The 102,285-nt window shown below is 58.8% G+C and carries 82 protein-coding genes, 1 other RNA gene and 2 pseudogenes (1 of these 85 running past the window's edge); 41 read left to right on the forward strand and 44 right to left on the reverse strand.

The annotated features are described in order from the left end of the window. The 4 genes from AACY11_RS02470 to AACY11_RS02485 all read left to right on the forward strand — a co-directional run. Positions 1-710, forward strand: the 3' portion of a protein-coding gene (locus AACY11_RS02470) for a family 2 encapsulin nanocompartment cargo protein terpene cyclase (protein ID WP_339493832.1). Its footprint begins 334 nt before the window's first position; the window shows 710 of its 1,044 coding nt (coding positions 335-1,044); the start codon falls outside the window, past its left edge; its stop codon occupies positions 708-710. 81 nt (positions 711-791) lie between these two features. Beyond that, positions 792-1,592, forward strand: coding sequence for a glucose 1-dehydrogenase (locus AACY11_RS02475; protein WP_339493805.1), 801 nt, complete (start codon positions 792-794; stop codon positions 1,590-1,592). Next, positions 1,585-3,411, forward strand: coding sequence for a glycoside hydrolase family 15 protein (locus AACY11_RS02480; protein WP_339464952.1), 1,827 nt, complete (start codon positions 1,585-1,587; stop codon positions 3,409-3,411). Before AACY11_RS02475 ends, AACY11_RS02480 begins: the two co-directional genes overlap by 8 nt. Before the next feature lie 251 nt (positions 3,412-3,662). Continuing rightward, positions 3,663-4,052, forward strand: coding sequence for a hypothetical protein (locus AACY11_RS02485; RefSeq protein ID WP_339432432.1), 390 nt, complete (start codon positions 3,663-3,665; stop codon positions 4,050-4,052). Between the two features lie 12 nt (positions 4,053-4,064). On the opposite strand, the gene AACY11_RS02490 is transcribed toward AACY11_RS02485, so the two are convergent. Further along, a complete protein-coding gene (locus tag AACY11_RS02490; RefSeq protein WP_339493806.1) occupies positions 4,065-5,048 on the reverse strand; it encodes a GlxA family transcriptional regulator in 984 nt (327 codons plus the stop codon). 89 nt (positions 5,049-5,137) lie between these two features. On the opposite strand from AACY11_RS02490, the gene inhA reads away from it, so the two are divergent. The 4 genes from inhA (at position 5,138) to AACY11_RS02510 (ending at position 9,333) form a co-directional block, all read left to right on the forward strand. Next, positions 5,138-5,824, forward strand: coding sequence for an isonitrile hydratase (gene inhA, locus AACY11_RS02495; protein ID WP_339493808.1), 687 nt, complete (start codon positions 5,138-5,140; stop codon positions 5,822-5,824). Between the two features lie 243 nt (positions 5,825-6,067). Continuing rightward, positions 6,068-6,859, forward strand: a complete 792-nt coding sequence (locus AACY11_RS02500) for a CPBP family intramembrane glutamic endopeptidase (RefSeq protein ID WP_339432435.1) — start codon at positions 6,068-6,070, stop codon at positions 6,857-6,859. A 101-nt stretch (positions 6,860-6,960) separates the two neighbouring features. After that, on the forward strand, positions 6,961-8,526 hold the full coding sequence (locus tag AACY11_RS02505) for a methyl-accepting chemotaxis protein (protein WP_339432436.1): 1,566 nt from the start codon (positions 6,961-6,963) through the stop codon (positions 8,524-8,526). A gap of 333 nt (positions 8,527-8,859) precedes the next feature. Beyond that, entirely contained in the window at positions 8,860-9,333 is a 474-nt protein-coding gene (locus tag AACY11_RS02510; protein ID WP_339432437.1) for a hypothetical protein, read from the forward strand. 67 nt (positions 9,334-9,400) lie between these two features. On the opposite strand, the gene AACY11_RS28270 is transcribed toward AACY11_RS02510, so the two are convergent. The 3 genes from AACY11_RS28270 to AACY11_RS02525 are packed head-to-tail and all read right to left on the reverse strand — an operon-like array spanning position 9,401 to position 10,619. Further along, complete coding sequence (locus AACY11_RS28270) at positions 9,401-9,679, reverse strand: DUF6124 family protein (RefSeq protein ID WP_445261952.1); 279 nt, start codon at positions 9,677-9,679, stop codon at positions 9,401-9,403. After that, positions 9,676-10,131, reverse strand: coding sequence for a DMT family transporter (locus AACY11_RS02520; RefSeq protein ID WP_339432439.1), 456 nt, complete (start codon positions 10,129-10,131; stop codon positions 9,676-9,678). Before AACY11_RS02520 ends, AACY11_RS28270 begins: the two co-directional genes overlap by 4 nt. A gap of 2 nt (positions 10,132-10,133) precedes the next feature. Next, complete coding sequence (locus tag AACY11_RS02525) at positions 10,134-10,619, reverse strand: DMT family transporter (RefSeq protein WP_339432440.1); 486 nt, start codon at positions 10,617-10,619, stop codon at positions 10,134-10,136. Positions 10,620-10,731: 112 nt separating this feature from the next. On the opposite strand from AACY11_RS02525, the gene AACY11_RS02530 reads away from it, so the two are divergent. Further along, positions 10,732-11,667: a LysR family transcriptional regulator gene (locus tag AACY11_RS02530; RefSeq protein ID WP_339432441.1), complete on the forward strand. Its 936-nt coding sequence runs from the start codon at positions 10,732-10,734 to the stop codon at positions 11,665-11,667. A 123-nt stretch (positions 11,668-11,790) separates the two neighbouring features. Here AACY11_RS02530 and AACY11_RS28275 read toward each other — a convergent pair whose 3' ends face one another. The 3 genes and pseudogenes from AACY11_RS28275 to AACY11_RS02540 all read right to left on the reverse strand — a co-directional run bounded on the left by AACY11_RS28275 (position 11,791) and on the right by AACY11_RS02540 (position 14,923). Further along, the gene (locus tag AACY11_RS28275; RefSeq protein WP_401135169.1) at positions 11,791-12,612 is read right to left on the reverse strand and encodes a methyl-accepting chemotaxis protein; all 822 of its coding nucleotides are present in this window, start codon (positions 12,610-12,612) and stop codon (positions 11,791-11,793) included. Between the two features lie 84 nt (positions 12,613-12,696). Further along, a pseudogene (locus AACY11_RS28280) lies at positions 12,697-13,473 on the reverse strand (cache domain-containing protein); the annotation flags it as partial. 133 nt (positions 13,474-13,606) lie between these two features. Then, on the reverse strand, positions 13,607-14,923 hold the full coding sequence (locus AACY11_RS02540) for a Na+/H+ antiporter family protein (protein ID WP_339493810.1): 1,317 nt from the start codon (positions 14,921-14,923) through the stop codon (positions 13,607-13,609). Positions 14,924-16,322: 1,399 nt separating this feature from the next. Between AACY11_RS02540 and AACY11_RS28285 the strand changes: the two are divergent. Beyond that, positions 16,323-16,469 (forward strand): annotated as a pseudogene (locus AACY11_RS28285) (HAMP domain-containing protein); the annotation flags it as partial. A gap of 102 nt (positions 16,470-16,571) precedes the next feature. After that, complete coding sequence (locus tag AACY11_RS28290; protein WP_401160353.1) at positions 16,572-17,327, forward strand: methyl-accepting chemotaxis protein; 756 nt, start codon at positions 16,572-16,574, stop codon at positions 17,325-17,327. 132 nt (positions 17,328-17,459) lie between these two features. Here AACY11_RS28290 and AACY11_RS02550 read toward each other — a convergent pair whose 3' ends face one another. The 4 genes from AACY11_RS02550 to AACY11_RS02565 are packed head-to-tail and all read right to left on the reverse strand — an operon-like array spanning position 17,460 to position 20,061. Further along, positions 17,460-18,773: a sensor histidine kinase gene (locus AACY11_RS02550; protein WP_339432445.1), complete on the reverse strand. Its 1,314-nt coding sequence runs from the start codon at positions 18,771-18,773 to the stop codon at positions 17,460-17,462. After that, positions 18,770-19,438: a response regulator transcription factor gene (locus AACY11_RS02555; protein WP_221732956.1), complete on the reverse strand. Its 669-nt coding sequence runs from the start codon at positions 19,436-19,438 to the stop codon at positions 18,770-18,772. The genes AACY11_RS02550 and AACY11_RS02555 overlap by 4 nt, the downstream gene beginning before the upstream one ends. A gap of 3 nt (positions 19,439-19,441) precedes the next feature. Continuing rightward, positions 19,442-19,753: a PepSY domain-containing protein gene (locus AACY11_RS02560; RefSeq protein ID WP_339432446.1), complete on the reverse strand. Its 312-nt coding sequence runs from the start codon at positions 19,751-19,753 to the stop codon at positions 19,442-19,444. Then, entirely contained in the window at positions 19,753-20,061 is a 309-nt protein-coding gene (locus AACY11_RS02565; RefSeq protein ID WP_339464958.1) for a PepSY domain-containing protein, read from the reverse strand. The genes AACY11_RS02560 and AACY11_RS02565 overlap by 1 nt, the downstream gene beginning before the upstream one ends. A 148-nt stretch (positions 20,062-20,209) precedes the next feature. On the opposite strand from AACY11_RS02565, the gene AACY11_RS02570 reads away from it, so the two are divergent. Continuing rightward, positions 20,210-21,289, forward strand: a complete 1,080-nt coding sequence (locus AACY11_RS02570) for a patatin-like phospholipase family protein (RefSeq protein WP_339493811.1) — start codon at positions 20,210-20,212, stop codon at positions 21,287-21,289. 85 nt (positions 21,290-21,374) lie between these two features. Beyond that, positions 21,375-21,731, forward strand: a complete 357-nt coding sequence (gene queD, locus AACY11_RS02575) for a 6-carboxytetrahydropterin synthase QueD (RefSeq protein WP_007955941.1) — start codon at positions 21,375-21,377, stop codon at positions 21,729-21,731. 200 nt (positions 21,732-21,931) lie between these two features. Here the strand turns inward: queD and AACY11_RS02580 are convergent, their stop codons facing one another. The 3 genes from AACY11_RS02580 to AACY11_RS02590 are packed head-to-tail and all read right to left on the reverse strand — an operon-like array spanning position 21,932 to position 27,494. Further along, positions 21,932-23,089, reverse strand: a complete 1,158-nt coding sequence (locus AACY11_RS02580) for an AAA family ATPase (protein ID WP_339432449.1) — start codon at positions 23,087-23,089, stop codon at positions 21,932-21,934. A gap of 2 nt (positions 23,090-23,091) precedes the next feature. Next, positions 23,092-24,765, reverse strand: a complete 1,674-nt coding sequence (locus AACY11_RS02585) for an ABC transporter ATP-binding protein (RefSeq protein ID WP_339493813.1) — start codon at positions 24,763-24,765, stop codon at positions 23,092-23,094. Next, positions 24,762-27,494: a DUF4135 domain-containing protein gene (locus tag AACY11_RS02590; RefSeq protein ID WP_339493814.1), complete on the reverse strand. Its 2,733-nt coding sequence runs from the start codon at positions 27,492-27,494 to the stop codon at positions 24,762-24,764. Before AACY11_RS02590 ends, AACY11_RS02585 begins: the two co-directional genes overlap by 4 nt. A 703-nt stretch (positions 27,495-28,197) precedes the next feature. On the opposite strand from AACY11_RS02590, the gene AACY11_RS02595 reads away from it, so the two are divergent. Further along, positions 28,198-28,395: a hypothetical protein gene (locus AACY11_RS02595; protein ID WP_339464983.1), complete on the forward strand. Its 198-nt coding sequence runs from the start codon at positions 28,198-28,200 to the stop codon at positions 28,393-28,395. Between the two features lie 89 nt (positions 28,396-28,484). Here the strand turns inward: AACY11_RS02595 and ffs are convergent. From ffs to AACY11_RS02625, 6 genes are all read right to left on the reverse strand, one after another. Then, positions 28,485-28,581: signal recognition particle sRNA small type (gene ffs, locus AACY11_RS02600), an RNA gene on the reverse strand. Between the two features lie 111 nt (positions 28,582-28,692). Then, entirely contained in the window at positions 28,693-29,859 is a 1,167-nt protein-coding gene (locus tag AACY11_RS02605; protein ID WP_339432452.1) for a zinc-binding metallopeptidase family protein, read from the reverse strand. Between the two features lie 471 nt (positions 29,860-30,330). Further along, positions 30,331-32,688, reverse strand: a complete 2,358-nt coding sequence (gene ligA, locus AACY11_RS02610; RefSeq protein WP_339432453.1) for an NAD-dependent DNA ligase LigA — start codon at positions 32,686-32,688, stop codon at positions 30,331-30,333. A gap of 87 nt (positions 32,689-32,775) precedes the next feature. Beyond that, positions 32,776-33,636 carry a cell division protein ZipA gene (gene zipA, locus AACY11_RS02615; protein ID WP_339432454.1) on the reverse strand — a complete coding sequence of 287 codons (861 nt, stop codon included), beginning with the start codon at positions 33,634-33,636 and terminating at the stop codon, positions 32,776-32,778. A gap of 226 nt (positions 33,637-33,862) precedes the next feature. Further along, complete coding sequence (gene smc / locus AACY11_RS02620) at positions 33,863-37,351, reverse strand: chromosome segregation protein SMC (protein ID WP_339493816.1); 3,489 nt, start codon at positions 37,349-37,351, stop codon at positions 33,863-33,865. A gap of 2 nt (positions 37,352-37,353) precedes the next feature. Next, positions 37,354-38,013: a GntR family transcriptional regulator gene (locus AACY11_RS02625; RefSeq protein ID WP_339432456.1), complete on the reverse strand. Its 660-nt coding sequence runs from the start codon at positions 38,011-38,013 to the stop codon at positions 37,354-37,356. Positions 38,014-38,281: 268 nt separating this feature from the next. On the opposite strand from AACY11_RS02625, the gene xdhA reads away from it, so the two are divergent. From xdhA to guaD, 4 genes are all read left to right on the forward strand, one after another. Beyond that, positions 38,282-39,736, forward strand: a complete 1,455-nt coding sequence (xdhA, locus tag AACY11_RS02630) for a xanthine dehydrogenase small subunit (protein WP_339432457.1) — start codon at positions 38,282-38,284, stop codon at positions 39,734-39,736. After that, the gene (xdhB, locus tag AACY11_RS02635) at positions 39,729-42,128 is read left to right on the forward strand and encodes a xanthine dehydrogenase molybdopterin binding subunit (RefSeq protein ID WP_339493817.1); all 2,400 of its coding nucleotides are present in this window, start codon (positions 39,729-39,731) and stop codon (positions 42,126-42,128) included. The genes xdhA and xdhB overlap by 8 nt, the downstream gene beginning before the upstream one ends. Before the next feature lie 115 nt (positions 42,129-42,243). Continuing rightward, positions 42,244-43,101 carry a xanthine dehydrogenase accessory protein XdhC gene (xdhC, locus tag AACY11_RS02640; RefSeq protein WP_339432459.1) on the forward strand — a complete coding sequence of 286 codons (858 nt, stop codon included), beginning with the start codon at positions 42,244-42,246 and terminating at the stop codon, positions 43,099-43,101. A 13-nt stretch (positions 43,102-43,114) separates the two neighbouring features. Continuing rightward, positions 43,115-44,419, forward strand: a complete 1,305-nt coding sequence (gene guaD, locus AACY11_RS02645) for a guanine deaminase (protein WP_339432460.1) — start codon at positions 43,115-43,117, stop codon at positions 44,417-44,419. Between the two features lie 149 nt (positions 44,420-44,568). Here the strand turns inward: guaD and AACY11_RS02650 are convergent, their stop codons facing one another. After that, positions 44,569-45,333, reverse strand: coding sequence for a GntR family transcriptional regulator (locus AACY11_RS02650; RefSeq protein ID WP_008146364.1), 765 nt, complete (start codon positions 45,331-45,333; stop codon positions 44,569-44,571). 271 nt (positions 45,334-45,604) lie between these two features. On the opposite strand from AACY11_RS02650, the gene AACY11_RS02655 reads away from it, so the two are divergent. Beyond that, positions 45,605-46,801, forward strand: coding sequence for a benzoate/H(+) symporter BenE family transporter (locus tag AACY11_RS02655; RefSeq protein ID WP_339432461.1), 1,197 nt, complete (start codon positions 45,605-45,607; stop codon positions 46,799-46,801). Positions 46,802-46,838: 37 nt separating this feature from the next. Here AACY11_RS02655 and AACY11_RS02660 read toward each other — a convergent pair whose 3' ends face one another. Together AACY11_RS02660 and AACY11_RS02665 are read right to left on the reverse strand one after the other, a co-directional pair. Further along, the gene (locus AACY11_RS02660) at positions 46,839-47,183 is read right to left on the reverse strand and encodes a YggL family protein (RefSeq protein ID WP_003223308.1); all 345 of its coding nucleotides are present in this window, start codon (positions 47,181-47,183) and stop codon (positions 46,839-46,841) included. 51 nt (positions 47,184-47,234) lie between these two features. Next, positions 47,235-47,375, reverse strand: a complete 141-nt coding sequence (locus AACY11_RS02665) for a hypothetical protein (protein ID WP_339432462.1) — start codon at positions 47,373-47,375, stop codon at positions 47,235-47,237. A 42-nt stretch (positions 47,376-47,417) separates the two neighbouring features. Between AACY11_RS02665 and dacB the strand changes: the two genes are divergently transcribed. Further along, positions 47,418-48,878: a D-alanyl-D-alanine carboxypeptidase/D-alanyl-D-alanine endopeptidase gene (dacB, locus tag AACY11_RS02670; RefSeq protein ID WP_339432463.1), complete on the forward strand. Its 1,461-nt coding sequence runs from the start codon at positions 47,418-47,420 to the stop codon at positions 48,876-48,878. A gap of 124 nt (positions 48,879-49,002) precedes the next feature. On the opposite strand, the gene AACY11_RS02675 is transcribed toward dacB, so the two are convergent. Then, positions 49,003-51,393 (reverse strand): sensor domain-containing diguanylate cyclase, encoded by a 2,391-nt coding sequence (locus tag AACY11_RS02675; RefSeq protein ID WP_339493818.1) that lies wholly within the window; start codon positions 51,391-51,393, stop codon positions 49,003-49,005. Positions 51,394-51,536: 143 nt separating this feature from the next. Further along, a complete protein-coding gene (gene rlmKL, locus AACY11_RS02680) occupies positions 51,537-53,807 on the reverse strand; it encodes a bifunctional 23S rRNA (guanine(2069)-N(7))-methyltransferase RlmK/23S rRNA (guanine(2445)-N(2))-methyltransferase RlmL (protein ID WP_339432465.1) in 2,271 nt (756 codons plus the stop codon). A gap of 529 nt (positions 53,808-54,336) precedes the next feature. On the opposite strand from rlmKL, the gene rmf reads away from it, so the two are divergent. Then, positions 54,337-54,552 carry a ribosome modulation factor gene (gene rmf, locus AACY11_RS02685; protein WP_003223300.1) on the forward strand — a complete coding sequence of 72 codons (216 nt, stop codon included), beginning with the start codon at positions 54,337-54,339 and terminating at the stop codon, positions 54,550-54,552. A 157-nt stretch (positions 54,553-54,709) separates the two neighbouring features. Here the strand turns inward: rmf and AACY11_RS02690 are convergent, their stop codons facing one another. Further along, positions 54,710-55,729, reverse strand: coding sequence for a quinone-dependent dihydroorotate dehydrogenase (locus AACY11_RS02690; protein WP_339432466.1), 1,020 nt, complete (start codon positions 55,727-55,729; stop codon positions 54,710-54,712). A 235-nt stretch (positions 55,730-55,964) separates the two neighbouring features. On the opposite strand from AACY11_RS02690, the gene AACY11_RS02695 reads away from it, so the two are divergent. The 8 genes from AACY11_RS02695 (at position 55,965) to cobA (ending at position 67,492) form a co-directional block, all read left to right on the forward strand. Beyond that, entirely contained in the window at positions 55,965-57,176 is a 1,212-nt protein-coding gene (locus tag AACY11_RS02695; protein WP_339493819.1) for a CmpA/NrtA family ABC transporter substrate-binding protein, read from the forward strand. A gap of 15 nt (positions 57,177-57,191) precedes the next feature. Beyond that, entirely contained in the window at positions 57,192-57,767 is a 576-nt protein-coding gene (locus AACY11_RS02700; protein ID WP_339432468.1) for an ANTAR domain-containing response regulator, read from the forward strand. Between the two features lie 255 nt (positions 57,768-58,022). Then, positions 58,023-59,234: a nitrate/nitrite transporter gene (locus AACY11_RS02705; RefSeq protein ID WP_339432469.1), complete on the forward strand. Its 1,212-nt coding sequence runs from the start codon at positions 58,023-58,025 to the stop codon at positions 59,232-59,234. A gap of 7 nt (positions 59,235-59,241) precedes the next feature. Next, positions 59,242-60,912, forward strand: coding sequence for a bifunctional protein-serine/threonine kinase/phosphatase (locus AACY11_RS02710; protein WP_339432470.1), 1,671 nt, complete (start codon positions 59,242-59,244; stop codon positions 60,910-60,912). A 338-nt stretch (positions 60,913-61,250) separates the two neighbouring features. Next, positions 61,251-63,704 carry a nitrite reductase large subunit NirB gene (gene nirB, locus AACY11_RS02715; RefSeq protein ID WP_339464969.1) on the forward strand — a complete coding sequence of 818 codons (2,454 nt, stop codon included), beginning with the start codon at positions 61,251-61,253 and terminating at the stop codon, positions 63,702-63,704. Continuing rightward, positions 63,701-64,018 carry a nitrite reductase small subunit NirD gene (gene nirD, locus AACY11_RS02720; protein ID WP_339432472.1) on the forward strand — a complete coding sequence of 106 codons (318 nt, stop codon included), beginning with the start codon at positions 63,701-63,703 and terminating at the stop codon, positions 64,016-64,018. The genes nirB and nirD overlap by 4 nt, the downstream gene beginning before the upstream one ends. Then, positions 64,018-66,735, forward strand: a complete 2,718-nt coding sequence (locus tag AACY11_RS02725) for a nitrate reductase (protein WP_339493820.1) — start codon at positions 64,018-64,020, stop codon at positions 66,733-66,735. Before nirD ends, AACY11_RS02725 begins: the two co-directional genes overlap by 1 nt. Positions 66,736-66,745: 10 nt before the next feature. Next, positions 66,746-67,492, forward strand: coding sequence for a uroporphyrinogen-III C-methyltransferase (cobA, locus tag AACY11_RS02730; protein WP_339493821.1), 747 nt, complete (start codon positions 66,746-66,748; stop codon positions 67,490-67,492). Positions 67,493-67,574: 82 nt separating this feature from the next. On the opposite strand, the gene AACY11_RS02735 is transcribed toward cobA, so the two are convergent. The 8 genes from AACY11_RS02735 to ppsA all read right to left on the reverse strand — a co-directional run bounded on the left by AACY11_RS02735 (position 67,575) and on the right by ppsA (position 75,736). Further along, positions 67,575-68,609: an OmpA family protein gene (locus AACY11_RS02735; RefSeq protein ID WP_221733928.1), complete on the reverse strand. Its 1,035-nt coding sequence runs from the start codon at positions 68,607-68,609 to the stop codon at positions 67,575-67,577. Positions 68,610-68,716: 107 nt separating this feature from the next. Beyond that, positions 68,717-69,307, reverse strand: a complete 591-nt coding sequence (gene sigX, locus AACY11_RS02740; RefSeq protein ID WP_166222309.1) for an RNA polymerase sigma factor SigX — start codon at positions 69,305-69,307, stop codon at positions 68,717-68,719. 90 nt (positions 69,308-69,397) lie between these two features. Continuing rightward, positions 69,398-70,222: a mechanosensitive ion channel family protein gene (locus AACY11_RS02745; protein WP_221733929.1), complete on the reverse strand. Its 825-nt coding sequence runs from the start codon at positions 70,220-70,222 to the stop codon at positions 69,398-69,400. A gap of 2 nt (positions 70,223-70,224) precedes the next feature. Continuing rightward, positions 70,225-70,473, reverse strand: coding sequence for a hypothetical protein (locus tag AACY11_RS02750; protein ID WP_008076827.1), 249 nt, complete (start codon positions 70,471-70,473; stop codon positions 70,225-70,227). 63 nt (positions 70,474-70,536) lie between these two features. Beyond that, positions 70,537-71,532: a zinc transporter ZntB gene (locus tag AACY11_RS02755; RefSeq protein WP_339432476.1), complete on the reverse strand. Its 996-nt coding sequence runs from the start codon at positions 71,530-71,532 to the stop codon at positions 70,537-70,539. A gap of 21 nt (positions 71,533-71,553) precedes the next feature. Beyond that, positions 71,554-72,045 (reverse strand): ribonuclease E activity regulator RraA, encoded by a 492-nt coding sequence (gene rraA, locus AACY11_RS02760; RefSeq protein WP_339432477.1) that lies wholly within the window; start codon positions 72,043-72,045, stop codon positions 71,554-71,556. 226 nt (positions 72,046-72,271) lie between these two features. Continuing rightward, a complete protein-coding gene (locus AACY11_RS02765; RefSeq protein WP_339432478.1) occupies positions 72,272-73,261 on the reverse strand; it encodes an alpha/beta fold hydrolase in 990 nt (329 codons plus the stop codon). A gap of 99 nt (positions 73,262-73,360) precedes the next feature. Then, on the reverse strand, positions 73,361-75,736 hold the full coding sequence (gene ppsA, locus AACY11_RS02770) for a phosphoenolpyruvate synthase (protein ID WP_339432479.1): 2,376 nt from the start codon (positions 75,734-75,736) through the stop codon (positions 73,361-73,363). A 332-nt stretch (positions 75,737-76,068) separates the two neighbouring features. Between ppsA and ppsR the strand changes: the two genes are divergently transcribed. After that, on the forward strand, positions 76,069-76,887 hold the full coding sequence (ppsR, locus tag AACY11_RS02775; protein WP_339432480.1) for a posphoenolpyruvate synthetase regulatory kinase/phosphorylase PpsR: 819 nt from the start codon (positions 76,069-76,071) through the stop codon (positions 76,885-76,887). Positions 76,888-76,937: 50 nt separating this feature from the next. Here ppsR and AACY11_RS02780 read toward each other — a convergent pair whose 3' ends face one another. Then, positions 76,938-78,347 carry an aminotransferase-like domain-containing protein gene (locus tag AACY11_RS02780; RefSeq protein WP_339493823.1) on the reverse strand — a complete coding sequence of 470 codons (1,410 nt, stop codon included), beginning with the start codon at positions 78,345-78,347 and terminating at the stop codon, positions 76,938-76,940. 90 nt (positions 78,348-78,437) lie between these two features. Here AACY11_RS02780 and AACY11_RS02785 point away from each other — a divergent pair, with 90 nt between their 5' ends. Continuing rightward, positions 78,438-79,358 (forward strand): DMT family transporter, encoded by a 921-nt coding sequence (locus tag AACY11_RS02785; RefSeq protein WP_339432482.1) that lies wholly within the window; start codon positions 78,438-78,440, stop codon positions 79,356-79,358. Between the two features lie 29 nt (positions 79,359-79,387). Continuing rightward, positions 79,388-80,116 (forward strand): alanyl-tRNA editing protein, encoded by a 729-nt coding sequence (locus tag AACY11_RS02790; RefSeq protein WP_339493824.1) that lies wholly within the window; start codon positions 79,388-79,390, stop codon positions 80,114-80,116. A 3-nt stretch (positions 80,117-80,119) separates the two neighbouring features. Here AACY11_RS02790 and prpD read toward each other — a convergent pair whose 3' ends face one another. The 6 genes from prpD to AACY11_RS02820 form a co-directional block, all read right to left on the reverse strand. Then, on the reverse strand, positions 80,120-81,604 hold the full coding sequence (gene prpD, locus AACY11_RS02795) for a 2-methylcitrate dehydratase (protein WP_339493825.1): 1,485 nt from the start codon (positions 81,602-81,604) through the stop codon (positions 80,120-80,122). Positions 81,605-81,785: 181 nt separating this feature from the next. Next, positions 81,786-82,976: a 2-methylaconitate cis-trans isomerase PrpF gene (gene prpF, locus AACY11_RS02800; protein WP_339432485.1), complete on the reverse strand. Its 1,191-nt coding sequence runs from the start codon at positions 82,974-82,976 to the stop codon at positions 81,786-81,788. A 54-nt stretch (positions 82,977-83,030) separates the two neighbouring features. Beyond that, the gene (acnD, locus tag AACY11_RS02805) at positions 83,031-85,625 is read right to left on the reverse strand and encodes a Fe/S-dependent 2-methylisocitrate dehydratase AcnD (protein ID WP_339493826.1); all 2,595 of its coding nucleotides are present in this window, start codon (positions 85,623-85,625) and stop codon (positions 83,031-83,033) included. 118 nt (positions 85,626-85,743) lie between these two features. Then, positions 85,744-86,871, reverse strand: a complete 1,128-nt coding sequence (gene prpC, locus AACY11_RS02810; RefSeq protein WP_339432487.1) for a bifunctional 2-methylcitrate synthase/citrate synthase — start codon at positions 86,869-86,871, stop codon at positions 85,744-85,746. A gap of 40 nt (positions 86,872-86,911) precedes the next feature. Further along, positions 86,912-87,802, reverse strand: coding sequence for a methylisocitrate lyase (gene prpB, locus AACY11_RS02815; protein ID WP_250603955.1), 891 nt, complete (start codon positions 87,800-87,802; stop codon positions 86,912-86,914). After that, a complete protein-coding gene (locus tag AACY11_RS02820; protein WP_221733954.1) occupies positions 87,799-88,521 on the reverse strand; it encodes a GntR family transcriptional regulator in 723 nt (240 codons plus the stop codon). Before AACY11_RS02820 ends, prpB begins: the two co-directional genes overlap by 4 nt. Positions 88,522-88,812: 291 nt before the next feature. On the opposite strand from AACY11_RS02820, the gene rloA reads away from it, so the two are divergent. The 4 genes from rloA to pabB all read left to right on the forward strand — a co-directional run bounded on the left by rloA (position 88,813) and on the right by pabB (position 93,362). Continuing rightward, the gene (rloA, locus tag AACY11_RS02825) at positions 88,813-89,349 is read left to right on the forward strand and encodes a retropepsin-like aspartic peptidase RloA (protein ID WP_339493827.1); all 537 of its coding nucleotides are present in this window, start codon (positions 88,813-88,815) and stop codon (positions 89,347-89,349) included. Between the two features lie 5 nt (positions 89,350-89,354). Beyond that, complete coding sequence (gene rloB / locus AACY11_RS02830; RefSeq protein ID WP_221733944.1) at positions 89,355-90,890, forward strand: osmotic stress tolerance membrane protein RloB; 1,536 nt, start codon at positions 89,355-89,357, stop codon at positions 90,888-90,890. Further along, positions 90,890-91,876 carry an alpha-L-glutamate ligase-like protein gene (locus AACY11_RS02835; protein WP_339432488.1) on the forward strand — a complete coding sequence of 329 codons (987 nt, stop codon included), beginning with the start codon at positions 90,890-90,892 and terminating at the stop codon, positions 91,874-91,876. The genes rloB and AACY11_RS02835 overlap by 1 nt, the downstream gene beginning before the upstream one ends. A 142-nt stretch (positions 91,877-92,018) precedes the next feature. Further along, a complete protein-coding gene (gene pabB, locus AACY11_RS02840) occupies positions 92,019-93,362 on the forward strand; it encodes an aminodeoxychorismate synthase component I (RefSeq protein WP_339464978.1) in 1,344 nt (447 codons plus the stop codon). A 92-nt stretch (positions 93,363-93,454) separates the two neighbouring features. Here the strand turns inward: pabB and thrH are convergent, their stop codons facing one another. Then, entirely contained in the window at positions 93,455-94,072 is a 618-nt protein-coding gene (thrH, locus tag AACY11_RS02845; protein WP_339464980.1) for a bifunctional phosphoserine phosphatase/homoserine phosphotransferase ThrH, read from the reverse strand. Between the two features lie 163 nt (positions 94,073-94,235). On the opposite strand from thrH, the gene AACY11_RS02850 reads away from it, so the two are divergent. From AACY11_RS02850 to AACY11_RS02860, 3 genes are all read left to right on the forward strand, one after another. Beyond that, complete coding sequence (locus tag AACY11_RS02850) at positions 94,236-94,970, forward strand: phosphoadenylyl-sulfate reductase (RefSeq protein ID WP_339432491.1); 735 nt, start codon at positions 94,236-94,238, stop codon at positions 94,968-94,970. A 494-nt stretch (positions 94,971-95,464) separates the two neighbouring features. After that, positions 95,465-97,003, forward strand: a complete 1,539-nt coding sequence (locus AACY11_RS02855) for an NCS1 family nucleobase:cation symporter-1 (protein ID WP_339432492.1) — start codon at positions 95,465-95,467, stop codon at positions 97,001-97,003. Positions 97,004-97,057: 54 nt separating this feature from the next. Then, positions 97,058-97,786: an aspartate/glutamate racemase family protein gene (locus tag AACY11_RS02860; protein ID WP_339432493.1), complete on the forward strand. Its 729-nt coding sequence runs from the start codon at positions 97,058-97,060 to the stop codon at positions 97,784-97,786. A 141-nt stretch (positions 97,787-97,927) separates the two neighbouring features. Here the strand turns inward: AACY11_RS02860 and AACY11_RS02865 are convergent, their stop codons facing one another. Next, a complete protein-coding gene (locus tag AACY11_RS02865) occupies positions 97,928-98,854 on the reverse strand; it encodes a LysR family transcriptional regulator (protein WP_339432494.1) in 927 nt (308 codons plus the stop codon). A gap of 126 nt (positions 98,855-98,980) precedes the next feature. Here AACY11_RS02865 and AACY11_RS02870 point away from each other — a divergent pair, with 126 nt between their 5' ends. Continuing rightward, the gene (locus AACY11_RS02870) at positions 98,981-99,727 is read left to right on the forward strand and encodes a 3-oxoacyl-ACP reductase family protein (RefSeq protein WP_339493829.1); all 747 of its coding nucleotides are present in this window, start codon (positions 98,981-98,983) and stop codon (positions 99,725-99,727) included. A 74-nt stretch (positions 99,728-99,801) separates the two neighbouring features. Here the strand turns inward: AACY11_RS02870 and AACY11_RS02875 are convergent, their stop codons facing one another. Further along, a complete protein-coding gene (locus AACY11_RS02875) occupies positions 99,802-100,497 on the reverse strand; it encodes an HAD-IA family hydrolase (RefSeq protein ID WP_339464982.1) in 696 nt (231 codons plus the stop codon). 248 nt (positions 100,498-100,745) lie between these two features. Between AACY11_RS02875 and AACY11_RS02880 the strand changes: the two genes are divergently transcribed. Next, a partial coding sequence (locus AACY11_RS02880) for a DUF6531 domain-containing protein (RefSeq protein WP_339493830.1) occupies positions 100,746-102,285 on the forward strand: 1,540 nt, incomplete at its 3' end.

Here is a 102,285-nt window from a genome sequence, read left to right on the forward strand (position 1 = left end):
GCGACGATGAAAGAACCGGTTCCGTTCCGCAACTGGTCGGCCCACGGTTGTCTTTAGCGCTGGCGGCAATGGAACCCGCCTACCTGCCTGTCCCCTTTTCAGTCGAGCTGGATCAAGCGCTGCTTCGCGACCCCGTACTGGTTGCACTTCGCGCCTATATGCACCGGGTCGCACAGTTCTCGACGCCCTCCCAATTGGCCCGCATACGTCACGAAACAATCGCCATGTTCGTCACAATGACTGCCGAAGCCACCTGGCGTATCGAAAGAATGGTGCCAGCGATATGGGAATACCTCGCACAACGGCAGATCAACAGTTTCCTGCCATGCATGTCATTGATCGATGTGATCGGCGGCTATGAGCTGCCTGCGAATATCTACAGCAGCCCAGCGGTAAGACGAGTGACCGTACTGGCAGCCAGCGCCACGATGATTGCCAATGATCTGTACTCGGCCCGCAAGGAAAACATGGCGCAAATCGGCGATTTCAATTTGCCCTCATTGCTGGCCCGCGAACAGCGGGGTTCATTGAGCGACGCCATGAGCCGCAGCGCCGACATTCACGATGAAGTCGTTCGCCTGTATGAAGAAGCAGATCAGGCGCTGAGAGCCGGTTCGTCATCACTGCTACTACGCTATCTGAACGGGGTGCAAACCTGGCTGGCGGGCAATCTCGAATGGCACAAGCATAGCGGTCGTTATCAAGTCTGACTGACCATCGGACAACGGAATGAACTCTCTCTGCGCAAGGTCTGTCAGTTGATTAAATCCTCAACCCCAGGTCCATCGCGCATGCAGATATCCCTCACCCGCCAGGTGGCCCTGGTGACCGGTGCCAGTTCCGGCATCGGTCATGCGGCTGCCAAAGCCCTCGCCGCTGCCGGCGCTGCGGTCGTCATCAACTACAATCGTCATGCCGAACCCGCCCAAGCGCTGGTCCGGCAGATCATCGCCGACGGTGGTCAAGCCCTCGCCATTGGCGCCGATGTGTCAAAAGAGGATGAGGTCGATCGGATGTTCACTGACACCCTGGAAGCCTTTGGCTCACTGGATATTCTGGTGGCCAATTCCGGCCTGCAAAAAGACGCCGCCGCCGTGGACATGTCGCTGGACGACTGGAACACGGTGATCGGCGTCAACCTCACCGGCCAGTTCCTCTGCGCTCGCGCCGCGCTGCGGATTTTCCAGCGCCAAGGTATTCGCGAAGGCGTCTCCCGGGCCGCTGGCAAGATCATTCACATGAGTTCGGTGCACCAGCGCATCCCATGGGCCGGGCACGTCAACTACGCGGCCTCCAAGGGAGGCGTCGATCAGTTGATGCAGACCCTCGCTCAGGAAGTCAGCCATCAGCGCATTCGCATCAACGGCATTGCGCCGGGAGCGATTCGCACGGCGATCAATACCGCGGCCACTGAAGGGGATGCCGGCGAAAAACTGCTCGAGCTGATTCCTTACGGACGTATCGGCGAAGCTGAAGACGTCGCCAATGCCCTGGTCTTCCTCGCCTCTGACGCGTCCGACTACATCGTCGGTACGACCCTGTTCATCGACGGCGGCATGAGCCTCTATCCGGAGTTTCGCGGCAATGGCTGAACATCATCAAGAACGACAAAGCCCGATCGACGCCCACGGCATCATCGGCGACATGCGCAGTGCGGCACTGGTCAACGACAAGGGCAGCGTGGATTTTTTCTGCTGGCCGGAGTTCGACAGCCCGTCGATTTTCTGTTCGCTGCTGGATACCCCTGAAGCAGGGATTTTTCAACTGGCACCGGACTTGCCCGATGCACGGCGCGAACAGATTTACCTGCCGGGCACCAACGTCTTGCAGACCCGCTGGCTCAGTGAGCACGCGGTGGTCGAAGTCACCGACCTGCTTCCCATCGGCGACAACGAAGATGACATGCCGGTACTCATGCGGCGGGTTCGGGTGGCCAGCGGTCAGGCGACGTTTCATATGCGCTGCGCCGTCAAGCATGACTACGCCCGCGCCGAAACGAGCGCCCGGATGGACAGGCAAGACGTGTTATTCAGTGCCAGCGGTTATCCAACCCTGCGGCTGGCTGCCGACCAGGCGCTGAACATTGACGCAGGCGCGGCTGTCGCAACGTTCACCTTGCAGCAGGATCAGCAAGCCTCATTCATGCTCGGTGAAAGCCAGGATCCTCGCTTTGCCGAAGGGGCCGGCAACCTGTGCATGGCGCGCACCCTGAAGTACTGGCGCGACTGGATCAGCCAGTCCAGCTATCGCGGACGCTGGCGCGAGATGGTCAACCGCTCGGCGCTGGCACTCAAGCTGCTGACCTCACGCAGACACGGCGCCATCCTCGCCGCCGCCACGTTCGGCCTGCCGGAAACGCCGGGGGGGTCGCGCAATTGGGACTATCGCTACACCTGGATCCGCGACGCCTCATTCACGGTATATGCGTTCATGCGTCTTGGCTTTGTCGGGGAAGCCAACGACTACATGCGCTGGCTGCGTGGCCGGGTCAGCGATGGCCACGGCAAATCGATGAAACTGAATATTCTTTACGGTATCGACGGGCGCCAGCGGTTGCCGGAAACCGAGCTGACTCACCTGTCAGGTCACGGCGGCGCCCAACCCGTGCGGATCGGCAACGAAGCCTACGACCAAATCCAGCTCGACATTTTTGGCGAGTTAATGGACGCGGTGTACCTGGTCAACAAGTACGGCGATGCGATTTCTCACGAGGGCTGGAATCATGTCCGGCAAATAGTCGACCGCGTCTGTGAGACTTGGCAGAACAAAGATGTAGGAATTTGGGAAATGCGCGGTGAGCAGCATCATTTTCTGCACTCACGGCTGATGTGCTGGGTAGCGCTGGATCGCGCGATTCGCCTGGCTTACAAACGCTCGCTGCCCGCGCCATTTGCGCGATGGGATCAAACCCGACAGGCCGTTTATAGCGACATTTGGGAAAACTTCTGGAACGAAGAACATGGGCATTTTGTTCAGTACCAGGGCGGCACCGCGCTGGACGGCTCGATGCTGCTGATGCCGTTGATGCGCTTCGTCAGTGCCAAGGACCCGCGCTGGCTGGCAACGCTGCAAGCCATCGAGAAAAGCCTGGTGCGCGAAGGCATGGTCTATCGCTATCGCAACGACGACAACGGCATTGATGGCCTGCCCGGCACCGAAGGCGCGTTCGCCGCCTGCTCATTCTGGTACGTCGAATGCCTGGCGCGCGCCGGGCAAGTGGACAAAGCGCACCTGCAATTCGAACAATTGCTGCGCTACGCCAACCCGCTGGGGCTGTATGCCGAGGAGTTCGACACCCATGGACGCCACTTGGGCAACACGCCACAGGCGCTGACACACCTGGCGTTGATCAGCGCGGCAAGTTTTCTGGATCGTCGTTTGAGCGGAGAAAAGAATGCTTGGCAGCCGTAATGTCGTCAGAGGCTGTCGGAAATTTCACTCAAATAACCCTCGCTGTAGGACTAAAACCCGCCACTGATGCAGGAAAGTCCTGTCCCTGCGGCGAGGGACTACAAATACTCAACAGCACTTGATCCATCCTCCCCCTGCAACTTGCACTTACACCCCGAAATACCTTGTTGCCAGCTGTTTAATCCGCCCCTAACATCCACCGCAACGGGCACAGCGGAGCTGTCCAACAAAACCCGATTCAAGGAACCAGAATGACCCACCACGTCCAGCGCACCATCGACTCGCCCCTGCGCACCGGCCTGACCCGCACTCAACTGTGGGAGGCCGACGACAAAGGCCTGATCAAATGCTGGGAAATCGGCCGCCAGCGCGCCATCCGTTTCCCCGAACTCGCCCAACAGTGCCTCGCCGACGAATTGCCGGTACTCGGCTGGAAAGGCGGCGTCAGCCGTAGCTTGAAGAAAAGCGAGAAGTACGGCTCGCTCAAATACCTCGCCCAGTGGCAGGGGTTGCGCGGGGAAGACCTGGATATTCACTTGAGTGAAGAACGCTCGCTGACCTGTTCGCGGACAAAGATGCGGGTCACGTTTACCCCGGATCGGAGCAAGTATTTCAATCAGGTGGCGGAAGCTGAAGCCTGACCGGGCCAACGCTCAGGGCAGTGCTGGATCTTTTGCAGCACTGACCGAAAAGCGCTCCCGATAAGCCTGCGGCGTCACGCCAATCGCCCGCAGAAAACTGCGGCGCAGCGTCTCTTCACTGCCAAACCCGCAGTGGGCGGCGATGCGTTTGACCGGCAAGCCCGTATCACTGAGTAGCCGCCGCGCCGTTTCGACGCGAATCAGCTCAATCGCCCGCGCCGGGGTCTGGCCGGTGTCGGCGCGGTAGTGGCGCACGAAGCTGCGCTCGCTCATGCCCGCCTGCTCGGCCAGGGTCGGCACGCCTAGATCGCAGGTCAGGTTCTCGGCGATCCAGGCATGCAAGTCATCAAAGCGATTGCCCTGATTTTGCAACGCAAGCGTCACGCTGAACTGTGACTGCCCGCCCGGGCGTTTGAGGAACACCACCAGATGCCGGGCGACGTCCAGCGCAATCTCGCGACCTAGGTCTTGCTCGACCATCGCCAGTGCCAGATCGATGCCGGCGGTGACGCCCGCCGAGGTCCAGACCGGGCCGTCGTTGATGAAAATCGGATTGGCCTCGACCTGCAGTTTCGGGTGCTGCTGCGCCAGTTGTTCGCAACGGGTCCAGTGGGTGACAACGCGACGACCGTCGAGCCAGCCACTGGCTGCGAGCAAGAAAGCCCCGGTGCACACCGAAGCCACGCGCCGACATTTCGCCGCGTGTTCGCGCACCCAATCCACCAGCGGCACATCTTCAGCCGCCGGATAAATACCCCAGCCGCCCGCAATGATCAGCGTGTCGCTGGGCTCTTGCGGTAGCGGTTCTGCCAATATCGCCAAGCCTGCCGACGACATCACCGCCCCGGCCTCGCGGGCAATCACCGTCGGCGCATACGGAATCGGCAAACCGCGCTGGCGGGCAATGTCGTTGGCCGAGGCGAATACCTGCAAAGGCCCTGTGACGTCGAGGATCTGCATGTTGGCAAACGCGAGTACGTGAATGGCTTTGGGCATTTGGCGTAATTCGTGGGGTAATTGGCGTATACGCCAGAACCTACGCGCCTACAGTGAAGCCGTCCACCCCTTCAATGGAGAAAAACACCATGACGTTGCAGATCGGTTTTCTATTGTTCCCACAGGTTCAGCAACTCGACCTGACGGGCCCGTATGACGTGCTTGCTTCGCTGCCGGATGTGCAGGTGCACCTGATCTGGAAGGATCTGATGCCCGTCACCGCCAGCACCGGTCTGCTGCTCAAACCGACCACGACGTTCGAAGACTGCCCGGATCTGGATGTGATCTGTGTGCCGGGCGGTGGCGGCGTCGGGCCATTGATGGAAGACGAGCAGACCCTCGCGTTCATTCAACGCCAGGCCGCCCAAGCGCGTTACGTGACCTCGGTGTGCACCGGCTCGCTGGTACTCGGCGCCGCCGGTCTGCTGCAAGGCAAGCGCGCCACCACGCACTGGGCGTACCACGAGTTGCTGCCAACCTTGGGCGCGATTGCGGTGAAGGAACGGGTGGTGCGTGACGGCAATCTGATCACCGGGGGCGGAATTACGGCCGGGATCGACTTTGCGCTGGTGCTGGCGGCTGAACTGGTCGATGCCGAAACGGCACAACGGGTGCAACTGCAACTCGAATACGCCCCCGCACCGCCGTTCAGCTCCGGCTCTCCTGACACCGCACCGAGCGCAATTGTCGACCAGGCCCGTCTGCTCGCCGCGCCATCGTTGAAGCTGCGCACAGAAATTACCGAACGCGCAGCGGCAAAACTCAACCTGCGCTAATCCCTCTGCCCCCCGGTGGAATACAAATCCCCGGTGGGAGCGGGCTTGCTCGCGGAAACGGTGTATCAGTCGACACATTCATTGCCTGACCCACCGCCTTCGCGAGCAAGCCCGCTCCCACATTGGGATTTGTGTTTGGCCAATGGCTTTGGTGCTGTCCCGGTTTCTCACTTCACCTTCACTTGTCCCCCGCCGCCCGTCCGTGTAGAAAGCCCCTCCACACCCTCTGCACAAGGACCCTCCATGAAGTCTCTGCCATGGTTCTATCTGGCACTGCTCGGCCTCGGCTACGGATTGGCGCTGAGCCTCGGCCAACTCGGCTGGCTGGCATTGATCTCGATCGCGCTTCTGTTATTCGCAGGCTTCGCCGTACGCCAGCAGCAGGTGCCGGTCGGACGTTATCTGGGGCATGGTCTGTTCATTGTTTTGGCCGTGGCGCTGGCCCTGCACTGGCTGCCCGGCTTCTATAACGGCCGGGCCATCGCCCCGCAACGCTTCACCGACAACGCCGTGCCGTTTTCGATGTACCTCAATCTCGACAAACCGCTGATCGGTTTCTGGCTGTTGCTGGTGTGCCCGTGGATTGTCGCGCGGCGGTCGTTGCGCCTGACGGTCTACGCCACTGTTTTGGCCCTGACCTTGAGCGTCATTCTGGCTTTGGGCGGCGCGATGTTGCTCGGCGTGATCGCCTGGGCGCCGAAATGGCCGGATCCGGCGTGGCTGTGGGTGTTGAACAATCTTCTGTTGGTGACACTGGTCGAGGAAGCGTTGTTTCGTGGCTATATACAGGGCGGTCTGAGCCGACACTTCAAACACCTGCCTTATGGCGAAAACCTTGCCCTGCTAGTGGCTTCATCGCTGTTTGCACTGGCGCATATCGGCGCAGGCTGGACATGGGTGTTGCTAGCGGGTTTGGCAGGTGTCGGCTATGGTCTGGCCTACCGATTTGGCGGACTCGGTGCGGCGATCGCCACACACTTCGGACTGAACCTGCTCCATTTCGGCTTGTTCACTTATCCGATGCTCGCTGGCTGAAGCAAGAGCCGTTTTGCGACGCCGTACTTAAAACTGAAAAAAAACTTCAATAAAAAGCTGACAGCGCCGACAACCTTTCAAAGCCTTGCGGATTGAAAAACATGCGTAACAACCAGCCCATTACACAACGCGAACGGACCTTTCCGGCTCAGCAACGGTTGATTTCCACAACCGACGCCAAAGGCATGATCACCTACTGCAACGACGCTTTCGTCGAGATCAGCGGGTTTTCGCGTGAAGAATTGATCCGTGCGCCGCATAACCTGGTCCGTCACCCCGACGTGCCGGCGGCGGTGTTTTCGCACATGTGGGGCACACTGAAACAAGGCTTGCCATGGATGGGCATTGTCAAGAATCGCTGCAAGACGGGCGACCACTACTGGGTTAACGCCTACGTGACGCCGGTGTTCGATGGCAGTCAAGTGATCGGTTACGAGTCGGTGCGGATCAAACCCACTGCCGAACAGATCCGCCGTGCCGAAGCGCTCTACCAACGCATCAACCAGGGCAAGTCGGCGATCCCTTCCAGCGATAAATGGCTACCTGTGCTGCAAGACTGGCTGCCGTTCATTCTGGTCAGCCAACTGAGCTTCGTGATCGGCGCGACCCTGAACTCGCACTGGGGCTTTGCCCTGGCGGCCGGTTTGTCGGTGCCGTTGGGCCTGATGGGCCTGCAATGGCAGCAACGCGGGCTCAAACGCCTGTTGCGCCTGGCCGAGCAGACCACCTCCGACCCATTGATCGCACAGATGTACACCGACAGCCGTGGCGCCCAAGCGCGTCTGGAAATGTCGATCCTCAGCCAGGAAGCACGCCTGAAAACCTGCCTGACCCGACTGCAGGACACCGCCGAACACCTGACCGATCAGGCCAAGCAGTCCGACGCTTTGGCGCACAACAGCTCCAGCGGCCTGGAACGTCAGCGCGTGGAAACCGAACAGGTCGCCACCGCCGTCAACCAGATGGCCGCGACCACGCAGGAAGTGGCCAGCCATGTGCAGCGCACCGCCGACGCTACCCAGGAAGCCAATCGCCTGACCGGTCGCGGTCGTGACATCGCCGGTGAAACCCGCGAAGCCATTCAGCGCCTGTCCGTTGTCGTCGGGGAAACCGGTCTGACCGTGACCCAACTGGCCAAGGACAGCGACGAAATCGGCGGCGTGGTCGACGTGATCAAAGGCATCGCCGACCAGACCAACCTGCTGGCGCTCAACGCCGCCATCGAAGCGGCCCGTGCCGGCGAAATGGGCCGTGGTTTTGCCGTCGTGGCTGACGAAGTGCGCCAACTGGCGCAACGCACCAGCGAATCCACCGGGCAGATCCACACCCTGATCGCCAAATTGCAACAGACCGCCAGCAGCGCCGTGCAGACCATGGAAGCCGGGCATCGCCAGGCCGAAGAAGGCGTGGCACGGGTGCTGGAAGCGGATCAGGCTCTGGTGGGCATCAGCGAGGCGGTGGCCAACATCACCGACATGACCACGCAGATCGCCGCCGCGACCGAAGAGCAAAGTGCGGTGGCTGAAGAAATCAGCCGCAACATCAGCAATATCTCGGAACTGGCGGATCAGACCTCGGAACAGGCGCATAACTCGGCGCTGCTGAGTGAAGAGCTGACCAAGACTGCCAATACGCAGTATTCGCTGGTGGAGCGGTTTAACCGCTGACAATCAAAAGATCGCAGCAGCCTCTACACCGATCTCTGGAGCTGCCGAAGGCTGCGGATTTTTGATCTTGCTTCATTAAAAAACCCGGACAGCGAAAGCTTCCGGGTTTTTTATTGTGGTGAGACCTACCCCAACCCTCTCCCCCAAGGGGGTCTGGTCAAACGATCCTGGACCGTGTATCTCGCGACCTGGACATTTGTACTCAGCGCCCACACTTACGCGAGGTCGTCCAGCTGTCAGGTTTTACAGTAGACACGCGTCCATAAAATCACCATCAATGGGCACTCAGGTGTTTTCGCCGGTCTTTGTTCATTCCCCAAGAAGGATTTCATCATGAGCGCCAAGTGCATTTTCATCCCGAAGCAAAACAGTGTTCAGCCCGCCACCCATGATTTTCACTGGAGTTTCAACGCGGGCCCAATCTACGCTCAAGACAGCTCGTTTCACTACAGCGTCTTCCCGCCGACCGGCAAAGAAAGTTGGGTGTTTAGCGGTTCGACCGGGACGGGGGAGGAGGAAAACTATTTCGCCTTGCTTTTGAGCGTGCCTTACCTGGACGAAGACTTGATGGAGTACACCTACAAACTGAATGACGGCCAAGGGTTGCATGTTTCCCATATCCATTCGATACCGGCCCCACCGGGTTTCACGGGATTCGCAACTGTCGATGCCGATGATGCGGAGCTCACGATCAGACTGGATCGGAAAACAGGCACGGTCACCGGCAATTTCACCGCAACATTCAAATCCGCTGGGTATCGCTTAAAGCCGGACGGCACTTTCAAACTGACAAGAACCGATCAATAAATCAGCATCAGACATTACGGTTTATGCCCGATGAGCGGGGCAAGCGCCCCACTCATCATCTTCGCCGCTATGACGGCAAACGGAGTTTATCCAATAGCCGATTGACCGACAGTTCGTTCAGCATGATCACCTGTTGCAGCGCCAGTAGCGGTTTGCGCTCCGGGCCGCCCACCGAGCTGGCGATATTACCGGCCATGGCATGGGCGTTTGAAAGCGACTCGCAGGCCTCGACGCGCGGGGGTTCGTCATCCAGCGTGGGGGCGACGAGATAGACGGGGCGAAACCTGGGCGAGCTTGGCAGGGTCGCCAGGTCTGCGGGCTTGAGGCAGTAGACACTCCCAATCAGTCAGAACCCCGAACACTGCTGCGATACATAAACACCAAAGCCAACCCCAAACAAACCATCGCCAACATCCGGTTAGCGGACAAATCGATAGCCGGGTTACCAAGCCAGCCAAAGTTATCGATCAACATCCCCATTCCGAGCTGCCCGACAATTACCGCCACGGTCGCCACCGCGGTACCCACCCGAGGCACTGCACCGACCATCACGATCATGTACACCACGCCAAACAACGCACCGCTGAGCTGCCATTTCGGCACGTCGAGCAAACTCACCGCGTGGGCCGGTTCGAAGAACACAATCAGCAACCCGGTAACCAGCGCACCCACGGCAAACGTCAGCAAACTACTGCGCAACACCCCAACGGTTTCACCCAGACGCCCATTGATCGCAGCCTGAACACTCAACACCGCGCCCGCTGCAACCACCACGGCCAACAAAATAATCAGATTCATCATCAACCCCGAGCAATCAAGACAAGTGCCGCGACAATCAGCAGCAGCGCCAGCCAACGTTCACCGTTGACCTTTTTACGAACCGCGCCGAACCAGCCAAAGTGGTCGATCAACACACTCTTGCCAACCTGCCCGGAGAGAATCGCGATCATGGTCATGGCGATGCCGATGTGCGGGGTCGCCAGCGTCAGCACCACCACATAGACCGGTCCGAGAACACCTCCGATCAACTGCCAGCGCGGCAATGTGTTCAACGCCGGCCCTTGTTGCTGGCCGCTGAACAACAGGAGCAAAAACAGAATCGCCGAGCCCACGCCGAAAATGCTCAACGTCGCCCACAAATGCCCCACCTGCACACCCAACGGCCCGAGCAACCCGGCCTCTACCGACAACCCCATCCCCGCCAAAATCACCAGCGGCAGCAACAACAAGCGCAACCCCGGTCTGACCGCCGGCGGCGCAACACTCACTTCATCCAACGTCTGCATCACAAACATCCAGGCCAATAAACGATGGCGCGGATTATCGGCTGGCGCCGCTGTGCGATAAATGGGAGCATCCGGACAACACTTTTGCGCAATACGCACAGCAGGGCACCGCATGCACGGGCTTAACGAACTGGGATTCAAAGCGCTAAGGCTATTTGTGGCCGTACTCGACCAAGGCAGTTTTTCCGAAGTCGCCCGCCGCGAAGGCGTGGCGCCCTCATCGATCTCTCGGCAGGTCCAGTTGATGGAGCAGGCGCTCAACCAGCAATTGCTCTACCGCCACACCCGGGCGGTTACGCCAACCGAAGCCGGACGCATGCTCGGCCATCATGCGCGGCTGGTGCTGGTGCAACTGGAAGAAGCCGAGCAGGCGTTGCAGGAACAGCAAAGCGAACCCACGGGCCTGGTGCGAATCAACGCCCCCGTGGTGTTCGGCCAACGCCATCTGACGCCGTGGCTCGGTCAGTTATGCGCGCGCTATCCGAAGCTGCAACTGGATATTCAACAGACTGACCATTACGTCGATCCGCTGCAGGAAGGCGCCGATTTGCTGTTTCGCATCGGCCCTTTGCACGATTCCAGCATGCAAGCGCGGATTCTGGCGCCGCATCGATTCCAGGTCGCCGCCAGCCCCGCTTACCTCAAACGCCACGGCATCCCGCAACATCCGGATGATCTGGCGCAGCATCAGTGCCTGGCCTACAAAGGCGCGACCGGCCAACAGCGCTGGTTTTTTCGCCGTGAGGGGCAAGACTGGACGCCGTATTCGGTCAAAGGCCCGATCACCGGCAACCACGCCGACACCCTCACGCAAGCCGCCGAGCAAGGGTTGGGGCTGGTGATGTTTCCGTCATGGCTGATTGGTGAGGCGGTGCGCGAAGGCACGCTGGTACCGGTACTGAGGCAATATCAGGTCTCCAACAGCCTGGAGCCGCAGCAGATTGCAGTGCTGTGGCCGGGGAGCCGTCGGCTGTCGGTGAAGGTGCGCACAGTCATCGACTTCTTCATCGAATGCTTCGGCGAAATCCCCTATTGGGACAGACCTTAAGCCCTGCACAAAACCCAATGTGGGAGCGGGCTTGCTCGCGAAGACGGTGTGTCAGAGACACAAATACTTAATGTCACGACGCCTTCGCGAGCAAGCCCGCTCCCACAGGTTATGTGTAGCGTTCTAGATACGGAACTGCCCGACCAGTTTGCCCAGTCGCTGGCCCAGATCCGCCAGGCTGCGTGAAGTCTGCGCCCCCAACTGCGTTTCATCCGCCACGTTATCCACCGCCACCGCAATCTGATGCACGCTGCGGTTGATCTCTTCGGCCACCGCCGTTTGCTCTTCGGCAGCGCTGGCAATCTGCGCGTTCATCGAGTTGATTGTCGCAATCAACTCAGCCATCGCATCCAGCGAAGCCCCGGCCTGATTGGCCTGCACCGAGGTGCCATCACCTGCCTCACTGGAACGGCGCATGGCCTCGACCGCCGACTGCGTCCCGGCCTGCAGGCGATCGATCATCCCCTGGATTTCCTGCGTACTGATCTGCGTACGACTGGCCAGCGCCCGCACTTCATCGGCCACCACCGCAAAACCGCGTCCGGCCTCACCGGCCCGCGCCGCTTCAATCGCCGCGTTCAGTGCCAGCAGGTTGGTTTGTTCGGCAATCGAGCGGATCACCCCCAGCACGCCGACAATCGACGACACGTCCTGTTGCAGGCTGTCCAGCGACACGCCACTGCTGCGAATGTCGTCCACCAGCGCATGAATCTGCTTGATGCTGCCGGCCACCACGCGCTTGGCGCTCTGGCCTTCCTCGTCGGTCTGCTGGGCAGCGACGGCAGCGTTTTGCGCACTCTTGGCGACTTCCTGCGCGGCAGCGGACATTTCGTTGATCGCCGTGGCGACCTGATCGGTCTCGTGGCGCTGACGCTCCATCGCTTGATCCGAGCGCTGCGCCTGATCGGACACCTGCGTCACCAACCCGGTCAGTTGCGTGGTCATCTCGGTGATCTGGCGCACCAGACCATGAATCTTGTCGACGAAACGGTTGAACGAGCCGGCCAGTTCGCCGAGTTCATCCTGGCTGGTGATGGTCAGTCGGCGAGTCAGGTCGCCCTCGCCCGCCGCGATGTCATCGAGGTTGGCTTTCATCAAGTTCAGGGGACGCAGAATGGTGTTGGCCAGCAACATCCCCGCCACGGCAATGAGCAACAGCATCACCACAGCCACACCCACGATGCTCAGCACCACGCCTTGCATACGTTCCTGCACCTTGGCTTCGACCACCTCCACCTGCGCCTCGATGCCGTCAAGGTTGACCGAAGAACCGACGGCCATGTCCCACTTCGCCAGGTATTCGGTGTAGCCGAGTTTCGGCACCAGCACCTTGGCATTGCCTGGCAGCGGTGAGCTGTATTGCAGATAGTGGGTGCCGTCCTTCGCCACACTCACCAGACCGCGGTTGACGTAGACGCCGTTTGGATCGCGGTTGTCCTTGAAGCTTTTGCCTACGCCTTCGGGATCATTGGCCTTGAACAGGCGCACGGTCTGGGAGTCGTAACCGAAGAAGTAGCCATCCTTGCCGTAGCGAATACCCGACAACAGTTTGATCGCTTGCGCACGCGCCGCTTCATCGCCGGGAGCGGCGGCGTCGTATAAAGGCTTGATCGCGGTCATGGCCACGGCGACGTAACTTTGCAGCGTGGCTTTGGCGTCGCTGAGCAGACGCTGGCGGGTTTCTTCGACTTCCTTGCTGGCCTGATCCTGAAGGATGAACAGCGTGGTCAGGCTGATCACCAGCGCAAATAGCAACACCGGAAGAACGGCAAGGGAAAGGACTTTAGCCTTGAGACTCAGGCGCATGGGGGGCTCACTCTCTTGGTTTTATTGGCGTGGTTAAAGGCTTTAACGGCACGCCAGATCAAAAGTTGAGCAAACGATTCAATCCCCCCCTGTGGGAGCGGGCCTGCTCGCTCCCACAGGGGGATTTGTGGTGTTACAGAACCATCGCCCCGATCCAACCGAACGCCAGCAGTGGCAGGTTGTAGTGCAGGAACGTTGGCACCACGGTGTCCCAGATATGGTGATGCTGGCCGTCGATGTTCAGGCCGGAGGTCGGGCCCAGCGTCGAGTCCGAGGCCGGTGAACCTGCGTCGCCCAGTGCACCGGCGGTGCCGACAATGCACACGGTCGCCAGAGGGCTGAAACCCAATTGCACACACAGCGGCACGAAAATCGCCGCCAGAATCGGCACGGTGGAGAACGACGAGCCGATGCCCATGGTCACCAACAAACCCACCAGCAGCATCAGCAACACACCCACGCCCTTGCTGTGGTTGATCCATGTTGCCGACGATTCGACCAGTGTCTGCACCTGCCCGGTGGCCTTCATCACTTCGGCAAACCCGGAGGCGGCGATCATGATGAACCCGATCATCGCCATCATCTTCATGCCTTGAGTGAACAGGTCATCGGTCTCGCGCCACTTGACGATACCCGAGGCCGAGAAAATCAGAAAACCGGCCAGCGCCCCGATAATCATCGAGTCCAGCAACAACTGAACGACGAATGCCGCCGCAATCGCCACACCGGCCATCATCAGACTCAGCGGGTTGTACTGCACCGCCACTTGCTCGACCTGCTCGATTTTCGCCAGGTTGTAAACGCGCTTCTTGCGGTAGCTGACGAAAGCCATCGCCAGGCCGAACACCATGCCCAATGCCGGAATACCCATGGCGTGGGTGACATTGATGCCGCTGATGTCGACACCGCTGCGGGCAACGTTGGCCAGCAGGATTTCATTAAGGAAGATGTTGCCGAAGCCCACCGGCAGAAACATGTACGGGGTGATCAGACCGAACGTCATCACGCAGGCAATCAATCGGCGATCCAGTTGCAACTTGCTCAGTACATAGAGCAGTGGCGGTACCAGCAGCGGAATAAACGCGATATGGATGGGCAGGATGTTCTGCGAGGCTATTGCGACCATCCACAGCATGCCGATCAGCAGCCATTTGACGTTGCCGCCGTCGGTCGAATGCTGACGGTCAACCAATACCAGAACCTTGTCGGCCAGCGCGTGGGCCAAGCCGGACTTGGCAATCGCCACCGCGAAAGCGCCGAGCAACGCGTAGGACAACGCCACCGTCGCCCCGCCGCCCAGACCGCTATTGAACGCCTTGAGCGTGGCATCAATGCCCAGACCGCCGGTCAGACCGCCGACCAGCGCACCGACGATCAGAGCGATCACTACGTGCACGCGGGACAGACTCAGGATCAGCATCACGCCGACTGCTGCAATCACTGCATTCATTTCACTACCTCAAAATCACTGCGGTGCAACAGCCACCGCCAGACAGGATGAGCCCGCCCACGGAGCACCGGCGGATTTGCAAAGAGGGTCTTATTAGAAGGGCGCGCACTTTGCCGCAGAGTGGCAGCGGTGTCAAAGCCTCCAAACCCGCCAATGGCTGTGACAATCCGCCCTATTGTGTTTTAAGGATAAAGAAAGCCGATTCGCGGCCGCTACAGTGCAAAGTCTCAGATATTTATCGAATAAGGACGTCTCCATGTCGCTCAGACAACTTTCCATCCAATGGAAAATCACCCTGCTCGCCGGGCTTTGCCTGGCCGGTATCGTGACCCTGTTGGTCGGTCTTTCGCTGTACCGCATGGAGCACAGTTCCGAACTGGTGAAGGCTTCAAGTATGGAGATGCTCACCGAGTCGGCTCAGGCGCGCATCGAATCCCAGGGAGAAGTGCAGGCGGCGGGCATTCGCCAGCAGTTCATGGACGCCTATCAATACGGCCACGGTTTCTCGCGACAGGTGTTGTTCCTGCGTGAACAGGCAGAAAAGCGCTTTCTCGATGCCTTCGACCTGCGCGAAGACATGACCCGTCAGGTCAAGTCCGCGCTGCAAGCCAATCCGGATCTGCTTGGCCTGTCGCTGGTGTTCGAAGCCAATGGGCTGGACGGCAAGGACGAACTGTTCGCCGGGCAAGCGGAACTGGGCAGCAACGACAAGGGCCGCTTCGCCCTGTACTGGTCGCAGCCCGTACCTGGCAAAGTCACGTCGATGGCGTTGCCGGAAAGCGACATGGCCGATACCAGCACCGGCCCCAGTGGCCAAGCGGCCAACGCGTGGTTCACCTGCCCGCGCACGACCCTCAAGCCCTGCGTGATCGAACCGTACTTCTACGTGATCGACGGCCAGAAGGTGCTGATGACCAGCATCGTCTTCCCGCTGATGGTCAACGGCAAGGTCATCGCTTCGCTGTCGGTGGACATCAACCTCAACAGCCTGCAAGCGATCAGTCAGGGCGCGAGCAAAAAGCTCTATGACGGCCAGACCGCCGTGAGCATCATCAGCCCCGCCGGCCTCCTCGCCGGTTACAGTCCGGACGCCGGCAAACTCAGCCAGCGCCTGGACGCCGTCGATACCACCAGCGGCGCCGAACTGCTGCGCCTGCTCGCCTCCAGCAGCAGCGTCAGCAGCCTGCACAGCAAGGGCCTGTTGAAAGTGCTGTCGCCGTTCCAGCCGATCCCGGGCGGGCCGTCGTGGGGTGTATTGCTCGATGTGCCGGAGAAAGTCCTGGTCAGCCGCGCCGAAGCACTCAAACAACAACTGGATGCGAGCAACACCTCGGGCACGCTGATCGAACTGAGCCTCGGCGTGCTGGCCGCGCTGGTCGGCCTGTTGTTGGTGTGGCTGATGGCGCGCAGCGTGACCAAACCGATCCTCGGCGTGGCGCACATGCTGGAAGACATCGCCAGCGGCGAAGGTGATCTGACCCGGCGCCTGGCCTACGACAAGAAGGACGAACTCGGTCAACTGGCCGGTTGGTTCAACCGCTTCCTCGACAAGTTGCAGCCGATCATCGCCGAAGTGAAACGCTCGGTTCAGGACGCGCGCAACACCGCCGACCAGTCCTCGGCCATCGCCTCCCAGACCAGTGCGGGTATGGAGCAGCAGTACCGCCAGGTCGATCAGGTCGCCACCGCGTCCCATGAAATGAGCGCCACCGCCCAGGACGTCGCCCGCAGCGCCGCCCAGGCCGCTGAAGCCGCCAAGGATGCCGATCGCGCGACCCGTGAGGGCCTGACGGTGATCGACCGCACCACGGCGAGCATCGACACACTCGCCAGTGACATGAGCGCTGCGATGGTCCAGGTCGAAGGCCTGGCCGCCAACAGCGAGAAAATCGGCACGGTACTGGAAACCATCCGCGCCATCGCCGAACAGACCAACCTGTTGGCACTCAACGCGGCCATCGAAGCCGCCCGCGCCGGTGAAGCCGGACGCGGTTTCGCCGTGGTGGCTGACGAAGTACGCAACCTCGCCCGCCGCACGCAAGAGTCGGTCGAGGAAACCCGTCAGGTCATCGAGCAGTTGCAGAACGGCACACAGGATGTGGTGGGTTCGATGGGCAACAGCCATCGTCAGGCACAGGGCAGTGTCGAGCAGGTGGGGCAAGCGGTGACAGCGTTGCGCCAGATTGGCGATGCGGTGACGGTGATCAGCGACATGAACCTGCAGATCGCCAGTGCGGCGGAAGAACAGAGCGCCGTGGCTGAGGAAATCAACAACAACGTGGCGACGATTCGTGATGTGACCGAGTCGCTGTCCGGGCAGGCGAATGAATCGGCGCGGGTGAGCCAGTCACTCAATAGCCTGGCCAATCAGCAGCAGGGTTTGATGGATCAGTTCCGGGTCTAAGGCTCACTGCACAACGCAATGTGGAAGCGGGCTCGCTCGCGAAAGCGGTAGTTCAGTCGACATCTTGATTGACTGACCCGCCGCCTTCGCGAGCAAGCCCGCTCCCACAGTGGTTTTATAGCGACCTGCGGTTCAGCGCCGGGGCAACTCGATCACCACCTTCAACCCGCCCCACTCGCTTTCGCCCAGCACCAACAACCCACCCCACGTATCGACGATATCCCGCACGATGCCCAGCCCCAGACCATGCCCCTGCGTCTGCTCATCAAGCCGCGTCCCACGGCTGAACACTTGACCCCGTTGCGCTTGGGGTATGCCCGGCCCGTCATCCTCCACGCTCAGGGCAAAGCCATCAGTACGCTTGATCACACGGAGACGAACCTCGGCATCCGCCCATTTACAAGCGTTGTCCAAGAGGTTGCCGAGCAGCTCCAGCAGGTCTTCCCGATCCCACGGTAATTGCAGCCCCGGTGGCGCTACGTAACTCAACGCCAGATGCTCGCCGTGGATCATGTTCAGGGTTGCCAACAGTCCCGGCAGTTCTGCGTCACAGTCAAACAACGCCCCCGGCAGCGCATCACCGGACAATCGCGCACGGTTGAGCTCGCGATTGAGCCGCTGCTGCACTTGCTCCAGTTGTTCCTTGAGGATCTTGCGTAATTCGGGATGGCCATCGAATTTTTCGCTCGCCGCCAGACTCAACAGCACCGCCAATGGCGTTTTCAGGGCATGCCCCAAGTTGCCCAGTGCATTGCGCGAGCGTTTCAGGCTGTCTTCGGTATGGGCGAGCAAATGGTTGATCTGCGCCACCAACGGTTCGAGTTCAACCGGCACCTGATCATCGAGTTGCGAACGCTGGCCCTGCTGCAATTGGGCGATCTGTTCACGCGCCTTTTCCAGCGGTCGCAAGGCACGGCGCACGGTGAGCCGTTGCAAAAACAGAATCAGCAACAGCCCGAGCACGCCCAAACCCAGTCCGATCTGGCGCATGCGCTGAAAGCTTTCGCGCACCGGGGTGTAATCCTGGGCGACGCTGATCGAGATCGACTGGCCCAGCCGTCGATAGTCCGAACGCAACACCAGCAACTGCTGCCCGTCCGGGCCCAACTGCAGATTGCTGTGCAGGCCTTGGTGTTCGAGCTGCGGCAGGTCCTGATCCCACAACGAACGGGAACGCCAGTGACTGTCGGCAAAATCAATGCGGAAATAGTGCCCGGAGAACGGTCGCTGATAGGCCGGCGACAGGTGCCGCTCATCCAGCTGCAAGCCTTGCGGGCCACGCACCAGCGCCACCAGCAGGCTTTCGCTGTCGTTGCGCAAACCGGCCTCGAGATAGCGCTGCAATCCCACCTCGAACAGCCACAGACTGGTTTGCGCCAGCACCACGCCGACCACCACCAGCACGCTGATCAACCCCAGGCTCAAGCGGCGCTGGATTGACCTCACGACGCTTGCCCGCCGAACAGGTAACCCTGGCCGCGACGGGTTTCGATCACGCTTTTGCCGAGCTTGCGGCGCAGGTGATTGACGTGGACTTCAAGAACGTTGGAATCACGCTCGGTCTCACCGTCGTAGAGGTGTTCGGCGAGGTGGCTTTTGGAGAGGATTTGCTCGGGGTGCAGCATGAAATAGCGCAGCAAGCGAAATTCGGCGGCGGTCAGTTGAATGTCGGCGCCGTCGCGAACGACACATTGGCGGCCCTCATCCAGATGCAGGCCGGCTGCCTTTAGCGTCGGCTGGTTGGCCTGGCCTTTGGAGCGGCGCAACAACGACTGAATGCGCAAATAAAGCTCTTCGGGATGAAACGGTTTGGTCAGGTAATCGTCGGCACCGGCCTTCAGGCCTTCGATGCGCTCGGCCCAGGAATCGCGTGCCGTGAGGATCAGCACCGGCACCGCCAGGCCCCCGGCACGCCATTGCGCCAGCACCTCTAGCCCCGGCACGCCAGGCAAGCCGAGGTCGAGGATGATCAGGTCATAGGGTTCGCTGCGGCCCTGATACACCGCATCACGACCATCTGCCAGCCAATCCACTGCGTAACCTTGGCGTTGCAGGCCGGCGAGCAACTCGTCGGCCAGCGGTACGTGGTCTTCCACCAAAAGCAAACGCATCGATCAATCTTCCTCGTCTTTCACAAGTTCACCGGTATCAGCCTTCAGGTGCAGCTCACGCGCCACACCCTCGACGGTCAGCAACTCGACTTCATACATGTAGACGTCGTGCTTCTCTTCCAGCTCGACCTCCAAAAGCTTCGCGCCGGGGTAACGCGCCATTGCCTGATGCAGCACTTGCTCCAGCGGCAAAATCACACCCGCGCGAACCAGGCGCAGCGCTTCGTCCTGATCGAGGTCGCGAGCCATCGCCGTCGAACAAAAAATCACGAGCGCCAACGCCGTGCAACGGGTGGCGCGAACATTAACCTTCATTACTTATCCTGATGATCCCTGAGAACCTGCCCCGTCACCGCGTTCAATTCCAGATCCCATTCCTGCCCCTGCGGATCACGCATTTCAATCTGGTAGATGTACTTGCCGTACTGCTCTTCCAGCTCGGTGTCGGTGATCTCGGAACCCGGATGTCTGGCCAGCGCCGTGGTATTGAGCTTCTCGAAGGAGACGATAGTACCAGCGTCGTGCAGACGCAGGGCTTCATCGGGGCCAAGGTCGCGGGCGTGGGCGATGCTGGCGGTCAAGCCGAAAAGCGAGGCGATGGACAGGGCAGTCAGGGTTTTCATGGGTGACTCCATATTTTTATGTGTTGCAACGCAGGGCACCTTAGCGGGATGAACTTAACTGAAACTGAATTGCCATCATTGTTTCCTCGCTCCCACAGAGGGCCGCCGTGGTTCTATAATCCTTCGCTTGCTAACGATCGAGACCGGTATGACAGCCATCCACATCAAGTTTCCGTCCCTCACCCTCAAGGCCGGCCCCCGGGCCATGGCGCGCATCCGCGCCCAAGGCCTCAACGCTGCTGATGTCGGCACCCTGCCCGGCGCGGCCGGTGGGCCAAAGGCCTTGGGGATTCAGGGGCTGGATCTGGCCTTGTTCGGTGAGTGGCTGCCGAGTGCGCCGCGCGAACGTTCGCTGATCGGTGCGTCAGTGGGTTCCTGGCGCTTTGCCAGCGCCTGCCTGCCGGACGCCGCCGCAGGCATTCGTCGCCTCGGCCACCTGTACGCCGAGCAGAATTTCAACAAAGGCGTGACCATGGCCCAGATCAGTCAGAGCTCGCAGCGCATGCTCAATGACCTGCTCGATGGCCGCGACGACAGCATTCTCAATAACGCCGATTACCGCTTGAACATCATGGTGGTCAAAAGCCAGGGCCGTCTGGCGGACGACCATCGCGCTCGACTCGGGCTGGCACTGGGCTCGGTGATTGCCGACAACCTGCGCGGTCGCGCGCGGCTGTCGCGACATTTCGAACGGCTGATCATCCACGATCCGCGCCTCGCACCGCCGGTGCATGCGCTCAACGATTTCCCGTCGCGCTTCGTCGCGCTCAATGCCGCCAATCTGCGTCAGGCGCTGCTGGCCTCGGGTTCGATTCCGATGATCATGGAAGGCGTGCGCGACCTGCCCGGCGCCGGTGCAGGGACTTTCCGCGACGGCGGTCTGCTCGACTATCACCTTGACCTGCCCTACAGCGGCGACGGCATCGTGCTCTATCCGCACTTCACCGACCGTGTGATTCCGGGCTGGTTCGACAAGACCCTGCCATGGCGCCGGGCCTCGGTGGAGCGCTTGCAAGACGTGTTGTTGCTCGCGCCGTCAAAGGAATATCTGGCACGCCTGCCCTACGGCAAACTGCCCGACCGCAACGACTTCAAGCGCTTCATGGGCGATGCGCCGGGCCGGCAAAAATACTGGCACGCGGCGATGGACGAGAGCCGGCGCCTGGGGGACGAATTCCTCGAACTGGCTGCCAATGGTCGCCTCGCCGAGCGCTTGCTGACCCTTTAGTCAGCAAGGCCAAACACAAGCTGATAAACTCGCCGCCTGCCCGAATCGCTGCGGCGAACGCCATCTGAACAGAGCCGAAACTACTGTGGAAATCTTCAAGGAATTTACATTCGAATCCGCCCATCGCCTGCCGCACGTACCGGACGGCCACAAGTGCGGGCGCCTTCACGGCCACTCGTTCAAAGTGGCGATTCACCTGAGCGGCGACCTCGATCCGCACACAGGCTGGATCCGCGACTTCTCCGAGATCAAAGCGATTTTCAAGCCGCTCTACGAGCGCCTGGATCACAACTACCTGAACGACATTCCCGGCCTGGAAAACCCGACCAGCGAAGTCCTGGCCAAATTCATCTGGAATGAATTGAAACCACTTCTGCCGGAACTGAGCGCGATCCGCATCCACGAAACCTGCACCAGCGGCTGCATCTATCGCGGCGAGTAATTCAATACACATCCCCTTGTAGGCGTTGCCAGAAGCCGCTTCAGGGGATCGGTGTTCATCAAGGATATAGAGAACAGCCTTCGCGGCTGTTTTTTTATGCCTATGCTTTTTTGGCTCCCACCCTGCCAAGAGGACAGGACCATGACGGACTGGCTGCTGGATCAAGTCTTCGACTTCAACGGGCATAGCGTGCGGTTGACTCACAAAACATCGACATCACCATTAAGAGTCAGTCCTTCAATCCATGTATGAAGCCCCCGCTTGATAACATGCCGTGATTTGAACGCCCCTGACTCCTCTAGAATATCTTTCAATATCGGTGAATGCGTAACAACCCAAATCTGCGATCGCTTACTGGCAGAGCTAATCAAACCAGCCAACGATCTGAGCATATCAGGATGAAGGCTGTTATCAGGCTCGTTCAAAACAATAAAAGGAGGCAAAGAACCGGATGTCAGCGCAACGACCAGGCAAATATACTGCAACGTACCGTCAGACAACTCCCACGCATTACTTGTCCGATTACTGTGAGCGAAACGCAAACCAAACGAAACGGTACGCTCGGGCTTTGAAATATCCAAAGTTGCTCCACCGAATGTATCCGCAATCAGTTTTTCAATAACATCAAGATCCTGAACTATATATTTTTGCGTCGCCAAAACAGCAGCGAGATTTGTTCCACAGGAATCAAGCACGGTACCACTAACAGCGTAGCAAGGCTTACGGATGGGTGACTCAATATCAGTCCTGAAACCATGATAAAAACGCCACCCCATTATTTCATGTTTGATACGCAACACCTCGGGAAAACGCTCCGCATCTGTGAGAGAGTTTAATGCCGTTGCCGAGGGAAATAGTCGAATAGAATTAGTCATGTCCAGCATGGCCATTTCTCGACCCATGACTTTCAAGAAACTATTCTCTCTGACCATCAGAATATGAGTTTTTCGCCCATCATAAAACGATAACTTTTCATTTTTAATTTGCGGTTCAAACTCAAAGCCATCGCCCAATACAATTTTCTCTCCAAAAACATTTTTTTGCGGCACCAAGCCTGCTGTAATTCTATAACTGTAATAGCCATCATCTGGAAAAGTTGAAAAACGCACTTCAAGAATAATTTTTGAGCGTTCGGCACTGCGCTTTGAACTTTCCGAAAGGATCGACTGCATGCCACCTTCCCTAACGATAAACTTTGAGAACTCCCCCGTCGCGGCGGCCTGCACGAGCTTTAGTGCATTATACAAATTGGTCTTCCCAACTCCATTAGCGCCATGAAAAATGTTCAATCCGTCAAGATTAATAAACACATCATCAATAGAGCGATACCCTTTAACTGAAACAGACAAAATTCTCACTACTAAAGCTCCACACAATATTCGCCATTAAACGAGACTACTCGATCAGCCAGCTTTAATATTGACTCGCGATGAGCAACAATGATCACAATGTTAGACGCATTATATTTCTTTATATTTGATATGACTGTACGCTCTGCCGCCTCATCAAGAAACGCGGTACTCTCATCAAAAACAACCACCTTATGATCCCGCAAAAAACTTCTTGCCAGCGCAAGACGTTGGCGCTCTCCTCCCGACAACATTAGACCTCTGTCTCCAATTTCCGTGTCCAGTCCGGACGGTAATCCTTTCAGGAATACCTCAAGATTAGCGAGCTTTAGAACAGCTTCCAGTTTCTCATCCGGTGCATTCTGATCGGCAACTTTTAGATTAAATCTCAGCGTACCGTTGAACAAACCAACCTCTTGGGACACGAAAGAAAACCTGGAATAAAAATCGTGATCAGACAAATCGCCTATCGCAACACCACCATATTTAATTAAACCTGACGATGGCACGTAGAGTCGCATCAGCAATTTGACAATAGTTGACTTACCCACGCCAGACGGGCCAGTGATCGCGACGACTTCACCCGGAGCAAATCGAATTGACAAATCACACAGCACCTTTTCTACAGGTCGGTTAGGGTAAGAGAACCCAACATTACAAAACTCCAGACCATGACCAACGTTCGGAAGTTTATTATTTTTATCAACACGCCGAATTTCGCAAGCGTCAAAATGCTTTAGTAATGGTGCAAACCCACCTAGTGACTCGATCATGCTTCCAACACTCTTTAAAAGAGCGTCGTACGGCTGACAAACCTGAAACATATAGGCTGCAACCATTACTAAATGACCAACACCTATCTCACCGGAAAGCAACCTTAACGAGGACTCATAAATAACCACAAAAAAAACCAATGAAAAAATAACTATCCTGACCACCTCCAGAGAAGTACTTTTCCTATAGAAATCCAACCAAGACTGGTAAACCCCTTCTTGATCTTCGCGAAAAAACCGCAGTAGAAACTCCTCAGCTAAATAAATACGTATCGTCTCAATATTCGAAACAATGCCATGGACAGTTTTAGAACATCCCATTTCCTTCAATATCACAGCTTTGAATAGCTCTGACAAACGACCTATCACTGAAGCGCTAAGAATGGCATATACAAAAACATATAAAAAAATCATAAACATTACGAAAAAATCTTCAAAAAACAGCAACACTACAAACGATACTAATATCTGAACCAAGGACGGCAGCACACCAACCAATAAAGAGCGCACAGTATTATCCATACTCGCAGAAGCACATTGCAACACCTGCGCAAGGTGTGCCGGCCCTTGTACAAGACTCTCATTCGCAGATAAACCAATTGATTTCTTAATAAACATCTCACCAAGATTTATATTAACCCTCTGAATAAACATCATTGTCAACACATCAGACGAATGAGATAACACCTGAGATATAAAAACAACACCAATCACCAAAACCAGAAAGATCAAGAACTGTTCATGATCACTTGAAGCGACCGCAAGCATCCGTTGAAAAAACATGGGCAACAACCCAAACCCTATCGCGGTAAGCAAAACCAGCGTCACCAAAAAGGCCAAACGACCTGCATCCTTTGATTTCATGGACAACTTTAATAGCTTATAAGCATCGACAAACCCTTTGGCCTTCATTCGAATACTTCCTGAAAGTTAAGCTTGAACAATTCATGAGGTAACAGGGGAAAGGATCGATCACCTGTCATCAGGGATTTCAGGGCTAGGCATTCTCCGGCACTTCCTTTCATCAGACCACAACCTAAAGTGGCCGAACCATGAATCGACCAATACTTACTTTCCAAATCACTATTCAAAGCTTTCTTGAATAGTCGCCGATAAATCAACTCTACGCCCAAGGCTCCGTTGGAAACTGAGAAACTTTCTTTTTTGCCAGGTTCTAAAACACTCGCCTCAAATAATGCACGAACATTGTATTTCTGTAGGAACTCATTGATCATGCAGATATTAAAATGTCTTTTTAAAAAATCTAATACATAAATAATCCCTGCCCCCCCATAAGCCCACCCAAACTCATCTTGAAGTTCTATATTTCGAGGTTTACTTCTCAAATCAGGCCAATTACCACGCTGAGGGTCGAAGCAATTGATTTCCGACATGATCACGCCTTTTATCAATGGCAGGATCGCCCCATCAGGAATATCAAAAACAAGGGCATATACCGCGATCGAATAAGCGACTCCTGCTTGACCATGCGAAAGCCCAGATAATATCTTCTTTGCGTGCCTTGAGATATTGGCAGCAAATATTATCTGCTCACCATCGAGTTCGGATCGCGCTACTAAAACATCGAATAGCGACCTAGCAACATCTCGCCAAACTTCCATCCGTGATAGTTCAAAGTAACAACTTGCAATCACTAGAGCCCCGGCAAGACCATAAACCAATCCCGAACCCATTTTCTTATATTCACATGCATAAATAGACGTGACAATTTTATCGGTTGCAGCGGAAATAGAGGTCAGGTTTCCATCTATAAAAATCGGAGCTATCGAACTCAACCCACCGACATATGCTCCACCTATTGGGGACGAGGAGAGAAACTCACTACCCACCACCATTTCATAATACGCGGAGAGAAACTCCTTATTCTCAGACTCTGACTCGAATAACCCCCCAGTAGAGGCGAGATACCCAAGCCCTCCCGAACCCGAAAACAAATCGAACCCTACCGAAGTTAGCTCAAGATAGCTCTCACTTCTACTGGTAAACAGTAACGGGGGAGATTTTTTATAAAGCATGTGCTTAGCAGTTCTCTTTACTGAAGCGGAAGTCGTGTCTAAAGAAAAACAATTAGAGACTTCTCCATCATCAAAGAAGCCAACCCTATTAAACCTAAAGTTCATATCGACTACTTTTCCAGCCTCTTTATACACGCACTTTAAAAATTCAATCTCGTGACCATACCCATCACTTACTATACGATGCAAATCACTCCTTACACTATCGTACCCACTCACATAGTTAATCAGTTTAATACTTTTCACAGCATGAACTGAACAAACGAAAAGAGCCTTTGCACTAGACGTAAACCTTGGGACATCCCCAAGAAAACAGGCTTCAACCTCAGCCTTTAAGAGAGCGGGCTCAGCCCGATAATCTTCGATTGATCCGAGGCAGGACTCGATATAGTTTTTTCGCCCTTCATTACTCTTTAGAAGTAGCGGATGAAAAGACGCCTCAATCACCAAGCAATAATTAGCCGTGTCTCTCAATATCATTCTATTTTTAAGATTAGAAGCTTGATTAAAAAACCTCACAAACCGCTGATACTCAGCAGTTATAATTTTATAGCACTCCACACAGCCAGCAACCATACAATCAATATAGTCCATCGGATTCTGTACACAACCATCAAACACTACTGCGTTCGGATTTTTGTTCAAAGATGCTTTTCTAATGATTTCTTTCCGAAATATATTTCCTATCCCCGCGTGCTCGGTGTCGGCAAGTCCATCTGTGTATTTAATAACATTCGGCACAAGCCCAGTTCTAGCTATTGCCGAACGAGACGCGTCAACATAGACATGATGAAATACTGCTTCCAAGTCAACCGGCACAGGATTTCCATGATGAGTTACTATATTTTCATAATGAAGATCGGTAACCCCTAACGAAGCAACTGCGGCAATCAAATAGCCTGCTAACTTATAATAGTTCTCTACCTCCGCTTGGCTCTTCAAAGGAACCTGATCACACCACTTCACCCATCCGAAATCCTGCCCCGATATATATTCAGGAAACTCCCAGCCTTGGATATCACATTGATCCTTAAAGAAATCCCCAAGAAACTCGCTTGTTTTCCTTTCCAGTTCCAGGTCGCGCAATTTCAAGGCAAAGGCGGGGCATCCCCGTACGTAAAATAGAGCGACATTTTTATTTCCATCGTGACTTTCATCCCCGAGCAAAAACACATCACTCACTTCATGAGCGTCCGCCAGAAAACCAGTCCGTAGCAATTCCGGAAGCGACTGAACAAAAGCCCCCTTTACTAAGGAAAAGTTTTCCAACTCATCCGCAAAAAGTTTATCTAGCAAGTACTGCAGTGATTCATATTTACTCAAAAATTCTAGATACAACTCATCCTTCTCTAAAAAATCCTCGTACGTCATACTGACGCCGAGATCTTCATTGACATGCGAAACTTCTGCCTCAATGGTTTGCCGAACATAACTTTCCACCTTGTTCGCAACATGTATAGCAAACGCATTAGCCAGTTTTTTATCGAACAAAGAAGCAAGATCGAACTCTTTACTCTTATACAGTTCATTCAGATAATCATTTACTAAAACTCTATGCGCTCCGAAATAAGTCGACATGGATTCAACTTTTGAAAAACCACTCATCAACATTTCCTTATGTCAAATAAAATACCGCCTTTCGGCGGTTTGCGACTAGTTAAAGACAACTACATTGGCACTTGGCACCAGCCCATAACACGTCCCGCTTTTTATTGATTTTGGCGAGTAGGAAGCATAGCAACACCTGCTGAAGCATTGAGTACAGTTACTTGTCGCCGGCCCCGTGTGTACAGGTCTTGTAAGCTCCATTCCAGGGGGAGTATTTTCAATTTGCAAAAGAAGTGGATCTACATACATTTTTACGAAGGCAGCACTCATCATGACGCCATCCGCCCGAATAACATTTTTAATAGATTCAATATCGACACTACGATTACTCATCTTACGTCCTTGTATTGCCATTAGAATGCTTTGAAAAATTGAGAATCATTTGGAGCTATAGATATATTGGATCAAACCTTTACGGTCAATAAATTCGAAGCAGGAACAGGACTAATATCCTGTAGGACTATTCCAGTGGGGCCATAGGAACAATCCAGACTCAATTCAAAATATTAAGTTCTTTCATACAAGAAATTGACAGAACAAAACGTCAAGATGACAGCTCACCCCAATAGTTGTTAATCCAACAACTATCAATTCATATAGTTTTCAAGCATTGGAAATAGCTATTCAAACTTGGTTCGAACTCTGCAACCTTCCCCGCCTCTCTCTCATTCCAGCAAGGAACGCCCTATGGCGCAGAGCGATGCCGGCAACGATCCCCCCCCTCAGCGAAGTCCCCAAAGTGGCGATTCACCTAAGCGGCGACCTCGATCCGCACACGGGCTGGATCCGCATCCACGAAACCTGCACCCGTGGCTGCATCTATCGCGGCGAGTTATCCATGAAGAACACTGAAATCCCTGTAGGGACGGGCTTGCCCGCGCACAGGGGTGATGCATGACGAATGCATAAATCACAGGCAAAAAAAAACCGCATTGGGCGATACCCATGCAGTTCTGTTGAATCGTTCGATGTTCGTTAAGGTGGTAACCCCACCAGCCACACCCCGGCACACAATGTTCCCGCTGTGGCTGCTTCCTTCCGGATCTGACCAGGTTCACGGGTAATCGTTGCGGGGGGACCGATGGGGTCACCATAACGACACTCACCTGTCGGCGAGCCGCGCCATTGTACCTATCTGAGACGAAGTTACAACCGTTGGTTTCAGATAAAAAACATGAAGAGGTTCAAGCACTTGCTATTGCGCTTGCAACACCTCATCCGCCCTGCCGCCCTCTTGCTGGATCACCAGGTGAATGAAGTGCAGCTTGGCAATCGCCGCCGCCGGCAACACGAACGGGTAGAAGTCCGGCTGACCCATGCTGCGTGACAATTCGTTGAGCATGCCGGCCAGTTCTATCCAGGCGTTGACGAACGACAGAAACGCCCCGCCGCCAGGATGTTCAGGTTCGTACAGAGTGCTTGGCGCAAATGGCTGGTAGTCGAAGTCCATTTCCCGCGCACTCATGCCAAAACCCAGCGCAGTGTCCACTGCGTCCATCATGTGCAGGTAATGCGCCCAGGTTTCCGCCCAGTCTTCCCAAGGGTGCATGGTCGCGTAGGCACTGACGTAATGCTGCGGCCAGTCCAGTGGGGCGCCTTGTTGATAGTGGTGGTCAAGTGCCTCGGCATAGCTGGCGCGCTCGTCGCCAAACAGGTTGCGGAATGATTGGAGCCATGGACCGTTAGCGATCAGCCGATCCCAGTAGTAGTGTCCAACCTCGTGGCGAAAATGCCCCAGCAGCGTGCGATAGGGCTCATGCATTTGCGCCCTCACCCGCTCGCGATGGGCGTCGTCGGCTTCTTTGATGTCAAGGGTGATCAGGCCGCTCGCGTGGCCGGTCATTGGTGAATTGCCTTCGAGGTCGACGCCGATGAAATCGAAGGCCAGTCCGGTTTCTTCACTCACCGTTTTCGGGATGACCTGCAAGCCGAGGGTGATCAGTTGTGCCACCAGGCGGCGCTTGGCCGTTTCCACCTTGCGCCACAGTTCGGGGTTTTCAGAAACCGAAAGATCGGGAATCGTGCGATTGAGGCTGCAGGCAACACACAGGACGTCGCGACCGTTGTCCGGCAGCAACCAGTTGCACGCCGCAGGCGTATCGAGATTGGCGCAACGACGGAACAGTCCCGCCTCGGGATCGGCATCCAGCGTCCAGGAGCCTTCCTGCGGCCCCGGTTGCAGCGAGGTCAGGCGACTTTGTTCAGACTGATAACCGAGCAATGCGCTGCAAGCCAGGCACTGACTGTTGCGAAAGAACAGTGACTGACCGCAGCGACACGGCCAGACTTTGCTGTTGCGTGAAGATTCGCCCATGAACGGCGCGACGATGCGAGAACTGAGTTGCTCGAAAAAGCGGTACATGGCGATCTCTCCTTGGGGCTTGCCAAGACTAGATCATTCCCGCCCAAAGATCGTTCCCACGCAGAGCGTCACTAGTGTCCGGTAAAACCTGTTTCATAGCAGAAGGCAGCCTTGAGCTGCCTTCTGCTCCGTTCGCTTCTGCCTTCGATGTTCAAGATGTTCGATGCTTGATGGCCGTTCGAACAACGTGTGGGCTAGCCGAATGACGAAGCTGGAAATAGCCCAGAGCCACCTGACCGGCGCTGCTAAAGGTGCAGCAAGAGGTACGTGATCAAAGCGCTGTATATCTGAAGACGAACGGCATTTTCGGAGAACTTGAAGCATCTGTGCAAATCGGGTGCTGCTGAACATAGGCGAAAATCGAGCCTGAAAAACCTGATTATTGCTCAGGAAGCAGGCACAGCAAGGGGGAGCAAGCTCCCCCTTCAGTTTTTACCGGACACTAGTGACGCAATGCGTGGGAACGAGAGGTCAGACGGAGAGGCCACAGCCCTTCAGGAACGCGATAAATGCCTCCTCATCCATCACCTTCACCCCAAGCTCATTGGCCTTGGTCAGCTTGGAGCCAGCGCCTGGGCCGGCCACCACGCAATGCGTCTTCGCCGACACCGAACCGGCCACCTTCGCCCCAAGGCTTTCCAGATGTTCCTTGGCGACATCGCGGCTCATCAACTCGACCTTGCCCGTCAGCACCCAAGTCTGCCCGGACAGCGGCAAACCTTCGACGACCTTCTTCTCGCTGTGCCAGTGCATGCCGAAATCACGCAGTTGCTTCTCGGCCTCTTCGGCCAGTTGGCGATGCTGCGGCAGCGCAAAAAACTCACGTACCGAATTGGCCTGTTTCTCCGGCAATGCCTGACGCATGTCCAGCCAGTCGGCGCTCATTACCGCGTCGAGCGAGCCAAACCTGTCTGCCAGCTTCTGCGCCCCGCCTGGGCCGACCGAAGGAATGTGCAGCTTGTCGAGGAAGCCGCCCAGCGTAGTGCTGGCGGCAAACTCGGCCCCCAGTTCGCCCTGATCCTGAATCTGCAAACCATGCCCGAGCAATTCGCCGATCACCTGCTGGTTGTGCGCATCTTCAAAGAAGCTGTGAATCTCGTGTGCCACTTCCAGGCCGACATCCGGCAGATAGGTCAGCACCTGCGGCAACGCCTGTTGTACGCGCTCCAGCGAACCCAGCGAACGCGCCAGTACCTTGGCCGTTTCTTCACCAACATCGGGAATGCCCAGGGCATAGATGAAACGCGCCAGCCCCGGCTTCTTGCTGTCTTCAATGGCCGCGAGCAGTTTGTTGCCGGACACCTCGGCAAAGCCTTCCAGATCGACGATGTCATCAAACTTCAGCGCGTATAAATCGGCCGGCGAACTGACCAGGCCTTCATCGACCAATTGCTCGACGCTCTTGTCGCCGAGGCCTTCAATGTCCATCGCACGACGCGAGACGAAGTGAATGATCGCCTGCTTCAATTGCGCGCCACAGGCCAGGCGCCCCACGCAGCGATACACCGCGCCTTCGCTGACGGTTTCCTTGCCCTTGCTGCGCTTGATCAGTTGCGTGCGCTCAACGTGGGAGCCGCACACCGGACAGCTCTCCGGAATCGCCACAGGTCGTGCATTGTCCGGACGGCGTTCGGTGACCACTTGCACCACTTGTGGAATCACATCACCGGCACGACGGATGATCACGGTGTCGCCGATCATCAGGCCCAGCCGCGCGACTTCGTCCATGTTGTGCAGCGTGGCATTGGCCACGGTGACGCCCGCGACCTTGACCGGTTTCAGGCGCGCCACCGGAGTGACGGCGCCGGTACGGCCAACCTGGAATTCCACATCGAGCAACTCGGTGAGCTCTTCCATCGCCGGGAATTTATGCGCGATCGCCCAACGCGGTTCGCGGGCGCGGAAGCCCAGTTCACGCTGATCGGCAATGCTGTTGACCTTGAACACCACACCGTCGATTTCGTAAGTCAGCGAGCTGCGTCGCTCACCGATGTCGCGGTAGTAATCCAGGCACTCACCGATGCCTTTGGCCAGTTTCAGCTCGTGGCTGATCGGCATGCCCCACTTTTGCAATTGCTTGAGGTTGCCGATGTGGGTGTCGGAAATATCGTGGGAGACCTGACCGATGCCGTAGCAGCAGAACTCCAACGGACGGTTGGCGGTGATCTTCGAATCCAGCTGACGCAGGCTGCCGGCAGCGGCGTTGCGCGGGTTGGCGAAGGTCTTGCCACCGATGTCCAGTTGCGAGGCGTTGAGGCGCTCGAAACCGGCCTTGGACATGAACACTTCACCGCGCACTTCCAGGGTCGCCGGCCAGCCTTCGCCGTGCAGCTTCAGGGGAATGTTGCGCACGGTGCGCACGTTGACGCTGATGTCTTCGCCGGTGGTGCCGTCACCGCGTGTGGCGCCACGAACCAGCAGGCCGTCCTGATACAGCAGACTGACCGCCAGGCCATCGAGCTTCGGCTCGCAGCTGTACTCCACCGCCGAGCCACCGCCGAACAGATCGCCAGCCGGCAGATCCAGACCTTCAGTGACGCGGCGATCAAACTCGCGCATATCGGTTTCTTCGAAGGCGTTGCCGAGGCTGAGCATCGGTACTTCGTGGCGCACCTGAGTGAACGCCGTCAGCGCCACACTGCCGACACGCTGGGTCGGCGAGTCACGGGTGATCAACTGCGGGTTGGCTGCTTCCAGAGCCTTGAGCTCGTGGAACAACCGGTCGTACTCGGCATCCGGAATGCTCGGCTCGTCGAGGACGTGGTAACGGTAGTTGTGCTGATCCAGCTCAGCGCGCAGCGCTAGAATGCGGTTTTGGGCGGCGGTCATGGGTGTTCTCTCATAAAGCAAAAGAGCAGCCGAGGCTGCTCAATCTATTTTGCCGATTGCCTCTTTATAACGAGGCAATCTTTTCAATCAACGCTTATGGGTCAGGGCGCGGCGCTCGAACTCGACGATGCGCTGACGGTAATGCTCGATGGTCTGCGCGGTCAGGACGCTGCGTTGGTCATCCTTGAGTTCACCGTTCAGTTCCTGGGACAGCTTGCGGGCAGCGGCCACCATCACGTCGAAGGCCTGCTTCGGATGACGCGGGCCAGGCAGACCGAGGAAAAAGCTCACCGCCGGGGTGCTGAAATGATCGATGTCGTCCAGATCAAAGATGCCCGGCTTGACCGCATTGGCCATGGAGAACAGCACCTCACCGTTGCCAGCCATGCTTTCGTGACGGTGGAAAATATCCATCTCACCAAAACGCAGACCGCTTTCCAGAATATTCTGCAACAGCGCTGGGCCTCTGAAACCGGCAGCGTCGCGGCAGATCACGCTGATCACCAGAACCTCTTCGGCTTGCGGTTGATCCTTGTCACTGGCCACCGGTGCAGCCTTGGCATCATTGGCGAAGTCTTCACGACTGCTGAAGCTCGGGCCGCCGTCCAGATCCAGGTCAAGGTTCAGGTCGCCCTGGGCCGGACCGTTGCTGCCACGCTTGCCACGCTTGGAGCCGGATTCGCGAGGCTCGCGTGCTTCGCGGGCCGGCATGCTCACCGACGGCAGATCGTGCTCGTCCAGTTGTGGCTCTTTATGGGTGTCCAGAACGCGGGCCGGGCCCAACAGCTCGGCGCTGGTGTCCTCGTCCGGCAGATTCGACAGACTTCGATCAAGACGGAATTTCAGTTTTCCCTTGCCGCCGCGCATCCGGCGCCAGCCATCGAAAAGAATACCGGCTATCACAATGATGCCGATGACGATCAGCCACTCGCGCAGACCGATTTCCATGTAATCCCGTGCCTCTATAAAAAATGCTGAAAAATAAGGGGTTTACACTGTGCAAACCGCTTTAAAACGTGGCGCCAACTCTATGTTCTGACAGATGTTTTGCCCACGTATACGAAAAATTGACATTAAACTAGCACGATCAAAGGCTTCGCAGCTACAAGCTTTAAGCTCCAGGCTGCAAGCCGCTTCACTTGCCGCTTGAAGCTTGCAACTCGCCGCTGCGCCGCTAGGCGTCCACCATCGCCATCGCCTCCTCGACATCCACAGCTACCAGTCGCGAACAACCCGGTTCATGCATCGTCACACCCATCAACTGCTCGGCCATTTCCATGGCGATCTTGTTGTGAGTGATATAGATGAACTGCACCGTCTGAGACATCTCCTTAACCAATCGTGCGTAGCGTCCAACGTTAGCGTCATCCAGTGGCGCGTCAACTTCATCGAGCATGCAGAACGGCGCCGGGTTCAACTTGAAGATCGCAAAAACCAGTGCCAGCGCGGTCAGGGCTTTTTCCCCGCCGGAGAGCAAATGGATGGTGCTGTTCTTCTTTCCAGGCGGCTGCGCCATGATCGTTACCCCTGTATCGAGTAGATCTTCGCCCGTCAGTTCCAAATACGCGCGCCCGCCACCGAAAACTTTTGGAAAAAGCGCCTGTAAACCGCCATTGATCTGATCAAAGGTATCTTTGAAACGGTTGCGGGTTTCCTTGTCGATCTTGCGAATAACGTTTTCCAGCGTCTCCAGTGCCTCGACCAGATCGGCATCCTGAGCATCCAGATAACGTTTACGCTCGGATTGTTGCGTGTATTCGTCGATGGCCGCGAGGTTGATGGCACCCAGACGCTGAATCCGGGCATTGATCCGTTCGAGTTCCTCTTCGGCTTCGCGTTCACTGGCTTGTGCCGTTAATGTCGCGAGCACGCCATTGAGATCGTAGCCATCTTCGAGCAGTTGATCCTGCAGAGCCTTGCGGCGCACGGTCAGGGCTTGCCATTCCATGCGCTGCTGTTCGAGCTGGCCACGGATCAACTGCGATTGCTGCTCGGCTTGCGTCCGGCGTTTTTCCGCTTCGCGCAATTCACGGTCGGCATCTTCCAGGGCGATTTGCGCAGTCTTGAGTTCTTCGTCGACGGACATGCGCTTGTCGAGCAACTCTTCAAGCCTCAGGCGCAGTTCTTCCAGAGGGGCCTCGCCCTCCTCCAGATTCAGACTCAACTGTTCGCGCTTTTCGGTCAGACGCTCGGCCTGCATTTCCAGACGCTCCAGCGCCTGGCGCGTGGAGTCATGCTGCGCGCGCAACGAGCCGAGCCGCACGGCCAATTGATGCGCATGGTCCTTGTGCTGCCGCGCTTCCTGACGCACGCGGTCGAGGCGCTCGCGCAAGCTGTCGCGCTGGGCCAGCAGCAACTCGCGTTGCTCGGTGTCCAGCGCCATGGCGTCGAGGGCGTCCTGCAATTGCATGCGCGCTTCGCCTATTTGCTCATGCTCGAGCTCACGCTGTTCGCCGAGCTCGATCAGCTCTTCATCGAGACGGGTACGGCGCAGCGTGAGTTGTTCGGCCTTGGCTTTGCCGGCGGACAACTGGGCTTTCAATTCACCTTGCTGACGGGCTTCGTCTTGCAGCAAGCGACGTAAATGTTCGCGACCGTTTTCCTGCTGACGCTGTTGCGCGCGCAGGGTTTGCAAACGGGTTTCCATCGCCTCGACCGTGGCTTCACGCTCTTCACGTTCGAGATGCAGCGTCTCGATTTCCTGGCCACGGGCAAGCATGCCGCTTTCGGCTTCGCTGGCACGGCGCACGCGCAGGAAATGCCGACCGACCCAGTATCCATCGCGACTGATCAGACTCTGCCCGGCGCTCAACTGACCGCGCAAGGCCAAGGCCTGCTCAAGACTGTCGACCGGTTTGACCTGACTGAGCCATGGCGACAGGTCAATCTGCGCCTCGACCTTGTCCAGCAAGCTGCCCGCCACTCGCACGCCATCGGTGCCGGGGCTGAGCAGGCGCAAATCGCCCTGAGTGAAGCCGGACAAATCAAAACCGTTGAAATCATCCACCAGCACCGCTTGCAGGTCGGCGCCGAGCACGGTTTCCACCGCCAACTCCCAACCGGCCTCGACCTTCAGGCCTTCGGCCAGGCGCGGTCGTTCGGCCAGGTTATGCTCCTTCAGCCATTCAGCCGTGCCGGTGCCCGGATCGAGCGCGGCTTGCTGCAAGGCTTCCAGCGAGGCCAACCGGCCATTCAAACGCTGCAAATCGCCCTGCGCCTGTTGCTGCGCGGTCAGCGCTTGCTGCAACTCCTGGCGCAGTTGCTCAAGCTTTTCGACCTGAGCCTCTTCGCTGGTCTGCAAATCTTCAAGCGTCGCTTCGGACTCGGCGAGCTGCTCGTTGAGTTCCATGATCGCCGCGTCTTCCGGATCGGCCGACAGCAACGCACGCTCTTCGCCCAGGCGCTTTTGCCGATCGGCCAGACGCTCCATGCTGGTTTCCAGCTGCTGGATGCGCGACTGCTGGACTTCAGCCTGACGGCGCGGTTCGGCGGCGGTCAGGTTGAAGGTGTCCCACTGCTCTTGCCAGCCGTGCATGACGGTTTCGGAATCTTCCAGCGCGGCGGCAGCCTCTTCGGCGGCGGCGCTGGTGACTTCCTGCTCGGGGGTGAGCATGTCCAGTTCTTCGCCGAGGGTCAGCAGCAACGTGCGGTCGTGGCCCAGGTGCGATTCGGTTTCCAGACGCGCGCGCTCGGCTTCTTTCAAGTCGTCCTGCAATTGACGCAAACGTTGCTGGCCGTGCTGGATGCTCTGCTCGACCCGGGCGATGTCGCCGCCGACCGAATAGAAGCGCCCCTGCACCAGATTGAAGCGTTCGGACAGGTCATGATGCCCGTCGCGCAGGCGCTCGATAGCGGCGTCGGCGTTACGTTGCTCGGCGACCAGCGCTTCGAAACTGATTTCCTGGGTGCCGATGATCGACTCGCGCTGGCCAACCTGATCGTTCAGATCCTGCCAGCGCAGGGCCGACAGTTGCGCCTTGAGCTGACGCTCCTCGGCTTTGAATTCCTGATACTTCTTGGCGGCCTCGGCCTGGCGGTGCAAGCGCTCGAGCTGACGCTCGAGTTCTTCGCGCAGGTCGGTCAGGCGGGCAAGGTTTTCGTGGGTGCGGCGGATGCGGTTTTCGGTCTCGCGCCGACGCTCCTTGTACTTGGAAATGCCGGCCGCTTCTTCGATGAAGTTGCGCAGATCTTCAGGCTTGGACTCGATCAGCTTGGAGATCATCCCCTGCTCGATGATCGAGTAGCTGCGCGGGCCGAGGCCGGTGCCGAGGAAGATGTCGGTGATGTCGCGACGACGGCATTTGGTGCCGTTGAGGTAATAAGTCGTCTGGCTGTCGCGGGTCACTTTGCGACGAATGGAAATCTCCGCGTAAGCGGCGTATTCGCCCAGCAGCGTGCCGTCGGAGTTGTCGAACACCAACTCGATGCTCGCCTGACTCACCGGTTTACGGCTGGTCGAGCCGTTGAAGATGACGTCGGTCATCGACTCGCCACGCAGGTTCTTCGCCGAACTTTCGCCCATCACCCAGCGTACGGCGTCGATGATGTTCGACTTGCCGCAACCGTTCGGCCCGACGACCGCCGCCATGTTACTGGGGAAGTTCACCGTGGTCGGGTCGACGAAGGATTTGAATCCCGCCAGTTTGATGCACTTGAGCCGCACGCTTAGGCGACCGTCAGGGCGGACACCACCAGATCGCAACTGCGCTGGGCATAAGCCGTCAGCACGATGCGGATCTGCGGCAGATCACGGGCAAGCACGGCGGCCAGCAAGCGCTCGAACAGTTCGAGGAACTCGCTCATCTCGGCCTTGCGCTGCTCGAGGGCGAGGAAGTAGGCGCGGCTCATCGCCGGTTGCAGGTTCTCGACGGTCTCTTGCAGGTACGGGTTGTTGGCAAACGGATAGGCCGCACGCATCACGGCGAAACTGTCATCGACGAAGGTACGGATGTCCTGACGCTCGTAGCTGGCGGTCAGGCGCTGCTGGATCTGCACGAACGGCGCCATGTCGGCCTGGTCTTGCCAGCCGTTGGCCACCGAGTTGCCGAGCAGGATGTACAGCTCGCTCATCAGCGTGCACAGGCTCTGCACCTTGTGCGCCGTCAACTCGGTGACGTGCGCGCCACGGCGCGGCAGGATCGCGATCAGGTGGCGGCGTTCGAGGATCAACAAGGCTTCGCGAACGGATCCGCGGCTGACATTGAGTGCCAGCGTGACCTTCTGTTCCTGGATGCGCTCTCCCGGCTTCATTTCGCCACGAATGATGCGTTCGGCGAGGTGGTGAGCAATTTGCTCGGCGAGGCTGTCCGGCGCCTTGAACGTCATGGTTGTCCTTCAAACTCTATCGATCTGCACAAGCGGCGCAGTGTAGCGCAAATGCACGGTCATGGCGGAGTGCCCACTCAGCGGTTTTTGGCACGAATCCCGCAAAAAAGCAGGGGATCCAATGAGGGTCAATACTGAATAGACACGTTGCTGATCGACGAAACGCATTTTCCTGACCTTTAAGTCAGAAAACCATTGACCGAAAAGTCAGACCTGCTAAATTCGGTTCACGTCGGTTAACAACAATAATGAGTCTGCGAGGCCTTCCGTGATCCAGTTTTTACTTAACCAGGAACTCCGTAGCGAGCACGCCCTGGACCCGAATCTGACCGTGCTCAATTACCTGCGTGAGCACGTCGGCAAATCCGGCACCAAAGAAGGATGCGCCAGCGGTGATTGCGGCGCTTGCACCGTGGTGGTCGGCGAGTTGCAAACGGATGATGCTGGCCGCGAACACATTCGTTATCGCAGCCTCAACTCGTGCCTGACGTTCGTTTCGTCGCTGCACGGCAAGCAACTGATCAGCGTCGAAGACCTCAAGCACCAAGGCGAACTGCACAGCGTGCAGAAAGCCATGGTCGAGTGCCACGGCTCACAGTGCGGTTTTTGCACGCCTGGGTTCGTCATGTCGTTGTTCGCCCTGCAAAAGAACAGCAATGCACCGGATCATGCCAAAGCCCACGAAGCACTGGCCGGCAACCTCTGCCGTTGCACCGGCTACCGGCCGATCCTCGCCGCTGCCGAACAATCGTGCTGTGGCAAGCAACCGGACCAGTTCGACGCCCGCGAAGCCGAAACCATCGCCCGCCTCAAAGCCATTGCCCCCACCGATATCGGCGAACTCAACAGCGGCGACAAGCGCTGCCTGGTGCCGCTGACCGTGTCCGATCTGGCCGACCTCTACGACGCCTACCCGCAAGCCCGACTGCTGGCCGGCGGCACCGATCTGGCGCTGGAAGTCACGCAGTTCCACCGCACCCTGCCGGTGATGATTTATGTCGGCAATGTCGCAGAAATGAAGCGCATCGAAACCTTCGACGACCGCATCGAAATCGGCGCCGCCACCGCCCTCTCCGACTGCTATGAAGCACTGAACGCCGAGTACCCGGACTTCGGCGAACTGCTGCACCGCTTCGCCTCTCTGCAAATCCGCAATCAGGGCACCCTCGGCGGCAACATCGGCAACGCCTCGCCCATCGGTGACTCACCGCCCCTGCTGATCGCCCTCGGTGCGCAGATCGTGCTGTGCAAAGGTGACACCCGGCGCACGTTGAATCTTGAGGACTACTTCATCGATTACCGCGTCACGGCGCGTCAGGAAAGCGAGTTCATCGAGAAGATCATCGTCCCGCGTGCCAGCGCCGAGCAGCTGTTCCGCGCCTACAAAGTGTCGAAACGTCTGGACGACGACATCTCTGCCGTCTGCGCCGCGTTCAACCTGCGCGTCGAAAACGGCGTGATCACTGACGCCCGCGTCGCCTTCGGCGGCATGGCGGCGATCCCGAAACGCGCCGCCCATTGCGAAGCCGTGTTGCTCGGCCAGCCGTTCAACAACGCCGTGGTCGAACGCGCCTGCGCCGCGCTGGCCGAGGACTTCACACCGCTCTCGGATTTCCGCGCCAGCAAGGAATATCGCCTGCTCAGCGCGCAGAACCTGCTGCGCAAATACTTCATCGAACTGCAAACACCGCACATCGAGACTCGGGTGACCGCTTATGTCTAACCATCACGCCGTAGAGAAGACCCAAGCTGAACTGGCTGAACTGTTCGCCAAAGACCTGACCACCGGTGTCGGCCGTAGCGTGAAACACGACAGCGCCGCCAAGCATGTGTCCGGTGAAGCGCAGTACATCGATGATCGCCTGGAATTCCCCAACCAGTTGCACCTGTACGCACGCCTGTCGGACCGCGCCCACGCGAAAATCATCAGCATCGACACCAAGCCTTGCTATGAATTCGAAGGCGTACGCATCGCCATCACCCACCAGGACGTGCCGGGCCTGAAAGACATCGGCCCGCTGATGCCGGGCGATCCGTTGTTGGCCATCGATGATGTACAGTTCGTCGGTCAACCGGTGCTGGCCGTCGCCGCGAAATATCTGGAAACCGCGCGCAAAGCGGCAATGGCCGCGATCATCGAATACGAAGACCTGGAGCCGGTGCTGGATGTGGTCGAAGCCCTGCGCAAACGCCACTTCGTGCTCGACAGCCACACCCACCAGCGCGGCGATTCGGCCGGTGCTTTGGCCACTGCCGAACACCGCATTCAAGGCACGCTGCACATCGGCGGCCAGGAACACTTTTACCTGGAGACGCAGATCTCCTCGGTAATGCCGACCGAAGACGGCGGCATGATCGTCTACTGCTCGACGCAGAACCCCACCGAAGTGCAGAAACTGGTCGCCGAAGTGCTCGACGTGTCGATGAACAAAATCGTCGTCGACATGCGTCGCATGGGCGGTGGTTTCGGTGGCAAGGAAACGCAAGCCGCGAGCCCGGCATGCCTGTGCGCGGTGGTCGCGCACCTCACCGGCCAGCCGACAAAGATGCGTCTGCCGCGCGTTGAAGACATGCTGATGACCGGCAAGCGTCACCCGTTCTACGTCGAGTACGACGTCGGCTTCGACAGCACCGGGCGCCTGCACGGGATCAACATGGACCTGGCCGGCAACTGCGGCTGCTCACCGGACTTGTCTGCCTCGATTGTTGACCGGGCGATGTTCCACTCGGACAACTCCTACTACCTGGGCGACGCGACCATCAACGGTCATCGCTGCAAGACCAACACCGCGTCGAACACCGCGTACCGGGGTTTCGGTGGCCCGCAAGGCATGGTTGCCATCGAAGAAGTGATGGATGCGATTGCCCGTCACTTGAACCTCGATCCGCTGGCCGTGCGCAAGGCCAACTACTACGGCAAGACCGAACGCAACGTCACGCACTACTACCAGACCGTCGAGCACAACATGCTCGAAGAAATGACCGCTGAACTGGAAGAAAGCAGCCAGTATCACGAACGCCGCGAAGCGATCCGTCGCTACAACGCCAACAGCCCGATCCTGAAAAAAGGCCTGGCGCTGACCCCGGTGAAATTCGGTATTTCCTTCACCGCCAGCTTCCTGAACCAGGCCGGTGCGCTGATCCACATCTACACCGACGGCAGCATCCACCTGAACCACGGCGGCACGGAGATGGGCCAGGGTTTGAACACCAAAGTCGCGCAGGTCGTGGCCGAAGTATTCCAGGTCGAAATCGATCGCGTGCAGATCACCGCAACCAACACCGACAAGGTGCCGAACACCTCGCCGACCGCTGCCTCCAGCGGTGCCGACCTCAACGGCAAGGCCGCGCAGAACGCCGCCGAGATCATCAAGCGACGCCTGATCGAATTCGCCGCACGCCAATACAAGGTCAGCGAAGAAGACGTCGAATTCCACAATGGCCATGTGCGTGTGCGCGACCACATCCTGACCTTCGAAGCGCTGATCCAGCAGGCGTATTTCAATCAGGTCTCGCTGTCGAGCACCGGGTTCTACAAGACCCCGAAAATCTACTATGACCGCAGCCAGGCCCGTGGCCGCCCGTTCTACTACTTCGCCTTCGGCGCGGCGTGCTGCGAAGTGATCGTTGACACCCTGACCGGCGAGTACAAGATGCTGCGCACCGACATCCTCCACGACGTCGGCGCCTCGCTGAACCCGTCCATCGACATAGGTCAGGTGGAAGGCGGTTTCGTCCAGGGCATGGGCTGGCTGACCATGGAAGAACTGGTCTGGAATAACAAAGGCAAGCTGATGACCAACGGCCCCGCCAGCTACAAGATCCCGGCCGTGGCGGACATGCCGCTGGACCTGCGGGTGAAACTGGTGGAAAACCGCAAGAACCCGGAAGACACCGTGTTCCACTCCAAGGCTGTGGGCGAGCCGCCGTTCATGCTCGGGATTGCCGCGTGGTGCGCGATCAAGGACGCCGTGGCGAGCCTCGGTGACTACAAGCATCAACCGAAAGTCGATGCACCGGCGACCCCTGAGCGGGTGCTGTGGGGGTGCGAGCAGATGCGCCAGCTCAAGACTGTGAAAGCGGTAGAAACAGAGACCGAGCTGGCTTCGCTCTAGACCGAGGCGCGCCATTCGCGAGCAAGCCCGCTCCCACAGGAAAATGCATTCCAAATGTGAGAGCGGGCTTGCTCGCGAAGACGACTGAACAGACAACACAGATGTCGAGGTGACTATGTACAACTGGATCGACGCCCTCGCCGACCTGCAGAACCAGGGCGAACCCTGCGTTCTGGTGACGATCATCGAAGAACTCGGCTCGACGCCACGCAATGCCGGCTCGAAGATGGTGATCAGCGCGAACCAGAGCTTCGACACCATCGGTGGCGGGCATCTGGAATACAAAGCCATGCAGATCGCCCGCGACATGCTCGCCAGCGGCAAGCAAGACACTCATCTGGAGCGCTTCAGCCTCGGCGCTAGCCTCGGCCAGTGCTGCGGCGGCGCCACCGTGTTGCTGTTCGAACCGATGGGCCAGGTACAGGCGCAGATCGCGGTGTTCGGCGCCGGCCACGTTGGCCGTGCTTTGGTGCCGTTGCTCGCCAGCCTGCCGTGCCGGGTGCGCTGGATCGACTCGCGGGAGGCGGAGTTCCCCGAACAGATTCCCCACGGCGTGCGTAAAATCGTCGCCGAAGAGCCCGTGGATGAAATCGATGACCTGCCCGCCGGCAGCTACTGCATCGTCATGACCCACAACCATCAGCTTGATCTGGAGCTGACCGCCGCAATCCTCAAGCGCAACGACTTCACCTGGTTCGGCCTGATCGGTTCGAAGACCAAACGGGTCAAGTTCGAACATCGCCTGCGTGATCGCGGTTTCGACCCCAGCGTCGTGCAACGCATGCGCTGCCCGATGGGCATCGGCGAAGTCAAAGGCAAACTGCCTGTGGAAATCGCCATCTCCATCGCCGGCGAAATCATCGCCACCTATAACGCCAATTTCGGCCAGCACAGCGCCAGCGCCGAGCCGATTGCCAAACTGCTGCCCGTATCGCGCCGCAGTCAGGCCACCAAACTCAAAGCCTCAAACTGATTAGAGAACCCTCATGCCTCTGACTCGCAAAGCCTACCGCGCCGCCATCCTGCACAGCATCGCCGACCCCGCCGAAGTCGGGATCGAAGCCTCCTACGAATATTTCGAGGACGGCCTGCTGGTGGTCGATGGCGGCAAGATCAGCGCCCTCGGCCACGCCAGCGAACTGCTGCCGACCCTGCCGGCAGACATCGAGATCACCCAGTATCAGGACGCGCTGATCACTTCGGGCTTCATCGACACTCACATCCACCTGCCGCAGACCGGCATGGTCGGTGCCTACGGCGAGCAACTGCTGGACTGGCTCAACACTTACACCTTCCCGTGCGAAAGCCAGTTCGGTGACAAAGCTCACGCCGATGATGTGGCCGATATCTTCATCAAGGAACTGCTGCGCAACGGCACCACCACCGCGCTGGTGTTCGGCAGCGTGCACCCGCAGTCAGTGAACTCTTTCTTCGAGGCGGCCGAGAAGCTTGACCTGCGCATGATCGCCGGCAAAGTGATGATGGATCGCAATGCGCCGGACTACCTGACCGACACCGCCGAATCGAGCTACGTCGAAAGCAAGGCACTGATCGAGCGCTGGCACGGCAAGGGTCGTCTGCACTATGCGGTCACGCCGCGTTTCGCCCCGACCAGTACCCCGGAACAGCTTGGGCTGGCGGGGCAACTGCTGACCGAATACCCCGAGCTGTACATGCAGACCCACATCAGCGAGAACCTCAAGGAAATCGAGTGGGTCAAGGAACTGTTCCCGGAGCGCAAGGGCTACCTGGACGTTTACGATCACTACAACTTGCTCGGCGAGCGCTCGGTATTCGCTCATGGCGTGCACCTGTGTGACGACGAATGCGCACGGCTGGCGCAAACCGGCTCGGCGATCTCGTTCTGCCCGACCTCGAACTTCTTCCTCGGCAGCGGCTTGTTCAACCTGCCGATGGCCGAGAAGCACAAGCTGAACGTCGGCCTCGGTACTGACGTCGGCGGCGGCACCAGTTTCTCGCTGCTGCAAACCCTGAACGAAGCCTACAAAGTGATGCAACTGCAAGGTGCGCGCTTGAGTCCGTTCAAGTCGCTGTACCTGGCGACCCTGGGCGGCGCGCGGGCACTGCGCCTGGAAGACAAGATCGGCAATCTGAAACCGGGCAGTGATGCCGACTTCCTGGTACTGGACTACAACGCCACGCCGTTGCTCAGCTATCGCTTGAAGCAGGCCAACAACATTGCCGAGACGTTGTTTGTGTTGATGACGCTGGGCGACGACCGGACGGTGCAGCAGACGTATGCGGCGGGTGCTTTGGTGCATCAGCGCTAAGTCTTTCAGGCATAAAAAATCCCCCGGAGGTGCTCACCCCGGGGGATTTTTATTGCCTGTCAGTACACCTTCGCGAGCAAGCCCGCTCCCACATTTGAAATGCATTCCCCTGTGGGAGCCTGCTCGCGAAGGGAGTGACTCGGTCTACTTTAGAGCTTGGCCGCAGGACGCCCCGGCTTCTTGGTCTGCAACAAATGCGAGAACACCGCATGCAGGTCATCCGACGCACTCTCCTCATCGAGGTTGAGCTTGCTGTCGATGTGGTCCATGTGGTGCATCATCAAGTCCACCGCCAGCTCAGCGTTGCGCGCTTCGATGGCGTCGATCAACTGGGTGTGCTCGTCGTAGGAGCAATGCGAGCGGTTGCCGCTTTCGTACTGGGCAATGATCAGCGAAGTCTGCGAAACCAGGCTGCGCTGAAAACTGATCAGCGGAGCATTCTTTGCCGCTTCGGCGAGTTTCAGGTGGAATTCACCCGAAAGACGAATACCGGCGCCGCGATCACCACGGGAGAAGCTGTCGCGCTCGTCATTGACCATCTGACGAAGTTCTGCGATCTGCTCGGCGGTGGCGTGTTGCACCGCCAGTTCAGTGATCGCACGCTCGACCAGACGCCGTGCCATGAACACCTGGCGGGCTTCTTCAACGCTCGGGCTGGCAACCACGGCGCCACGGTTGGGTCGCAACAGCACCACACCTTCATGGGCCAGACGCGACAGCGCGCGGCGAATTATGGTGCGGCTGACCCCGAAGATCTCCCCCAGCGCTTCTTCGCTCAACTTGGTGCCGGGCGCCAGACGCTGTTCGAGGATGGCCTCGAAGATATGCGCGTAGACAATATCGTCCTGGGTGCCGCTGCGGCCGGCTTTGCCTGCTCGCGGTTGTTTCTTGAGGGGTTGCAACTGTTCGTTCATGGGCACTCGAGTCGGGAGAACTGCGGCGAATAGACCGTGACTGTAATACGGCACAGTAGGTCGCTGGCAAGTATCGCGTAAAAAACAGCGCGATTGTACACAATGGATGGTGGCAACACGACTGTATGGCTGTTTGTGACCTCGGCTGTATTGCAACGATCCGTTACGTTTGAGTTTAGGCTTGTTCGCAGAATCCGCAGCCAGAACACAACTCCCACAGGGGTTCAGGGTAATTGCGCACATCTTCATCTGTATAAGGAACACCGCCGTCATGAACGACGCCACCTACACCCGGCTGCGCCCTCTCGCCGATACTTCGCCATCGGCTATCGTCGCCGGTTTTATCGCGATGATGACCGGCTACACCAGTTCACTGGTGCTGATGTTCCAGGCCGGGCAAGCGGCGGGTTTGAGCAGCGGGCAGATTTCCTCGTGGATCTGGGCGATTTCGATCGGCATGGCGGTGTGCTCGATCGGTCTGTCGCTGCGCTATCGCACGCCCATCACCATCGCCTGGTCGACGCCCGGTGCGGCGCTGCTGATCACCAGCCTTGGCGGTGTCACCTATGGCGAGGCCATTGGCGCCTACATCACCTGCGCGGTGCTGGTGACGATTTGCGGCCTGACCGGCAGCTTCGAACGCCTGGTGAAAAAGATCCCGGCATCACTGGCGGCGGCGTTGCTGGCGGGGATTCTGTTCAAGATCGGCAGCGAAATCTTCGTCGCCGCGCAACACCGCACCGGGCTGGTGCTGGGGATGTTCTTCACCTATCTAGTGGTCAAGCGCCTGTCGCCACGTTACGCGGTGCTCGCCGCGCTGCTGATCGGCACCGCGCTGTCGGGCTTCATGGGCCTGCTGGATTTCAGCGGTTTCCATCTGGAAGTGGCGACGCCGGTGTGGACCACGCCGCACTTCTCGCTCGCGGCGACCATCAGCATCGGCATCCCGCTGTTCGTGGTGGCGATGACCTCGCAGAACATGCCCGGCATCGCCGTGCTACGCGCCGACGGCTACACCGTCCCGGCCTCGCCACTGATCACCACCACCGGCATCGCCTCGCTGCTGCTGGCGCCGTTCGGTTCCCACGGCATCAACCTCGCGGCCATCAGCGCGGCGATCTGCACCGGGCCGCACGCCCATGAGGATCGCAACAAGCGTTATACCGCCGCAGTCTGGTGCGGAATTTTCTACGGGATTGCCGGCGTATTCGGCGCCACATTGGCGGCGTTGTTTGCGGCACTACCCAAAGAATTGGTGCTGTCGATTGCTGCGCTGGCACTGTTTGGCTCGATCATCAACGGGCTGAGCATCGCCATGAGCGAAGTGAAGGAACGTGAAGCGGCGCTGATCACCTTTATGGTCACGGCGTCGGGGCTGACGCTGTTTTCCATCGGTTCGGCGTTTTGGGGGATTGTGGCGGGGGTGGTGACCTTGCTGATCCTCAACGGGCGCAAAACCCAGGCATAAAAAAACGGCGACCCGAAGGTCGCCGTTTTTTTCAGTATCACTTAGCCGCGTTGATCGGCTTTTCCGGATACCAAACGTCCAGCAGCGGGCTGACGGTCATACCGGTCAGTTCGCTACGGTTTTTCAGCCAGGCTTCAACAGCAGCGCGCTGCTCTTCGTTGACCGAGCCACGCTTCTGCAGGCATACCAGACCGAAGTCGTCGCCGCCAACATAACCCAGACCGTTGGCTTCCATGGCTTCTTTGATGAAGGCTTCTAGGAACGCGTCAATGGCTTCTTCGGACAAGTCTTCTTTGAAGTCCAGGTTCAGTTCGAAACCCAGCTCTTGAAATTCATCAACGCACAGTTTTTTGCGCAGACGCTGGGAACGGTTAGTCGCCATTGGAACAATCCTCTTAAGTAATAACGGCCGGCACTTTACCAGTTTAAAACGTCAATTGCCCGCCTCTGTGGACACAGCGCCCGACCGCCTGTAAAAAAATAAGCCGTTGGCCGCCTCCAGCACGGCACAAGCGGTAACACCTTGGGGCATAATGCCGACACTTTCATGACCACTGAGGGCTTTTTCATCCATGTCCTCGCCTTTTTTCCCCTCTTCTGCAGGGTTTTATTTCATATGATCAAATCGTTGCGTCCTCTATTTCTCGCCGGCCTTCTTCTGCCATTGGCCCTGCCTGTTTCTGCTGCCACGATCAATACCGCCCTCACCCCCAACGTCGAAAAAGCGCTCAAGGCCAGCAAGTTGCAGCCCAGCGCTTTGTCGCTGGTGATGGTGCCGCTCGACGGCCCGGGTACCCCGACCGTGTTCAACGCTGACGTATCGGTCAACCCGGCCTCGACCATGAAGCTGGTCACGACTTACGCGGCGCTGGAAATGCTCGGCCCCAACCATCAATGGAAAACCGAGTTCTACACCGACGGCGACCTGAGCGGCGGCATCCTCAATGGCAACCTGTACCTCAAGGGCGGCGGCGATCCCAAGCTGAACATGGAAAAACTCTGGCTGCTGATGCGCGACTTGCGCGCCAACGGCGTGACCCAGATCACTGGTGATCTGGTGCTGGACCGCAACTTCTTCGTGCAGCCGCAACTGCCGGAATTCAACGATGACGGCAACGATCAGAACAAGCCGTTTCTGGTCAAGCCCGATTCGCTGCTGGTCAACCTCAAGGCCTTGCGCTTCGTGGCGCGCAATGACGGTGGCCGGGTGCTGATCTCGGTGGAACCGCCGATTGCCAGCATCCACATCGAAAACACCGTCAAAGCCCTCAATTCCAAGCAATGCACCGGCGGTGTGCGTTACAACCCGGTGCCGCAGGCTGATGGCAGCGTGACCGTGACCGTCGCCGGCCAATTGGGTGACGGTTGCAGCTCGCAGACTTACCTGTCGCTGCTCGACCATGCGACTTACACCGCCGGCGCCGTTCGGGCGATCTGGAAAGAACTGGGTGGCAGCATTCAGGGCAAGAATCGTCTGGCGTCCACCCCAAGCAACGCCAAACTGCTGGCCCGCGCTTATTCGCCGGACCTGGCGGAAATCATCCGCGACATCAATAAATACAGTAACAACACCATGGCCCAGCAACTGTTCCTAAGCTTGGGCCAGAAGTACCGTAACGACGCCGACGGTGACGATGCCAAAGCCGCTCAGCGCGTGGTGCGTCAGTGGCTGGCAAAGAAAGGCATTACCGCGCCGCACCTGGTGATGGAGAACGGCTCTGGTCTGTCCCGTGCCGAACGGGTCAGCGCCCGTGAAATGGCGAACATGCTACAAGCGGCCTGGCATAGCCCGTACGCCGCCGAGTACATCAGCTCGCTGCCGATCGCCGGTACCGACGGCACCATGCGTAAACGTCTGAAGACCACCGCCATGCGCGGCGAAGCCCACATCAAGACCGGCACTCTGAACACTGTGCGGGCGATTGCCGGCTTCAGCCGCGACGTCAACGGCAACACCTGGGCGGTGGTGGCGATCCTCAACGACAAAGCGCCGTTTGGTGCGTCGTCGGTGCTGGATCAGGTGCTGCTGGATCTGTATCGCCAGCCGAAAACGGCGCAGACCGCTTCCGTGCTGTAAGCACACTGCCGAACCTGTGGGCGCAGGCTTGCCCGCGAAGACGTCAGTTCAGCCAGAACGCTATTGACTGACATTGCGCCTTCACGAGCAAGCCCGCTCCCGCTGGGGATTAGCGCCCACAGGTTTAATTCATCTGCCGCTCGACACGATCCCGTCCGCCCTGCTTCGCCGCGTAAACCCCTGAATCCGCGCGCAGCAATAGCGAATCAGCCCCCTCTCCCGGTCGCCAACTGGCGATACCGAAACTCGCGGTGACCACGCCAACCACATCCACCGGCGCGCTGCGAAGGCCCTGCCACAACTTCACGGCCAACCTGTACGCGTGTTCACCGTCGATGTCCGGACACAGCACCATGAACTCCTCACCACCCAAGCGGCAAAACACATCCGTACGCCGCAACCGGTGGCCAATACGCTCGCACACGGCTTGCAGCACCCGATCACCCACCGCGTGACCATACTGGTCGTTGATGCGCTTGAAATGATCGATGTCGAGCATGATCACCGACAGCTCACCCCCACCCCGCTCAACCCGAGCCATTTCGCTGGTCAGTCGTTCCTGGAAGTAGCGACGGTTGTGAATGCCGGTCAACGAATCTGTCACCGACAGTGCTCGCAGTTCCTCCTGCACTCGCTTGAGGTCGGAAATGTCTGAAATGTAGCCGTGCCACAGCACGCCCCCGCCCGGCAGCTCTTCGGGCGTCGCTTCACCGCGAACCCAGCGCACGCCGCGCTCGGGTAACTGCACGCGGTACTCCTCGCGCCATGGGCTGAGGTTTTCAGCCGACGCACGAATCGATTTGCGCACGCGGGTGATGTCCTGCGGGTGAATGCGAGAAAAGACCGCCTCGGCGTCGAGCAACAGCACGTCCGGCTCAAGTTCGTAGATTTCCCGGATGCCGTCGCTGGCGTAGATCACGCTGAAACGCCCACCGAACTCCATTTTGAATTGATAGATGCCGCCCGGGACATGGGCACTGAGCTTCTTTAACAACACGTCCCGCGCCGCCAGTGCCTCGTGCACCCGCTTGCGTTCGGTGATGTCGATGCAGATCGCCAGATGCCCGACCCAAAGGCCTTGCTCATCGAGAACCGGTGTTGCGAGCATGTTCACCGGCAAATGACTGCCGTCGTGGCGTACCAGCGTCCATTCACGCGCTTCGTGACCGCCCACTTCTCCCCCCTCGACCAACATCGCCTGACAGGTCGGAATGGTCTTGCCATAGCGCGCGCTCAACTCGGCAGAGCGCGCCGTCAACTCACGCGTAAGGTGCAGGTTTTCCAGGGTCATGTGGCCGACGACATCGGCGCTGCTGTAGCCCAGCATCTGTTCCGCACCCGGGTTGAAAGTGTTGATCACGCCGCGCAAATCAGTGGCGATAATCGCTACTTGCGTGGCGGCATTCAGCACGCCACGCAACTGGCCGTGGGCGCCGCGCAGCTCCTGCTCGCGGGCATGCAGTTCCCGGGTGCGTTGCTCGACCAGGCGCAGGGCTCGTTGACGCTGACTGACCAGTACGTAGAGCAAGGCACTGAGCAAAAGACTGAGCATCGCCCCCAGTACCACCAGGCTGCTGATGGAGGAGTGATTGGCCTGCAGGAACGCTTCGCTGGGCTGCATTTCAACCTGATAGTCGTGGTCAGCCAGGCGCAACAGCCGGGTCGATTCCAGATCGCTCGCCCCGGGTTTGTTCGCCGATTCGTACAGCACCTCGTGTTGCTCGGCGGTGGAGAGGTCGAGAATGCGCACCGTCAGGAAATCATGGTTTTCTTCAGGCAACCCGTCCGCGAGCAACTGACGCATGCTGATCACCGCCATGACGTAGCCTTGCGGCATTGCGCCCGGCGCGCCTGCGCGGTTGACCGGCGCCAGCAGCAATACTCCCCGCGCATAGGCCGGCTCGATGCTGACCAGATGCAACGGTTGCGAGACGGCCATACGGCCGGTGTGATCGGCGCGCTCCAGCGTTGCACGGCGCAGCGGCTGCGCCAGCAGGTCATAACCCAACGGGGCCGGCAAGCGACTCTGGGTCTGGGTGTAGAGCACCGGCACGTACTCGGCGCGATCCCCCGCCACTTGCAACTGGCCGTCGGCGCTCAGTTCGCGAAAGGTAAAGGTGCTCAAGCCCTCGTCACGGACCGCCTGCTCCAGCGCAAGTCGCTGTGCACGCGGCACGCGAGGGGCATAGGAATAGGCTTGAGTGCGCAACAGCAGGGGCTTGGCATAACCATCGAACTCGGCGCGGGACACCGATTGGGAGTTGACGAAGAAGCGGCGCAAGCCGTCCAGGCGCTGTTCCTGATCCTGAAAGCGCTCTTCGATGCGGCTGTAGCGTTCATTGGCCAGCAGTTGAAAACGCTGATGCAATTGTTGCTGCAACTGATTGAGGGTCGCCCAGGCGAGCAGCCCCGTGAGAATCCCGCCGGCGAGCAATACCAGCATCGCGACCAGCCAGGCCGAGACGTCTTCGCTGATAAAACCCAGAATCTTCGGGCGCACGGGGTGCAACGACATAAGGGCCACTCACTACGCCACTATTGCGGAAAACGCCATTGGCCATGAGTGAGTTATAGCTATTAGCCACTAATTTGGCTAGCACTGAGAGAATCCAAGAGCCTTTAAAAATCAAGGCTCTGTGGATCCAATCTTTCCAAGCGTCAACGAGCCGTGATTTTCCAGGCGCGGTGAATCTTGGTGTTACGGGCGAAATCCGGATCAAGGGTCTGCGCGCTGATTTCCTCGACCGCATAACGCTCGGTCAAATTCTCCTCCAACTCGAACTTGCGGAAGTTGTTGGAGAAGTACAGCACGCCCCCCGGCGCCAGGCGAGCCATGGCCAGGTCGATCAACTGCACCTGATCACGCTGCACGTCGAAAATCCCTTCCATGCGCTTGGAGTTGGAGAAAGTCGGTGGATCGATGAAGATCAGGTCGTACTCGTCCCGGCAGTTCTCCAGCCACGCCATCACATCGCCCTGCTCCAGACGGTTCTTGTCCGAGTAGCCGTTCAGCGACAGGTTACGGCGCGCCCAATCGAGGTAAGTCTTCGACAGGTCAACGCTGGTGGTGCTGCGTGCACCGCCCTTGGCCGCGTGGACGCTGGCCGTCGCGGTGTAGCAGAACAGATTGAGGAAGCGCTTGCCGGCAGCCTCTTTCTGAATGCGCATGCGGATCGGCCGGTGGTCGAGGAACAGGCCGGTGTCGAGGTAGTCGGTGAGGTTGACCAGCAACTTCACGCCGCCCTCGCTGACTTCGTTGAACTTGCCCTGTGCGCTCTGGCGCTCGTACTGCTTGGTGCCGCTCTGGCGTTCGCGGCGCTTGACCACCACGCGGTTCTTGTCGACGTTCAGCGCCTGCGGAATCGCCGCCAGGGCATCGAACATGCGGGCCGAGGCCTTTTCCGGGTCGATGGACTTCGGCGCCGCGTATTCCTGGACATGCACCCAATCGTGGTACAGGTCGATGGCCATCGAATACTCAGGCATGTCGGCATCGTAGACGCGGTAGCAATCAATGCCTTCGCGCTTGACCCACTTGCTCATGGCCTTGAGGTTTTTTTGCAGACGGTTGGCAAACATCTGCCCGCCTTCGCTCAAGCGCGGCTGCTCGATCACTGGTGCTGGGGCTGGCGTCGGTTTGATCGGATTGCCGTTCTTGTTGAATTTGCGCTCTTGTGGCTCGTCCGGGGTTTGATCGTAAGCGGCTTGCTCACGCTCGGCCTGACGCTGTTCCGGTGTGCGACGCTCACCGGTGACAAACTGATCCGGCAGCACTTTGATCAACAGCAGCTTGCACGGCAGCGCACCGTTCCAGAACGAATACTGCTTGTGGCTGCGAATGCCCATGCGCTTGCCCAGATCCGGCGCGCCGGTGAACACCGCCGCTTCCCAGTTCAGGCAGGCCTGACGCAGGCGCTCGCCGAGGTTCTGGTAGAGGTAAAGCAGGCTGGCTTCGTCACCCAGACGCTCGCCGTACGGCGGGTTGCAGATCACCAGACCTTTCTGGTTCTGATCCGGACGCGGCTCGAACGTCGCGACTTCGCCCTGGTAGATCTTGATCCACTCGCTTAAACCCGCACGTTCAACGTTGTTGCGGCCCGGTTGAATCAGGCGCGGGTCCGCTTCGTAACCGCGAATCCACAGCGGCGTCTTGGCCAGACCGGCAGCGGCACGCTGGGAAGCTTCTTCGTGGAGTTTCTTCCACAGCGCCGGGACGTGACCGAGCCACGCGGTGAAGCCCCACTGCTCACGACGCAGGTTCGGCGCCATATCGGCGGCGATCATGCCGGCTTCGACGAGGAACGTACCGACACCGCACATCGGGTCAGCCAGCGCGCCGCCTTCAGCCGCAATGCGCGGCCAACCGGAACGGATCAGAATCGCCGCCGCGAGGTTTTCCTTCAACGGCGCCGCGCCCTGCTGCAAGCGATAGCCGCGCTGGTGCAGGCTGTGGCCGGAAAGGTCGAGGGACAGAATGGCTTCGCCGCGATCCAGACGCAGGTGAATGCGCAGATCCGGGTTCAGCTTGTCGATGCTCGGGCGATCGCCCTGCGGGGTACGCAGTTTGTCGACAATGGCGTCTTTGACTTTCAAGGCGCCGAAGTGGGTGTTGTCGATACCCGAGCCGTGTCCACTGAATTCAACGGCCAGGGTGCCGTCGCTGAGCATGTGGTCCTGCCACTCGACGTCGAGCACGCCGTGGTACAGGTCTTCAGCGTCTTTCATCGGAAAACGCTTGAGCACCAGCAGCACACGGTTAGCCAGACGCGACCAGAGGCACAGGCGATAAGCGGTTTCCATGGTCGCCATGCCACGCACGGCGGACGTGTGCTCGCGGGCGTCTTCAAGGCCAAGCCCGACGGCTTCCTCGATGAGCAGGCCTTCAAGGCCTTTGGGGCAAGTGAGGAAGAGTTCGAAACGATCGGACATGGTTTTTCCAGAGCCTTTGGCTAGTGAATCGGCAACGCATTGCCGATCCGGTTTTCAATCAGGCGCTTTTCTAAAAGAACGCCCGCGTGGCACGAAGGTGTGCCATTCCATCCCCGCTGCTCGGGTTAAAAGAGCTTAGATGCAAGGACAGATAAAAACGTGGTGAAACAAATTGCCGTAAAACGACCCTTCGTCGAATAGTACCTGACGCTAAACGTGGGTCATTCTCACTAAAGAATTAACCCCATCATCCAGCGCGGAGCCGATCATACCGGGGTTTGCCTAAAGAACACCCATGAAACCCGTCGGTACTTATGGCAATAGCACTATTTTTGTTACGTGCTTATGACAAAACGATCATTCCATCGGTGTGACTCATTGGTTAGAACTGAGCACAGGTTGACGTTGAAACGGCGTCAACACCTTGGCTCGCCACGCCGGCAGCGAGCCGCCAACGGCAGGAGTTTTCTGCCAGACCTCGATTGAGGTCAACGCGTCAAGAACAGTCAACAAGTGAGGGAAACACCCTATGAGAAGACTTAAGCGTGATCCGTTGGAAAGAGCATTTTTGCGCGGATATCAATATGGCGTTGGTGGAAAATCCCGTGAGCTTTGCCCATTTACTCTACCGTCGGTACGCCAAGCCTGGATCAACGGCTGGCGAGAAGGACGCGGCGACAACTGGGACGGTATGACCGGCACTGCGGGAATCCACAGACTCAACGAACTTCACGCCGTCGGCTGACACAGGGCATTTACTCCGACACGACAATCTGAATGTTTAACGCATTAACCACGCACGTCCTTCCCGGACGGCGGGCTGCGGCCCAGGGGCTCCTTCGAGGAGCCCTTTTTTATGCCTGAATGATCATTTTTTGTGCTGGACCACATAACCTGCGAAATCAGCGCAGGGCAGCGATGGCGTCGACCGACTCACGAATCAACGCCGGGCCTTTATAGATGAAGCCAGAATAAATCTGCACCAGGCTCGCACCGGCCGTGATCTTCTCAGCCGCATGTTTGCCTTGCGTGATACCGCCAGCGGCAATGATCGGCAAACGACCACCCAACTCACCCGCCAGCACCTTCACCGTGTGCGTGCTCTTGTCTCGCACCGGCGCGCCCGACAGACCACCCGCCTCATCACCATGCTCCATGCCTTCAACACCCACACGGCTCAGGGTGGTATTGGTCGCAATCACCGCGTCCATCCCGGTTTCGATCAACGCTTGCGCGACCTGCGCAGTTTCTTCGTCAGTCATGTCCGGAGCGATCTTGATCGCCAGCGGCACATGTTTGCCATGACGCAACGCCAGTTCGGCGCGGCGCGTGGCCAGGTCGGCCAGCAACTGTTTGAGCGAATCACCGAACTGCAAACTGCGCAGACCCGGGGTGTTCGGCGAGCTGACGTTGACCGTGATGTAACTGGCGTGGGCGTAGACTTTGTCCAGGCAGATCAGATAATCGTCCACGGCACGCTCGACCGGGGTGTCGAAGTTCTTGCCAATGTTGATGCCCAGCACGCCTTTGTATTTGGCCGCTGCGACGCGCGCCAGCAGGTTATCGACACCGAGGTTGTTGAAGCCCATGCGATTGATGATCGCCTCGGCTTCCGGCAGGCGGAAAATCCGTGGTTTCGGGTTGCCTGGCTGTGGGCGTGGAGTCACGGTGCCGATTTCGACAAAACCGAAACCCAGTTGCGCGAAGCCGTCGATGGCCGCGCCGTTCTTGTCCAGACCGGCCGCCAGACCCACCGGGTTCGGGAACTCCAGCCCCATGACCGTCACCGGCATCTTCGCCGGTGCCTTGCACAGCAAGCCATTGAGGCCCAAACGCCCACCCGCGCCGATCAGATCCAGCGACAGATCGTGGGAGGTTTCCGGGGAAAGTTTGAACAACAGCTGACGGGCCAGGGAATACATGGGCGGCGATGACTCGGGCGGCGAAAAGAGGCGGCGATTATAGCCGTGCATCGACCTGCCGCGCGAGGCGCACACGCAAATCGTGGTGACTGGCATATGCCTTGCACTTTCATCGTCATCAGCTCACAGGCCAACGGCGGCGTGCGGGCAATGACAATGGCGTCGTCCTCGGGTTTTGCCTGCGCAAAGCCTGGGACGGCGTTTTTTTTGAAGGCGGCTTTTGCAGGTGCACTCGATGAATGAACCCTCCGTCGGGCCGCTGGCCTGGGTCAACGGCAGTGATGCCCCGGAAAAAAGCGCAATCAACCTGGGTTTCATGGCCCTGAGCGATTGCGCCTCCGTGGTCGTCGCTGCCACTCAGGGCTTTGCCCAACCTTATGGGCTGACCCTGAACCTGAAACGCCAGACGTCGTGGGCCAATTTGCGCGACAAACTGGTCAGCGGCGAACTCGACGCCGCCCACAGCCTCTACGGGCTGATTTACGCGGTGCACCTGGGCATCGGCGGTGTTGCTTCGACCGACATGGCAGTGCTGATGGGCCTGAATCAGAACGGCCAAAGTCTCAACCTGTCCCACGGTCTGCAAAACCTCGGCGTGACCAGTCCTGAAGCACTGGATCGTCATGCGCACCAAAGCCGCGCAAAACTGACCTTCGCCCAGACGTTCCCCACCGGCACTCACGCGATGTGGCTTTATTACTGGCTGGCGAGCCAGGGCATTCATCCGTTGCAGGATGTTGAGAGCGTGGTGGTGCCGCCACCGCAAATGGTCGCGCACCTGCAAGCCGGGCGCATCGATGGTTTTTGCGTCGGGGAGCCGTGGGCAGCCAGCGCGGTACAGCAGGATCTTGGTTTTACATTGGCCACCAGCCAGACCATCTGGCCCGATCACCCGGAGAAGGTTCTCGGCTGCACCCGTGCCTTTGTCGAGCAATACCCCAACACCGCGCGGGCGTTGGTGATGGCGATCCTTGAAGCCAGTCGTTTTATCGAACAAAGCCCGCAGAATCGCCGCAGCACTGCGCAGTTGCTCAGCGCGCCGCAATACCTGGACGCGCCGACGTCGTGTATCGAACCGCGCTTTCTCGGTGACTATGCCGACGGCTTGGGCAATCGCTGGCAAGATCCTCACGGCTTGCGCTTTCACGGCAAGGGCGAAGTCAATTTGCCGTACCTGTCCGACGGCATGTGGTTCATGACTCAGTTCCGCCGCTGGGGGTTGCTGCGCGAAGATCCGGATTACCTCGCCGTCGCCCGCCAGGTTCAACAACTCGACATCTACCGTGAAGCCGCGACCGCCGTGGGCGTTGCCGCGTGGGCTACGGACATGCGCAGCAGCGAGTTGCTCGACGGCAAAGTCTGGGACGGCAGCGACCCGGCCGGTTACGCCCGCAGTTTCAAGCTGCACGCTCTGAGCGACGACGCTCCTCTTCTCGCCCGACGCTGACAGGAGACCGTGAACATGTTGCGTATTCTGCTGATCAACGACACGGCGAAAAAAGTCGGACGTCTGAAGACCGCGCTGACCGAGGCGGGTTTCGAGGTAATCGACGAGTCCGGCCTGACCATCGATCTGCCCGCGCGCGTCGAAACAGTGCGCCCGGACGTGATTCTGATCGATACCGAGTCACCCAGTCGCGATGTCATGGAGCAAGTGGTACTGGTCAGCCGCGACCAGCCAAGGCCGATTGTGATGTTCACCGACGAACATGACCCCAGCGTGATGCGTCAGGCGATCAAGTCCGGGGTCAGTGCCTACATCGTCGAAGGTATTCACGCACAACGGTTGCAGCCGATTCTTGATGTGGCCATGGCCCGCTTCGAGAGCGATCAGGCCTTGCGCGCGCAACTTCAGGCCCGCGACCAGCAACTGGCAGAACGCAAGCGCATCGAACTGGCCAAGGGTTTGTTGATGAAGATGAAGGACTGCAACGAGGAAGAGGCCTACACCCTGATGCGCCGCCAGGCCATGAGCCGCCAGCAGAAGCTGATTCAGGTGGCGGAGCAGATCATTGCCATGAGTGAGTTGCTGGGCTGAAACCGATATCGCGAGCGGGCGTACCTTGATCTCAACCTGTTGGCACAAATCTGGCTAGGCATTCAACACAGGTAACCAACGGCGGTTGCCCCACCCTCGACAAAGACGTCGCTCACCCGTTCGCCCCTCCCGGCGAGTCAGGTAGCGGCGTTTTTTCGTTTTGGCCCCACAGACCGGGGTCGGTGGTGCGGCCGTGGCGGCGCCCCACCTGCTGTGCATGACTCCTTTCGAGACTCTTTTCAGCTGAGGTGCGCGATGAATTCAAGCTTCTGGAAATCCGGCCATACCCCGACCCTGTTCGCAGCCTTCCTCTATTTCGACCTGAGCTTCATGGTCTGGTACCTGCTCGGCCCGTTGGCGGTGCAGATCGCCGGCGACCTGCACCTGACCACTCAACAACGCGGCCTCGTCGTCGCCACACCGATCCTCGCTGGCGCCGTACTGCGCTTTGTGATGGGCATGCTCGCCGATCGCCTGTCACCAAAAACTGCCGGAATGATCGGCCAGGTCATCGTGATCTGTGCACTGTTCGGCGCCTGGAAACTTGGCATTCATAGCTACGAACAGGCGTTGATACTGGGCCTGTTCCTCGGTATGGCCGGCGCGTCGTTTGCCGTGGCCCTGCCATTGGCGTCGCAGTGGTATCCGCCGCAGCATCAGGGCAAAGCCATGGGCATTGCCGGTGCGGGTAACTCCGGCACCGTGTTCGCGGCACTGATCGCCCCGGTACTGGCTGCATCCTTCGGCTGGAGCAACGTCTTCGGTTTCGCCCTTATTCCGTTGATCCTGACACTGGTGCTGTTCACCTTGCTGGCGAAAAACGCCCCCCAGCGGCCAAAACCCAAAGCCATGGCTGACTACTTCAAAGCCCTTGGCGACCGTGACAGTTGGTGGTTCATGTTTTTCTACAGCGTCACCTTCGGTGGTTTCATCGGCCTGGCGAGCGCCCTGCCCGGCTACTTCAACGATCAGTACGGTTTGAGCCCGGTGACCGCCGGTTACTACACCGCGGCCTGTGTGTTCGGTGGCAGTTTGATGCGGCCACTGGGCGGCGCCCTGGCTGATCGTTTCGGCGGCATCCGCACCTTGCTGGCGATGTACACCGTCGCGGCTATTTGCATCGCGGTTGTTGGTTTCAACCTGCCAAGTTCCTACGCGGCGCTGGCGCTTTTCGTCTGCACCATGCTCGGTTTAGGGGCAGGCAATGGTGCGGTTTTCCAACTGGTCCCCCAGCGTTTTCGCCTGGAAATCGGCGTCATGACCGGGCTGATCGGCATGGCCGGCGGTATCGGCGGTTTTGCGTTGGCGGCGGGCATGGGTGCGATCAAACAGAGCACCGGCAGCTATCAATTGGCGCTGTGGTTGTTCGCCAGTCTTGGCGTGCTGGCGTGGTTTGGTCTGCACGGGGTCAAGCGTCGCTGGAGAACCACCTGGGGGTCGGCGGCGGTGACGGCGGCGCGGGTCTGAAGAGTCCATGGCCCTGCAACTGAGTTTTGCCCAGGCCAGTGCCACCGGCCCGCGCGCGGAGAATCAGGACGCCTTGCGTCTGGTCACGCCCGCTCCGGCGCTGGCAGCGAGCAAAGGTTATCTGTTCGCCATCGCCGACGGTGTCAGCCAATGCGCCGATGGCGGACTCGCTGCACGCTCGACCTTGCAGGCCCTGGCGCTCGACTATTACGCCACACCGCAAACCTGGGGCGTGGCGCAGGCACTTGAGCGCTTGCTGATTGCGCAGAATCGTTGGTTGCAAGCCAACGGCGGTGGGCAACCGCTGCTCACCACAGTCAGCGCTTTGGTCATGCGTGGCCAGCGCTTTACCCTCGCCCATGTCGGCGATTGCCGGGTCTATCGCTGGCAGGCCGACCGCTTGCAGCGCATCTCCCAGGATCACGTCTGGGAGCAGCCGGGCATGCAACACGTACTCAAGCGTGCGCTGGGGCTGGATCAGCATCTGGTGCTGGATTTCCTTGATGGTGAGCTGCGCGCGGGCGAGTGTTTCGTGCTGCTCAGCGATGGCGTGTGGTCGACCCTGAGCGATACCGCGATTGCGGCCATTCTGCGCGACCAGCCGGATCTCGACAGCGCCGTACAGACGCTGGTCAACGCCGCGCACCTGGCGGGCAGTCAGGACAACGCCAGTGCTTTGCTGGTGCGGGTCGATGCCGTCGGTGAGGCGAGCATCGGTGACGCATTGATTCATTTGCAGCAATGGCCACTGCCGCCGCCGTTGAAAAACGGGCAGATGTTCGAAGGCTGGCAGGTGCAAGGCGTTGTCGGCAAGAGCCAGCAATCGCTGCTCTATCGAGTCATTGATGGGCAAGGTCGGCGCTGGTTGCTGAAAACCCTGCCGACGCGTCTGGCCGATGATCCCCAGGCCGGGCAGGCCTTGCTCTCGGAAGAATGGTTCCTCAAACGTGTCGCCGGCAGACATTTTCCCGAAATCCATGCCGGCCATCAGCGCCAGCATTTGTACTACGTGATGCGGGAATATGCCGGGACGACGCTGGCGCAGTTGTTTCAACAAAACGCTCCACTGCCCCTGGCGCAATGGCAAGACATTGCCGAGCGCTTGTTGCGGACGGTGGGGCTGCTGCATCGGCGGCAGATCCTGCACCGCGACATCAAGCCGGAGAATCTGCATCTGGGCGACGACGGGGAGTTGCGGCTGCTGGATTTCGGTCTGGCGTATTGTCCGGGGCTTTCGCAGGACACGCCTGCCACATTGCCCGGCACACCGAGCTACCTCGCCCCGGAAGCCTTTCGCGGCGACCCACCGAGTGCGCAACAGGATCTGTACGCGGTAGGCGTGACGCTCTATTTTCTGCTGACGGGGCACTTTCCCTATGGCGAGGTCGAAGCCTTCCAGCGGCCACGATTCGGCGTGCCGGTGAGTGCCGGTCGCTACCGCCCGGACGTACCGGAATGGGTCGCACAAAGCCTGGAGCGCGGTGTGGCTGGCGACCCGCAACAACGATTTGAAACAGCGCAAGAATGGTTATTGGTGTTGGAACAAGGGGAACGACGCAGCCTCAGCGTGCGGCCCAGGCCTTTATTGGAGCGTGAGCCTTTGAAGGTCTGGCGGACGATGGCGTTGCTGGCCTTGTTGGGGAATCTGGTGCTGCTGGTTTTGTTGTTTCACAGTTGAGACCGCGAAAGCGTCGGCCAGGCCAGCGCAAATTCATCAGCCAAACGCTCCACGAACGAGCAACCCGCCTCGATTCGGTGCAAAAAACCGGCAGTAACATACGGTTTCCCCCAATAAACCCGGCAATGCATCACTTGGCACAACCACTGCATTGCTCCGTTCACCACACATAAAGCCCAACCTTCAACGACGAAGGCCCGGCTTCCCGAGAGAACGGGACCAGGACAAAGGCGTCCTCGCTAGGCAACTAGCGGGACGCCTTTTTTTGTTTGCGCAAAATTTGTCGAGCAACGCCTGACTGCCCACAAGAGGCCAGCCGAAGCTCCCCGGAGAACCTGATGAAAAAACTCAAACTGGTGATGATCGGCAATGGCATGGCCGGCGTCCGCACCCTGGAAGAACTGCTCAAACTGAGCAACGAGCTGTACGACATCACGGTCTTCGGCGCCGAGCCGCACACCAACTACAACCGCATCCTGCTGTCCCCGGTGCTGGCCGGCGAGCAAACGTTCGAAGAGATCGTGCTCAACGACCTCGACTGGTACCTGGAAAACAACATCAAGTTATTGCTCAACCGCAAAGTGGTGGAGATCGACCGGGTCAAACGCCGGGTGATCGCCGAGGACGGCACCGAAGCCGAATACGATCGCCTGCTGATTGCCACCGGCTCGACGCCGTTCATCCTGCCGATTCCCGGCAACAACTTGCAGGGTGTGATCGGTTACCGCGACATCGCCGACACCCAGGCGATGATCGACACCGCGAAAACCCACAAACACGCCGTCGTCATCGGCGGTGGCCTGCTGGGCCTCGAAGCCGCCAACGGCCTGATGCTGCGTGGCATGCACGTCACCGTGGTGCACATCGGCGAATGGCTGCTGGAGCGGCAACTGGACAAAACCAGCGGCCAACTGCTGCAAACCGCCCTCGAATCCCGTGGCCTGCATTTCCGCCTGTGCGAACAGACCCAGGCCCTGCACGACGCCGGCAATGGCCGCGTCGGCTCGGTGCAGTTCAAGAACGGCGACATCATCCCCGCCGATCTGGTGGTCATGGCCGCCGGCATCCGCCCCAATACAGAACTGGCGGAAAAGGCCGGCATCCCATGCAACCGCGGAATTCTGGTCAACGACACCCTGCAAACCTATGACCCGCGCATCTACGCCATCGGCGAGTGCGCCAGCCATCGCGGCATTGCTTATGGCCTGGTCGCGCCGCTTTTCGAGCAAGCCAAGGTTTGCGCCAACCACCTCGCGCAACTGGGCTTCGCGCGCTATCAAGGGTCAGTGACGTCGACCAAACTCAAAGTCACCGGCATCGACCTGTTTTCCGCCGGCGACTTCATGGGCGGCGAAGGCACCGAAACCATCACCCTCTCCGACCCGATCGGCGGGGTGTACAAGAAACTGGTGATCAAGGATGACGTGCTGGTCGGCGCCTGTCTGTACGGCGATACGGCAGATGGCGGTTGGTATTTCCGGCAGATTCGTGAGAATCACGCCATCGGCGAGATCCGCGATCACCTGATGTTCGGTGAAAACGCCTTGGGCGATGTAGGACATCAGGGCCAGGACAAAGCCATGTCCATGGCCGACACCGCCGAAGTCTGCGGCTGCAACGGCGTATGCAAAGGCACCATCGTCAAGGCGATTCAGGAACACGGCCTGTTCAGCGTCGATGAAGTGAAGAAGCACACCAAGGCTGCCAGTTCCTGCGGCTCCTGCGCCGGGCTGGTCGAGCAGATCCTGATCAACACCGTCGGCGGCGCGGCCGACGTCAAACCGAAAAGCGAGAAAGCCATCTGCGGTTGCAGCGACCTCAACCACGGGCAGATTCGTCAGGCGATCCGCGAACAACATCTGCTGACCATCGCCGGCACCATGAGCTACCTCAACTGGCGCACCCCGAATGGCTGCGCCACCTGCCGTCCGGCGCTGAACTATTACCTGATTTCCACCTGGCCCGGCGAAGCCAAGGACGACCCGCAATCGCGCCTGATCAACGAACGCGCCCACGCCAACATTCAAAAGGACGGCACCTATTCGGTGGTGCCACGGATGTGGGGCGGCGTGACCAACCCGTCGGAGTTGCGACGAATTGCCGATGTCGCCGACAAGTACAACGTGCCGATGGTCAAAGTGACCGGCGGCCAGCGCATCGACTTGCTGGGCATCAAAAAGCAGGATCTGCCGGGCGTCTGGAAAGACCTCGACATGCCGTCCGGCCACGCCTACGGCAAATCCATCCGCACGGTAAAAACTTGCGTCGGTAGCGAGTTCTGTCGGTTCGGCACGCAAAATTCGACACAACTGGGCATCGAGCTGGAACACGACCTGTTCAACATGTGGTCACCGCACAAAGTGAAACTGGCCGTCTCCGGATGCCCACGCAACTGCTCGGAAGCGGGGATCAAGGACGTAGGAATCATCGGCGTCGATTCCGGCTGGGAGATGTACATCGGTGGCAACGGCGGGATCAAAACCGAAGTCGCCGAGTTCTTCGTCAAGCTCAAAACCGCTGAAGAAGTCCGCGAATACAACGGTGCATTCCTGCAGCTCTATCGCGAAGAAGCGTTCTATCTGGAACGCACCGTGCACTACCTGCAACGGGTCGGCATGGAGCACATCAAGAAAGCCGTGCTGGAAGATCCCGAGCGTCGCAAAGCGCTGAACGAACGCCTGCAATTCTCCCTGTCATTCGAACAGGACCCGTGGAAAGAGCGCCTGGCGCAGCCGCAACTGAAAAAAGAATTCGATGTGATCCCCGTGAAAAACCTGGAGGTGCCGGCATGAACTGGCTCGATATCTGCGCCCTCGATGAGATCAACGCCCTCGGTTCACGGATCATTACCGGGCCTAAAGGCGACATTGCGATTTTTCGTACAAGTGACGATGAGGTTTTCGCCCTCGACGACCGCTGCCCGCACAAGGGCGGGCCGTTGTCCCAGGGTTTGATCTACGGCAAACGCGTGGCCTGCCCGCTGCACAACTGGCAAATCGACTTGCAAACGGGCGAGGCACAAGCCCCGGACGTCGGCTGCGCCCACCATCACCCGGCGCGGATCGAAAATGGTCGCGTGCAACTGGCCCTGCGGGACGCCGTCTGATGAATCGCCAGACGAGCGCCTCGACCTGCTGTTATTGCGGAGTCGGCTGCGGCGTGCTGATCGAGCATGACGGCGAGCGCATTCTCGGCGTCAGCGGCGATCCGGCGCACCCAGCCAACTTCGGCAAACTGTGCAGCAAAGGCTCGACCTTGCACCTGACCGGCGACCTCGCAGCCCGAGCGCTGTACCCGGAACTGCGCCTGGCCAAAGGTTTGGCCCGCAGCCGCACTGATTGGGATACGGCGCTGGAACACGCCGCCAACGTGTTCGCCGATACCATCACCGAGCATGGCCCGGACAGCGTGGCGTTCTATATTTCCGGGCAACTGCTGACCGAGGATTATTACGCCTTCAACAAACTGGCGCGGGCGCTGGTCGGCACCAACAACATCGACAGCAATTCTCGACTGTGCATGTCGTCGGCAGTGGTCGGCTACAAACGCAGTCTCGGTGCCGATGCACCGCCGTGCAGCTACGAGGATCTGGAACTCAGCGATTGCGTGATGATCGTCGGCAGTAACATGGCCTACGCCCATCCGGTACTTTTCCGGCGACTGGAAGAAGCCAAATCCCGCCGCCCATCGATGAAAGTCATCGTGATTGATCCTCGCCGCACCGATACCTGCGATCTGGCAGATCTGCATCTGGCAATTTTGCCCGGCACCGATGTCGCTTTGTTCCATGGGATTTTGCATCTGTTGTTGTGGGAAGACTGGATCGACCGTGACTTCATCAACGCCCACACCGAGGGCCTGACGGCGCTGAAAAGCCTGGTGCGCGATTACACCCCGCCGATGGTGTCGCAGTTGTGCGGGATCAGTGTCGAGCAGTTGCAGCAATGTGCTGAATGGGTGGGCACTTCGCCGAGCTTCCTGTCGTTGTGGTGCATGGGTTTGAACCAGTCCACCGCCGGCAGCGCCAAGAACAGTGCACTGATTAATCTGCATCTGGCTACCGGACAAATCGGCCGTCCCGGCGCAGGACCTTTCTCCCTTACCGGTCAGCCGAATGCCATGGGTGGGCGGGAAACCGGCAGTCTGTCCAACCTATTGCCCGGCCATCGTGACGCGGGCAATCCGGAGCATCGCGCCGAGGTAGCGGCTTATTGGGGGGTGGAACGGTTGCCCGAAACCACTGGACTGAGCGCCATCGAACTGTTCGAGCAAGTACGCAGCGGCAAGATCAAGGCGTTGTGGATTGCCTGCACCAACCCTGCGCAATCGATGCCGGATCAAAGTGCCGTGCGTGCAGCACTGCAAGCCTGTCCGTTCGTGGTGTTGCAGGAAGCCTTTCGCACCACCGAAACCGCTGCGTTTGCTGACTTGCTGTTGCCCGCCGCCAGTTGGGGCGAAAAGGAAGGGTCGGTCACCAATTCCGAGCGGCGAATTTCCCACGTTCGCCAAGCGGTAGTCGCACCGGGCGAAGCGCGTCCAGACTGGGCGATCACGGTGGACTTCGCACAGCGTCTGGAGAAACGTCTGCGTCTTGATCAGCCAAGTCTGTTTGCCTTCGATCAACCCGCGCAGTTGTTCGATGAATACAAACTGCTGACGCGCGGGCGTGACCTGGATTTGTCGGGGATCAGCCATGCCTTGATCGACGAGATAGGCCCCCAGCAGTGGCCCTTCCCCTCCGGAGCCAGGCAAGGCACCCCACGCTTGTACGGCGACGGTATTTTTCCTACGGCAAACGGGCGTGCGCAGTTCATTGCCGACCCCTATCGCGCCGCCAAGGAACCGCGCGATGCACGTTTTCCACTGACGCTGATCACCGGTCGCCTGCGCGATCAATGGCACGGCATGAGCCGCACCGGCACCGCGGCGCAATTGTTCGGCCATGTCAGCGAAGCGGTATTGAGTCTGCACCCCGACGAGTTGCGCCGGCATCGCTTGCAGCCCGGGGATCTGGTCAACCTGAAGAGTCGTCGAGGGGCTGTGATCGTCGCGCTAAGCAGCGATGACAGTGTGCGTCCAGGTCAGGCATTTTTGCCGATGCATTGGGGCGATCGCTTTCTCAAGGGTGGCGTGAACACGCTGACACTGAGCGCCTTCGACCCCCTGTCCAGGCAGCCGGAACTCAAACACAGCGGAGTGCGCGTGGAATCGGTGAACTTGCCATGGCGGCTATTCGCCCTCATTGAGGGCGATGTTCAACGGCATTTCGAGACCCTAAGACCACTCTGCGAGGCATTTTCCTACGTAAGTCTCAGCCTTGTCGGACGTGAACGATCGGCATTGCTGATACGCGCTGCCAGCAGCGAGGCGCCAGATCCGCAATTACTGCGTGAGATTGACCACTGCCTGTCGCTTATCGACGGGCCCGTACTGGCCTACGACGACCCACGTCGCGCCATTGGCAAACGCGTGCGAATCGAAAACGGCCGGATCACTGCGATTCGGCTGGCCGGTGAGACCCTCGCACAGCACTGGCTGCAGGGCCTATGGCTGGAAGGCCGCGCGGACGAACAACTGCGTCGCTGGCTACTGGCGCCAATGAGCGCACCACCCGGTAGCGCCGAAGCACAAATCGCCCCGGATAAAACCTTGTGCAACTGCGAAAACGTCAGCCTCAACGCAGTCTGCGCCGGTATTCGTCAGGGTCTGGATCTGCAAGGGCTGAAAAACCAACTGGGCTGCGGCACGCAATGCGGCTCCTGCGTTGCGGAAATAAAACGCTTGCTGGCCGCCGATGTGCAGCCAGTCGCGACCATCGGATGAGGAAAACACCATGAATGCAAAAGTCTGGCTGGTGGGCGCGGGCCCCGGCGACCCGGAACTGCTGACCCTCAAAGCGGTACGCGCCTTGCGCGAAGCCGATGTGGTGCTGATCGATGATCTGGTCAACGACGCAGTGCTGGAACACTGCCCCACCGCGCGGATTATTGCGGTGGGAAAACGCGGTGGGTGCCGCTCGACACCGCAGGCGTTCATCCATCGGTTGATGCTGCGCTATGCTCGCCACGGTAAATGCGTCGTGCGGCTCAAGGGCGGTGATCCGTGCATTTTCGGGCGTGGCGGCGAAGAAGCGCTGTGGTTGCGCGAGCGTGGCGTCGAAGTCGAGTGGGTCAACGGCATCACTGCCGGGCTGGCCGGGGCGACGCAGTGTGATATTCCTCTCACATTGCGGGGTGTCGCTCGCGGTGTGACGCTGGTGACCGCACACACTCAGGACGACAGCCAATTGAACTGGCAGGCGCTGGCGCAGGGCGGCACAACCCTGGTGATCTACATGGGGGTGGCCAAGCTAGTCGAGATCCGCGATCAACTGTTGGCAGGCGGGATGGCGGCGGATACGCCGGTGGCAATGATCGAAAATGCGTCGTTGCCGGAGCAGCGCGAATGCCGGAGCAATCTGACGTCAATGAGTGACGATGCTTGCAGGTTTGAACTCAAGAGCCCTGTCATTCTGGTGATCGGTGCAGTGGCGGCTGTTATTGAAGATCAAAAGATCGCAGCCTGCGGAAACTCTGCATAGGGGCCGCGTGCGTCTCGTAAGGCCAAATCACAGGCAAAGAAAAGCCCGGCATAAGCCGGGCTTTTCTCAGAGCGGCAGCTAATTACTTAGCTTGAGCTTCAACCTGCGCTTCTACGCGACGGTTTACAGCGCGGCCAGCTTCAGTTTTGTTGTCAGCAACTGGGCGGGATTCGCCGTAGCCAACAGACTGAACGCGGGACGATTCAACACCGTACTGGTTGGTCAGAACTTGCTTAACGGCGTTTGCACGACGCTCGGACAGTTTCTGGTTGTAAGCGTCAGGACCGACGGAGTCAGTGTGACCTTCAACAGTAGTGGTGGTGGATGGGTACTGCTTCATGAAGTCAGCCAGGTTTTTGATGTCGCCGTAGCTGTTTGGCTTCACAACCGACTTGTCGAAGTCGAACTTGACGTCCAGCTCAACACGAACAACTTCTGCAACTGCTGGGCAGCCGTCAGCGTCAACAGTTACGTTGGCTGGGGTGTCCGGGCACTTGTCAACGTTGTCGCAAACGCCGTCGTTGTCGCTGTCGGAGCAGACTTCAGCCGGTGCTGGAACTGGAGCAGCAGCAGGCTTGGAGCCGCCACCGAAGTTCACACCGATACCGACGCTAGGAGCCCACTCGGTGTCGCCCTGGTCGATGTTGTACTGAGCTTCAACGCCAGCACGAGCGTAGAAGTTGTCGGTGAAGTACAGCTTGGCACCGCCGCCAACGTTGGCGAAGGTGGAGCGGTTACGACCGCCGGAACCGTTCTGACCGATGCTCTGATCGGAGAAACCAGCCGATACGTATGGACGCAGCATGTCGCCTGGGTTGTTGAAGTGGTACAGAGCATCCAGAGCGGTGTTGGCGCCCTTGATGTTACGGCCATCGTCGGAACGCACGTTGTGCACTTCGTCGTAGCCCAGACGCAGTTCAACGTCGTCGGTCAGGAAGTAACCGATCGAACCGCCGAACAGGTTGCCGTTGTTCTTGAAGTTACGAGCGCTGTCGAATTGTTCTTTCTTTGCGAAGCCTTCGATTTCAACTGCGCCTTGGCCTTGTGCCAGAGCGCCGAACGAAGTGGCGGCAATCAAAGAACCAATGGCCAAGCCCAAGGTGTTTTTCAGTTTCATCCGTTAAATCCCCATCTGGTGATTGTGAAGCAGTCCCGCAAACCGGGGGACAACTCGGCGGCAATTCTATCAGAACTTGCCTACACGTAAGAGATATTTGCGCTGAACTAAGTTTCAGCAATGCCTGCAAATTTCTCACGTAATTTATCTAGAGCACGCTTGTACCGCATTTTTGTAGCACTCAAACCCATGTGCATGATGTCTGCGATCTCCTGAAACTCCAGCTCTGCGACAAAACGTAGCACCAGAATTTCACGGTCAATCGGGTTCACATACACCAACCAGCGATCGAGTCCACCCTTCTCTTCCGGTTTCGGCGCCTTTTCCTCAGACGCTTCTTCCAGCGGGTCAAGACTCAATGCGTCCATCAAGCGACGCTTTCGCCGTTCCTTTCGATACTGCGTAATACATTCGTTGTAAGTGATGCTGTACAGCCAGGTTTTGAACTTCGATTTCCCCTCAAAGTTCTTCAAACCATACAAAACCTTCAGCATCACTTCCTGACAGACATCGTCCGCGTCGCGATCGTTCCCGAGATATCTCGCGCAGACGTTAAATAATGTTCGCTGGTAACGCCGCATCAGTTCTTCATAAGCGCGCGTTACGTGAAAAAGCTCGGTATGCGAGCGCGCGACCAACTCCTCATCAGAGAGTTCGCGGGGGTCGTAGCGCGTGGATAGCGTATGGGCTTTATTCAAAACAAGTCGTGCCGACAGTCAGGTCAATGTCCGCCGCAACCAGCATCAGCTGGCATTTTGCGGCGGCATACATTAGCAGGGTTTGCCGGATTAGCGGCTACTCACATGCTGTTCCAGCAGGATCCGATTGGAAAGAGAGACTAGCTCACCCTCATCGGTCAGCAGTGTGGTTTTAACCGTGCCGATCTCTTCGATCTGGCCTTCGACCTCGCCAACACGCACTTGTTGCCCAACCTGATACAGCTCACGCACATAGATTCCCGCAAGAATCTGACCGGCGATTTCCCGGCTTCCCAAGCCCATGGCCAGCGCAACGGCCAGACCAACGGTAATCAGAACAATGACGATCACATGGTTCAGAAGGTCGGTCTTGACCTCAAGCTGACTGATCGCAACCGAGATGCTGATGATGATCACCAGTCCCTGTGCAATTCGACCCAATCCCGAAGCGTAGTCCAGACCTACGCCTTCTGCTGCACCACGCACCAGCCCGTTGGCCAGTTGTGCGAGCAGAACACCTACCAGCAACACCAGCGCGGCGCCGAATACTTTCGGCAAATACAGCGCCAGGATGTCGAGCGTAGCCGAAACTCGCTCAAGCCCGAGGGATTCTGCTGCAGAAACCAGGAAAATGAGCAGAACGAACCAGTAGACGATTTTGCCAATCAGGGTCGAAATCGGTACCTGCAACCCGGCACGCGACATCAACTTGGTCAAACCGGTGCCGCCCATCAGGCGGTCGAGACCCAGTTTGGCAAGCAGCTTGGACAGCAAGGTATCGAGCAGCTTCGCCACGACGAAACCCAGCAGCAGCACGACCAGTGCGCCAAACAGGTTCGGGATGAAGTTGGCGACTTTGGTCCACAACGCAGTCATTGCAGTGACGAGGCTCTGAGTCCAGAGATCAAGTTCCATATTCAATCAGCCTTATCAGCAGTGCGAGCGGTAGGTTTACGAAGACGGGAAACCGGCGAAACATGGGCCGATCCGTTGTTCAAGGCGATCATCAGCGCGGGCAGCCAGCGGCCCAGCAGGCTGAACAGATCGCCGGCGCCGACCTGGCGGTTGGCGGTTTTGAGTACGCGACCCAGGCACGCATCGTCGTCGCGGCTGGACGGCGAAGCGTTGAGCATGTCACGCAAAGACTGTTCAAACGGATCGTGCATACGCACCTCTCGTGATGTCTGTGAAAGACGCGGGCAAATTTGGTCGGGTCACATGCGGCATCTCTAAACCCAACGCAAACGTCGGAACAACCACCACTGCCCAAGGGCCACAGCGACCATCAGCAGGCAAGCCACCAGGAAGCCGTAAGGACTCCCGGAAAGCGGAATTCCACCGACGTTTATACCCAGCAGACCGGTGATAAAACTCATCGGTAAAAAGATCCCGGTAATGATCCCGAAGCGGTACATCGTGCGATTCATGCGCTCGCTCAGGCGCCGGTCCTCAGCCTCCAGCACAAGCCCCACGCGCTCTCGGGTCAATTCGAGCTCTTCGAGATAACGCGTCAGGCTGTTGTTCAATTCGTTCCAGTAGTCGGCATCGTCATCGACGAACCAGGGCAGTTTTATCCGCGTCATCTGGCCGAAGATATCCCGCTGTGGCGCGAGAAAACGCTTCAGTCCAGCCGCCCTGCGACGGATGTGCAAAATGGCGCCATGATCGGGTGTATACCGTTCGTCGGCATCCATTTTTTCTTCTTCCTCATCGGCGATTTCCGAGAGGCAAGTGACCAGATCCTGCACCTTGTTGGTAAGGAACTGCGCCAGATAAAGGATCAGTTCAGAAGCGGTTTTCGGGCCTTTGCCGTCTGCCAGTTGCGCGAGCAATTCATCGGTAGCCCGCAACGGTCGCAAACGCAGGGAGATCACACGCTGAGCGCTGGCAAAAATGCGCACCGACACCATGTCTTCCGGCTCCGCGCCCGGATTGAGATTGACCCCGCGCAAAAACAGCAACAACTCGGCATCCGGCAACGGCAACAAACGAGGTCGGGTGTTCTCTTCCAGCAGCAGGTCGCAGGTGAATTCATTGAGACCACTGGATTTGCGCAGCCAGGTCTGGGTTTGCGGATGACTGCGATCCCAATGCAGCCACAGGCTTTCATGGGCCTGCAGTTGCAAATCGTCGAGTTCAGTCCGGGCTATCGAACGCGCACCGCCTTTACCGTCCAGCACCAGGGCATGCACCAGCCCCCATTGCGCGTTTTCTTCCTCGAACATCCTCATCCCTTTGTCGAAGGCTTATTCAGGCATCTTCAGCGGGCTCGGCGAGATGATCACGCCGTTGTTGTCCGCATAAATGTAGTGCCCCGGGTGGAACGTCACACCGGCAAAAGTCACCGCAACGTTGAGGTCGCCAACGCCGCGTTTTTCGGTCTTCATCGGATGACTGGCCAAGGCCTGAACCCCGAGATCGGTCTGGGCAATAACGTCGACATCACGGATGCAACCGTAGATCACGAGCCCTTCCCAGCCATTCTTTGCGGCCTTCTCGGCGATCATGTCGCCCAACAGCGCACGGCGCAGGGAACCGCCGCCATCGACCACCAGCACCTTGCCGTGGCCGTTGAGCTCGGCTTGTTCCTTGACCAGCGAGTTGTCTTCGAAGCATTTGATGGTCACGATTTCGCCGCCGAACGAATCACGGCCGCCGAAATTGCTGAACATCGGTTCCAGCACCTGAACCAGCTCCGGATAAGCGTCGCAAAGGTCAGGCGTAAGGTAATGGTTCATCGAAAAACTCCTGTGAAAAGGAAGACGATCAGGGATGACGCACTCTTTTGAAACGAGTTCCGGCGGTCGCTGTTTACCTTAGTTCATCCCATGGTCGCTGAACGAACCTGAACAAACGCTGAAACGTAATAGCTAAACAGCCACCCAATATGACCAGAACCGCACAACGCGTCATATCTTAGCCGCAAGCCATGCCGAACGAAATGCCCTTTTCAGAGCCTGCGACTCAGCCTGCAGCCGCCATATCCGGCTTCCCACCCAGCAGGGGCGCTTGCTGATCGCTCAACCAGCGTGCAACCAGTGGCCACACTTGCGTCTGCGCAGATTTGCTCACCAACATCTCGACATGACCGAAATTTTCGCTGAAGCCCTGCTCGCGCCCCAGATTGACGAACTGTTTTTGCTCGCTGCCTATCTGCTCGAACAGTTTGCGACAGGCCCAGGCCGGGTCCTGATGGTCCCCCGCTGCGCTGACCGCCAGCACGGGCACTTGAACATCTGCCAAACCGGCCCACCAATCCTTGTCCTTGTCACCAAAACGACCGAACAAGCCATACCAGCGCATGCTTTCGATGGCCAGACCGATCGGCTCGTCTTCTGGCCCACGTTTAAGACGCGAGCCCGATAGCTGGGCAAATCGCTTGAGAATGAAGCGACTGCTCCACTCCACCGGTGGGATTTTCAGGGGCCAGTAGGTTCGGCTGACTTGCGTGCCAAAAAATGCCGCGGACGCCACGGCCGGCTCACCCAGGTATTCGCCGCCCAGCGCCGCCGCCAGGGTGATGCCGCCCAGCGAGTGCCCGAGCCAATGCGGAACCTGACCGCTCTGCTCGCGCACGAACGCGGCAATTGCCGGCAGATCGTATCGCGCGTAGTCAGCGACGCGATTGCGCCGGTAATCCTCGTTGCGCTGCGACAGACCGTGACCGCGCATCTCCGGGATCCACACGTCGAAACCCAGCCGTGCCAGGTACGCACCCAACCCCAGACCTTTCGGGGAAAACCAGAAGCGCCGATTGGAAAAACTGCCATGCAACAGAATCACTGGCACGCCGCGCACGGCCGGTTCATCGGCCATACCCAAACGGGTGACGGCGATTTCCACAGACCAGTCCGGGCTGTTGCCGGGTTTCAATCGGTAAACATCTTCGCTCAGATCGCCGCGCCGCTCGGCGCTGATCAGGGCGACAGGAAATAGGTTGCTGCTGCTTTGCATAATGCTCTTGCACAAAAAAGGGCGGCATCCACAGGAGCCCGCCCTACTTCAATCTCAAAGCCTCGACCCGCAAAGGCAGGTCGAGGCTTCATTAACGACTTATTGGGCCGCTTGGCCTTCCGCCAGGAAGAACCAGGTTTCCAGCACGGTGTCCGGGTTCAGCGACACGCTTTCGATGCCCTGTTCCATCAGCCATTTGGCCAGATCCGGGTGATCCGAAGGCCCCTGACCGCAGATACCGATGTACTTGCCGGCCTTGTTGCACGCGGCAATCGCGTTGGCCAACAGCTTCTTGACCGCCGGATTACGTTCGTCGAACAGGTGCGCGATGATGCCCGAGTCGCGATCCAGACCCAAGGTCAGTTGAGTCAGGTCGTTGGAACCGATCGAGAAACCGTCGAAGAATTCGAGGAATTCTTCCGCGAGAATCGCGTTCGACGGCAGTTCGCACATCATGATGACGCGCAAACCGTTCTCGCCGCGCTTCAATCCGTTCTCTGCGAGCAGATCCACAACCTGGCTGGCTTCGCCAAGGGTGCGCACGAACGGCACCATGATTTCGACGTTGGTCAGGCCCATCTCGTTGCGCACCCGCTTGAGGGCCCGGCATTCGAGTTCGAAGCAGTCACGGAACGATTCGCTGATGTAACGCGAAGCGCCACGGAAGCCCAGCATCGGGTTTTCTTCTTCCGGCTCGTAGAGTTTGCCGCCGATCAGGTTGGCGTATTCGTTGGACTTGAAGTCCGACAGACGCACGATGACTTTCTTCGGCGCGAAGGCAGCCGCGAGGGTGCTGATGCCTTCAACCAGTTTTTCGACGTAGAAACCGACCGGATCGTCGTAACCGGCGATGCGCTTGTCGACGCTTTCCTTGATTTCCGGCGGCAGGCCGTCGTAGTTCAGCAGTGCTTTGGGGTGGACGCCGATCATGCGGTTGATGATGAATTCCAGGCGGGCCAGGCCCACACCGGCATTCGGCAGTTGCGCGAAGTCGAAGGCGCGGTCCGGGTTGCCGACGTTCATCATGATCTTGAACGGCAGATCAGGCATGGCATCCACGGAGTTCTTCTTGATGTCGAAGCCCAGTTCGCCTTCGAAGATGTAACCGGTGTCGCCTTCGGCGCAGGACACGGTCACGCCCTGACCGTCCTTCAGCAGGTGGGTGGCGTTACCACAGCCCACGACGGCCGGAATCCCCAGTTCACGGGCAATGATCGCCGCGTGGCAGGTACGGCCGCCCCGGTTGGTGACGATGGCGCTGGCGCGCTTCATCACCGGTTCCCAGTCCGGGTCGGTCATGTCGGACACCAGCACGTCGCCCGGCTGGACTTTGTCCATCTCGGACACGTCCTTGATGATGCGAACCTTGCCGGCGCCGATGCGCTGGCCGATGGCGCGACCTTCGACCAGCACGGTGCCGGTTTCTTTGAGCAGGTAACGTTCCATGACGTTGGCCTGAGTGCGGCTTTTCACGGTTTCCGGACGGGCCTGCACGATGTACAGCTTGCCGTCGTCACCGTCCTTGGCCCATTCGATGTCCATCGGGCACTGGTAGTGCTTCTCGATGATCATCGCCTGCTTGGCCAGTTCGCTGACTTCGGCGTCGCTCAGACAGAAACGCGCGCGGTCAGCCTTGTCGACATCGACGGTTTTGACCGACCGACCGGCCTTGGCCTCGTCGCCGTAAATCATCTTGATGGCTTTGCTGCCCAGGTTGCGACGCAGGATCGCCGGACGACCGGCTTCCAGCGTGCCCTTGTGGACATAAAACTCATCCGGGTTCACCGCGCCTTGTACGACGGTTTCACCCAGGCCGTAGGCGCCGGTGATGAACACCACGTCACGAAAGCCCGATTCGGTATCGAGGGTGAACATCACGCCGGCGGTGCCGGTTTCCGAACGCACCATGCGCTGCACGCCGGCCGACAGGGCAACCAGCTTGTGGTCGAAGCCCTGGTGCACGCGGTAGGAGATCGCACGGTCGTTGAACAGCGAAGCGAACACCTCTTTGGCAGCGCGGATGACGTTTTCCACGCCACGGATGTTCAGAAAGGTTTCCTGCTGACCGGCAAAAGAGGCGTCCGGCAAGTCTTCGGCGGTGGCCGAAGAACGCACGGCCACGGCCACGTCAGGGTTACCGGCCGACAGCGCGGCGAACGCGGTGCGGATCTCGGCATTCAGTTTTTCAGGAAACTCGGCTTCCATGATCCATTGACGGATCTGGGCGCCGGTCTTGGCCAGCGCATTGACGTCATCAACGTCGAGTGCGTCGAGGGCCTTGTGGATCTGGTCGTTGAGGCCGCTCAGTTCGAGGAAGTCGCGATAGGCCTGAGCGGTGGTGGCAAAGCCGCCAGGGACCGACACACCGGCGCCTGCCAGGTTGCTGATCATCTCGCCCAGGGATGCGTTCTTGCCCCCCACATGCTCAACATCGTGTTTGCCGAGCTTATCGAGGGAAACTACGTACTCTACCAAGGTGATCTCTCCACTAACTGTGTTGGAAAAGCTCAGAAGCCGGCGGCTCGGGGGAGCGTTGGCCGGCTGTATGGCCTGGACCTGGAAAATAAGTGAGAATGCGGGCCAATGGCGGCCGGCAAATCGCGCCTATCATATCCAGAAATGCTCATAAGTGTCCTGTGCTGCCTATGCATGCCGATGTGGCGAGTGACTGTTGTTGCCAGACAAGGCGCCGCGACAAGTCATAGCTGGCTATGGCGAGGAGCGGCAACGTAGTATGGCGACAACAGGCGCCGCCACGACGGCATGCATAGGCAACACAGGACACTCACTTAAGGCCCAAGGTGCAAATGAAACGATCTGCTTTCTTTATCTCCGATGGCACCGGCATTACCGCCGAAACCCTGGGTCAAAGCCTCTTGGCGCAGTTCGAAAACATAGGCTTCAGCAAATTCACGCGCCCGTACATCGACAGCGTGGAAAAAGCGCGGGCCATGGTACAACAAATCAACAAAGCCGCTGAAACCGACGGCTTTCGCCCGATTATCTTCGACACCATCGTCAATCAGGACATTCGTGAGATTCTCGCCACCTCCAATGGTTTCATGATCGACATTTTCTCGACCTTCCTGGCGCCTCTCGAGCAGGAATTGACCGAGCATTCTTCCTACACCGTCGGCAAGTCGCATTCGATCGGGCACAACTCCAATTACATGGAGCGCATCGAAGCGGTGAACTTCGCCCTCGACAACGATGACGGCGCCCGCACGCACTATTACGACAAGGCCGATCTGATACTAGTGGGCGTGTCGCGTTGTGGTAAGACGCCGACGTGCCTGTATATGGCGATGCAGTTCGGCATCCGCGCCGCCAACTACCCACTGACCGAGGACGACATGGAGCGCCTGACCTTGCCAGCCGCCCTGCGCGCGCACCAGCACAAGCTGTTCGGCCTGACCATCGACCCGGATCGCCTCACCGCGATCCGTAACGAGCGCAAGCCCAACAGCCGCTATTCGAGCTATGCCCAGTGCGAATTCGAAGTGCGCGAAGTGGAAAACCTGTTCCGCCGCGAAAACATCCCGAACATCAACTCCACGCATTTCTCGGTGGAGGAAATTTCGGCGAAGATTCTGGTCGAGAAAGGCGTGGAGCGGCGGTTCAAGTAGATTCGCGGTGCCTGATCTGAAACCTTCGCGAGCTTGCTCGCGAAGAACGATTACGCGGTTTCGGTGAGTGACCGCGCCAGCGCTTCAAACCCACCCAGCAACAACCTGTCATCCCCCACCGAATTGCACACACTCGCCCGAATAAACTGCGGCACCGCCGCGTGCCCGACGGCGAACGCCTCGGCGGTCGCCACCAGATAGTTGTTTTCCTTCAATTCCGCGGCAATCTGCGACGCCCGCCACAGCTCAGGCACTTGCAACCAGAAATGCGGGCTGTGGATATGCGTCTTGTAGCTCAATCCCTCCAGCGCCCCCGCCACCCAGGCCTTGCGCCGGCCGATCTCGCCGATCTGCTCATCCAGCAAGCGCTCGGCCATGCCGTTTTCGATCCACAGAGTCGCCACCTCCTGGGTCAATGGATTAGCCATCCAGCAGGTACCACGAATGGCGGAGCTGATGCGCCCAAGCAACGCTTGCGGCACATGCAGATAGCCAACCCGCACCCCCGCCGAAACCGCCTTGCTCAGACTGCCGATCAACACTGAACGCTCAGGGGCGAAATAACTCAGAGGCAGCGGACGCTGGCGATCCAGCACCGCGTGTGCTTCGTCTTCGAGGATCAGAAGGTTGTGTTGGCGACAGACCTCGGCAATCGCCTGGCGTCGTGAGATCGACATGACCGCCGCCGTAGGATTCTGGATCGTCGGCGTGCAATACAGCGCGGATACCCGGTGCTGACGGCAAATGTCCTCCAGCGCCGAGGGCAACAGTCCTTCGTCATCCATCGCGGCACCGATCAGCTTTATCCCGAGTTGGCGTGCGACGCTGATCAATCCGGGGTAGGACAAATGCTCGGTGACCACCGTGTCACCCGCCTTGAGCAAACCCATCAACGCGCACAACAGGCCATGCTGACCACCGTTGACGCACAGCACCTGATCGGCGTGCGGGACAAAATCCCCATGACGCAGCCATTGGGCACCCGCCGCTCGATGCCGTGGCAGTCCACCTTCAGCGGTGTATCCCGTCAACTGCTGCAAGCGGTGCGGATCACCGGCCAGTGTCTGTAGGGCTTGGCTCATCAAAGCCGTTTCCTGCCCGGGAATCGGCTGATTGCGACTCATGTCGAAGCAGGCCGGGGGCTCATCGCTGACATTGCGAAAGCCCTTGTCTTGCGGCCGCTCCATCCCGCGCTGACGCACATAAGTGCCGTCTCCTACACGGGCCCCGACCCATCCCACACGCTCCAGTTCGCCGTAGGCACGGCTGACGGTGCCGATGGTGACGCCGAGGCTATCGGCCAACAACCTGTGGGGGGGCAACTTGCAACCGGCCTCGATAACACCGGCAACGATGGTCTTCTCGACCGCGTCCGCGAGGCGCTGATACTTCACGCCGACGCCATTGGCCAGGCCGTCACGCAGGATTGACACCATGGCAATACTTACTTTGACAGTCATTCTTGCCCCGAATAGCGTACTGAAAACAGGTTCAATCAGGGATAGACCTTTTCAGTAATCAGGTCAATTCCGTCGTTCGGAGCACACCGCATGTCGATCGCCCTCAGCACACCGTTGAACACCAGCAAACCCTGGCTCGCCGGGTTGGTCACCAGCGTGTTGTTTCTGATCGTCTGCCTGAGTTGGGGCACGACATGGCTGGGGATCAAGATTGCCGTGGAAAGTGTGCCGCCACTGACTGCCGCCGGGCTGCGCTTTCTGATTGCCTTTCCGCTGTTCCTCGGCTTCGCCGTATTGCGCAAAGAACCGCTGCTGTTCCCCCGGCGGAGTCGCTGGTTCTTTGTGTTCGTCACGCTGTCGTATTTCAGCCTGCCCTACTACTTGCTCAACTATGGCGAGATGCATGTGTCGTCCGGCCTGACCGCGCTGTTGTTCAGTTGCATGCCGGTGTTCATCCTGATTTTTTCTGCGCTGTTTCTGCGCGAGAACATCCAGGCGACGCAAATACTCGGGATCGCCATCGGTTTCGGCAGCCTGTTCATGATCATCCGCAGCCAGGGTTTGCATCTGGATCAGGCGCAATGGCTTGGTGTACTGGCGATTCTCAGCGCGGCGATCATGCACGCGCTGTGCTACGTGATCACCAAAAAGCACGGCAGCGCAATCAGTGTGATCACCTACAACACTCTGCCCATCGGCATTGCCGGTTTGATGCTGCTGGTCACCGGCCTTTCGCTGGAAGACCCGACGTTCGCCACCATCACGCCACGCTCCTGGGGGGCGCTGCTGTACTTGGGGCTGATAGCGTCGGTCGGCGGCTTTATCGTCTATTTCGTCCTGCTCAAACGCCTGAGCCCGGTGCTTCTGTCATTCGTGTTCATCATCTTTCCGGTGTTCGCCGTGATCATCGGCGCCTGGTACGAAGGCACGGAAATTTCTCGCGAGCTGATGCTGTATTCGGCCGTCCTGCTGGGCGGATTTGCGATCACCAAGCTGCCAGCCAAGCGCTAACAATCATGCATTGAACATCGGAGGTTCAAATGTCGGTACACACCATGGAAACCCTCAGTCTTTTTAACAATGCCCCTTATCAGCGCGATTTCAGTGCCCGGGTGATCGCGGTGGTTGATCAGGCCGTCGTCCTCGAACACACGCTGTTCTATCCCACCGGTGGCGGGCAGCCGGGCGACACCGGGCACTTCAGCTTGCCGGATGGCACCCGGATCGAGGTGACGGGAACGCTGCGCGACCCGTTGCTGCCGTCGATCATCTGGCACAACGTTGCGCAATGCCCGCCTCAGCTATGCGTCGGCGCCCTGCTCAACGCCAGCCTGGACTGGGCGCGGCGCTATCAACACATGAAGATGCACACCTGCCTGCACCTGCTGGGCTCGATCATCAATGCGCCGGTCACCGGGTGCAGCATCAGTGCCGACAAGGGCCGGCTGGATTTCGACCTGCCCCAAATGACCCTCGACAAGGACAGCCTCACCCACGACCTCAACGCGCTGATCGAGCAGGCCATTCCCGTCACCACCCTGTCGATGCCCGCCTCGGAGTACCCCGCACTGCTGGAAAAAACCGGCAGCAAAACGATTAACCCGCCGGCGATTCAGGGTGAATTGCGAATGGTCGAAGTGATCGGCATCGACCTCCAGCCCTGTGGCGGCACCCACGTACAAAACACCCTGGAAATCGGTCGAGTGTTTTGCGAAAAAATCGAGAAGAAGAGCAGGACCAACCGCCGGGTGATCCTGCGGTTTGAATGAGCCCTAGATCACGAACAGGTCGACGAAGCGGTTCACCGCAGTCGCCTCAAGCTGCGCCTGATCTGTGCACAGCGCGAAGATCTCGCCGCTGCGTTGGCCGGTGAAACGGGTTGCCAGGTTCGTCTTGAACTTGTCTTCGAGCAACGGAATGCCTTCGGCGCGACGGCGACGGTGACCAATCGGGTATTCCACCACCACGTTCTCGGTGCTCGAACCGTCCTTGAAAAACACCTGCACCGCGTTGGCAATCGAGCGTTTGTCGGCCTCCAGATACTCGCGAGTGAAGCGCGGGTCTTCGACAATGACCATTTTTTCGCGCAGCACATCAATGATCGGGTGGGCCTTGTGAAAGTCGTCTTCGTATTGCTCGGCCACCAGATTGCCGAACGCCAACGGCACAGCGGTCATGTACTGAATGCAATGGTCACGGTCGGCCGCATTGGCCAGCGGCCCGACCTTGGAAATGATGCGAATCGCCGACTCATGTGTGGTGATGACGATGCGGTCGATTTCATGCAGGCGATTGCGCACCTGAGGGTGCAACGTGACCGCCGCTTCGCAAGCTGTTTGCGCATGAAATTCGGCCGGGAAGCTGATCTTGAACAGCACGTTTTCCATCACGTAACTGCCAAACGGCCGCGAGAAACTGAAGCTGCGTTTATCCTCCGGTTTTAAGGCCAGATCGCTGTTGGTGTGGCTGAACAGCACGTCGTAAAAGCCCCACTGTTTCGCGCTCAAAACACCGGGAATGCCCATCTCGCCGCGCATGGTGATGTCCGCCAGGCGCACGCCACGACTCGATGCATCCCCCGCCGCCCAGGATTTGCGCGAGCCGGCGTTCGGCGCATGCCGATATGTGCGCAGCGCCTGTCCGTCAGCGAACGCATGGGACAACGCCGACAACAACTGCTCGCGATTGGCCCCCATGAGTTTGGCGGTGACGGCGGTTGAAGCGACTTTGACCAAGATGACGTGGTCGAGTCCTACGCGGTTGAAGGCATTCTCCAGTGCGATCACGCCCTGAATCTCATGGGCCATGATCATGGCCTCCAGCACATCGCGAATCGTCAGCGGCGCTTCGCCGTTGGCCTGACGTTTTTGCGAAAGGTGATCGGCCACCGCGAGAATCGCGCCGAGGTTGTCCGACGGATGCCCCCACTCGGCAGCGAGCCAGGTGTCGTTGTAATCAAGCCAACGCACGATGCAGCCGATGTCCCACGCGGCTTTCACCGGGTCGAGGCGATAGCTCGTGCCCGGAACTCGTGCCCCGAACGGCACGACAGTGCCTTCGACGATGGGGCCAAGGTGTTTGGTGCATTCGGGGAAACGCAACGCCAGCAGGCCACAGCCGAGCGTGTCCATCAGGCAGTTGCGGGCGGTGTCGAGGGCTTCGCTGGAGTCAACTTTGAAAGAGAGGACGTAGTCGGCGATGTCCTGCAGGACACGGTCGTAGTCGGGGCGATTGTTCAGGTCTACGTTGGCGCTCATGTTCGATTCACTCTTGAAGTGGTTCGTTGATGGGACCTCGGTTCAGGGCTGATTTTTTGGGTTGAAATACTATCCCCAAGGAGCGGGTTTGCTCACGAAGGCGCAGTGTCAGTCGACATCATTGTTGCCTGGTGCGCCGCCTTCGCGAGCAAGCCCGCTCCCACAGGGAATGAAGTGTTACTTAAAAAGCGTCGCCGGGAATGCGCACGTAGCCTTCCATCAATACCCGCGCACTGCGACTCATGATGGCCTTCTTCACCACCCACTCACCGTTTTCCAGACTGGCCTCAGCACCGACCCGCAAGGTCCCGGACGGATGGCCAAAACGCACGGCATTGCGCTCGATGCCACCCGCCGCGAGGTTTACCAACGTGCCGGAAATGGCAGCAGCGGTACCGATCGCAACGGCTGCGGTGCCCATCATCGCGTGGTGCAATTTGCCCATCGACAAGGCGCGCACCAGCAGATCAACGTCACCTGCCGCAACCGCCTTGCCACTGGAGGCCACGTAATCCGCAGGCTTGGCCACGAACGCGACTTTCGGTGTGTGTTGGCGCTTGGCGGCTTCATCCAGATTGGCGATCAACCCCATGCGCAACGCACCGTAGGCACGAATGGTTTCAAACATTTGCAGCGCTTTCGGATCGCTGTTGATCGCGCTCTGCAACTCGGTGCCGGTGTAACCGAGGTCGGCGGCGTTGACAAAGATCGTCGGAATGCCGGCATTGATCATGGTCGCCTGGAACGTGCCCACACCGGGCACTTGCAGTTCATCGACCAGGTTGCCGGTGGGGAACATTGAGCCACCGCCGCCCTCTTCGTCTGCTGCCGGGTCCATGAACTCCACTTGCACTTCGGCGGCCGGAAAGGTCACCCCGTCGAGTTCGAAGTCGCCGGTTTCCTGCACCTCGCCATGGGTGATTGGCACATGAGCAATGATGGTCTTGCCGATGTTGGCCTGCCATACGCGCACCACCGCTACGCCGTTTTGCGGGATACGGCTGGCGTCGACCAAACCATTGCTGATCGCGAACGAACCGACCGCCGCCGACAGGTTGCCGCAGTTGCCGCTCCAGTCCACGAACGGCTTGTCGATGGAGACCTGGCCGAACAGGTAATCGACGTCGTGATCGGCTTTGATGCTTTTCGACAGGATCACGGTTTTGCTGGTGCTCGACGTGGCGCCGCCCATGCCGTCGATCTGTTTGTCGTACGGGTCGGGGCTGCCGATCACCCGCAACAACAACGCATCGCGGGCCGGGCCGGGAATCTGCGCCGCCTCGGGCAGATCCTTGAGACTGAAAAACACGCCTTTGCTGGTACCGCCACGCATGTAGGTAGCGGGGATCTTTATTTGAGGTGCGTGAGCCATGGTGCTCCTTAACAAAGGCGCGGGACTCAAAAGCCCACGCCCACATACGATGATTTAAACGGCAACCGACGACTCTTCGAGGAAGTCCTGAGCGAAGCGCTGCAACACGCCGCCGGCCTCGTAGATCGACACTTCTTCAGCGGTGTCGAGGCGGCATGTCACCGGCACGTCGACGCGCTCGCCGTTCTTGCGATGGATCACCAGCGTCAAGTCAGCGCGCGGTGTGCGGGCGCCGATCACGTCGTAGGTTTCGCTGCCGTCGATGGCCAGGGTGTGACGGTCGGTGCCCGGTTTGAACTCCAGCGGCAACACGCCCATACCCACCAGATTGGTGCGATGGATACGTTCGAAGCCTTCGGCAGCAATCGCCTCGACCCCAGCCAGACGCACCCCCTTGGCCGCCCAGTCGCGGGACGAACCCTGACCGTAATCGGCGCCGGCAATGATGATCAGTGGCTGCTTGCGCTCCATGTAGGTTTCGATGGCTTCCCACATGCGCATCACTTGGCCTTCCGGCTCGACGCGGGCCAGCGAACCCTGTTTGACCTTGCCGTTTTCCACCACCATTTCGTTGAACAGTTTCGGGTTGGCAAACGTTGCGCGTTGCGCAGTCAGGTGGTCACCCCGGTGGGTGGCGTAGGAGTTGAAGTCCTCTTCCGGCAAGCCCATTTTCGCCAGGTATTCGCCAGCGGCGCTGTCGAGCATGATCGCGTTCGACGGCGACAGGTGATCGGTGGTGATGTTGTCCGGCAGCACCGCCAGCGGGCGCATGCCCTTGAGCGGACGCGCACCCGCCAGTGCGCCTTCCCAATACGGCGGACGACGAATGTAGGTGCTCATCTCACGCCACTCGTACAGCGGCGTGACTTTCGGGCCGGTGTCTTCGTGGATGGCGAACATCGGGATGTAGACCTGACGGAACTGCTCCGGCTTGACCGAGGATTTGACCACGGCGTCGATTTCTTCGTCGCTCGGCCAGATGTCTTTGAGGCGGATTTCCTTGCCGTCGACCACGCCCAACACATCCTTCTCAATGTCGAAGCGGATGGTGCCAGCGATGGCGTACGCCACAACCAATGGCGGCGAGGCCAGGAACGCTTGCTTGGCGTAGGGGTGAATCCGGCCGTCGAAGTTGCGGTTGCCCGAAAGCACGGCCGTGGCGTACAGATCACGATCGATGATCTCTTGCTGGATCACCGGGTCCAGCGCACCCGACATGCCGTTGCAAGTCGTGCAGGCAAATGCGACGACACCGAAACCGAGTTGCTCCAGCTCCGTGGTCAGCCCCGCTTCATCGAGGTACAGCGCCACGGTTTTCGAGCCCGGGGCCAACGAGGATTTGACCCACGGCTTGCGGGTCAATCCAAGCTTGTTGGCATTGCGCGCCAGCAGGCCGGCGGCGATGACGTTGCGCGGGTTGCTGGTGTTGGTGCAACTGGTGATGGCGGCGATGATCACCGCGCCGTCGGGCATCTGCCCCGGCACCTCTTCCCACTGGCCGCTGATGCCTTTGGCCGCCAGATCGCGGGTGGCGACGCGGGCGTGCGGGTTGCTCGGGCCGGCCATGTTGCGCACGACCGAGGACAGATCAAAGGTCAAACCACGCTCGTATTGCGCACCTTTGAGGCTGTCGGCCCACAGGCCGGTGGTCTTGGCGTATTGCTCGACCAACTGCACTTGCTGGTCTTCGCGACCCGTGAGTTTCAGGTAATCGATGGTCTGCTGATCGATGTAGAACATCGCCGCGGTGGCGCCGTATTCCGGGGCCATGTTGGAGATGGTGGCGCGGTCGCCGAGGGTCAGCGCGGCAGCGCCTTCGCCGAAGAACTCCAGCCACGCCCCGACGACTTTCTGTTTGCGCAGGTATTCGGTGAGTGCCAGCACCATGTCGGTGGCGGTGATGCCCGGTTGCAGCTTGCCGGTCAATTCGACGCCGACGCTTTCCGGCAGGCGCATCCACGAGGCGCGGCCGAGCATCACACTCTCGGCTTCGAGACCGCCAACGCCGATGGCGATCACGCCCAGTGCATCAACGTGCGGGGTATGGCTGTCGGTGCCGACGCAGGTGTCCGGGAACGCCACACCGTCGCGCACCTGGATCACCGGTGACATTTTCTCCAGGTTGATCTGGTGCATGATGCCGTTACCCGGCGGGATCACGTCGACGTTCTTGAAGGCCTTTTTGGTCCAGTTGATGAAGTGGAAACGGTCTTCGTTGCGACGGTCTTCGATGGCGCGGTTTTTCTCGAACGCCTGGGCATCAAAACCGCCCGCTTCGACGGCCAGCGAGTGGTCGACGATCAGTTGCGTCGGCACCACCGGGTTGACCTGCGCCGGGTCGCCGCCTTGCAAGGCAATCGCGTCGCGCAGACCAGCGAGGTCGACCAGCGCGGTCTGGCCCAGAATGTCGTGGCACACCACACGGGCCGGAAACCACGGGAAGTCGAGGTCGCGTTTGCGTTCGATCAGTTGCTTGAGGGAATCGGTGAGCGTGGCCGGATCGCAGCGACGCACCAGGTTTTCCGCCAGCACGCGGGAGGTGTACGGCAGGGTGTCGTAACTGCCGGGCTGAATCGCCTCGACCGCCGCACGGACGTCGAAGTAATCCAGAGGACTGCCGGGCAGGTTCTTGCGAAATTCGGTGTTCATCGGGTCAGGACTCGGGTCACGGTAGTTTCAAGAGGTGAACATTGCACCGGCACTGAAGTGGACTCGGTCACACATTGGTTCTCGGTTTATCCAGTTACCGGTGCGGGAGGCCCACCATTCAGCGACGTTCGATTGGCACGAACTTGCGCTGTTCGACGCCGATGTACTCGGCGCTTGGACGGATGATGCGGTTGTTGGCACGCTGTTCGAACACATGCGCGGCCCAGCCGGTCAGGCGCGAGCAGACGAAAATCGGCGTGAACAGTTTGGTCGGGATGCCCATGAAGTGGTAAGCCGAGGCATGGTAGAAGTCGGCATTCGGGAACAGCTTTTTCTGCTCCCACATGGTCTTGTCAATGGCTTCGGAAACCGCGAACAACACCTTGTCACCCACTTCGTCAGCCAGTTTTTTCGACCAGCCCTTGATCACCTCGTTGCGCGGGTCGCTGTCCTTATAGATCGCGTGACCGAAGCCCATGATCTTGTCTTTGCGCTCAAGCATGCCGAGGGTGCCTTTGATCGCCTCTTCGGGCGATGAGAAGCGCTCGATCATTTCCATCGCCGCTTCGTTGGCACCGCCGTGCAGCGGGCCGCGCAACGAACCGATAGCGGCGGTGACGCAGGAATACAGGTCCGACAGGGTCGATGCACAAACGCGAGCGGTGAACGTCGAGGCGTTGAATTCGTGCTCGGCGTACAGAATCAGCGACACGTTCATCACTTTGACGTGCAGTTCGCTCGGTTTCTTGTCGTGCAACAGGTGAAGGAAGTGGCCGCCAATGGTGGGCTCGTCGCTGACGCAGTTGATGCGTTTACCGTCGTGGCTGAAGCGATACCAGTAGCACATGATCGCCGGGAACGCGGCCAGCAGACGGTCAGTCTTGTCGCACTGTTCGCTGAAGTCTTTCTCCGGTTCGATGTTGCCCAGGAACGAGCAACCGGTGCGCATCACGTCCATCGGATGAGCGTCGGCGGGGATGCGTTCCAGCACTTCTTTCAGCGCTTGCGGCAGGTCGCGCAGTTTGCTCAGTTTGCCCTGGTAGGCGGCAAGTTGCGCTTGGGTCGGCAGCTCGCCGTAAAGCAGCAGGTAAGCGACTTCTTCAAATTGCGCCTCTGCCGCCAGTTCACGCACGTCGTAGCCGCGATAGGTCAGCCCGGCGCCGGCCTGGCCCACGGTGGACAGTGCCGTTTGCCCGGCCACCTGGCCCCGGAGCCCGGCGCCACTGAGTACTTTTGCTTCAGCCATTGTTTTCTCCAATCTTGAATTTGTTAGGGAGTACGGCGGCTTACTTCTTCGCCGCAAACAACGCATCGAGCTTCTGCTCGAAGGTGTGGTAATCGATGCGATCGTAAAGCTCCATGCGAGTCTGCATGGTGTCGATGACATTCTGCTGCGTGCCGTCGCGGCGGATCGCGGTGTAGACGTTTTCCGCCGCTTTATTCATCGCGCGAAACGCCGACAGCGGGTACAGCACCAGCGACACGTCGGCGCCGGCCAGTTGCTCGGTGGTGTACAGCGGTGTCGAGCCGAATTCGGTGATGTTGGCCAGAATCGGCGCTTTCACGCGGTTGGCGAACAGTTTGTACATCTCAAGTTCGGTGATGGCCTCCGGGAAGATCATGTCGGCGCCGGCCTCGATGCATGCGGCAGCGCGATCCAGTGCCGACTCCAGGCCTTCGACCGCCAGCGCATCGGTACGCGCCATGATCACGAAGCTGTCGTCCGTGCGGGCATCGACGGCGGCTTTGATGCGGTCGACCATTTCCTGCTGGCTGACGATCTCTTTGTTTGGGCGATGACCGCAGCGCTTGGCGCCGACCTGATCCTCGATGTGAATCGCCGCCGCGCCGAACTTGATCATCGACTTGACGGTGCGCGCCACGTTGAAGGCTGAAGAACCGAAACCGGTATCCACGTCCACCAGCAGCGGCAGATCGCAAACGTCGGTGATGCGGCGCACGTCGGTCAGCACGTCGTCCAGGCCGGTGATGCCCAGGTCCGGCACGCCGAGCGAGCCCGCCGCCACACCGCCACCGGACAGGTAGATCGCTTTGAAGCCGGCGCGTTTGGCCAACAGCGCGTGGTTGGCGTTGATCGCGCCCACCACCTGCAATGGATGCTCGCTGGCGACCGCGTCGCGGAAACGCTGGCCTGGAGTGTTCAGGTTGGAACTCATGACTCACCTCGTTCAGTGGCTGTCTTATCGTTGGCGCCGTCCTGGTAATGACGGGCGATATTGCGTTTCGAGGCGCCGATGTGACGGCGCATCAACAATTCCGCGAGCTCGCCGTCACGGTCGGCGATCGCATCGAGAATGCGGTGGTGTTCGGCAAAGGCCTGGCGGGGGCGATTGGGCGTGGAGGAAAACTGGATGCGGTACATGCGCACCAGTTGATAGAGCTCGCCGCAAAGCATTTGCGTGAGGGTGCGGTTGCCGCTGCCCTGGATGATCCGGTAGTGAAAGTCGAAATCGCCTTCCTGCTGGTAGTAGCCGACGCCGGCCTGAAATGCCGCGTCGCGCTCGTGGGTTTCGAGCACCCGGCGCAACTCGTCGATTTCTTCGACGCTCATGCGTTCAGCCGCCAAGCGGCAAGCCATGCCTTCAAGGGATTCGCGGATTTCGTAGAGTTCCAGCAATTCGGCGTGACTGAGCGACACCACCCGCGCACCGACATGCGGCACCCGGACCAGCAGGCGCTGACCTTCCAGACGATGAATCGCCTCACGCAGCGGGCCACGACTAATGCCGTAGGTGCGCGCCAGCTCCGGCTCGGAGATTTTGCTGCCTGGAGCGATCTCGCCTTTGACGATGGCCGCCTGAATGCGCCGGAAGACGTTTTCCGAAAGCGTCTCGGAATCGTCGCCGCTGATGACCGGGGGATCGAGTTGATCCAGCATGATTGTCGACACCTTTAAATCCAATGCGGCAAAAACTAGTCAATTCGCCAGCCTCAGTCAAAGGAAAAATAGATATTGTCGACAATCGTCTAATAACCACCCTTGGACCACCCCAAGGGTTATAGACCCGCTCGGGCGCTGGCGCCATAAAATCACCGTGCTAGAATGCCGCCCGCATTTGCTGGCCATTTGTACGGCTTGTCATAAAAAGCTGATAGGCACACGAAGGGGCTTGCGCAAGTTTTGCCAAGGACCTAACCGAAAACGGAACGCTGCGCACCAGGATTTATGAGACTCAAGCCTTTCCCCACATTTATTGCTCTGTTTTGCCTGCCCGGGCTTGCCGCCGCGGGAGAAAAAACCGTGTACGGCCTCAACGAATACGCCTCGCTCGATGGCATCAATCTGCAAGTCGCGGCCAAACTCGATACGGGCGCGAAAACCGCCTCGCTGAGTGCCCGCGACATCAAACGCTTCAAACGCGACGGTGAATCCTGGGTACGTTTCTACCTGGCGATCGACGCCGCGCATTCGCACCCGATCGAACGACCGCTGGCCCGGGTCAGCAAGATCAAGCGCCGCGCCGGCGACTACGACCCGGAAGAAGGCAAGAAGTACACCGCCCGCCCGGTGATCGAGCTGGATATCTGCATGGGCACGGCGATGCGCAGCATCGAAGTGAACCTGACCGACCGAAGTGCGTTCCAATATCCGCTTTTGATCGGCTCCGAAGCCTTGAAACGTTTCGATGCGCTGGTCGACCCGAGTCTTAAATACGCTGCCGGCAAACCCGCCTGCACCATCGCCGCTCATACCGCCGAGTAATTTCCATGCGTTCTCTAACCTTTCACCTGAAAATCCTGATCACCATTCTGGTGTTGCTGGGCGTTTCGGTTACGGCCTATCAGATTTTCGTGCTCGGCATTCCGGTGACCGAAGACGCCACCGACGATTTGTGGAACATCGATGCCAAGGTCGAGTTCGTCGCCAGTGCCAAGGATCCGGTCAAAATCCAGATGTTCGTGCCGCCCCTGAGCCGCGATTACGTCAGCCTCAACGAAAGCTTCATCTCCAATAACTATGGCGTGGCCGTGAACCGCGTCGATGGCAACCGCAAGGTGACCTGGTCGGCGCGCCGGGCCAAGGGCAACCAGACCCTGTATTACCGTTTGGTGCTGACCAAGCGTTACACCTCGGAAAAATCCAAGATCAAAGGCCCGACCTTCCGCGACAGCATTGCGGTCGAAGGCCCGGAAAAAATCGCCGCCGAAGCACTGCTCGCGCCGATCCGCCAGCACTCGGCCGACGTCGAAACCTTCATTGGCGAGGCGATCAAACGCGTCAACAACCTCAACGATGACAACGTGAAACTGCTGCTGGCGGGCGATCCATCCACCGCGCACAAAGCCAAAATCGTCGAACTGTTGCTGTCTATCGCGCACGTCCCGGTTGAAAAAGTCCACACCATCCGCCTGGTTGCCGATCAGCCACAAAGCCCTGAATTGTGGCTGCGCAGCTTCAATGGCAACGACTGGCTGTACTTCAACCCGGAAACCGGCGAACAAGGCCTGCCAAGCGACCGCCTGCAGTGGTGGACCGGCGATGAGAACCTGATCACCATCGACGGCGGCAAGAAAGCCAACGTGACCTTCAGCCTGAACAACAGCGAGATGAATGCGATTCGTCTGGCCAAGCTGACCGACGAAAACACCGACGCCAACTTCCTCGAATACTCGCTGTATGGCCTGCCGCTGCAAACCCAGCAAACCTTCATGATCATGGTGATGATCCCGATTGGCGTGCTGGTGATCCTGATCCTGCGCAACCTGATCGGCCTGCAGACCCTCGGCACCTTCACCCCGGTACTGATCGCCCTCGCCTTCCGCGAAACCCAGTTGGGCTTCGGCATCATCCTGTTCACCGTGATTACCGCGCTGGGCCTGTCGTTACGTTCTTATCTGGAACATCTGAAACTGCAGATGCTGCCGCGCCTGTCGGTGGTGCTGACCTTTGTCGTGGTGTTGATCGCGGCGATCAGTCTGTTCAGCCATAAGCTCGGTCTGGAGCGCGGCCTGTCGGTGGCGTTGTTCCCGATGGTGATTTTGACCATGACCATTGAGCGCCTGTCGATCACCTGGGAAGAACGTGGCGCAAGTCACGCGATGAAAGTGGCCATCGGCACGCTGTTCGCCGCGTCGCTGGCGCACTTGATCATGACCGTGCCTGAGTTGGTGTACTTCGTCTTCACCTTCCCGGCGATCCTGCTGATCATGGTGGGTTTCATGCTGGCAATGGGTCGCTATCGCGGTTATCGCCTGACCGAGCTGGTGCGTTTCAAGGCGTTCCTGAACAAGGCTGATCACTGATGTTCGGTTTCTGGAAGACCTGGAAGGCCCTGGAAGCCCGAGGCATCATGGGCATCAATCGCCGCAACGCGGACTATGTGCTCAAGTACAACAAGCGCAGTCTGTACCCGATCGTCGATGACAAGATCATCACCAAGGAGCGCGCCATCGAGGCCGGCATTCAAGTGCCAGAGCTGTATGGCGTGATCTCCACCGAGAAGGAAATCGACAAGCTCGGCGAGATCATCGACGGGCACACCGACTTCGTGATCAAACCGGCCCAAGGCGCCGGCGGTGACGGCATTATCGTGGTGGCTGACCGTTTCGAGGGACGCTATCGCACGGTGTCGGGCAAGATCCTTGCCCACGAAGAACTTGAGCATCACATCTCCAGCATCCTCACCGGCCTGTATTCGCTAGGCGGCCATCGCGATCGCGCGCTGATCGAATACCGCGTCACCCCGGACCAGATCTTCAAGAGCATCAGCTACGAAGGCGTGCCGGACATCCGCATCATCGTGCTGATGGGTTATCCGGTGATGGCGATGTTGCGCCTGCCGACCCGTCAGTCCGGCGGCAAGGCCAACCTGCACCAGGGCGCCATCGGTGTGGGTGTCGACCTGGCTACGGGCCTGACACTGCGCGGCACCTGGCTGAACAACATCATCGCCAAACACCCCGACACCACCAACGCGGTGGACGGCGTGCAACTGCCCTATTGGGACGGTTTCATGAAACTCGCCGCTGGCTGCTACGAGCTGTGCGGTCTGGGTTATATCGGCGTGGACATGGTGCTCGATCAGGAAAAAGGCCCGCTGATTCTTGAGCTGAACGCGCGGCCGGGGCTGAACATCCAGATCGCCAACGACTGCGGGCTGACGCTGCGTACCCACGCGGTGGAAGCGCGACTGGAAGAACTGAAGGCCCGTGGCGTGACAGAGTCGGTTGAAGAGCGGGTGGCGTTTACTCAGGAGATGTTCGGCCATATTCCCGCCGTCGAAGGCTGATCACCCTGTCCATGATCGTTCCCATGCGCTGCGCGGGGACGATCAGCCCCACAACCTGCCAATCACCGACATCCCCTCTAGGAGCAATTCCCGCAGAGGACTACAATCCCTACCCCGCCTCAATGGCCGATCTGCCCCGCCCATGCTGACCTGTTCCGTACACCCTCTGCCTTACCGCGCCAATCCCGCCGGATACTTCGCGGCAATCCGCAACGCCCCCGGCGCCGTGCTGCTCGACAGCGGCCGACCGAGTGCCGACCGTGGCCGTTATGACGTGCTCAGCGCCTGGCCGCTGGAACAACTGGCGGTGTGGCCGGACGAAAACGGCAGCCATTTCCTCCAGCGTCTGCGCGACAATCTGGAGCGCTTGGGCGACGCGCAATTGCCGGCGCCTTATGAGTTGCCGTTCGCCGGCGGTCTGATCGGTTACCTGAGTTATGACTTCGGCCGGCATCTGGAGAGTCTGCCGAGTCAGGCGCGCGATGATCTGCAATTACCGGATGCGCGTTTGGGCCTATACAACTGGGCGCTGATCAGCGATCACCACGCGGCCACTAGCCAATTGGTGTTTCACCCGACGCTGGCCGACAGTGAAAAACAGCGGCTGATTGCGCTGTTCAGTCAGCCGATGACGGGCTCGCTGACGCCGTTCAAACTGAACCAGCCGATGAGTCCCGACCTGTCGCCAGACGACTACCGCCAGGCGTTCGAACGCATTCAGCATTACATTCAGGCCGGCGACTGCTATCAGGTCAACTTCGCCCAGCGTTTTCGCGCGCCGTGCCAAGGCGATCCATGGCTGGCCTATTGCGCGTTGCGCGACGCCTGCCCGACGCCTTTTTCCGGTTTCCAGAGCCTGCCCGACGGCGCTGCAGTGCTGAGCCTGTCACCCGAGCGCTTCGTCAAAGTCAGCCAGCGGCAGGTCGAAACCCGCCCGATCAAGGGCACCCGCCCCCGTGGCCTGACACCTGCCGAAGACGCCGCGAATGCCTCGCAACTGCTGGCCAGCCCAAAGGATCGCGCGGAAAACCTGATGATTGTCGACTTGCTGCGCAACGATCTCGGCCGCACCTGCCGTATCGGCTCGGTACGGGTGCCGGAGTTGTTCAGCCTGGAAAGCTATCCGAATGTGCATCACCTGGTCAGCAGCGTGACGGGCGAACTGGCGCAGGATCGCGATGCACTGGACCTGATCGCCGGCAGCTTTCCCGGTGGCTCGATCACTGGTGCGCCGAAGATTCGGGCGATGCAGATCATCGACGAGCTGGAGCCAACCCGTCGCGGCTTGTATTGCGGCTCGTTGTTGTATCTGGACGTGCGTGGCGAGATGGACAGCTCCATCGCGATCCGCAGTTTATTGGTCAAGGATGGGCAGGTGTGCTGCTGGGGCGGCGGCGGGATTGTCGCGGACTCGGACTGGCAGGCGGAGTATCAGGAGTCGATTACCAAAGTGAAGGTTCTGCTCCAAACCCTGCAAAACCTCTAAAACCTCTAAAACCTTCGCGAGCAAGCCCGCGCCCACACAAGAATGCATTCCCCTGTGGCGCGGGCTTGCTGCGAAGGCGTCAGGCCTGACGACTATAGGCTCAAATCCCGGTTAGACGCCTTGAGAAATGCCTGCTTCAACTCGGCAAACGTATGCACCGCCGGGAACTGCGGAAACTCGCGAATGACATTGTCCGGTGCGTGGAACAGAATCCCGGCATCCGCCTCGCCCAGCATCGAAGTGTCATTGTACGAATCACCCGCCGCAATCACCCGATAATAGAGGCTCTTGAAGGCCAGAACCGACTGGCGTTTGGGGTCTTTCTGACGTAACTGATAGCTGCTCACCCGCCCGCTGTCGTCAGTGATCAGACGATGACAAAGCAAGGTCGGGAAGCCCAGTTGACGCATCAACGGTTGGGAGAACTCATAGAAAGTGTCCGACAGAATCACCACCTGAAAGCGCTCGCGCAGCCAGTTGACGAACTCCACTGCGCCATCCAGCGGCTTCAGCGTTGCGATCACCTCCTGAATATCCGCCAGCTTCAACCCATGCTCATCGAGGATGCGCAGACGCTGCTTCATCAGCACGTCGTAGTCGGGAATGTCCCGAGTGGTGGCCTTGAGGGATTCGATTCCGGTTTTTTCGGCGAAGGCGATCCAGATTTCCGGTACCAACACCCCTTCAAGATCCAGGCAAGCAATTTCCACAAGACACTCCCGTTTGTATTGTTTATTGAGTCGAGCGAGCCCGAACTCTAGCGACTCAACCCCAACCACGCAACGCACAGGACGCCCCAAGCGCCGCTGCTTTTTGTTACCATCGGCGCCATATAGAGCGCCCAGCGCCACCGACCTGTAGGAAGCCGCCCTGATGAGCCCAACGTTCGACGTCGTGGACCTCGCCACGACCTATGCCAACAAATCCGCTCAAGACATCCTGAAACTCGCGTTTGCCGAGTTTGGTGATGATCTGTGGATATCTTTCAGCGGCGCCGAGGATGTGGTGCTGGTGGACATGGCCTGGAAGCTGAACAAGAACGTCAAAGTGTTCAGCCTCGACACTGGCCGCTTGCATCCGCAGACCTACCGTTTCATCGAGCAGGTGCGCGAGCACTACAAGATCGACATCGACATCGTCTCGCCGGACGCCACGAAACTGGAACCGTTCGTGAAGGAAAAAGGCCTGTTCAGTTTCTACAAGGACGGCCACGGTGAATGCTGCGGTATCCGCAAGATCGAACCGTTGCGCCGCAAACTGTCCGACGTCAAAGCCTGGGCCACCGGCCAGCGCCGTGACCAGAGCCCGGGCACCCGCAGCGCCGTGGCGGTGATGGAAATTGACAGCGCGTTCTCCACGCCGGAGCGCACCCTGTACAAGTTCAACCCCCTCGCGCAGATGACCAGCGAAGAGATCTGGGGCTATATCCGTATGCTGGAACTGCCGTACAACAGCCTGCATGAGCGCGGCTTTATCAGCATCGGCTGCGAACCGTGCACCCGCCCGGTGCTGCCAAATCAGCACGAGCGCGAAGGCCGCTGGTGGTGGGAAGAAGCCACCCAGAAAGAATGCGGGTTGCATGCCGGGAATATCATCGGCAAGGCGTAACCCACACCTTTGCATCCAGTGACATCCCCACATTTGTTATATGGCACCCTCCGAAAACGTGTACACACAACTGTCACCATCAGTGCCATTTGTGTGTGCACTTTTCATTTCTGCGCCCTGAAACGTTACATCCCTCCTGCAAAGCCCTCCCTTTTGATGTCAGCCGAAATCTTGCGCAAAAAATAAATACCTGTTCAATCGGTCAATTTATATCCACTGATTTTCAGACACTTAGTCCCGTTCGATAACTTTTCGAAATGAGAGACCCATTCCATAGATCAACAACTGGCACAGATCTGGCTTTAGTGCATACATGTTTTGTATACAAAACTGCAAAACATACACACTTTCGATCCGCAAGCCTGAAGCGCCCTATCCCGTACAGGCTGCAGATGCCCCGTAACCAATGATGGTTCACTGCCGCGACGAAGATTTGTCGAGCCTGACAGCTCACGCACAGTCATCGCGGTCCTGAACATCAGGAGCCTGCCGGAATGCGTACAAGTCTCTCCAATAACGTCGCGCTGAATCTGCCCGCCTCTGTCCACGCTCAACCCTTGCCCCCTGACGGCTTGAGCGAACCGTTACAACTGAGCCCGCGTCTGCACAACAGCGATCTGGCACCGACCAAGGCCGAAGGCCGGCGCTGGGGCAAATACAGCATCTTCGCCCTGTGGACCAACGACGTGCACAACATCGCCAACTACTCGTTCGCCATCGGCCTGTATGCCTTGGGCCTGGGTGGCTGGCAAATTTTGCTGTCGCTGGGGATTGGCGCGGCACTGGTGTATTTCTTCATGAACCTGTCCGGCTACATGGGGCAGAAAACCGGGGTGCCGTTTCCGGTGATCAGCCGGATCAGTTTCGGCATCCACGGCGCGCAAATTCCTGCACTGATCCGGGCGGTGATCGCCATCGCCTGGTTCGGCATTCAGACGTATCTCGCGTCAGTGGTTTTGCGCGTGTTACTGACGGCAGTCCATCCCGGCTTCGCCGAGTACGATGACAACGCGATCCTCGGCCTGTCGACTTTGGGTTGGGTGTGCTTCGTGGCGATCTGGTTCGTGCAATTGGCGATTCTTGCCTACGGCATGGAAATGGTTCGCCGGTATGAAGCATTCGCCGGGCCGGTGATTTTGCTGACCGTCGCCGCGCTCGCCGCGTGGATGTACACGCAAGCCAACGCAACCATCGCCTGGTCGATCCGCGAACCGCTGACCGGCGGCGAGATGTGGCGCAATATTTTTGCAGGCGGCGCGTTGTGGCTGGCGATCTACGGCACGTTGATTCTCAACTTCTGCGACTTCGCCCGCTCCTCGCCGTGCCGCAAGACCATCAAGGTCGGGAATTTCTGGGGCTTGCCGGTGAATATTCTGGTGTTCGCCGCGATAACAGTCCTGCTGTGTGGCGCGCAATTCCAGATCAATGGCCGGATCATCGAAAGCCCGACCGAGATCATCGCTTCGATTCCCAACACCTTCTTTGTGGTGCTGGGTTGCCTGGCGTTCCTGATCGTCACCGTGGCGGTGAACATCATGGCCAACTTCGTCGCCCCGGCCTTCGTGCTGAGCAATCTGGCGCCCAAATACCTGACCTTTCGCCGCGCCGGGCTGATCAGCGCGACCATCGCGGTGCTGATCCTGCCGTGGAATCTCTACAACAGTCCGCTGGTGATCGTGTACTTCCTGTCGGGTTTGGGCGCCCTGCTCGGCCCGTTGTACGGGGTGATCATGGTCGACTACTGGCTGATCCGCAAAGGCCGGATCAACGTTCCTCAGCTCTACAGCGAAGACCCCAACGGCGCTTATTACTACAGCCGCGGTATCAATTGGCGCGCCGTCACGGCGTTTATTCCCGCTGCGCTGATCGCCATCGTCCTGGCGCTGGTGCCTGGTTTCCACAACGTTTCGCCCTTCTCCTGGCTGATCGGCGCCGGGATCGCCGGAATGCTTTACCTCATCATCGCCAAACGCCAACCGCACTACGCCGACGTCAGTGGCGAAGCCTTCGCCGTCGACAACGTCTGCCATTAACCCCTTCGCGGCCCGGACTTCGGGCCGCAGAACTGCCCGTTATAAGGATTTTTCATGCGCATTCTCGTGGTCAACGTCAACACCACAGATTCCATCACTCAGGCCATTGCCCGCTCGGCGCAGGCTGTCGCCTCACCCGGTACGGAAATTGTCGGCCTCACGCCGTATTTCGGTGCTGACTCGGTTGAAGGCAATTTCGAAAGCTATCTGGCGGCCATCGCCGTGATGGATCGGGTGATGTCCTACGACCAGCCGTTCGACGCCGTGATTCAGGCCGGTTATGGCGAACATGGGCGCGAAGGCTTGCAGGAACTGCTCAATGTACCGGTGGTGGATATCACTGACGCAGCCGCCAGTACGGCCATGTTCCTGGGGCACGCGTACTCGGTGGTCACCACCCTGGATCGCACCGTGCCGCTGATCGAGGATCGATTGAAATTGTCCGGTTTGTGGGACCGTTGTGCTTCAGTTCGAGCCAGTGGTTTGGCCGTTCTTGAACTGGAACACGAGCCGCAGCGCGCGCTGGAGGCGATCGTGCATCAGGCTGAACTGGCCGTGACGCAGGACAAGGCCGAAGTGATTTGCCTGGGTTGCGGCGGCATGGCCGGGCTCGATGAACAGATTCGTCGGCGTACCGGGGTGCCTGTGGTGGACGGAGTGACGGCAGCGGTGACCATCGCTGAAGCGCTGGTGCGGTTGCGGCTGTCGACGTCCAAGGTGCGGACGTATGCGACGCCGCGGCCGAAGAAAATCATTGGCTGGGCGCAGCGGTTTGCTCGCTGAGTTCACAGTCGGATATCGAGTCGACTCATTCGCGAGCAAGCTTGCACAGGTTTTGTGTGGAACGGGAGCCTTGTAAACGACACAAAACCCTGTGGCAGCGGACTTGCTCGCAAATCGGGGCAACCAGGTCTCAGGCCATGTTCAAATGGCACTGAACCGCTGCGCCAAGCCCTGCTGCGCAAACTGCTCAATCACAAAATCGACAAACGCCCGCGTCTTGCCCGGCAACAATTTATGCTCGGCGTAGTAGATCGAAATGTTGCCGTCATCGATGTACCAATCCGGCAGCACACGCTGCAACGTGCCCGCCTGCAGATAACCCACCGCAAACGGCATGCTCACCAATGCAATTCCCAGACTTTGCGCGGCAGTCGCACAGGCCGCCTCGGAGTCGCTCATGGTCATTCGCGTCTTGAGGGTCAAGGGGCGGCAGAGCTGGCTGCCACTGCTGATCAACTGCCAGGAGCGCACTCGACCGGTTTGCGGCGAGCGAATCAGGATGCCATCGTGGTGTTGCAGGTCATCAGGCTCGACGATTGCTTTGTGACTTTCCAGATACCCCGTCGATGCCACCAACACTCGGTGCGCCGGCGCCAATTTGCGCGCGACGACACCTTGGGGCAATTCAAATCCCCCGCCAATCGCCGCATCGAAACCTTGCCCAATCAAATCGACCTGGCGGTTATCAAAATGCCAGTCAGGGTTGATCGCCGGAAATCGACGTAAAAACGCTTCCAGCAACGGCACGATGTACAAGCGCCCGAATACCGTCCCCATACTGACTTTCAAAGTCCCCGCTGGCAGGCCCTCGACACTGGCCAGATTGGCCACCGCGTTCTGGATGGTCGTCAGACTGGCACTGACCTGACTCAAAAACAGCTGCCCCGCCTCGGTCAACGTCAGGCTCCGCGTACTGCGCTGAAACAAGCGCACACCGAGCCGCGCCTCAAGCTTCGCCACGCTCTTGCCCACTGCCGCTGGCGTCAGGCTCAGGCGCCGCGCAGCCTCGGCAAAGCTGCCGACTTCGGCACTGCGCACAAAGCATTCGATACTGCTGAAGGTTTCCATGGTCGCCACTATAAACTTTTGGTTTACACAGACTATAGCAATCAGGGTCTACACGGCTGTGGATCAGAAGCCGATACTCGGTTCCAACAACAAGGCATTGCGCCTTGAATACTCTGGAGATCGAACATGTCCACTCAACACCTCAGCGGCAAAGTCGCTCTGATTCAAGGCGGTTCCCGTGGCATCGGTGCTGCCATCGTCAAACGTCTAGCCGCTGAAGGCGCTGCGGTTGCCTTCACGTATGTCAGCTCAACGGTCAAAGCCGAAGAGTTGCAAAACAGCATCACCGCCAGCGGCGGCAAAGCCTTGGCGATCAAGGCTGACAGCGCCGACGCCGCCGCCATCCGCCATGCGGTCAGCGCCACCGTCGAAGCCTTTGGTCGCCTCGACATTCTGGTCAACAACGCCGGCGTACTGGCCGTCGCCCCACTGGAAGACTTCAAACTGGAAGATTTCGACCAAACCGTGGCGATCAACATTCGCAGCGTTTTCATCGCCTCCCAGGAAGCCGCCAAACACATGGGCGAAGGTGCACGGATCATCAACATCGGCAGCACCAATGCTGACCGTATGCCCTTCGCCGGCGGCGGTGTGTATGCGATGAGCAAGTCGGCGCTGGTGGGCCTGACCAAGGGGTTGGCGCGTGATCTGGGCCCTCGTGGTATCACCGTGAACAATGTGCAACCCGGTCCGGTCGACACCGACATGAACCCTGCCAACGGTGACTTCGCCGAAAGCCTGATTCCGTTGATGGCCGTGGGTCGTTACGGTACAGCCGAAGAAATCGCCAGCTTCGTCGCTTACCTCGCAGGGCCTGAAGCCGGTTACATCACCGGTGCCAGCCTGACCATCGACGGTGGTTTCGGCGCCTGATTTTTCTCAACCGTCTGTAAGAAAAACGCCGCCCCTCCTTTAACAGAGGGGCGGCGTTTTTTGATATCTGGCGTTCAGGCCCATTCCAGCGCCGGCAAACCACAGGCGCTCGGGATGAAGGCTTTCAACGACCGCAGAATACCGTCGGCGTGTGCGTATTTCTCATCAGCCATCGCGGCGTCGGGAATGGCAATGGCGGTCATGCCCGCGGCTTTGGCCGCGGTAACGCCAAACGGCGAATCCTCGAACACCAGACAATCCTCAGGCGCGACACCCAGACGACGGGCCGCGGTCAGGAAAATATCCGGCGCCGGTTTGGCTGCGCCGACTTCCGGATCGTCCGCGGTGACGATGAAATCGAACAGTTCAAACCAGTCGCGGTGCAAGGTGGTTTTCTGGCCGAACGACTGACGCGACGAACTGGTGCCCACCGCAATCGGAATGTTGTGCGCCTTGAGGTGGCGAATCAATTCCTCAGCGCCCGGCATTGCCTGAGCCTTGGGAAAGCGCTCACGCATCAATGGCTCACGAATCACCAGAAACTCTTGGGCAGTGATCGGCAAATCGAGCGCCTGGACCACGTAATTGGCAAGGTCATTGGCGCCTCGGCCAATAATGTTCTGCTTGACGCCCCAATCGAAAGTGCGCCCGTACCGCTCGGCAATCAGCGAAGTGACCTCGGTGTAAATGCCCTCGGTGTCCAGCAGCAAACCGTCCATATCGAAAATCACGGCCTTGATCGGGCCAAACGCCTTCAGCGGTGCATTCATCATCGGATCCGTTATCAAACATATCCCAGGCGACCGGTAGCGCCGCTGCTCGGACCTGATTAAAGGGTTCAGCAGCATAGCGAGCGCAACGGGCATTGAGCAACGGTCAATGTTCGTCGAAGCGACGAACTAATCGCGAGCATTTAGCGAAACGCCCTACAGGCATTGCCTACTCTCCCGACTTCTTTCCTTTTTGATCATCCGCAAAGTCCGCGCACCTCTTTTTTCACGTGCGCGAGTGACTGCGAATGCTCCAACCCGATCGGCTTCTGGCCCTGAACAACAGCATCGGCCCCAGCGGCATTCTGGAGCTGAACGACTGCGACCGGGGCCAGCGTTATCGCATCACCTTCTTTCCCGATGTCTGCGCTGAGCATGTCCGAGCGTTGTACGCCTCTTATCAAGGCATTCTCGACGACCTGGAAGTCTGGTTACGTGGGGAGTGGACGGAATTTCAGCCGCTATGGGCAGCGTTTTCCAGCGCCGGATTCATTGAGCGTTACGGTCAACTGCAGCAAGCCGACTGGCGCGGATTCGAGAACGCCCTGCACGGCGTTTGGGATGACATCAAGCAACTGTTTGCCCTGCTTGCCGACTTGCAGGCCAATAGCGAAAAGCTGCTGGAGTACCTGACCGACATTGAGCTGGACGCCCTGCTGCAAGCCTCAAGCGAGGCCATCGCTAACGGTCTGCTGATCCTCAGCGACGAGCCGCTGATGTTCATTCATCTGGCCGCATTCACCAGTTGGCTGAAAATGCTGCCGCCGCAGTACCTGGCCGAAGTGGTGGCCGAGGTTCGCGTCGAGTTGTTGATCAGCTTCCTGTTGATGCGGGTATCTGGCGGTGTCGGTGTACCGCTGCGCTTGAGCAGCAAAGTGTTGGCGAAGATCAAATCGCCACGGGCGCGGGAGTGGCTGGCGGCCTCGGCATTGCGCCTGGCTGAGCTGACCTCTGAGCCCGAGCTGAGTCGGCATGCGAGCGTGCTCAAGCCGTTGGTAATCAATGCCCGTGCTGCTGAGCTGAAACCGACACCGTCAATTGCGCTGAATATTCGTCAGGCCGATTCGGTGGTTTTGACGGTGCCGAATCCAGCGCCCGTTGCACGAAAAAAGACTCATGGCATGGCGCGACTGGAGCGCCATGAGGCCCACGACGACGCCCCTAATCAGGCAAAAAAACCCAACGGTGACAGCGCCGATTGCGTGCCGTCGACCTGCACCAACGGTTGCCCCGTATCGATGGTCACCGGCGAAGAACTGCTGACCCTCACCGATGGCACCCTCGATGGCTTGCTGGCGTTCGAGTTCACCCGGTTGTACCGCACCAGTGCCGCCGAAATCGATGTCGGTCTGGGGTTTGGCTGGAGCCATTCGCTGGCGCATCGGCTGGCGTTCGACGCTGACGAGGTGGTCTGGATTGACCACGAAAACCGCCGTACACGGTTTCCGTTGCCGAGTGTCGAGCGGCCGGCGATTCACAACAGTCTGTCGCGGGCGGCGATTTTTCTGGGGGATGAACCGGAGGAATTAGTCCTCGCGCTGGCGGGGGACGCGGCGCGGTTTTATCACTTTCGCGCTGGCCGGCTGACAGCGATCAGTGATGCGTATGACAACCGTCTGACGGTGCATAGGGATCGGTCTGACAGGGTTCAACGATTGGATAACGGGGCGGGTCGTTCTCTGTTATTGCGCTACGACCGTCAGCACCTGATCGGCATCGATTACCAGTCGTTTCAACAGGCTGAGTGGAAGACTGAACACACCCTCGTCAGCTACTGCTACGACGCCT

Source organism: Pseudomonas sp. RA_105y_Pfl2_P56 (assembly GCF_963970845.1).
Lineage (GTDB): Bacteria > Pseudomonadota > Gammaproteobacteria > Pseudomonadales > Pseudomonadaceae > Aquipseudomonas > Aquipseudomonas baetica_A.

Coding starts and splice junctions, on each gene's coding strand:
- AACY11_RS02475 (WP_339493805.1), top strand. CDS start 792: ATGCAGATATCCCTCACCCGCCAGGTGGCCCTGGTGACCGGTGCCAGT.
- AACY11_RS02480 (WP_339464952.1), top strand. CDS start 1,585: ATGGCTGAACATCATCAAGAACGACAAAGCCCGATCGACGCCCACGGC.
- AACY11_RS02485 (WP_339432432.1), top strand. CDS start 3,663: ATGACCCACCACGTCCAGCGCACCATCGACTCGCCCCTGCGCACCGGC.
- AACY11_RS02490 (WP_339493806.1), bottom strand. CDS start 5,048: ATGCCCAAAGCCATTCACGTACTCGCGTTTGCCAACATGCAGATCCTC.
- inhA (WP_339493808.1), top strand. CDS start 5,138: ATGACGTTGCAGATCGGTTTTCTATTGTTCCCACAGGTTCAGCAACTC.
- AACY11_RS02500 (WP_339432435.1), top strand. CDS start 6,068: ATGAAGTCTCTGCCATGGTTCTATCTGGCACTGCTCGGCCTCGGCTAC.
- AACY11_RS02505 (WP_339432436.1), top strand. CDS start 6,961: ATGCGTAACAACCAGCCCATTACACAACGCGAACGGACCTTTCCGGCT.
- AACY11_RS02510 (WP_339432437.1), top strand. CDS start 8,860: ATGAGCGCCAAGTGCATTTTCATCCCGAAGCAAAACAGTGTTCAGCCC.
- AACY11_RS02520 (WP_339432439.1), bottom strand. CDS start 10,131: ATGAATCTGATTATTTTGTTGGCCGTGGTGGTTGCAGCGGGCGCGGTG.
- AACY11_RS02525 (WP_339432440.1), bottom strand. CDS start 10,619: ATGCAGACGTTGGATGAAGTGAGTGTTGCGCCGCCGGCGGTCAGACCG.
- AACY11_RS02530 (WP_339432441.1), top strand. CDS start 10,732: ATGCACGGGCTTAACGAACTGGGATTCAAAGCGCTAAGGCTATTTGTG.
- AACY11_RS28275 (WP_401135169.1), bottom strand. CDS start 12,612: ATGACCACGCAACTGACCGGGTTGGTGACGCAGGTGTCCGATCAGGCG.
- AACY11_RS02540 (WP_339493810.1), bottom strand. CDS start 14,923: ATGAATGCAGTGATTGCAGCAGTCGGCGTGATGCTGATCCTGAGTCTG.
- AACY11_RS28290 (WP_401160353.1), top strand. CDS start 16,572: ATGGAGCAGCAGTACCGCCAGGTCGATCAGGTCGCCACCGCGTCCCAT.
- AACY11_RS02555 (WP_221732956.1), bottom strand. CDS start 19,438: ATGCGTTTGCTTTTGGTGGAAGACCACGTACCGCTGGCCGACGAGTTG.
- AACY11_RS02560 (WP_339432446.1), bottom strand. CDS start 19,753: ATGAAGGTTAATGTTCGCGCCACCCGTTGCACGGCGTTGGCGCTCGTG.
- AACY11_RS02565 (WP_339464958.1), bottom strand. CDS start 20,061: ATGAAAACCCTGACTGCCCTGTCCATCGCCTCGCTTTTCGGCTTGACC.
- AACY11_RS02570 (WP_339493811.1), top strand. CDS start 20,210: ATGACAGCCATCCACATCAAGTTTCCGTCCCTCACCCTCAAGGCCGGC.
- AACY11_RS02585 (WP_339493813.1), bottom strand. CDS start 24,765: ATGAAGGCCAAAGGGTTTGTCGATGCTTATAAGCTATTAAAGTTGTCC.
- AACY11_RS02590 (WP_339493814.1), bottom strand. CDS start 27,494: ATGAGTGGTTTTTCAAAAGTTGAATCCATGTCGACTTATTTCGGAGCG.
- AACY11_RS02595 (WP_339464983.1), top strand. CDS start 28,198: ATGCCGGCAACGATCCCCCCCCTCAGCGAAGTCCCCAAAGTGGCGATT.
- AACY11_RS02605 (WP_339432452.1), bottom strand. CDS start 29,859: ATGTACCGCTTTTTCGAGCAACTCAGTTCTCGCATCGTCGCGCCGTTC.
- ligA (WP_339432453.1), bottom strand. CDS start 32,688: ATGACCGCCGCCCAAAACCGCATTCTAGCGCTGCGCGCTGAGCTGGAT.
- zipA (WP_339432454.1), bottom strand. CDS start 33,636: ATGGAAATCGGTCTGCGCGAGTGGCTGATCGTCATCGGCATCATTGTG.
- AACY11_RS02625 (WP_339432456.1), bottom strand. CDS start 38,013: ATGACGTTCAAGGCGCCGGACAGCCTCGCCGAGCAAATTGCTCACCAC.
- xdhB (WP_339493817.1), top strand. CDS start 39,729: ATGTCTAACCATCACGCCGTAGAGAAGACCCAAGCTGAACTGGCTGAA.
- xdhC (WP_339432459.1), top strand. CDS start 42,244: ATGTACAACTGGATCGACGCCCTCGCCGACCTGCAGAACCAGGGCGAA.
- guaD (WP_339432460.1), top strand. CDS start 43,115: ATGCCTCTGACTCGCAAAGCCTACCGCGCCGCCATCCTGCACAGCATC.
- AACY11_RS02650 (WP_008146364.1), bottom strand. CDS start 45,333: ATGAACGAACAGTTGCAACCCCTCAAGAAACAACCGCGAGCAGGCAAA.
- AACY11_RS02655 (WP_339432461.1), top strand. CDS start 45,605: ATGAACGACGCCACCTACACCCGGCTGCGCCCTCTCGCCGATACTTCG.
- AACY11_RS02660 (WP_003223308.1), bottom strand. CDS start 47,183: ATGGCGACTAACCGTTCCCAGCGTCTGCGCAAAAAACTGTGCGTTGAT.
- AACY11_RS02665 (WP_339432462.1), bottom strand. CDS start 47,375: ATGGATGAAAAAGCCCTCAGTGGTCATGAAAGTGTCGGCATTATGCCC.
- dacB (WP_339432463.1), top strand. CDS start 47,418: ATGATCAAATCGTTGCGTCCTCTATTTCTCGCCGGCCTTCTTCTGCCA.
- AACY11_RS02675 (WP_339493818.1), bottom strand. CDS start 51,393: ATGTCGTTGCACCCCGTGCGCCCGAAGATTCTGGGTTTTATCAGCGAA.
- rlmKL (WP_339432465.1), bottom strand. CDS start 53,807: ATGTCCGATCGTTTCGAACTCTTCCTCACTTGCCCCAAAGGCCTTGAA.
- rmf (WP_003223300.1), top strand. CDS start 54,337: ATGAGAAGACTTAAGCGTGATCCGTTGGAAAGAGCATTTTTGCGCGGA.
- AACY11_RS02690 (WP_339432466.1), bottom strand. CDS start 55,729: ATGTATTCCCTGGCCCGTCAGCTGTTGTTCAAACTTTCCCCGGAAACC.
- AACY11_RS02695 (WP_339493819.1), top strand. CDS start 55,965: ATGAATGAACCCTCCGTCGGGCCGCTGGCCTGGGTCAACGGCAGTGAT.
- AACY11_RS02700 (WP_339432468.1), top strand. CDS start 57,192: ATGTTGCGTATTCTGCTGATCAACGACACGGCGAAAAAAGTCGGACGT.
- AACY11_RS02705 (WP_339432469.1), top strand. CDS start 58,023: ATGAATTCAAGCTTCTGGAAATCCGGCCATACCCCGACCCTGTTCGCA.
- AACY11_RS02710 (WP_339432470.1), top strand. CDS start 59,242: ATGGCCCTGCAACTGAGTTTTGCCCAGGCCAGTGCCACCGGCCCGCGC.
- nirB (WP_339464969.1), top strand. CDS start 61,251: ATGAAAAAACTCAAACTGGTGATGATCGGCAATGGCATGGCCGGCGTC.
- nirD (WP_339432472.1), top strand. CDS start 63,701: ATGAACTGGCTCGATATCTGCGCCCTCGATGAGATCAACGCCCTCGGT.
- AACY11_RS02725 (WP_339493820.1), top strand. CDS start 64,018: ATGAATCGCCAGACGAGCGCCTCGACCTGCTGTTATTGCGGAGTCGGC.
- cobA (WP_339493821.1), top strand. CDS start 66,746: ATGAATGCAAAAGTCTGGCTGGTGGGCGCGGGCCCCGGCGACCCGGAA.
- AACY11_RS02735 (WP_221733928.1), bottom strand. CDS start 68,609: ATGAAACTGAAAAACACCTTGGGCTTGGCCATTGGTTCTTTGATTGCC.
- AACY11_RS02745 (WP_221733929.1), bottom strand. CDS start 70,222: ATGGAACTTGATCTCTGGACTCAGAGCCTCGTCACTGCAATGACTGCG.
- AACY11_RS02750 (WP_008076827.1), bottom strand. CDS start 70,473: ATGCACGATCCGTTTGAACAGTCTTTGCGTGACATGCTCAACGCTTCG.
- AACY11_RS02755 (WP_339432476.1), bottom strand. CDS start 71,532: ATGTTCGAGGAAGAAAACGCGCAATGGGGGCTGGTGCATGCCCTGGTG.
- rraA (WP_339432477.1), bottom strand. CDS start 72,045: ATGAACCATTACCTTACGCCTGACCTTTGCGACGCTTATCCGGAGCTG.
- AACY11_RS02765 (WP_339432478.1), bottom strand. CDS start 73,261: ATGCAAAGCAGCAGCAACCTATTTCCTGTCGCCCTGATCAGCGCCGAG.
- ppsR (WP_339432480.1), top strand. CDS start 76,069: ATGAAACGATCTGCTTTCTTTATCTCCGATGGCACCGGCATTACCGCC.
- AACY11_RS02780 (WP_339493823.1), bottom strand. CDS start 78,347: ATGACTGTCAAAGTAAGTATTGCCATGGTGTCAATCCTGCGTGACGGC.
- AACY11_RS02785 (WP_339432482.1), top strand. CDS start 78,438: ATGTCGATCGCCCTCAGCACACCGTTGAACACCAGCAAACCCTGGCTC.
- AACY11_RS02790 (WP_339493824.1), top strand. CDS start 79,388: ATGTCGGTACACACCATGGAAACCCTCAGTCTTTTTAACAATGCCCCT.
- prpD (WP_339493825.1), bottom strand. CDS start 81,604: ATGAGCGCCAACGTAGACCTGAACAATCGCCCCGACTACGACCGTGTC.
- prpF (WP_339432485.1), bottom strand. CDS start 82,976: ATGGCTCACGCACCTCAAATAAAGATCCCCGCTACCTACATGCGTGGC.
- acnD (WP_339493826.1), bottom strand. CDS start 85,625: ATGAACACCGAATTTCGCAAGAACCTGCCCGGCAGTCCTCTGGATTAC.
- prpC (WP_339432487.1), bottom strand. CDS start 86,871: ATGGCTGAAGCAAAAGTACTCAGTGGCGCCGGGCTCCGGGGCCAGGTG.
- prpB (WP_250603955.1), bottom strand. CDS start 87,802: ATGAGTTCCAACCTGAACACTCCAGGCCAGCGTTTCCGCGACGCGGTC.
- rloA (WP_339493827.1), top strand. CDS start 88,813: ATGAGACTCAAGCCTTTCCCCACATTTATTGCTCTGTTTTGCCTGCCC.
- rloB (WP_221733944.1), top strand. CDS start 89,355: ATGCGTTCTCTAACCTTTCACCTGAAAATCCTGATCACCATTCTGGTG.
- AACY11_RS02835 (WP_339432488.1), top strand. CDS start 90,890: ATGTTCGGTTTCTGGAAGACCTGGAAGGCCCTGGAAGCCCGAGGCATC.
- pabB (WP_339464978.1), top strand. CDS start 92,019: ATGCTGACCTGTTCCGTACACCCTCTGCCTTACCGCGCCAATCCCGCC.
- AACY11_RS02850 (WP_339432491.1), top strand. CDS start 94,236: ATGAGCCCAACGTTCGACGTCGTGGACCTCGCCACGACCTATGCCAAC.
- AACY11_RS02855 (WP_339432492.1), top strand. CDS start 95,465: ATGCGTACAAGTCTCTCCAATAACGTCGCGCTGAATCTGCCCGCCTCT.
- AACY11_RS02860 (WP_339432493.1), top strand. CDS start 97,058: ATGCGCATTCTCGTGGTCAACGTCAACACCACAGATTCCATCACTCAG.
- AACY11_RS02865 (WP_339432494.1), bottom strand. CDS start 98,854: ATGGAAACCTTCAGCAGTATCGAATGCTTTGTGCGCAGTGCCGAAGTC.
- AACY11_RS02870 (WP_339493829.1), top strand. CDS start 98,981: ATGTCCACTCAACACCTCAGCGGCAAAGTCGCTCTGATTCAAGGCGGT.
- AACY11_RS02875 (WP_339464982.1), bottom strand. CDS start 100,497: ATGAATGCACCGCTGAAGGCGTTTGGCCCGATCAAGGCCGTGATTTTC.